Here is a 114565-nt window from a genome sequence, read left to right on the forward strand (position 1 = left end):
GGGTGACCACGCCATTCGTCTGCGGGTGCGGGGACTGCCAATGGTGCGCCTCCGGGCAGGCCCAAGTGTGCCCGGCGCAGACGCAGCCCGGTTTCACCCACTGGGGTTCGTTCGCCGAGTTCGTGGCTCTGCACGCCGCCGACGCGAACCTGGTGGCCGTGCCCGAGCACATCGGCGACGCCGCCGCCGCCGGACTGGGATGCCGTTTCGCCACCGCCTACCGGGCCCTCACCGCACGCGCGCGGATCCTCCCCGGGGAGTGGGTGACGGTGATCGGTGTCGGTGGAGTCGGCCTCAGCGCCGTGCAGATCGCTGTGGCCGCCGGCGCCAGAGTGGTTGCGGTGGACCGCACCCCCGCGGCCCTGGACCTGGCCCGCACCCTCGGCGCCGAACACACCGTGCCGGCCGACGGCCGCGACGTCGCCGCAGCTGTCCACGAAGTGACCGGCGGTGGCAGCCATGTCGCGGTCGACGCGGTGGGCTCTGCGACGGCGTGCGCAGATGCCATCTGGAGCCTGCGTCGCCAGGGCAGGCACGTCCAGCTTGGTCTGTTGCCCAACGTCGGCGGACATCCCTCGATACCGATGGACCGGGTGATCGCATGGGAGTTGGACCTGTTGGGCAGCCACGGCATGGCTGCCCGGGACTACCCGAAGATGTTGGAGTTGGTAGGCCGCGGCAGTCTGCGCCCACAGGCCCTCGTCGAGCGGGTGGTCAGCCTGGCCGAGGGGGCCGCTCTGCTGCCGTCGGTCGGTGGGGCCGCACCGGTGGGCGTCACCTTGATCGACCCCAGACTCTGACGGTCACGGTTGACACTCGGTTCGATCACAGCCCTTTCGGTGCCCGCGCGCTGATGGTGGGATCACCGGGTGGGAGTCATGGAACTCGCCCTACTGCTGCTCGGCATCGCGGCAACCGCCTCGGTGTGCGGGTATGCCGGGTCCGCGCTCTCGCGGCGACGCAAGCGCCGGGTCCGCGGGATCTTCCTGATGGGCTTCTTGTGCGGATCGCTGGCGGTGTCGCTGCTGAACAGGGCTCACACCATCGGCGGGCTGATGGCGGCCGGGCCCAGGAGATCTGCACTGCTGTTGGACGAGGTACGACGCCACCTCCCGTACAGCGGCAACTCGCGTAGCGCCTCCCCCGGCAACCACCTGCGCCGGGCGCAGACCCGGATCACCGTCCGCAGGTAACGGTTGGTCTCGGAGTACCACCGCCATTCGTAGACCCGGCCGGTGTGGAACACGCCGGCCAACGCCTCGGATTCGACGCCCTGCAGATAGGGCCGTACCCACGTCACCATCACCCACGCACCTGCGCTGTCGGGCAGCGGGAACGTCCACTCGATCGGTGCGTCGCCGGCGGCCATGGTGTGCCGCAGCGCAGGCCGATCGCTTTCCGGCGCTCCGACCAGTTGCATGGCGACGTTGTGGAACACGCCGGGGCCGCCGACCTCGAATCGCACCCGGCACTTCCCGGCGTCGAGGCGGTCGATGGTGAACGCCGCCAGCCCGCCGACCGCGACGTAGCGCGAGAACACCAGCGCGCTACCCGCCATCACGAATCGGCGCACCGCCAGCAGCACCGTGAATGTCGCAACGGTGACGGCGACGACGCTCCACATGAGGTCCACCCGCACAGGGTGTCAGAACTGCAACGAAACAGACACCGCAAACCGCCCCCTTGCATAATCGATGAACAGCGTCTGGACATCTGCAGGAGCGTCGATGCAGTCACTCATCGCACAGGAACAATTCGTGGCCTACGGGCCATCACACGTGGCCGTCCTGGCGGTGTTCGTCGTCGGCGCCGTGCTGCTGGTCTACTTCGGCCGCCGCGCGACGGCCACCCAGGCCCGCATGCTCGGCCGGCTCCTCGCGGTGCTGATCCTGGTTGTGTTCGGCGCCGCCCTGTTCTACAAACTCATCCGACCGGACATCCAGACCTCGGTGCCGTTGCAACTGTGCGACATCGCGGAACTGGTGGCGGCCTATGCGCTGTGGACACAACGGCATTGGGCCTTCGCCCTCACCTACTTCTGGGGGCTGCTGTTGAGCTCGCAGGCGCTACTCACACCGGATATCGGCACAGCGGCCGAGGGCGCACCCGACTTCCCCCACCACCTGTTCGTCACGTTTTTCGCGCTCCATGTCCTGGTGGTGTGGGCGGCCATCTTCCTGACCTGGGGCCGAGGGATGCATCCTCGCTGGAACGACTGGCGTTTCGCGGTGGTCCTGACCCTGGGCTGGGTGGCGTTCACCCTCGCGTTCAATGCGCTGGCCGGGACCAATTACGGCTACCTCAACGCCAAGCCCCCCACCGCGTCGATACTCGACCCACTCGGGCCGTGGCCGCTGTACCTGGTGATCGAGATCGTGGCGGTCACCGCGGCGTGGGCGGCGATGACCTGGCCGTGGGAGCGGGTGAGGCGTCGCCAGATGTCGCAAGCCTGATCAGTACCGGGGTGGCAATCCCACGGCTGCGGCAATCCAGTCGTAGGCGGCCAGCACCGGACCCACGACGTAGAACACCAGAACCGCCGAGCCGACGAAGTAGGCGGCGATCACCGCACCGACGATCACCTGCCCGACCGGGGTGTACAGGAACGCCGAGATGTCGAAGCCCCACGGGAAAGCGACTGGGCGGATGGAACTTCCGCCGGTTTCCGTGTTGACGGTTGCCGCCAGTCCCGTGGTGGTGGTGATCCGCGCGGTGGCGTCGTCGGTCCCCGACAACGTGACCGACGACGGCTGGCCGGCTAGCGTCAGCGTCCTACCGACCGGCAGACCCGTGCTGGTGTCGACCACCGCCACCTTGGTCCAATTCTTGTGCGTAGCAGCCTCATACACAGAAGTGGTGACCACCAGGCGGCTGCGGTCGCCGGTGAGCATGGAGGCGGTGTACCAGGAACCGGGAACGATGACGGTTTGTCCCACCTGTTCACCGGTGGCGAGGTCTTTCAACGTCACCCAGGAGGCGACGGCGCTGGTGCGCGAGTCGTAGACCGACGTGGTGATCACGACCATGGCACCGTCGTCACTGACCAGCGCGATCCCGGAGCCGGTGGTGTCACCGGGGACGGAAACCGTTGCACCCACCTGCGATCCGGAACTCGTGTTGATCCTCGCCACCGACGTGGTGGAGCCGATGGCGGATGAGTATGCGACGGCGGCGAGGATGACATGCGTGCCGTCCGCACTCACCTGCGCGGTACCCGACTCCGCACCCGTCAGAATGGTGGGCGTGCCGATCACCGCGCCGGTGGTGGTGTCCACCACCTCGGCCCTGGTGGTGAATCCGGTGTCCGAGTCCCCCTCGACTGTCGTGAGCAGGGCGCGGGTGCCGTCGGCGTTCAACGGCACCGAGGATGTCGACGATGCCGCGGGGACCCCCGGATCCGCTGCGACGACCACCTCAGCCTCGTCGACTTCACGCCGCGCGGTGGCCGCGTACACCCACCCGAGCGCAGAAGTTGCTCCGCCACCACCGTGAGCCGGAGCGGCCAATGGCTTCGGCACCGAGAGCACCGCCGTCACGGAATCCGGCTCATCTCGGTGCACAGCCGGTTCCGCAGGCGGGAGATCATCCGGCGGTGATGCCTCCACCTCGGACGCATCCTCTGTGTCGGCGTCCGCTGGCGGATCATCTGACGGTTCCTCGTCGCGCGAAGACTCCGCGACCGAGCCTCGCTCGGACAATCGCGGTCGGGTGTCGTCATCCTCGTCGGCGGGGTCCTTCGCAGTGCTGGAGCGCTCCTCCTTCGCGTCGGTCTTCGTCGCCTCGGCCCGAGCAGACTGCTTGTCGTCACTCTTCGTCGACGAGTCCTGCTGCTGGGAACTGTCTTGCGATGACGCACTGCCGGGCGAATCGTCGTCGGCCAGCGCAGTGGGCGCGCACAGCGTCAGCAGAACCCCCACACCCAGCGCGGCGGCCAAGCCACCGACGCGGCCGACACAGCACTTGTTCGTCACATCTGCCCCCTGAATCACCCGCAGGTCAATGCCATGAACAGTCTCGCGGGACATTCGCTGACCTAGTTCAGTAGCGGGCTACTGCATCCGGCCGGAGCACGGAGCAATAAAAAAGCCGCAGGTCGTTTGACCTGCGGCTTTCTCGGTGGAGCTGCCGGGAATCGAACCCGGGTCCTACGGCATTCCCTCAAGACTTCTCCGTGCGCAGTTCACTGTGTCTCTACTCGGATCTCTCAGTCACGTGAACAAGCTGAGATGACGATCCCAGTCGCTGTTTGATGTCCCCACAGGTCCCGCGACCGAACCCGTGGGTGGGTCCCTCTAGATGACGCCAGGGTCCGGGCCGAGGGCCCTCCCGGTCTGACGGATTAGCTTCGCTTAGGCAGCGAGAGCGTAATCGCGCTGATTGGAATCGGCGCTTAATTGGTTACAACGACGCTTACGGTGGTCAGTTGTCTGCACCGGCACGCTTCCCTTGATTCGATGCGCGAAGTCGAAACCGTTCAGCCCCTCGCACCCCGCTGACCTTCAGCGAGAGAATCAACTATACCGGGGACTTCAACGTGGACCAGCCCATTATTGTTCCGCGTCGAAAGTGCGCCGGTTGGCCAGCACCGGCAACTGCTGGCGCACCTCGGCGACAGCGGACACGTCCAGGTCCACGGTCAGCGTGCCCGACTCCGAACCGAGGCCGGCGAGCACCTCACCGGTCGGTGAGCAGACGATGCTGTGGCCGACCCCCAGCGGGGCACTTCCGAGGGTCTCCCCCGGATCCGCCTGGCCGCAGGCCACGATGTAGGCCGTCGAGTCCAGTGCCCGCGCCTGCGCAAGCAGTTCCCACTGCTCGGCTTTCCGAGGCCCGGCGCCCCAGGAGGCCGACACCACGATCACCTGGGCACCGCGGTCACCCAGCTTCTGGAACAGCGCGGGGAAGCGGATGTCGTAACAAGTGGCGAAGCCCACGACGGTTTCGCCGATCGTGACGGTGACCGGATCGGATCCCGGTGCGACGGTGTCGGATTCAGCAAAACCGAAGGCGTCGTAGAGGTGGATCTTGTGATAGTGGGCGTCCACGCCGGGACCGGTGATCAGAGTCGTGTTGTGCACCCGGCCGTCCTGCGACGGTGTGAACATCCCGGCCACGACCACCACGCCGTGTTTGGCGGCGACCGCACGTACCGCTGTGGCCCAGGGGCCGTCGAGCGGTTCGGCCACCTCACCCAACGGCGCTCCGAACCGGCGCATCATCGCCTCGGGGAACACCACCATCGCCGATCCAGCCGCGGCCGCGTCGGCCACCTGAGCCTCGATCAACGTGAGGTTGCGGTCGGGCTCGAGGCCGGAGTTCAACTGCGCCAGACTGATACGGAGCTTTGATGAGGTATACATTTGGTATGCAATCCCTTTCGGGTCGAGATCGAGCGTATGCGTATCTGCGTGATCAGGTGCTGAGCTCACCTGCGGCGACGGGCACGTTCCTCAACGAGCAGCAGCTGGCCACCCAGATCGGGGTGTCGCGCACCCCGGTCCGCGAGGCACTGCTGACGTTGCAAGCCGAGGGCCTGGTCGAGATGGTGCCCAAGCGCGGGGTGTATGTGCCTGCGATGTCGGGCCGGCAGATCGCCGAGTTGATGGACCTGCGCGGAGCGCTGGAGCGCCATGCCGCCTCGACCTTCCTGAAGGCGGGCACCACCCCTGTCGCCGCCATGCAGGCCACCCTCACCGACCAGGGTGCGATCTGCGCCTCCGACGACGACGGCGCCGCACAGCGATTCATCGAACTCGACACCCGGTTCCACCAGATCCTCATCGACGCCGCCGGAAGCGAACTGCTCTCGCGCACCTATGCGGGGCTGCGCGCCCGGCAGCTCCGCGTCGGATTGACCGCGTTGCTGCACGGGCACGAACGCCGCCGCGAGGTCTGTACCGAGCACCAGACGATCGTCGATGCGTTGGCCAACGGAGACGAGCAGCTGGCTCACCGGGCCATCGACGAACATCTTCAGATCACCCTGCAGATCCTGTTGCGGGCGTAGCGGTTTCGGCAATGCCGCGGTAGTGCTCCTCCTCGCTGCTGTCAGGGTTGCGCCCCAGCAGCAGACCGAGGACCGTCAGCACACCCACCACCCCGATGTAGCCGAGGATCGCCGGCCAGCCGCCGGTGGCGTCCAGCAGATAGGTGAACATCAGCGGGGCGATGGCGCCACCGAACACACCGGCAATGGTGTAGGCCAGCGACGAGCCGGTTGAGCGCAGCGGCACGCTGAACTGTTCGGTGACAAACGCTGCCTGCGGGCCGTACATGAACGAGTGGAACGCCAGACCGATCACCACACCGAGGATCAGCAGCGGGAACGATCCGGTGTCGATCAACAGGAAAAAGATCAGCGTCCAGATCACCCCGCCCACGGCGGCCACGCCGTAGACCAGGCGCCGGTTGAAGCGGTCGGAGACCGCGCCCGCCAGCGGGATGAGACCAAGCTGGAAGGCTGATCCGATCAGGATGGCAATCAGCACCTCGCTGCGCTCCATTCCCAGGTGCAGGGTGCCGTAGGTGATCGAGAAAACGGTGAACAGCGCGTACATCACGTCGGGGGCGATACGGGACAGGATCGCGGCGACGAGTGGACGGGTCTGCGTGGTGAACACGTCGCGAATGGGAGCCTCCGGACGGTCGCCGCTTTCCTGCAGCGCCTTGAACACCGGAGTGTCCTCCAGCTTGAGCCGGATCCACAGGCCGAAACCGATCAGCACCGCCGACAGCAAGAACGCCAGCCGCCAGCCCCAGTCCTCGAACTGCTCCTCGGAGAATGCGAGCGTCAGGCCGGCGAGCGCGCCGTTGGCCAGCAGATTGCCCGCGGGCGGGCCCACCTGGGCGGCCGAGGCCCAGAAGCCACGTTTTCTGGGATCGCCGTACTCGCTGGAGAGCAACACCGCACCGCCCCATTCGCCACCGACGGCGACGCCCTGGGCGAACCGCATGGCCACCAGCAGGATGGGTGCCGCCACGCCGATCGAGGCGTAGCTCGGGATGAGGCCGATCAGGAAGGTCGTGACGCCGATCAGCAGCAGGGTGATCACCAAGAGCTGTTTGCGGCCGATGATGTCGCCGAGGCGACCGAACACGAACCCACCGATGGGCCGGGCCACATAGCCCACCGCGTAGGTGGAAAACGCCAGCAGCGTGCCGGTCAGCGGATCACTGTCGGGGAAGAACACCACCGGGAACACCAGTGCCGCGGCGGCCGAGTAGACCGCGAAGTCGTACCACTCGAGCGCCGTGCCGGTGAGGCTGGCGGCGAAAGCCTTGGTCAGGCTCTTTTTATCGGCTACTTGCGCCGTCATCGAACCAATCCTCTTCGTGTGCGGGCCGCGCATCGTGCGACCTTGTGACGTACCATACTTCTCGTATACAACATGTATGCGAAGGAACGGTCAAGGCGGAAACGCAGAATTTACGAGAAGGAGCCAGCCCGATGCTGACGTTCGAACTGCCCGACGGATCCGTTGTGACGGTGCACCCCACCACGGTCTTGAACGCCGGATACGCAGGTCGCAACCAGGACGAGGTGGCCGCACACATCGCCGAACTCGCCGAGCTGGGAGTGCCCGCACCGTCGGTCATACCTGCGCTGTACCCCGTATCGCCCTACCTGGCACAACAGACCGACACCGTGCACACCCAGCACAGCCGCACCTCCGGTGAGGCCGAGTGGGCAATCGTGATCACCGACGACGAAGACGTTCTGCTCACGGTGGCCTGCGACCACACCGATCGCACCCTGGAGACCCACAGTGTGGCCTGGAGCAAGAACGCAGCCCCCGACGTGGTGGGCAAGCGCGCCTGGCGACTGACCGATATCGCCGACCGGATCGACGAGATCACCCTGAAAGCCTGGGTGGGCACCGAGGAGACTCTCATCCAATCCGGGTCGCTGGCAGACCTGCTGGGACCCGACTACTGGTTGGGCGTCCTGCGCGAGCGCGGCCTGTTCCGGCCGGGCACCGTACTGCTGTCCGGCACCATCACGATGCTGGCCGACGTGGATCAGTTCGCCGACGCCTGGAAGGTCGAACTGGCCGATCCTGCAACCGGATTCACCTCCACCTGCCAGTACCGGACAGTGCCGATGCCCGAACCCATCGGCTAGATCACGTAGGCGAGGTTCTCCACGATCTGCCGCCCGACTGCCTGATCACCCACGATCTCGACGTCGCCGGGCGAAACCCGGCCTCCGCACAGCCGGGTGAAGTGCAGTCCGTCGACGCGGATCACGGAGGTAGGCTCGGCCCCGCCGAAATCGTCGACCACCGACGCGCGGCCGTCGACCGCCACCCGGATGGAGCGGGTCAAACCACCGGTGAGCTCCAGCTCCACCCGCGCCCCGTCGGGTGCTTTACCGCGCTTGCCGATGACAAATCCCATGCTGGCAGCGATCTCGTCGAGGGCCTGGCGGGCATCCGCGCCACCCAGATCAGCCGCGGTGGCCGGGAGGTTCAACGCTTCCCGGATGTCCTGCGCGTGCATCCAGCAGTCGAAGGTGCGAATGCGCATGAACCGGCCGTAACTGTCCGGGCCGGCAGGAGTGAGGGTGGCGGCGTTCCACGCCTCGTCGGTCATGGTGGTCAACATCGTGGTGCGCTGGGCGGTGACGTCCCCGAAGCGCGCCATCATGTCCTCGGGGGTCTCGGCCGCCAGATAACGCACCCAGCACTCGTTGAGCACACCGATGTCGTTGTTGACGTGCCCCAGGGCGGCGACATCGCAATCGGCCTCCGGAGTTGGGATGCCCAGCAGCATCGACTCGGTGCCGATGACATGACTCACCACATCGTGCACCCGCCAGCCGGGCAGCGAAGTGCCGGCCTGCCAGCCCTGCGCATGCTGTCCGGCAAGTTGGCGTTCGATGGCTTCCCAGGACGCGAAAAGCCCTGCCAGAACGCCGTTTTTGTCGAGCATGGTCACCGCGCGTGTGGGGCTGGACATACCGCGATGTTAACGGCAACGCCACTGCGCCTCGCGCGGATTGCTCAGGTTCGCGTCAACCACCCGATGAGGATCGTCAGGATGGTGGCAAGCAACAGCACAACGGCTGCGGGCAGCGACACCGCCGCCAGAAGGCCGGACGCGCTGAGCACGCCCACCACCACCGCGTACACCGCCAGGCCCCCGCGCACCGCCAGCATCGGCCTGGCTCGCATCACCGACCGCAACGCGGCCCTGGGCACCGGTCGCACCACCCTCACCAGCAGCGCCACCGTGACGATGGCGGCAATCACCGTGATCACCCGCGGCGCGGCGGCCCCGGGTTGATGGCTGACGATCGCGAAATATGCGGTCACCAACACCATCAAGGTGACCCAACGCATCGGCCGAATCAGCGCCACTCCGACGTTACGACGAACATGTTCTCCCAGTTCGGGATCCATGCGCCCGGCTCCCAGAAATCCGGTCAGCGCCCGGCTCCAGTGTCCTCGGTTCAACCGGTTCACTGCGATGTTGTGCTCGGCGGAGGCGTGCTCGGGGTCCAGCCGCAGCGCCTCCTGGTAGGCCACGGTGGACTCTTCCAGCCGACCCAGCTTGTTCAGAATTCGTCCACACAGGAAATGCACCTCGGGATCTGCACTGCCACCACGCAGCGCCTCGACCGCTGCGGTGTAGGCCTGCAGAAAATGGCCGGCATTCAACAGCAGCATTCCGTAGGTGTAGTGCGTCAGGTAGTTGTGCGAATCGGCCAGCACCGCGCGGTAGGCCAGCGTGAGTGCGTCGTGCCGTTGCCCCAGTTGGTCGAGTGCCAGAGCGTAGACCCGCATCGCGTACACATGCCCGGGGTCGACAGACAACGCGGCAAAGGCGCTGGACGCGGCGGCCTCCGGGTTGTCCAGACCCAGTTGCGCCCTCGCCATCTCCACCAGCAGCGCCGCGCTGTCCGGGTTCTGCTGCAACGCCGTTCCGAGAATGTCGGCAGCTTGACGGTATTGACGACCGTCGGAGTACATCCGGGCGATGCCGACCGTCTGCTCGACTGACGTCAACGAAACTTCCTGCGGCGCAGGTACTTCGCCAGATCGTCGTAGGCGCCGTCCCGGTTGCCGAACTCGACTACGTTGCGGGCCACGTCGAACCAGGGGCCCGTGCTCGGTCTGATCTGGGCGAGCGCGGCGTCGATGTCTTTCATGGTGACCGGCCGGATGTTGCCGCTGCGCAGCGAGTCGGCCATAGCCAACTGGGTGGCCGACTCGCAGATGTGAGCCAGGTCGGCACCCGAGAATCCGTCGGTGCGAGCAGCGATCTTGGCCAGATCGATTCCGGCGATGGGACGGTCGCGCAGGTTGGTCCGCACGATGGCCTCTCTGGCGGCGGCATCGGGCAGACCCACGAAGATCATCCGGTCGAAACGGCCGGGCCGCCGCAGCGCCGAGTCGACGTCCCAGGGCATGTTGGTGGCGCCAAGGACATACACCCCGTCGTTGTCAGAGGTCGCCGAATCCATCTCGGCCAGAAGGGTGTTCACCAGCACTCGCAGTGTCGCGTTGTTGTTGACGGCGTTGCGGCGCTGGCCCAGCGCGTCGACCTCGTCGAAGAACAGCACGCACGGCGTATTGCGCCTGGCGGTCTCGAAGATCTCGTGCAGCGCACGTTCACTGTCACCGAACCAGTGCTGCATCACATCGGTGATGCCCACGGCAAGGAAGTTCGCGCCCAGCTCACCCGACACAGCCTTGGCCACGTAGGTCTTGCCGCATCCGGGTGGCCCGTAGAGGAGCAGCCCGCCGCGGGCGGACACCTTGTACGCCTTCATCATCTCGGGGTTGCGGATGGGGCCCAGCAGGGCGAGTTCGAGTTGGGCTTTGACCTCAGGCATGCCCGCCACGTCCTCGAGCCGCAGAGAGCTGCGCTGCACCGCGTCGTAGTCGTCCTCGTCCAGCGGCGACGAGAACTCGGTGGAGTCGACGAACGCGGGACCGATGATGTCGGCCACCTCTTCCTCGGCCGCCGTCCAGTTGAACTCGGGCTCAGCTGCGGGGCCGGTCAGCGCAGCGCTACAGCGCTGTAAAAGGGCAAGCGCGGCGGCGTTGCCCGCGCTCTGCGTCAGCGCCGTGCTGCAGTGGCCCAGCGCTTCGGTTGCACGGCCGGCCTCCAACAGCAGTTCGGCGAGATGCAGCCGCAGCTCCAGAACCTGGGGACTGCGCTCGACGGCCGCCGTGAGTTCTGAGATCAACGCGTCCTGCGCCACGCGCCAACCCTACCCGGCGGCGATCATGGCCACCGCCGCCAATGCCAGCACCATGCCGACCACCTGGCGCCAGGTCACCCGCTCACGCAGCACCACGATGGCCAACAACACCGTCGCCGCGGGGTACAGCGAAATCAGCACACCCGCCAGCGACAGCAGCGACGAATGCAGTGCCAACAGCATCGCCACATTGGCCACGGTGTCCAGCATCGCGGCCAGCAGCGCCAGTTTCAGCGGAACACCTCTGGGCAGCAGCAGGTTTCGGGTCAGCACCGCGAACACCACCACCAGGACGGTCGCGGAGATCCTGGCGAACACCAGCGGCCACAGTCCCGCCTGGACCGGGGCCTGATCGATCAGCACGAAGTTCAGCCCGAACGCCAGTCCCGATCCCACGGTCAACCACGCGACGGTTCTGGTGAACGGTCGGGCCGCCCCTGGGTCGCCGGCATCGCGGCTGACCAGGAACACGGCCGCCACCGCCACGACAATGCCGATGCCTGCCACGACAGCCGGCCGCTCCCCCAGGCTCAGGCCCACCGCGACCGGCACACCGGCCACCAGGATGGCCGTCAGCGGCGACACCACCGAAATAGGACCTGCGCCCAGCGCGGCGTAGAACCACCACACCCCGAGCGCCTGACTCACACCGCACAGCGCGCCCCAGAACACCGCGTCCGAGGTCACCTGCCCGCCGACCACAGTGGCTGTGATTGCCAACAGCACCATGGCCACCGGGTAGGAGACCAGAACGATGCGCAGCGCGGCCACCCGCCGGGAGGCCACTCCGCCGACAAAATCACTGATTCCGTAGGCCAGTGCAGACACCAGCGCGTAGAGCAGACCGGTCAGCGCATGCCCTTGGCGCGACGCCCTAGCTCACGGGTGATCTCACGGTCGGCGTCCCGCTTGGCCATGTCCTGGCGTTTGTCGTGGGCCTGCTTACCGCGGGCCAGCGCCAATTCGACCTTGACCTTGCCGTCCAGGAAATAGATCGACAGCGGAACCAGGGTGAGGTTGCCGTCGCGGATCTTGCCCGTCAAGTTGTCGATCTCGCCGCGGTGCAGCAGCAGCTTGCGGTTGCGCCGCGTGGCGTGGTTGGTCCAGGTGCCCAGGTGATACTCCGGGATGTGGAGGTTGCGCAGCCAGACCTCTCCGTCGTCGACCGTGGCGAACGCATCGGCCAGGGAGGCCTGGCCTTCCCGCAGACTCTTCACCTCGGTGCCCTGCAGCACCACACCGCACTCGAAGGTGTCCAGGATCGTGTAATTGTGTCGAGCTTTGCGGTTGGTCGCCACGACCTGGTTGTTGCGTTTGTCGACGATCTTCTTCGCCGCGCCTGTTTTGGCCATTGATTACCTACGTACGTAGAGGCGCAACGTTGCATACGCCGTTGCTCCTGACATCAGCACACCCAGACCGAACAGTATCGGGGAGATGTAGAGGATGTCGGCGTAGTCGATGCGCGCGATGAGATTGGCTTGGTAGAACTGGTCGAGTGCGTTCTCCAGGAACAACGCCCGCACCGTGATCAATCCCAGGACGGCGATGATCACACCTAGAGTGGCGGCGATCACCGCCTCCAGCAGGAACGGCAGCTGCGTGTACCACCGGCTGGCACCAACCAGACGCATGATCCCGATCTCGGTTCTTCGGGTGTAGGCGGCGACCTGCACCATGTTGGCGATCAGCAGTACGGCGCCGACGGCCTGCACGAGCGCAACGGCGAACGCCGCGCTGGAAATCCCGTCGAGCACCGCGAACAGCCGATCGATCAGCTCCTTCTGGTTGAGCACACTGCGCACACCCGGCTGGCCCACCATGGCCGCGTCGAAGTCGGCATGTTGTTCGGGGTCGTCGAGCTTGACGATGAACGACGCCGGGAACGCGTCCTTACTGGCGACGTCGCGGTACTGCGGTACCCGGCGCACCGCGTCCTCGTAGGCGTCCTCACGGTTGAGGAACCGCACCGAGCTCACGTCATCGCGGGACTCGATCGCCTGGCGCAGCCCCTGGCACTGCGGTGTGTCGCAGGTCAGGTCATTGGCGGAGATGTCATCGGTGAGGAACACCTGGGTCTCGACGCGGTCGAGGTAGATGTCACGGGACTGGTCGGCCAGTCGCAGCACCAGCAGGCCGCCGCCGAACAGGCCGATCGAGATGGCCGTGGTGAGGATCATCGCGATCGTCATGGTGACGTTGCGACGAAGCCCGGTGACGACCTCGTTGATCAGGAAGCCAAAGCGCACTTAACGATCCATTCCGTAAACGCCGCGCTGCTCGTCGCGGACCAGGCGGCCCAGCGACAGCTCGACCACACGCTGGCGCATCGAGTCGACGATGTGGTGGTCATGGGTGGCCATCAGCACCGTGGTCCCGGTGCGGTTGATCCGCTCGAGCAGATCCATGATGTCTTTGCTGGTATCCGGGTCCAGGTTTCCGGTGGGCTCGTCGGCCAACAGCACCAGCGGCCGGTTGACGAAGGCACGGGCGATCGCGACACGCTGTTGCTCACCGCCGGACAGCTCGGCCGGCAGCCGATTGGCCTTGCCGGACAGCCCCACCATCTCCAGCACGTCGGGGACGACGCGGTTGATGGTGTCGGGTTTCTTGCCGATGACTTCCAATGCGAAAGCCACGTTCTCGAACACCGTCTTCTGCTGCAGCAACCGGAAGTCCTGGAACACGCAGCCGAGCACCTGCCGCAGACTCGGGACGTGCCGGCCCGCCAGCTTGTTGACGTGGAATTTCGACACTCGGATGTCGCCGGAGCTGGGGTGTTCCTCGGCCAGCAGCAGCCGCATGAAGGTGGATTTGCCTGAGCCTGACGGGCCGATCAGGAAGACGAACTCACCCTTGTCGATCTTGACGCTGACGTTGTCCAACGCAGGGCGCGCCGACTGCTTGTACTGCTTCGTCACGTTGTCGAGGGTGATCATCACGGCACGCCAGTGTAGCGGTGCAACCTCAGCAAACCCGGGACGCCTTACGGGTTCACCGGCGGCACCGTGGGAACAAATCCCGGTGGCGACGACGGAGGCTCGGGGGTGGGCGACGGCTGGAACGGATTGAAGGGGTTGAAAGGTTCCGGCGGCGGTGTTGTCGTAGTCGGACTCGTCGGGGTGGTGGTGACCGGCTCCGACGTCGTGGTGGGTGGTTCGGTCGTCGTCGGGGTCGTCGTCGTTGTCGTGGTGCGCGGCGCCGTCGTGGTCGGGTACTGGCGCACCGAGGTCCTCGGCACCCACGTGTACTCGGGATCGGGCACAAATCCCGGCGGCACGATCTGCTGCGCGGGAGCAGGCTCGGGAGGCGGCGGCTGGTAGGTCTCGTAGAGCCAGGTCGTCACGAAGAACGCGATGACCAGACCCACTGTCGAGGTCCGCATCCTGCCGCCGAGGATGTAACCGGGCCAGCCACGGCTGTCGTCTTTTTTGCGCAGGGTCAGTTTCATCGCTGGCCCGCCGGTCCCTGCGTTTCCTCTTCGGCGCCGCCTGAGGTCGCCGGATGCACTATGGCACCGACCATCGGCATGGACTCCGACGGTGTGGCGATGCCGGCCCGGTTGAACGCCGCCACCACCAGCAGACGCAGACGCCGGCCCACCTCGAACTGTTTACCGGGCAGAGTCCGGGCGACGATGCGCATGTTCACGGTGTCCAGTTCGATGCTCTCGACACCCATCAACTGGGGGGCGTCCAGTAGCAACTCGCGCATCTCGGGATCGTCCATGGCGTTCTCGCAGACGGCGTGCAGCAGTTCGTTGACCTTGTTCAGGTCGGCGCTGGCCGGCACCGGCACGTCGACCACGGCGCGGGCCCAGTCCTTGGACAGGTTCAGTGACTTCATGATCTGCCCGTTGGGGATGGTGAAGACCTCGCCGTCACTGGTACGCAATTTGGTCACGCGCAGGGTGACGTCCTCGACGGTGCCCGTCGCGTCGTTGGACGAACCAAGGGTGAGCGTCACCAGGTCACCGAAGCCGTACTGCTTCTCGGTGATGATGAAGAACCCCGACAACAGGTCCTGCACTATGCGCTGGGCGCCGAAACCCAGCGCGGCACCGATCACCGCGGCCGGGGCCACCAGGGAGCCGATCGGGATGGCCAGGATGGACGTGATCTGGACCAGCACCACCACGAAGACCAGCGCGATGGTGACCCACGAGATGACCGACGCGACCGCCTGCCGGTGTTTGGCCGTCTCGCTGCGGACCAACGCGTCGCTCTCCTGGAAGTCGGCGTCGATGCGTCGGGTGACCTTCTGGGCAGACCAGTTGACGAACCGGGCGATCAGTATCGCCAACAGGACAAGCATCAGGATGCGCAGACCGCGGTCGCGAATCCAGACGCCGATCTCGCCGGTCCAGAAGCTGTGCCACCCCCCTGCCCAGTTCAGGGCCAGGAAGGCGCTACTGCTCGTCATCTTTTCGGTTACGCCAGCGGATTCCCGCCTCGAGGAAGCCGTCGATGTCACCGTCGAGCACCGCGGTGGGGTTGCCCACCTCGTACTCGTTACGCAGGTCCTTGACCATCTGGTACGGATGCAGCACGTAGGACCGCATCTGATTGCCCCATGAGCTGCCGCCGTCGCCCTTGAGGGCATCCATCTCGGCGCGCTCCTCCAGGCGTTTGCGTTCCAGCAGCTTGGCCTGCAGCACGCGCATGGCCGACACCTTGTTCTGCAGCTGGGACTTCTCGTTCTGGCAGGTGACCACGATGCCGGTCGGGATGTGGGTCAGGCGCACCGCGGAGTCGGTGGTGTTCACCGACTGCCCGCCCGGGCCGCTGGAGCGGTAGACGTCGACGCGCAGATCACCTTCGGGATGTCGATGTGATCGGTGGTCTCGACCACCGGCAGCACCTCGACATCGGCGAACGACGTCTGGCGCCGGCTCTGGTTGTCGAACGGGCTGATGCGGACCAGCCGGTGGGTGCCCTGCTCCACCGAGAGCGTGCCGTAGGCGTAAGGCGCGTGTACCGCGAAGGTCGCACTCTTGATGCCGGCTTCTTCGGCGTAGGAGGTGTCGAACACCTCGACCCCGTAATTGTGTTTCTCGGCCCAGCGGATGTACATCCGCATCAGCATCTCGGCCCAGTCGGCGGCGTCGACTCCGCCGGCGCCGGACCGGATGGTGACCACGGCTTCACGCTGGTCGTACTCACCGGACAGCAGTGTGCGGACCTCCATGGCCTCGATGTCCTCGCGCAGCTTGGCCAGTTCGGCGTCGGCTTCGGCGAGCTCGTCGGCGCCACCCTCCTCGGCGGCCAGTTCGTACAGCACCGGAAGATCGTCGACGCGCTGACGCAGTTCCTCCACACGACGCAATTCCGACTGGGCGTGGGACAGCTCGCTGGTCACCTTTTGGGCCCGCGACTGGTCGTCCCAGAGATTGGGGTCGGAGGCCTCGTGCTCGAGTTTTTCGATCCGGCCGCGCAATGCCTCGACGTCGAGCACCCGTTCCACCGTGGTCAAGGTGGTGTCCAGTGCAGTGATTTGGTCTTGCCGGTCGAGGTCCACGACTGTCCAGGTTACCGGCGCGCGCGATCGCCGTGACTACCGGCGGCTCACGGTCGTGACGATTACCATCGGTTTCGTAACCAACTCCGCCTACCGCGCGACCGACACAGCCCACCGGTCCAGCCCGATGACCGGTCTGTTGGTGTGCGCGGTAGGCCTTGCCGGACGCGTGACAGCCCCTCCACGCGACGTCGGCTACGGACAGAAGAAGGCGTCGCATCGTGTCTGAAGACCGAGAACAACCGAAGCCCCGCCCGTACCACGTGGCTATCGTCGGTGCCGGGCCGTCCGGATACTTCGCGGCTGCCGCGCTGCTCAAGGCCGAAGTCGATGTCCGTGTCGACATGCTGGAGATGCTGCCCACCCCGTGGGGTCTGGTGCGTTCCGGTGTCGCGCCGGATCATCCGAAGATCAAGTCGATCAGTGCTCAGTTCGACAAGATCGCCGCCGACGACCGCTTCCGTTTCTTCGGCAATGTGACCGTGGGTGATCAGGTGCAGACCGCCGAACTCGCCGAGCGGTATGACGCGGTGGTGTACGCCGTGGGCGCACAGTCCGACCGTCCGTTGAACATCCCGGGTGAGGATCTGCCCGGCAGCGTGGCCGCCGTCGATTTTGTGGGCTGGTACAACGCTCATCCCCACTTCGAGGCCATGGCGCCGGACCTGTCCGGTGGCCGCGCCATCGTGGTGGGCAACGGCAACGTCGCGCTGGACGTGGCCCGGGTCCTGGTCAGCGACCCCTCGGCCCTGGCGGTCACCGATATCGCCAACCACGCCTTGACCTCGTTGCACGGACGTGGCGTCGAGGAGGTCGTTGTGGTCGGCCGTCGTGGGCCACTGCAAGCCACGTTCACCACCGTCGAACTTCGAGAGCTCGGCGACCTGGAGGGGCTCGCCGACGTCGACGTGGTTCTGGACCCGCAAGACTTCGCCGAGATCACCGACGCCGATCTGGAAGCGGCCAGCAAGACCGTGCGACAGAACATCAAGGTGCTGCGCGGCCTTCTTGACAGGCCCACCACTGCGGGCCATCGGCGCATCGTGTTCCGATTCCGAACCTCTCCCATCGAGATCCGCGGCACCGATCGGGTGGAATCGGTGGTGCTGGGCCGCAACGAACTGGTTTCCGACGGCGGGCGAATCACCGCCAAGGACACCGGAGACCGCGAGGAACTGCCCGCACAATTGGTGGTGCGGGCTGTCGGTTACCGAGGCGTCGCCACACCGGGGCTGCCATTCGACGACAGCAGCGCCACCATTCCCCATGAGGATGGGCGGGTGTCAGGCCGTGCCAACGAGTACGTGGTCGGCTGGATCAAGCGAGGACCTTCCGGGGTGATCGGCAGCAACAAGAAGGACTCCCAGGACACCGTCGACACCCTGCTCGATGATCTGGCCGGGCGCGAATTGATCTCACGGCCAACCGATTACAGCGACCAACTGGTGACGTGGCTGTTGTCGCGCCAGCCGAAGCTGGTCACCGACGACCATTGGCAGCTGATCGACACCCATGAGCGCACGGCCGGCCAGCCGCACGGCCGGCCGCGGGTCAAGCTGACGAGCGTGGAAGAGCTGCTGAAAATTGGGCACGGCTGAGCAGCGAAGCAATCCGGCCCGAACTGAGTCAGTGCCCGTACTCCCCCAGCACCGGTAGCCGCACCACCAACATGCTGTGGGAGATCTTTCGGCCGTTGTTGACAAAGCGGTGGGGATGATCAGCGTCGAGGCTGATCGAATCACCGGTGGCCAGTTCGAACACCTCCTCGCCGATCTGGACGGTCAGGGTGCCCACCTGGACGACGACGACCTCGTATCCCTCGTGGCGCACCAATTCGTCGCCGGTGTGAGCCCCGGGGTCCAGGCGCAGGGCCACCACTTCGAGTCCGTGTTCGCGGCTGCGGTGCACGATCCGGCGGGTGACACCGGGCCCTAGCGTCAGTTCACGCTGATCGACGAGCCTGTTGAGCGACGAGTCCGACCCGGACATGGGGCCGAAGAGGTCGCCGACGGCGATGCCGAGAGCTGACGCCACTGCCACCAGTGAGCCGATCGAGACACCGCTCTTGCCGCGTTCCAGCATCGAGAGCATCGACACGCTCAGACCCGTGCTGGCGGAGACATCCACCAGGGTCAGCCCACTCTCCATCCGCGCGCGACGGATCTTGGCCCCCAACGACTTGGTGGCATTGGCCGAGACAGATTCCACTTCAGCCACGAGCACCCCCCTTCAGTCCTACTGTGATCGACATTGTGCACGGCCCGGCGCCGCCCACGTCGGACGGCCTGCGGCATGTCCGCGTCGAGAGCATCTGCTTGTTCGTTCCAGCCTCACTCAAATCTCTAGGCTGCTGAAGCGTTCCTCAACTCATCCGGCGATTATTGCAGTCATGCTGCAATCAAAGAGTGCCTCGTCCCTGGGACAAGATCGAGCCTGGACGAGGTTGCCGGCGGCATCCATGGCGCGGCGTGCATTCGTCACACCTGCACGGTGGGCCGGCGATTGCCGTGTGCGGCAGCACCTTCCGTGCTCTGCAGACAACCTGAAATGGATTCACGGGTAGCACACCCGGACCGCTGTACTCGCCTCACCACACCTATCTGGCGCTGCGCGACACCCGAGGAACGCCGAGTCACTCCTGGGCGAGGATTCGGCCCTGATTCAGCCCGGCAGTGAACGGGAGTCACTCCTGGGCGAGATCAGGACGGTGGCGCGTATGGCGGCTGCGGCGGTGCCGGCGGAGCAGGAGGCGGCCCTTCCGGCGGGGCGAAGTTCCAGTTGTCCGGGTTCTTCGGTGAGTAGATCACCGTGAACAGCTGGCCCATGGTCGGCCATCGATTCACATCAACGGCCATCCGCTGATAGACCACGTGTTCGTTGACTGTGGGTCCGTTGATCACGCCGGTGATGGTGACGAACTGGTCGCCGTCGACGCCGTCGGGCCTGGGACTCACCCCAGTCACCAACAGCGTTCCTTCCGCGAGCGGTTGCCCGGGTCGCGGCCCCCGTCCCCTCAACCTGGGCACGATCAGCAGGGCCAGCGCCCCGACCAGCAGCAGTATCATCGCCAATTCCCACACACCGCCATGGTAGGACTGCTGCCGTGGATGCCTCGAAGAACGACCTGGCTTTGGCCCTCGAACTCGCCGATCGTGCCGACGTGGTGACGATGGACCGCTACGGCGCACTGGACCTGCACATCGACACCAAACCGGACCTCACCCCGGTCACCGACGCTGACCGCTCGGCCGAAACCACCCTGCGCGAACTGCTGGCCCAATCCCGCCCCGATGACCTGGTGTTCGGCGAGGAGTTCGGGGGCTCGCCGACGCTCACCGGACGGCAATGGGTGCTGGACCCAATCGACGGCACCAAGAACTTTGTACGCCGAGTTCCGGTGTGGTGCACCCTGATTGCGCTTCTCGAGGACGGAGTACCGACCGTCGGAGTGGTGAGCGCGCCCGCACTGGGCCGACGCTGGTGGGCGGCGACGGGACAGGGTGCGCACACGTCGTTCCAGGGTGAGACGCAGCGTATCTCGGTGTCAGGAGTCGCAGACCTCGGCTCGGCAAGCCTGTCGTACTCCGATCTCGTCGGCTGGGGCGAGCGGCGGGCCGATTTCCTCGCGCTGCTCGACGACGTGTGGCGCGTCCGCGCTTACGGCGACTTCTGGTCCTACTGCCTGCTCGCCGAAGGCGCCGTCGACGTCACCGCCGAGCCCGAGGTCAACCTGTGGGATCTGGCGCCGCTGGACATTCTCATCCGCGAGGCGGGCGGCAGCTTCACCAACCTCGCCGGCCGGCCGGGCCCGCACGGCGGTAGTGCAGTCGCCACCAACGGACTACTCCACGACGCCGTCTTGGCACGCCTCAAGAGTGTGAACTAGCTAACAGGGTCGCCGTACCTTACTCTGGAGTAAGATACGGTTCATCGGTCCCCAACTACTTGAGGCTGTTGATATGACCAACACACTTCCGGCCCGGTCCGAATCTGGTGTAGGGCTGCAAAAGCACAAACGCACTGCCACCGATATCGGCCTGGCGCTCATCACACCGCTGGTCGGCCAAGAATTCCTCGACCGCTACCATCTCCGCGATCCGCTCAACCGCGGCCTGCGGCTGGGCGTCAAGACGGCGTTCTCCGCCGCGGGTGCGTCCACCAGGCAGTTCAACCGCATCCAGGGTCTCGGCAAACCGCCCACCCGGCTCAAGTCCAGCGGAGCCAACTACTTCGACCTCACCCCCGATGACGATCAGAAGATGATCGTCGAGACGGTCAACGAGTTCGCCGAAGAGATCTTGCGCCCCGCCGCTCACGATGCCGATGCCGCCGTCACCTACCCCAAGGATCTGGTGGCCAAAGCGGCTGAGCTGGGTGTCACCGCGATCAACATCCCCGAGGATTTCGACGGGATCGCCGCGCACCGGGCCACAGTCACCAACGCCCTGGTGGCCGAGGCGCTGGCCTACGGCGACATGGGACTGGCGCTGCCCATCCTGGCGCCCAGCGGTGTTGCCGCCGCGCTCACCCATTGGGGCAGCGCCGATCAGCAGGCCACCTATCTCAAGGAGTTCGCGGGCGAGAGCGTGCCGCAGGCCTGCCTCGCCATCGCCGAGCCGCGGCCGCTGTTCGATCCCACCGCGTTGAAGACCACCGCGGTGCGCACCCCCAGCGGCTACCGCATCGACGGAGTGAAGTCTTTGGTGCCGGCCGCCCTCGACGCCGAATTATTCATTGTGGCAGCACAATTGAACGGCAAGCCGGCCATGTTCATCGTGGAGGCCGCCACCTCGGGTGTCACAGTCACCCCGGATCCCAGCATGGGTATCCGTGCAGCCGCACTCGGCAAAGTGGAGTTCGATCACGTGAGCGTGCCGCTCAGTGCCCGCCTCGGCGAGGACGAGGCCACCGACGCGGACTATTCCGAGGCCATCGCCCTGTCCCGACTGGGCTGGGCCGCGCTAGCCGTCGGCACGTCGCACGCGGTGCTCGACTATGTGGTGCCCTACGTCAAGGAACGACAGGCCTTCGGCGAACCCATCGCGCGCCGCCAGTCGGTGGCCTTCATGTGCGCCAACATCGCCATCGAACTCGACGGCCTGCGACTGATCACCTGGCGCGGCGCCGCGCGCGCCGAGCAGGGCCTACCGTTCGCCCGCGAGGCCGCACTGGCCAAGAAACTGGGCGCCGACAAGGGCATGCAGATCGGCCTCGACGGCGTGCAGTTGCTCGGCGGCCACGGCTACACCAAGGAACACCCGGTCGAGCGCTGGTACCGCGATCTGCGGGCACTGGGCGTCGCCGAGGGTGTCGTGGTTCTGTAAAGGAGACTTGAACATGGCGATCAATCTGGAAATGCCCAAGAAGTTGCAGGCGGTCATCGAGAAGGGCCACCAGGGCGCAGCCGAGATGCTGCGGCCGATCTCGCGCAAATACGACTTGAAAGAACACGCTTACCCGGTCGAACTGGACACTCTGGCAGACCTTTTCGAAGGGATCTCAGAGGCCAAGACCATCTCGTTCGCCGGAGCGGATGCCTTCCGCGGCACGGACGGTCCCAAAGAGAACGTCAACGGCGCCAACATGTCCGCACTGTTGAACGCTCTTGAGATTGCCTGGGGTGACGTCGCCTTGCTGCTGTCGGTGCCGCGCCAGGGCCTGGGCAACGCCGCCATCTCGTCGGTGGCCACCCCGGAGCAGCTCGAACGGCTCGGGACCGACGTGTGGGCAGCGATGGCAATCACCGAGCCGGGCTTCGGCTCCGACTCCGCCGCAGTGTCCACCACCGCCAAACTCGATGGTGACGAGTACGTCATCAACGGTGAGAAGATCTTCGTCACGGCCGGCTCGCGCGCCACGCACATTGTGGTGTGGGCGACGCTGGACAAGTCACTGGGCCGGGCGGCCATCAAGAGCTTCATCGTGCCGCGGGAGCACCCCGGTGTCATTGTCGAGCGCCTCGAACACAAGCTGGGCATCAAGGCCTCCGACACTGCGGTGATCCGGTTCGACAACGCGCGCATTCCCAAGGACAACCTGCTCGGCAGCCCGGACATCCAGGTGGAGAAGGGTTTTGCCGGGGTCATGGAGACCTTCGACAACACCCGCCCCATTGTCGCAGCCATGGCCGTGGGCGTGGCCCGCGCCGCGTTGGAGGATCTGCGCACCATCCTCACCGAGGCCGGTATCGAGATCTCCTACGACAAACCGGCACACGCCCAGAGCGCTGCCGCCGCGGAGTTCCTGCGCATGGAGGCCGACTGGGAATCCGGTTATCTGCTGACCGTGCGCTCGGCATGGCAGGCGGACAACAAGATCCCCAACTCCAAAGAAGCGTCCATGGGCAAGGCCAAGGCCGCCAGGGTGGCCAGCGACATCACCCTCAAGGCCGTCGAAATGGCCGGCACCGTCGGCTATTCCGAGGAAGCGCTCTTGGAGAAGTGGGCTCGCGACTCGAAGATCCTGGACATCTTCGAGGGCACCCAGCAGATCCAGCAGTTGGTGGTGGCACGCCGTCTGCTCGGGATGACCTCCGCAGAGCTCAAGTAGCGGAAGTCCATCGGGCGTCGACGCCGCTGATGGCCACTGCGAGCACGACGTGACGATGCCTCGCTACGAACCGGTCGGCCGACCCGCCTCGTCCAGCTCTGCTCTGGTCGCGTCATCGACGACGATCCCGGCAACCGCGAGATTCTGCTCGAGGTGCCCGGGTGACGACGTACCAGGAATCAGCAGCACGTTCGGGGCGACACCCAACGTCCAGGACAGCGCGACCTGCGCGGGTGTGCAGTCCAGTTCCGCGGCGGCACGACGGATCACAGCATTGCCCAGCACCGGATTGTCCTGCGCGAAGGCCGATCCCAACGGGAAGAACGGGACAAAGGCGATACCGCGGGCCACACATTCGTCGAGCACCGGTTGGGAACTGCGGTCCACCAGGTTGTACGGATTCTGCACGCAGGCGATCTCGGTGTGTGCTGCCGCATGCACCAGATGCGAGGCCTCGATGTTCGACAGCCCGATGCCGCCGATCAGCCCGTCATCACGGGCAGCGATCATCACCGCCAGCTGGTCGTCGAACAACGCGTCGGGACCGGGGCTCTCAGTCAACCGCAGGTTCACCGCGGCCAGTTGCTCCACTCCGAGACTACGGAGGTTGTCCTCGATGCCGGTGCGCAGCTCCGCCGGATCGTTCACCGGCAGCCACGCGCCTTGGTCGTCACGGCGACCACCGACCTTGCTCACCAGCGCCAGATTCGACGGATACGGGTGCAGCGCTTCGCGAATCAGCGCGTTGGCGACGTCCGGCCCGTAGTACTGAGCGGTGTCGATGTGGTCAACGCCGAGCTCGACGGCCTTGCGCAGCACGGCGATCGCCCCGTCGTGATCGCGCGGGGGGCCGAACACACCAGGCCCCGGCAGTTGCATGGCACCAAAACCGACCCGGTGAACGTCGAATTGCCCCAGGGGAAAGCGATCGCTCATCTCAGAATCCGTTCTCGACGACAACGCGGGTGCGACCGGTGACACCACCACCGACGATGGATCCGAGTACGTCGGGCACGTCCAGCACCGCGACATCCCGGGTGACCCGGTCCAGGTGCAACGGGAACAGCTCGGTTTCGAGCTGTTGCCAGATGGCCCGCCGCGCTTCGATGTCCAGTTGCACGGAGTCGATACCGGCCAGAGTCACCCCGCGAAGGATGAACGGGAGCACGGAGGCAGGCAGATCGGCGGATCCGGCCAGTCCTGAGATTGCCGCGACACCACCGTATTTCAGTGTGCTCAGTGCATATGCCAGTGTCGTCCCGCCAACACAGTCCACCACCGCAGCCCACCGCGCCTTGCCCAGCGGACGCAGCTTCTCCTCAGGCGCGGGCACCCGGTCGATCACCTCCGCTGCGCCCAGGTCACGCAGCAGGTCGTACCCGTCGGGTTTGCCGGTGGAGGCCACCACCTCGTATCCCAACCCCGACAGCAGGTCGACGCTGACGCAGCCCACTCCCCCGGTGGCTCCGGTGACGAGTACCGGGCCGTCGCCCGGGGCAACCCAGTGCGCCCTCAGTGCGTTGACACTCATTGCGGCGGTGAAGCCCGCGGTGCCGATCGCCGCCGCCTGTGCCGCGGTGAGACTGTGCAGCTTCACCACGTAGTCGGCCGGATATCGAGCCAACGCGGAGTACCCGCCGTGGCGGCCCGTGCCGATGTCATAACCGTGTGCCACCACGGTGTCGCCGACAGCGAAGTCCGGTGAACTGCTCGCCGCCACCGTGCCCGCGACATCGATGCCGGGGATCAGTGGATACGACCGGGCAACACCACCTTTCGGCATCACCGCCAGCGCATCCTTGTAGTTCACCCCCGAATACTCCACTGCTATCAGCACCTCACCCTCGGGGAGCGCCGAAACGGGCAGCACCTCGTGCCGCAACACGATGCCGCCTTCGGCGTCCTGGTGGGCGACCAATGCGTCGAACTCATCCAACTGGGTCATGCCCTCGATCATGCACCTCGCGGTGCGCAGGCCCTGAACCGGCACGGTATGACGCCGGCGCCGAGCAGCGCCCCCTGGGTGTGCCTCGACAAGAGTCCTTCCTGCGGCACGCGACGGGGCCTGATTTTCTTGACAGCTGTTGACCGTGGCGCAGAAGTGAAGTTAACGTCACTTTTAGCCGACGTCCGACAGGAGTAACCCGATGGAGTCGTTTACTCACCTTCGCAAAGGCATCACCCCCCGGCGCCTCCACGCCGACCTCGACGGCCTCAAAGACGACGAACTCGGACGCGGCGGCTTCGCCGGCCGCACCGCCCTCATGTACCGCCGCCACGACCCCACCGCCTTTCGGTCAGTCGGCCCATTGCGCCCCATCGATGTGCTGTCCGACGAATTGAAACCCAGCGACGCCACCGACGCCGACGGTGGGCCGATGTTGTTGTTCTCCAATGCCGATTGCCGCATCTACCTGTCACGGCGCAGTGCGCAGATGCCGTACTTCGCCCGTCACGTCGACGGCGACCTGCTGTGCTTCGTACACAACGGAACGGGACGACTGGACACGGAGTTCGGACCGCTGACCTACCGCGCCGGCGACTGGGTGTACCTACCGAAAGCCTGTACGTGGCAGCAGCGTCCGGACTCCGAGACCACACTGCTGATGATCGAGGCCACCGACGAGTTCCGGGTGCCCCCGCCGGGACCACTGGGACGACACTTCCCATTCGATCCATCCCAGGTTGTCATCCCGGAGCCCGCACCCGTCGAAACGGGCGACGGCCCGCAGAAAGACGGAGAGTACCGGGTGCGCCTCATCCACGAGGGTGGCCCGACGACGCTGTTCTACCGGCACAACCCGCTCGACGTCGTGGGCTGGCGTGGCGACAATTTCGCGTTCACGTTCAACATCGAGGACTACAACGTCATCACCTCCGACAGTGTGCACCTCCCCCCGACGGTCCATCTCTTCATGCAGGCCAGCGGCGTCCACGTGATGAACTTCCTGCCCAAACCCGCCGAGGGTGTGCCGGGCACCGAACGCACACCCTGGTACCACCGCAATGTGGACTTCGACGAGATCGCGTTCTTCCACGGCGGCTCGCTGTACGGAACCCCCATGCCACCTGGGCTTCTGAGCCATGCCCCACAAGGTGTGCACCACGGCGCGCCGGAGAAGGCCCGCGAACGTGCCCGCCGCAAGTTCGACGACTTCACGAAGGTGGACTGGAAGGTGATCGCCATCGACACCCGGCGCCGCCTGGTGCCCTCGGCCGAGGTGCTCAGCCACGATCTGGGACAGCACTGAGGTGTCACACAGCTACAACCGGATTCCGTATCTGATTGCCTATCAGAACACTTCGGCAGTGCGCGATGTCTACGGCGGTGTGGCCGAGCTGGTGGTGCTGGAGAGTTATCTGCTCAAGCCCGAGAAGCCGTCGGATACCGTCTTGGTGTTCATGCACCCCATCGGTGGCGGCGCCTACCTGCCGATGATCAACGCCCTGGCCCGCGCCGGACACCATGTCATCTACTGCAACAGCCGGTTTCGGGGCACCGACTCCGCGCTGCTGATGGAGAAGGTGGTCGAAGACCTCGGCGAATGCATCAAGGACGCCAAGAATCGGCTGGGGTACCCCAAGGTGGTGCTGGCCGGCTGGAGCGGCGGCGGCTCACTGTCGGTGTTCTATCAGCAGCAGGCCCGCACGCCGACGGTGACCGCGAGCCCCTCGGGCGACGGCCCGGATCTGACCCAGCTGGGGCTGATCCCCGCCGACGGCATCATGCTGCTGGCGGCGCACATCAGCAGACACGGCACGCTGACCGAATGGCTGGACGCCTCGATCCTCGATGAGTCCGACCCTGGCAACCGCGACCCGGAACTGGATCTCTACAACCCGGACAATCCGAACCAGCCGCCGTACACCGGGGAGTTTCTCGACCGCTACCGCAACGCGCAGATCGCGCGTAATCGTCGCATCACCGCCTGGGTGAAAGCCAAACTGGCAGAACTGAAGGCCCACGGCCGTGACGACGACGAATTCGCGTTCGTCGTGCACGGCACCATGGCAGACCCGCGTTGGCTGGATCCCGCCGTCGACCCCAATGAACGCGAACCGGGCACCTGCTACCTGGGTGACCCCAGCGTGGTGAACATGAGCCCGGTGGGCCTGGCGCGGTTCTGCACCCTGCGCAGCTGGCTGTCGCAGTGGAGTTATGACGACGCCAACGGCGACGCGGTGAAGGCCGGGCCCGATATCGACGTGCCCACCCTGGTGATCGGCAACCTCGCCGACGACGCCTGCACCCCGAGTCACACCCGCCGGCTTTTCGAGGCCATCGGGCATCCGGACAAAGAGATGCACGAGATCCCCGGTGCCAATCACTACTACGCCGGGCCCACCCAGCGTGAGACGCTACGACAGGCAGTCGGCGTGTGTTCTGACTGGCTACACCGACACGGTTTCTCGCAGGAGGTCCAGATGACACGTGCCCACCAGCGAGAAGCGCCAGGCACCAGCGAGGGAGCGGATCGGGCATGAACGCAGGCGCACTGGACGGTATACGCGTTCTGGAGGTCGGCACGCTCATCTCGGGGCCGTTCGCCGGTCGGCTGCTCGGCGACATGGGCGCCGAGGTCATCAAGATCGAGCCGCCCAACGCGCCGGATCCGTTGCGCACCTGGGGGCAGGCCGAGCTCGACGGACACCGATTCTTCTGGGCTGTGCACGCCCGCAACAAGAAGGCCGTCACCCTTGACCTGCGCACCGACGCCGGCCGCGAATTGTTCCTCGAACTCGTCGACTGCAGTGACATCATCGTGGAGAACTTCAGACCCGGCACGCTGGAACGCTGGAATCTCGGCTACGACGTACTGCACGCCCGAAACCGCGGCATCATCCTGGTGCGAGTATCCGGTTATGGACAGACCGGGCCCGACGCCCATCGCGCCGGTTATGCCTCTGTTGCCGAGGCTGCCAGCGGACTACGCCATCTCAACGGCTTTCCCGGCGGCCCGCCACCCCGGCTGGCGCTCTCGTTGGGCGACAGCCTGGCCGGAATGTTCGCCGCCCAGGGTGCACTTGCCGCCCTGTACCGGCGCACCGTCACCGGCGAAGGTCAGGTGGTGGACACCGCTCTCACCGAATCCTGCTTGGCTGTACAGGAATCCACCATTCCCGACTATGACATCGGTGGTGTGGTGCGTGGCCCGTCCGGCACCCGACTAGAGGGCATCGCGCCATCCAACATCTACCGCAGCGCCGACGGCAGCTGGGTGGTGATCGCCGCCAACCAGGACACCGTGTTCCGCCGGTTGTGCGCGGCGATGGGACAACCGGAGCTCGCAGGAGATGACCGCTTCGTCGACCACGGCGCCCGCGGACGCAACCAGGACGAGCTGGACAAGCTGATCGGCGACTGGGCCGCGCAGCGCCAACCGGACGACATCATTTCGATCCTCTCGGAGGCCGGCGTGATCGCCGGTCCCATCAACACCGTGGCCGAGGTGGTAAACGACCCCCAACTGCGGGCCAGAGGAATGCTGGTGGAGCACTGGGATGACCGGGTGCAGCGGACCGTGCTGGGCCCCGGCGTGGTGCCGGTGCTCTCCGAATCTCCCGGCACCGTGCGCTATTCGGGATCCTCGCATCCCGGCCAGCACAATACCGAGATCTATGCAGACCTGTTGGGCCGCTCAGCCGGGGAACTGGATCAGTTGAAGGCCGAGGGCGTGCTGTGACCGCCGATCACGTCACCATCAGGGAGGTCGCATTGCGCGATGGCCTGCAGATCGAGGCGCCCATCCCCTTGACCGCCAAGATCGAACTGCTGGAGGCCATAGTGGCCACCGGTGTCCGCGAAATAGAGGCCACCGCGTTTGTCTCCCCAGCAAGGTGCCTGCGCTGGCCGACGCCCCGGAGCTGGCGGCCGTACTCGCGGATTTTGGTGACGCCGTGGAATTCTCAGCCCTGGTGGCCAGCCCCAACGGCGCCAAACGCGCCATCGCGGCCGGGCTCGGCACCATCGAGTACGTGGTGTCCGCGGCCGATGCACACAGCCGCGCCAACGTCGGCCGCAGCACGGCCGAGGCCAGCGCACACATCCCGGAGATCGTCGCCATCGCCCACGACAACGGAGTCCGCGTCGAGGTCATCGTCGCCACCGCCTGGGACTGTCCGTTCGACGGACCCACCACGCCCGAACGCGTGCTGGGAGTGGTCACCGCGGCGACGGCCGCGGGCGTGGACAGGCTGGCCATAGCCGACACCATCGGCACCGCCACACCACGCCGGGTCGCTGCTCTGATCGACTACCTGCACCCGGTCGTGGGTGCCCTGCCATTGGGCGCCCATTTCCATAACACCCGCGGAGCCGGCCTCGCTTGCGCCTACGCCGCCATCGGTGCCGGAGTCACCCGCCTGGACGCTTCCGTTGGTGGGCTGGGTGGCTGCCCGTTTGCGCCCGGCGCCAGCGGCAACATCGCCACCGAGGATCTGGCATATTTGCTGCGCGACAGCGGGATTCCCACCGATGTCGATCTGCCCGCAGCTATCGCCGCTGCCGCGGTGGCCCAGCGGCTGGTGGGTCATGAGCTGCCCAGCGCCCTGCTGCGCGCCGGCGACCGGATTCTGGCCTGACAGTGCCGGCCGCGCTGACCCCCAAGGGCATACAGACCAAGGCCGCGATTGCCCAGGCTGCTCGGAAACTGTTCGCCGAACGTGGTTTCCATGCCACCACGCTGGCTGACATCACCGCAGCCGCAGGGAAGTCAGCCGCAGCGTTCTACCGGTACTTCGACGACAAGGAAGACCTGCTCGCGACGCTTGCCGAGTCGTTCCTGCAATACGTGGTCCAACCCTCCGATATCGGGCTGCCCCACTCCCCCGACGACAGCGAGTTCTTCACCTCTGCCGTCACCGGCTACTGGAAAATGTTCAAGCAGAACATCGGCATCATGGTGGCCGTCGACCAGCTGGCCGCCGGGCAACCGCGGTTTGCGGACGTGCAGAACGAGTTCCGGCGCTTCGGCATGGACATCGTCCGGGCCACGGTGCTGCAGGCCCAGCAGCAGGGTTACGGCACCGACCTCGACCCCGACCACATCGCCCTGGCCGTCGCGCTGCTGTTCGAACAGTTCACCACGGTGTATCTGCGAGCAGACGCCGCCGCGCTGGGCGTGCGGACCGATGACCGGGACGCCGTCCGCACCCTGGCCACCATCTGGAAGAAGACCCTGTACGGCCATTGAGTTCCAGAGAGGAAATCAACGTGGATTTCACCCTGCCGGATCACCTTCCGGGAGTTCTCGCCGAGATGGACGCGTTCATCGAGGCAGAGATCAAGCCGCTGGAGCGCGAGAACATGCAGTACTTCGACCGGCGGCGCGAGTTCGCCAGGACCGACCTCGACAACGGAGGCGTACCGGCCAGGGAATGGGAAGATCTGCTCGACGAGATGCGCCGTCGCGCCGACAAGGCCGGCTGGTTGCGGTATGGCCTGCCCTCGCGGTTCGGCGGTGGCGGCGCCAGCAACCTGGACATGGCGGTGATCCGGGAGCATTTGGCGCACAAGGGTTTGGGGTTGCACAACGACCTGCAGGACGAGTCGTCGATCGTCGGAAACTTCCCTCAGGTCATCATGATGGACCGGTTCGGAACCGAAGCCCAGAAAGCGGACTGGATCGAGGCGATGTTGACCGGCAACCGGTCCATGGCGTTCGGGCTCACCGAACCCGATCACGGTTCGGACGCCACCTGGTTGGCGACCACGGCGGAACTTCGCGGGAACGAGTGGGTGATCAACGGTGCCAAGCGGTGGAACACCGGCGTGCATCGCGCCACTCACGATCTGGTGTTTGCCCGCACTGCCGGTGAAGCCGGCCAGGCTGTAGGCATCACCGCGTTCCTGGTGCCCACCGACACACCCGGGTTCGACGTGCCTTACTACTGGTGGACGTTCAACATGCCAAGCGATCACGGCGAGGTGACCCTGACCGACGTCCGGGTACCAGCCGACGCGGTCCTCGGCGAGGTGGACCACGGCCTCGAAGTAGGCCAGACCTTCCTGCATGAAAACAGGATTCGCCAAGCTGCCAGCAGCCTGGGCGCGGCCCAGTACTGCCTCGACCGGGCTGCCGCCTACGCGGGTGAACGGGTGGTGTTCGGTAAACCGCTGGCGGTGAACCAGGCCGTGCAGTGGCCGCTGGCCGAGTTGCAGACCGAAGCGCAGATGGTGCGACTGCTGGTGTATTACGCGGCATGGCATCTCGATCGCAATCACCACATGGAGGTGTCGGACATAGTGTCGATGGCGAACTATCGCGCCAATCGGTTGGTATGCGAGGCCGCTGACCGTGCCATGCAGATCCACGGCGGTGTCGGCTACAGCAGGCACGAACCGTTCGAACACATCTATCGTCACCACCGCCGATACCGAATCACCGAGGGAACCGAGGAGATTCAGATTCGCCGGGTGGCGCAGCGCATGCTCAAGTTCGGGTCCCGTCGGTGAACACGGGGGCGCTCGCCGACGTGCTGCGCCCGGTCGTCGGCGAGGTGACGGTCCAGGATCTGACGACGCTCACCGGCGGCGCCAGCCGCACTACGTGGGCGTTCACCGCCGTATCTGAGGACACGAGAAGGGCGCTGATACTCCGTTGCGGGCCACCGGATGACGTGCGCGCCGGAATGGAGCTCGAAGCTCGAGTGCAGTCGTTGGCCGCCGCCGCCGGAGCGCCGGTTCCGGAGATCCTGGCCGCCGATGACTCCGCCGCGGCGTTGGGCAGTCCGTATCTGATCTGCGGCGCCATCGCCGGTGAGACCGTCGTGCGGCGCATCCAACGCAGCCTCGATGATGCCGGGCGTGCCCAGTTGCTGCGCCAGTGCGCAGCCGCGCTGGCCGCCATCCACCGGGTGGACCCGGCCGACGCACACCTGCAGCCGCGGGATCCGCTGACGCAGTGGCGCCACCAGCTCGACGAGATCGGCGACACCACAGCAACATTCGAGTGGGCCCTGCGCTGGTTGGAGCGCAACAGACCCCCGGCTACCGGCACCACCCTGGTGCACGGCGACTTCCGGATGGGCAACCTCATCGTCGACATCGATGGAGGCACCGGCCTGGCCGCGGTGCTGGACTGGGAACTGGTGCATTGCGGCGAGATCTACGAGGATCTGGCGTGGTTCTGTGTACGGGCCTGGCGGTTCGGGGCTCCACCCGCATTGGCGGCCGGCGGACTGGGCAGTATCGAGGACCTCCTCCGGGCCTATGAACAGCAGGCCGGCATGGTGCTCGACCGGGACACGTTCCGGTGGTGGCTGGTGCAGGCCACCCTGCAATGGGGCATTATCTGCCGCTACCAGGCACAGCGGCACCTGTCCGGACAGAACCCTTCGGTGGAGCTGGCCACGATCGGACGGCGGGTCTGTGAGAACGAATGGGATCTGCTCGAACTCCTCGACACCGGGTTGGGCGCATGACAGGTCTGTACGGCCGTCCCACCGCCGCCGAACTCGTCGCCGCCGTGGCCGACTTCCTCGACGGTGATGTTCGCGAGGCCACCACCGGTCAGGTCAACTTCCACGCGCGCGTGGCAGCCAATGCCCTGCGAATGGTGTGGCGCGAACTGCTGTCTTGTGACGCCGCCAAGGTGCTCGAGGCGCTGCAGGAGCTCGGCTACCCCGATGAGGCCGAACTGGCCGCGGCCATCCGCCGCGGTGAACTCGACGACAGACCCCAGGAGGTGTCGGACACCCTGCGGATACTGGTGGCACACCGAGTCGACGCCGCCCACCCCGGGTACCGATGAGGAGAAAGCCATCGACGAGTACGTAGGGCCGGCTGAGATGGCACCCTTGAGGGCATGACCAGTCTGGAGCAGTTGCTCGCCAACCCCGACAATGCCGCTGTGTGGACGCTGGTCCCGAATCGTTCCGAGGTGAGGTTCACGTGCCGGTCGTTCTGGGGGTTGCTCCCGGTCAAGGGCCGCTTCACCGAATTCAGCGGTGAAGGCCAGCTGAGCGGCGGTACCGCATTCGGTCGGATCGACATCGTCGCGGCGTCCCTGGACACCGGCAACCGCAAACGCGACGAGCATCTGCGGTCGGAGGACTTCTTCGCCGTCGACCGCTTCCCCACCCTCAGCGTCGTCGTCACCGCGGTGCAGCAGACCGGCGGCCATGCGGACCTGCGCAGCAGCCTCACCGTCCGCGGCGTCACCCAGCCGCTCACGCTCCCGGCCCAGGTTTCTCAGCTCAACGACGGCGCGGTCCAGATCTCCGCCACCACCACCATCGATCGCACTCGGTGGGACGTCGACGGCAACCTGCTCGGGATGGTCAGGACAGACACCACGCTGGTCGCCTCCGCCGTGTTCACGAAATCCGGGTAGCCGGAACGGAAGTGGCCTAGCCTTGGGTCGTGCCCGACACTCGAGCCCAGGCTCCGGTCCGTGTCCTGGTCTACAGCGACAATGCCCGTACCCGTGAGCAGGTGATGCAGGCGTTGGGCACCCGAATTCACCCCGATTTGCCCGAATTGAGCTACCTCGAGGTGGCTACCGCCCCGGTCGTCATCCAGCACATGGACGCCGGTGAGGTGGATCTGGCAATCCTGGACGGTGAGGCCGCACCCACCGGCGGCATGGGGTTGGCCAAGCAGCTCAAAGACGAACTCGACGTGTGTCCACCGATTCTGGTGCTCACCGGACGGGCTGACGACGCCTGGCTGGCCACGTGGTCACGGGCCGAGGCGGCGGTGTCGCACCCCATCGATCCCATCCGGCTGGGTGAAGCCGTGGCCGGCCTGCTGCGCGGCATCTCGCGCTGATGACGGGCCGATAACCGGCCGATTAAGGCCTGCCCCACCGGGCAGCAGCAATTGCCTTGTGCCCCATGCCGGTTCGGCACGCCGAATCCGGCCGCCGGGCCTTGGATTGATCCTAGCGAAACCTGGCAAGGTGCCAGTCAAGATCGGTAGGCTGTGTCCCAGCTCACATGTATACATGAAACGAGACACAGCCCACAGTGACGGGAGCTGACGGCATGAACGTCTACACGCCCATCCTGGTTCTCGGTGCCATTGCCGCTGCGTTCGCCGTGGTGTCGGTGGGGATCGCGTTGGTGATCGGGCCGCGTCGGTTCAACCGGGCCAAGTTGGAGGCCTACGAGTGCGGGATCGAACCGGCTCGCCAGCCCATGGGTGCGGCGCGGTTTCCGGTGAAGTTCTATCTGACGGCGATGCTGTTCATCGTTTTCGACATCGAGATTGTCTTTTTGTATCCGTGGGCGGTGTCCTTCGATCAGCTGGGGATGTTCGCCCTGGTGGAGATGCTGCTTTTTATGGCGACGGTGTTTGTGGCCTATGCCTACGTATGGCGGCGAGGTGGTCTGGAATGGGATTAGAAGAACAGTTGCCTGGCGGGATCCTGCTCTCGACGGTGGAGAAGGTGGCCGGTTTTGTGCGTAAGGGGTCGTTGTGGCCGGCGACGTTCGGGTTGGCGTGCTGTGCCATCGAGATGATGGCGACTGCGGGGCCGCGTTTTGATATTGCGCGTTTTGGGATGGAGCGGTTTTCGGCGACGCCGCGGCAGGCGGATCTGATGATCGTGGCGGGGCGGGTGTCGCAGAAGATGGCTCCGGTGTTGCGGCAGGTGTATGACCAGATGGCCGAGCCCAAATGGGTTCTGGCCATGGGCGTTTGCGCATCGTCCGGCGGGATGTTCAACAACTACGCGATCGTCCAGGGCGTCGATCATGTGGTGCCCGTCGACATCTACCTCCCCGGGTGCCCACCACGGCCGGAGATGCTGTTGCACGCGATCCTCACGCTGCACGCCAAGATCGCCGAGATGCCGTTGGGGGTGCATCGCGATGAGGTGGTGGCCGCAGCCGAGAAAGCGGCCCTGAACGCCAGACCCACCATCGAACTGACCGGGTTGCTGCGATGACGGACAAAGAGATGTCGGACAGGGAGGTGATCGGCGTGCGCCGCGGCATGTTCGGCGGCTCCGGCACCGGTGACACCTCCGGCTACGGTCGGCTGATCCGCGAGGTCGCCCTACCGGGCGGCTCACCGCGCCCCTACGGCGGCTGGTTCGACGAGGTGGTGGACCGACTCGCAGAAGCACTGGGCGCCAACGTCTTCGCCGAAGCCGTGCACCGGGTGGTGGTCTACCGCGCCCAGCTCACCCTCGACGTCGACCGCTCCCGGCTACCGGTCGTCGCGCAGACGTTGCGCGACGACCCGCACCTGCGCTTCGAATTGTGCTCCGGGGTCTCCGGGGTGCACTACCCGCAGGATGCCGGGCGGGAGTTGCGTGCGTTCTATCCGTTGATGTCGATTACTCACAATCGGCGTCTGCAGCTGGAAGTTGCGTGTCCGGATGCTGATCCGCATGTGCCGTCGCTGTTTTCGGTGTATCCCACGGTGGACTGGCATGAACGTGAGACCTACGACTTCTTCGGCATCATCTTCGACGGCCATCCCGCGTTGACCCGCATCGAGATGCCTGATGACTGGGTGGGACACCCCCAGCGCAAGGACTACCCCCTTGGTGGGGTGCCGGTGCAGTACCACGGCGCCACCATCGCACCACCGGATCAGCGGAGGTCCTACACATGACCGACACCGCCGGTTCCGTCGACGCCGGGTCTCGTGCTCGCGGAACAACGCCGCTCACCGAACCCGCCGAACGCGTCATCACCCTGGGCGGCCAGGACTGGGAGGAGATCGTCACCGCCGCCCGCGCCGGCGGCGACGCCGGGGAACGCATCGTGGTCAACATGGGTCCCCAGCACCCGTCCACCCACGGAGTGCTGCGCCTGATCCTGGAGATCGAAGGCGAAACCGTCACCCAGGCCCGCTGCGGCATCGGGTACCTGCACACCGGTATCGAGAAGAACCTGGAGTACCGCACCTGGACCCAGGGCGTCACCTTCGTCACCCGCATGGACTACCTGTCACCGTTCTTCAACGAAACCGCCTACTGCCTGGGCGTCGAACACCTGCTCGGTGTCACCGACGACATCCCCGAACGCGCCTCGGTGATCCGGGTGATGCTGATGGAACTCAACCGCATCTCCTCGCATCTGGTGGCCCTGGCCACCGGCGGCATGGAACTGGGCGCCATGTCAGCGATGTTCTACGGCTTCCGCGAACGCGAAGAAATCCTCACCGTCTTCGAAGCCATCACCGGCCTACGGATGAACCACGCCTACATCCGCCCCGGCGGCGTGGCCGCCGATCTCCCCGCCGACGGCCTCGACCGCGTCAAACACCTGCTGGACATCCTGCCCGGCCGGTTGGCGCAGCTGTCGGCCCTGCTGCGGGACAACCCCATCTGGAAAGCCCGCACCGTCGACATCGGCTACCTCGACCTGACCGGATGCATAGCCCTGGGGATCACCGGCCCGGTACTGCGCTCCACCGGCCTACCCCATGACCTGCGCAAGACAGCGCCCTACTGCGGATACCAGGACTACGAGTTCGACGTCATCACCGACGACGCCTGCGACTGCTACGGCCGCTATGTGATCCGGGTGGACGAGATGGCCGAATCGCTGCGCATCGTGTCCCAGTGTGTCGCGCGGCTCGAAGGCCTGGCCGGGGCCCCGGTGATGATCACCGACAAGAAACTCGCCTGGCCCGCCGACCTGCAACTGGGGCCCGACGGCCTGGGCAACAGCCCGGATCACATCGCCACCATCATGGGTCGATCCATGGAAGGCCTGATCCACCACTTCAAGATCGTCACCGAGGGTTTCCGGGTCCCACCGGGACAGGTGTACGTCGCCGTCGAGTCACCGCGCGGCGAGTTGGGCGTGCACATGGTCTCCGACGGCGGCACCCGGCCCTACCGGGTGCACTACCGCGACCCGTCGTTCACCAACCTGCAGGCCGTAGCCGCCATGTGCGAAGGCGGCATGGTCGCCGACGTCATCTCCGCGGTGGCCTCCATCGATCCCGTCATGGGAGGCGTCGACAGATGACACTCGTCGATCTCGCGCTGGGTCCGCGCCCCGACGAACCCGGACCGCCCCTGCACGGACCCGCCGCCTACCCCCACGACGTCGAGACCCGCCTGGCCGCCGACGCCGCGGCCATCCTGGCTCGCTACCCACAGCCCCGCTCCGCGTTGCTGCCGCTGCTGCATCTGGTGCAGGCCGAAGACGGGTACGTCACCACCGCAGGCATCCGCTTCTGCGCCGCCCAGCTGAACCTCACCGACGCCGAGGTGTCGGCGGTGGCGACCTTCTACTCGATGTACCGGCGGACTCCCACCGGAACCTATTTGCTCGGGGTGTGCACCAACACCCTGTGCGCCGTGATGGGCGGCGACGCCATCCTGGCCACCCTCGAGGAGCATCTCGGCATCGGCCCGGGCGAGACCACAGGTGACGGTGCCATCACCCTGGAACACCTCGAGTGCAACGCCGCCTGCGACTACGCACCCGTCATCATGGTCAACTGGCAGTTCTACGACAATCAGACACCCTCCAGCGCAACGGCACTCGCCGATTCACTGCGCAGCGGCACCCCGGCACCGCCCACCCGCGGTACCCCGCTGCCCACCTTCACCACCACCTGCCGGGTGCTGGCCGGGCTGCCGACGGACCTCGGTGAGGGCACCGGGCCCGGCCCGGCCACGCTGGCCGGTCTGCGGATCGCCGACCGCCACGACATGACGGCACCGCCGGACACCGGTCCCGCCACCGAGCCGTCGTCGAGCGCCGACGCCCCCGAGCCGGAGGCCGTCGAATCCGTGCGCGACGAACCGGCCCCCGCACCGTCAGCGACGGTGCCTGCCGAGCCGGGCACCGAGGAAACCGACCCGTCCACCACGGGAGACTGAATGAGTGCAACGCCGCTGACGCCGGTGCTGAGCCGCTTCTGGAACGCCGCGCAACCCTGGACGCTGGACACCTATCACGACCACGACGGATACCAGGCGCTGCGCACCGCGCTGGACCTGGCGCCCGACGACGTCATCGCGCTGGTCAAGGATGCCGGGCTGCGGGGACGCGGCGGAGCGGGCTTCCCGACGGGCACCAAATGGTCCTTCATCCCCCAGGACGGCGCGGCGGGCGCCAAGCCGCACTACCTGGTGATCAACGCCGACGAATCGGAACCCGGTACGTGCAAGGACATCCCGCTGATGATGACCACACCGCACTTCCTGGTGGAGGGCGCCATCATCGCCGCGTACGCCATCCGCGCGCGGCACGCGTTCATCTACGTCCGCGGTGAGGTGGTGCCGGTGCTGCGCAGGCTGCAGCAGGCGGTGGCCGAGGCCTATGCGGCCGGGTACCTGGGCACCGACATCCTGGGCTCCGGGTTCGATCTGGACCTGATCGTGCACGCCGGGGCCGGGGCCTACATCTGCGGTGAGGAGACCGCGTTGCTGGACTCCCTGGAAGGCCGTCGCGGCCAACCCCGTTTGCGCCCACCGTTTCCCGCAGTCGCCGGCCTGTATGCCTGCCCCACCGTGGTCAACAACGTCGAGTCCATCTCCTCGGTGCCGCCGATCCTGCGCCGCGGCGTGGACTGGTTCAAATCCATGGGCTCGGAGAAGTCCCCGGGCTTCACGCTGTACTCGCTGTCGGGACACGTCACCACACCCGGGCAGTACGAGGCACCGCTGGGCATCACCCTGCGCGAGCTACTCGAGTACGCCGGCGGTGTACGCGCCGGCCACGAGTTGAAGTTCTGGACCCCGGGCGGGTCGTCGACCCCGTTGCTGACCGCCGACCATCTCGACGTGCCACTGGATTACGAGGGTGTGGCCAAAGCGGGGTCGATGCTGGGCACCAAAGCTCTGCAGATCTTCGACGAGACCACCTGTGTAGTGCGCGCCGTGCGCCGCTGGATCCAGTTCTACGCCCACGAATCGTGCGGCAAATGCACGCCGTGTCGTGAAGGCACCTACTGGCTGGCGCAGGTCTACGAACGGTTGGAGACCGGTCGCGGCGCGCGGGAGGACATCGACAAGCTGCTCGACATCGCCGACACCATCCTCGGCAAGTCGTTCTGTGCACTCGGTGACGGCGCCGCCTCACCGATCATCTCGTCCATCAAGCATTTCCGCGACGAGTACGAGGCCCACCTGGGCGGTGGGTGTCCCTTCGACCCCGCTGCCTCCACACTGTTCGCCGCCGAGGAGGTGCCCGCGTGACCGTCACCGAACCGGAGCGCCAGACCCCTACCGTCGAGATGGTGTCGCTGACCATCGACGACACGCCCATCTCGGTACCCAAGGGCACCTTGGTGATTCGCGCTGCCGAACTGCTCGGGGTGCAGATCCCACGGTTCTGCGACCACCCCCTGCTCGACCCGGTGGGCGCCTGCCGGCAGTGCCTGGTCGAGGTCGAAGGCCAACGCAAACCCATGGCGTCATGTACCACCACGGTGTCCCCCGACATGGTGGTGCGCACCCAGCTCACCAGCCCCGCCGCCGACAAGGCGCAGCACGGCGTGATGGAACTGCTGCTGATCAACCACCCACTGGACTGTCCGGTCTGCGACAAGGGCGGCGAATGCCCGCTACAGAACCAGGCGATGTCCCACGGCCGGGAGGAAACGCGCTTCACCGACGTCAAACGCACCTTCCCCAAGCCGATCAACCTGTCAACCCAGGTGCTGCTGGACCGCGAACGCTGCGTGCTCTGCGCCCGCTGCACCCGCTTCTCCACCCAGATCGCCGGCGACCCGTTCATCGACCTGCTCGAACGCGGCGCCCTCCAGCAGGTCGGCATCGCCACCGGTGAGGCCTTCGATTCGTACTTCTCCGGCAACACCGTCCAGATTTGCCCCGTGGGCGCGCTGACCGGGACCGCCTACCGCTTCCGGGCCCGGCCCTTCGACCTGGTGTCCACCCCCAGTGTGTGCGAACACTGCGCCTCGGGCTGCGCGCAGCGCACCGACCACCGCCGCGGCACCGTGCTGCGCCGACTGGCCGGCGACGATCCCGACGTCAACGAAGAATGGAACTGCGACAAGGGCCGCTGGGCCTTCACCTATCCCCGGGTGGGTGATCGCATCCTGACACCCCTGATCCGGGAGAACGGTGCGCTGCGACCGGCCTCGTGGTCGGAGGCCATCACCACCGCAGCCTTCGGCCTGGCGTCGGCCGCCGGACAGACCGGTGTCCTGGTGGGCGGTCGCGTCACGGTCGAGGACGCCTACGCGTACGCGAAGTTCGCCCGAATGGTGTTGGGCACCAACGACATCGACATGCGAGCACGCGCACACTCCGACGAGGAGGCGCAGTTCCTCGCCGCGCACGTGGCCGGCCACGCGATGGGTGTCACCTACGCCGACCTCGAGACCGCTCCTGCGGTGGTGCTGGCCGGCTTCGATCCCGAGGAGGAATCCCCGATCGTCTTCCTGCGCTTGCGCAAGGCGGTCCGCAAGAAAGGCCTGCGGGTGGTGGCGCTGGCGCCGTTCCTGAGCCGGGGCCTGGACAAACTGAGTGCCGAGCTGGTGATGACCGCACCCGGCAGCGAGGCCGAGGCACTGTCGGAACTCGAGGTGCCCGCCGGGACCATCGTAGTGGTCGGCGAGCGTCTGGCCACGGTGCCGGGCGGATTCTCCTCGGCCTGCCGGCTGGCTGCCCGCAGCGGCGCCCGGCTGGCCTGGATTCCGCGCCGCGCCGGGGAGCGCGGTGCCGTGGAGGCGGGCTGTCTGCCGAACCTGCTGCCCGGCGGCCGGTCGGTCTCCGACGCCGATGCGCGCGGATGGCTGGAGCGTGCATGGAACGTCGACCGGCTGCCCGCCGCTGCGGGCCGCGACACCGCCGCCATCGTGGCGGCCGCGCAGGCCGGCGAGCTGGCCGCGCTGGTGGTCGGCGGTGTCGAGCCGGCCGACCTGCCCGATCCCGAAGCCGCTCGCCTCGCCCTGGAGAACACCCCGTTCGTGGTGAGCCTCGAACTGCGCGAGAGCGCCGTCACCGCGTTGGCCGACGTGGTGTTCCCGGTGGCGCCGACCACCGAGAAGTCCGGTTCCTTTGCCAGCTGGGAAGGTCGGGTCCGTTCGTTCGGTCCGGCCCTGTCCACCAACGCCGCCTCCGATCTGCGGGTGTTGCAAACCCTGGCCGACGAGCTCGGCGTTGATCTCGGTTTCCACTCCGCTGCCGCGGCCCGCGACGACCTGGCGCGCCTCGGTGTGTGGGGCGGCCGGGCGCCGGCGTCGCCCGACGTCGCGTCCGCGGCACCGCCCACCCCGCAGCCCGGCGAGGCGGTGCTGGCCACCTGGCGGATGTTGTTGGACGCCGGGCGGTTACAGGACGGTGAACCGCACCTGGCGGGTACCGCCCGGCCGCCGGTGGTGCGCCTGTCTGCGGCCACCGCCGCCGAGATCGGCGCGGCCGCCGGAGATCTGGTGCGGGTGGGTACCGCCCGTGGATCGCTCAGTCTGCCGCTGGTGGTGACGGAGATGCCCGAGCGGGTGGTGTGGGTTCCGATGAACGCACCGGGCAGCCCGGTGTATCAGCTTCTGGGTGTCGGCGCCGGTGCTGTGGTGACGATCGCGCGAGGAGACATCTCATGAGTCATCCCGATCTGAGTGCGTTCGGTCAGGATCCCTGGTGGTTGATGCTGGGCAAGGCGCTGGCCATCTTCGTGTTCCTACTGCTGACGGTGCTGGTGGCCATTCTGGCGGAACGAAAGATCTTGGGCCGCATGCAGATGCGCTTCGGCCCGAACCGGGTGGGCCCGTTCGGTTTGCTGCAGAGCCTGGCCGACGGGGTGAAACTCGCCCTCAAGGAGGGTTTGGTGCCGGCGGGTGTGGACAAGCCGATCTATCTGATGGCGCCGGTGATCGCCGTGATCCCCGCGATCATGGCCTTTGCCGTGATCCCGCTGGGTCCGATGGTGTCGGTGTTCGGTCACCCCACGCCCCTGCAGCTGACCGACCTGCCGGTGGCCGTGCTCTACGTGCTGGCGGTGACGTCGGTGGGGGTGTACGGAATTGTGTTGGCCGGGTGGGCATCCGGGTCCACCTATCCTCTGCTGGGCGGGTTGCGGTCCTCGGCGCAGGTGGTGTCCTACGAGATCGCGATGGCGTTGTCGTTTGTGGCGGTGTTCCTCTACGCCGGCACCATGTCCACCTCGGGCATCGTCGCTGCCCAGGCCCAGACCTGGTTCGTGGTCCTGCTGCTGCCCTCGTTCCTGGTGTATGTCACCGCGATGGTCGGTGAGACCAACCGCGCCCCGTTCGATCTGCCCGAAGCCGAGGGCGAGTTGGTGGGCGGCTTCCACACCGAGTACTCCTCGCTGAAATTCGCCATGTTCATGCTCGCGGAGTACGTGAACATGACCACGGTCTCCGCGCTGGCGACCACCATGTTCCTGGGCGGGTGGCAGGCTCCGTGGCCGCTGAGCATGATCGACGGGGCGAATTCCGGGTGGTGGCCGGTGCTCTGGTTCGTGGCCAAGGTGTGGGGTTTCCTGTTCCTGTACATGTGGTTGCGGGCCACGCTGCCGCGGCTGCGCTACGACCAGTTCATGGCCCTGGGATGGAAACTGCTGATCCCGCTCTCCCTGGCCTGGATCGCCACCGTGGCCATCACCCACCAGGTCCGCAGCAACGGAGCGCCGCCCTGGGTGACCGCCGTGGTCTACCTCGGCTTCCTGATGGCGGCCCTGTCCGTCGTGGTGCTCTGGAGCTCCCGGCGGCGCCGGCGCATCCGAGCAGCCCTCCCACCCACACCCACCGACGAGAGCCCCTTCCCGGTGCCGCCGATACCCCGCAAGGAGACCACCCATGCCTAAATTCCTCGACGGCGTATCGGGTTTCGGGGTGACGTTCTCCTCGATGTTCACCAAGCCGATGACTCAGCAGTATCCCGATACCGACAAGGCCACCGAGCCCCGCTACCACGGCCGCCACCAACTCAATCGGTACGCCGACGGTCTGGAGAAGTGCATCGGCTGCGAACTGTGCGCCTGGGCCTGCCCGGCGGACGCCATCTACGTCGAAGGCGCCGACAACACCGCCGAGGAACGGTTCTCCCCCGGGGAACGCTACGGGCGGGTGTACCAGATCAATTACCTGCGCTGCATCGGCTGCGGGCTGTGCATCGAGGCCTGCCCCACCCGGGCTCTCACCATGACCAACGACTACGAGATGGCCGATGACAACCGCGCCGACCTCATCTACGGCAAAGACAAGCTGCTGGCCCCGCTGCAGGACGGGATGCAGCCACCGCCGCACGCGATGGCCGAGGGCGCCACGGACGACGACTACTACCTGGGTCGCGTGAAATGACGTCCACAGCCGAAGCCGTCGCCTTCTGGATCCTGGGCGCCATCGCGGTGGCCGGCGCGGTGGGTGTGGTGGCCGCCCCGAAGGCGGTGTACTCCGCGATCTTCCTGGCGTCCACCATGATCGCGCTGGCGATGCTCTACGTGGCCCAGGACGCCCTGTTCCTCGGGGTGGTGCAGGTGGTGGTCTACACGGGCGCGGTGATGATGCTGTTCCTGTTCGTCCTGATGCTGATCGGCGTGGACTCGTCGGAGTCGCTGGTGGAAACCCTACGTGGCCAACGCATCGCCGCACTGGTATCCGGTGTCGGCTTCGGCATGCTGCTGATCGCCGGCATCGGGTCGGTGTCGACCACCCTGGCCGGCGGCGGCGGATTCGCCGGTCTGGCGCAGGCCAACGCCGGCGGCAACGTCGAGGGCCTGGCGGCCCTGATCTTCACCAAGTACCTGTGGGCGTTCGAGATCACCAGCGCCCTGTTGATCACCGCAGCGCTGGGAGCAATGGTGCTGGCGCACCGTGAGCGGTTCGAGCGACGGAAAACACAGCGCGAGTTGGCGATCGAGCGGTTCAGGCCCGGTGGACACCCCACCACGCTGCCGAGTTCGGGGGTGTATGCCCGGCACAATGCGGTCGACGTGCCGGCGCGGCTACCCGACGGTTCGAGCTCGATGCTGTCGGTCAGCGCCATCCTGAACCCGCGTTCCCCCGACGAGGACGACCTCCGGTGAACCCCGAGAACTACCTCTACCTGTCGGCACTGCTGTTCACCATCGGCGCTGCCGGAGTCTTGTTGCGGCGCAACGCCATCGTGATGTTCATGTGTGTGGAGCTGATGCTCAACGCGTGCAATCTGGCGTTCGTCACCTTTTCCCGGATGCACGGACAACTCGACGGCCAGGTGGTCGCCTTCTTCACCATGGTGGTCGCCGCCTGCGAGGTGGTGGTCGGGCTGGCCATCATCATGACCATCTACCGCACCCGCCACTCCGCCAATGTCGACGACGCGAACCTCTTGAGGGGCTGAGGCACCGATGGACCTGCTGTGGTTGATCCTGGCGCCGTTGGCCGGCGCCGCGGTGCTGCTGCTCGGCGGGCGCGCCACCAACAGCTGGGGGCACCTGCTGGGATGTGCCACCATGGCGGCCGCCTTCGGCTGGGCGGTGGTGCAGTTCGTGACGCTGCTCGCGCGGGCGCCGCAGGACCGGGTGATCCACCAGGTGCTGTTCTCCTGGCTACCGGTCGCGGGGCTGCAGCTGGACTTCGGCCTGCAACTCGACGCGCTGAGTGTGTGTTTCGTGCTGCTCATCACCGGGGTCGGCCTGCTCATCCACGTCTACTCCGTCGGCTACATGGCCCACGACCCCGACCGCCGACGATTTTTTGCCTACCTGAACCTCTTCGTCGCCGCCATGCTGCTGCTGGTGCTGGCCGACAACTTCCTCGGCCTGTACCTGGGCTGGGAAGGGGTGGGCCTGGCCTCCTACCTGCTGATCGGGTTCTGGTCGCACAAACCGTCGGCAGCGACCGCGGCCAAAAAGGCCTTCGTGGTTAACCGCGTCGGCGACATCGGCCTGGCGGTGGCGCTGATGGTGATGTGGGCCGATGCCGGCACCCTGTCCTACGCCGGAGTGTTCAACGCAGTACCCGGACTCTCCGATGGCACCGTCACCGCGATCGGATTGCTGCTGTTGTTGGCGGCCTGCGGGAAGTCGGCGCAGTTCCCGTTGCAGTCGTGGCTCGGTGATGCGATGGAGGGCCCCACCCCGGTCTCGGCGCTCATCCACGCCGCCACCATGGTGACCGCGGGGGTCTACCTGATCGTGCGCTGCGGCCCGATCTACGACGCCGCCCCCATCGCCCAGGCCGCGGTGGTGACCATCGGCGCGATCACCCTGGTGTTCGGCGCCGTCATCGGCTGCGCCAAAGACGACATCAAGAAGGCCCTGGCGGCGTCCACCATGTCGCAGATCGGCTACATGGTGCTCGCCGCAGGCCTGGGACCGGCCGGCTATGCCATCGCGATCATGCACCTGCTGACGCACGGATTCTTCAAGGCCGGACTGTTCCTGGGGGCCGGCTCGGTGATGCACGCCATGGGCGACGAGACCGACATGCGCCGCTACGGCGGACTGCAGACGTACATGCCGGTCACCTTCGTGACCTTCGGCCTGGGTTACCTCGCGATCATCGGCGTGCCCCCGCTGGCCGGCTTCTTCTCCAAGGACGCCATCATCGAGATCGCCTTCGCCGCAGGTGGACTCAAGGGTGCGCTGTTGGGCGGGGCCACCCTGCTGGGGGCGGGTATCACCGCCTTCTACATGACGCGGGTCATGCTCTTGACGTTCTTCGGACAGAAGCGTTGGCACGCGCAAGCGCATCCGCACGAATCCCCCGCCGTGATGACCGCACCCATGGTGGTGCTGGCCCTGGGTTCGGTCGGGGCGGGCGCCGCACTGGCCGTCGGCGGCACGCTGTCGACGTTCCTGGAGCCGGTGGTGGGCTCGCATGAGGCACACCATGTCATCCCGGTCTGGGCCATGACCACCATCACCCTGGTGGTCGTCGCCGCCGGCATCGGCGTCGCCTACCGCAGCTACGCCACGCGCCCGGTGCCGGAGACCGCGCCGCAGGACGTCTCGGCGCTGACCGTCGCCGCCCGCCGGGATCTCTACGGCGACGCGTTCAACGAGGCGGCGTTCATGCGACCCGGCCAGCGCCTCACCCACGACCTGGTGTCCGTGGACGACAAGGGCGTCGACGGAGCGGCCGACGGACTTGCCGCGCTGATCGGGGCCGCGTCGCGGCGAATGCGCACCGCCCAGACCGGTTTCGCCCGGTCCTATGCGCTGTCCATGCTCGCCGGCGCCGCCCTGGTGCTCGGCGCCGTGCTGGTGGTGAGGGTGTGGTGATGAACATCCCCTGGTTGACCGTGCTGTGGGCCGTCCCCATGGTGGGGGCCGCGCTGATCATCCTGCTGCCCGCCGCGGCCCGGCAGCTGGCCAAGTACCTGGGTGTGGCGGTGGCGGTGGCGGTGCTCGCGGTGGCGCTGGTGCTCGCGATCGGGTTTGACCCGGCCGGCGCGCAATACCAGTTCGTCGAGGACCACCCGTGGATCCCGTCGTTCGGCACCGGCTACATCCTGGGTGTCGACGGGATCGCGTTGGCGTTGGTGGTGCTGACGGCGGTCCTGGTTCCGCTGCTGTTGCTGGCCGGGTGGAACGACACCCCGGACCAGACGGCACTGTCGGGCCGCTCGGCGCACAGTTACGTGGCACTCACCCTGGCCGTCGAAGGCATGGTGCTGATCTCGCTGGTGGCCCTGGACGTGCTGCTGTTCTACGTGTTCTTCGAGGCCATGCTGATCCCGATGTACTTCCTGATCGGCGGTTTCGGGGGCGCGGGTCGCGGCAAGGCGGCGGTGAAGTTCCTGCTGTACAACCTCTTCGGCGGCCTGGTGATGCTGGCCGCCGTGGTGGGGCTGTACGTGGTGACGGCCAACAGCCCTGCCTTCGACGGCGGCACCTTCGACTTCCGCGCCATCGCCGCCGCGGTGTCCTCAGGTGAACTGGCGGTGGATCCGGCCATCCTCAATGCGCTCTTCCTCGGGTTCATGTTCGCCTTCGCGATCAAGGCCCCGCTGTGGCCGTTCCACCGGTGGCTCCCGGACGCGACCGTGGAGTCCACCCCGGCCACCGCGGTGCTGATGATGGCCATCGTCGACAAGGTGGGCACCTTCGGCATGCTGCGCTACTGCCTGCAGCTGTTCCCCGAGCCGTCGACGGTGTTCCGTCCGTTTGTCATCACGCTGGCGGTCATCGGCATCATCTACGGCGCGATCGTCGCGATCGGTCAGACCGACGTCATGCGGCTCATCGCCTACACGTCCATCAGTCACTTCGGCTTCATCATCCTCGGCATCTTCGTGATGACCAGTCAGGGGCAGTCCGGGTCCACCCTGTACATGGTCAATCACGGCATCTCCACCGCTGCCCTGTTCCTGATCGCCGGGTTCCTGGTCTCGCGCCGCGGCAGCAGGCTCATCGCCTCCTACGGGGGCGTGCAGAAGGTGGCGCCGGTGCTGGCGGGCACCTTTCTGGTCGCCGGTCTGGCCACTCTGTCACTGCCCGGGCTGGCCCCGTTCATCAGCGAATTCCTGGTCCTCATCGGCACTTTCACCCGCTACCCGGTGCTCGCAGTGCTGGCCTCGGCTGCCTTGGTGCTTTCCGCGGTCTACATCCTGTGGCTCTACCAGCGCATGATGACCGGGCCCGTCACGGTGGACAGCAAGGGGGTGGGTGATCTGGTGCCACGCGAGATCGCCGTGGTCGCGCCGTTGATCGCCCTGCTGCTGGTGCTGGGCGTGTATCCCAAACCGGCGCTGGACATCATCAACCCCGCGGTGCAACACACCCTCACCACCATCGACCAACAGGATCCCGCGATCGCGGAAGGAACGGTGCCGTGAACGCGCCCAGCGTCGAATACTCCTTGATCCTGCCGATGCTCATCGTCTTCGGCGCCGCGGTGGCCGGTGTCCTGGTGGAGGCATTCCTGCCCCGGGCGGCGCGTTACCGCACACAGGTTGTGCTGGCATTGGGAGCGTTGGCCGCCGCATTTGTGGCCGTGGTGTTCTTGGCACGCAATGTGTATGGCACGGTGGGCCAACTGGCGGTGATGGGCGCGGTGGCCGTCGATCCGGTCACCCTTTTTCTGCAGGGCACGATCCTGTTGATCGCGGTTCTCGGTGTCCTACTGATCTCCGAACAGCGCATCCCGCACACAAATGACGCCCAGGCAACAGGTTTGGATGGCTTCACCCCACAGGCGTCGGCCATCGCGGGCAGTGTGGCGGAGAAGGTGGCCGTCAAAGCAGGGGTGATGCAGACCGAGGTGTTTCCCCTCACCATGTTCGCCGTGGGCGGCATGCTGTTGTTCCCGGCGGCCGAAGACCTTTTGACCATGTTCATCGCGTTGGAGGTGCTCTCCCTGCCGCTGTACCTGATGTGTGGGCTGGCGCGGCGGCAGCGGCTGCTCTCCCAGGAAGCAGCGCTGAAGTACTTCCTGCTGGGCGCGTTCTCGTCGGCGTTCTTCCTGTACGGCGTCGCGCTAATGTACGGCTACAGCGGTACCTTCTCTCTCTCCGGCATCGCTGAGGCCATCGCCACGTCGGATTCGCAAGGCTCGGCGATCGTGTTGATCGGCATCGGCTTGTTGGCCGTCGGAGTGTTGTTCAAAGTTGGTGCGGTGCCGTTCCATTCGTGGATTCCAGACGTCTACCAGGGTGCCCCCACGTCCGTCACCGCGTTCATGGCCGCCGCCACCAAAGTCGCCGCCTTCGGCGCGATGCTGCGCATCTTCTACGTGGCGTTGCCGGAGTTGCGCGACGACTGGCGGCCGATGATGTGGGCGATCGCGATCCTGACCATGGTGGTGGGCACCGTCACCGCCGTCACCCAAACCGATGTCAAGCGCATCTTGGCGTATTCGGCTGTGGCACATGCCGGTTTCATTCTGACCGGTGTCATCGCACTCAACGACAACGGCTTGTCCGGCACGCTGTTCTACCTGTTCGCCTACGGCTTCTCGACGCTGGGCGCCTTCGCGGTCGTGAGTCTGGTACGCACTTCGGCCGGCGAGGAGGCAACTGCTCTGCAGCAGTGGGCCGGTCTGGGTCGGCGGTACCCAGTTGTCGGCGTGGTGTTTTCCTTGTTCCTTCTTGCCTTCGCAGGTATTCCGTTGACCAGTGGCTTCGTCAGCAAGTTCGCGGTGTTCAAGGCCGCGGGCGAAGGTGGCGCGATTCCGCTGGTGATCGTCGGCGTGATCGCCAGCGCCATCGCGGCGTACTTCTATGTGCGGGTGATCGTGCTGATGTTCTTCACCGAGCCGCCGGCTGACGCCCCGGAGGTGGTGAACCCCAGCTCACTGACCATCGCGACCGTGACCGTCACTGCCGCCGTCACCTTCGCCCTCGGCGCACTCCCCCAGCCGCTGCTCGACTTCGCCGACAACTCGGCTCTTTTCTTGTGATGTGCATGCGTCGCAACAACCGGCAGATCACTCACCGTTCGGGAGCCTGGTACCGCAGGCCGTCGATCAGCAATCCGAGCATGCGTGCTGATTGCTCCGCATCGGAGGACATGCACAGGCACGCGACCGCGTGCAGGAGGTCATTGGGTTCCACGTCAGCCCGGAGGCCGCCAGCGTTCGATGCCGCATCCAGGAGTGTCCGCACTCGTGGCAGCATCTGTGTCTCGAAGTACGTGGGCAAGGCGTCGTAAGCGGCGTCGCCCGAGTGCAACACCGCCGCCAATCCCCGTTTGGTGCCGAGCAGTTCGGCGTACCGATAGAGCCACCGCACCAACGCTTCGTCTGGCGCCACGTCCTGGGCGAGGTCATCGGCGGCAGCCGCGCAGGCGTCGATCTCGTGCTTGAACACTGCCACGATCAGATCCGAGCGCTGCGGGAAATGGCGGTACAGCGTGCCCACCCCGACGCCGGCCCGGACAGCGATCTCCCGCACCGGGGCATCGACCCCCGATTCGGCGAACACGGCTTTCGCGGCGTCCAACACGGCACCGATGTTGCGTTGCGCGTCCGCGCGACGGCGCTGCTCCACAGCCCTCCTTGACTAACCGGAACATGGTTCCATATATTGATGTGGAGCACTGTTCCGCTTAGCAGATGGTAGCCGATCATGAGTTCTCACAACCAACATCCCCTGGGCTCCCGCTTCACGGCCGCTTCCACCGCCACCGACATCCTCGCCGGCGTCGACCTCACCGGCATCCGAGTGGTCGTCACCGGCGGCCACGCGGGGCTCGGTCGCGAGACCACCCGCGCCCTGGCAACCGCCGGCGCGACCGTCACCGCCGCGGCACGCAACCCCGAACGAGCAGCTGAAGCACTGTCCGACGACACCATCGAGGTCAGCAGACTGGACCTGATGGATCCGGCGTCCATCGACGACTTTGCCGCCCGCTGGTTGAAATCGGACCGGCCGCTGCACATCCTGATCAACAATGCCGGACTACCCGCACCCGCGGAGGTGATCCGGGATGCCCGTGGCTACGAGGCGCAGTTCGCCACCAACCACCTGGGCCACTTCCAGTTGACACTCCGTTTGTTGCCCGCACTGCGTGCCGCCCGGGGCGCGCGGGTGGTCACCGTCTCGTCCGGCGCACAACGCTTCGGCCAAATTCATTGGGATGATCCACATTTCAACACCGGTTACGACCCCAACGTCGCCTACGCACAGTCCAAGGTCGCCAACGTACTGTTCACGGTCGAACTGGACCGCCGATACCGCGCCGACGGCATCCGCGGCTACGCCGTGCATCCGGGTGTGGTGGTGGGCACCGCGTTGAACTCATCCGGCGGATCGGAGCAGCTGCGGGCGATGGGCCTCATCGACGAGGCGGGGAACGCCATCATCCGGCCCGAGACCGGACGCAAGACCGCGGCGCAGGGTGCTTCCACCATCGTCTTTGCCGCCGCCAGTCCCCTGCTCGCCGGAACTGGTGGTGTCTACCTGATGGACAACGACATCTCGCCCCTGGTGGACGAAGACGTGCCCATGACGTTCAGTCCGGATCAGCCCATTCCCGCTCAGGTCGCTCCGCATGCCATCGACCCGGAGTCCGCCCGTCGCCTGTGGCAGCTCAGCGAGGAGTTACTGAAAACCATTCAGTGATGTCGGCGCCGCCGACCGGCCGGTGCGACGACGAGCTGGCCCCCGAGATCGTCTCGGAGGGTCACCAGCGCGCCCCTTCGGGTGGCGGCAAACGTGGTTGCGCAAAGCCTGCCTTGTTCCACGTCCACGGCCCCGATCGGCAACGGATTGTCCACCGCTGTGGCGAATCTGAACCTCCTCGATGACAGGTTCGCCGACCGCAGCCGCTGAGCTGACATCGTGGGGTCAATCCCGATTCGCGAGGCTAGGTGAGCCACCAGGGAGTGCGTCACCGATCGAAGGACCTGCCACGCGGCCTTCGGAGACCCCGCAGGATCGGACCAAAGACTCCCGATTGACGATCACCCCCTGAAAGCGCGGAAGCTCCCGTCGAGCACCTCGCGGTGGCCGACGGTCCGCCCGGTCACCTGCGCCGGGTCCACCAGCGCCAGCCGGACGACAGCCTCAGCGAACTCCGCCTCGGAGCCGGTCTCGTCGAAATCAGTTCGGTAGTAGGATAATCCGGGCGTCATCATCGGTAGCGACGGTGACAGCGCATTGACCGAGATGTTGCTGCGCTGCAGCTCATAGGCCGCCGACGAGGTGAGGTGTTCCAGTGCCGCTTTCGAGGCGCCGTACCCGGGCAGGACGCCACCGGAGAAGTCACTGAACGGCCCGGAACCCGGGATCCGGGAGGCCACCGAGCTGATGTTGACGATCGCGCCACCGCCCGCGGTGATCATGTCCGGCACCACCAACTGCATCAGCTGGTAAGAGGCAAACACCGCGATCTCGAAGTGCCTGCGAAACGCCGGCAGCGGCGTCCCGACAAACGGTGGCCAGTCCGACTGAGCCGCTGCGGTCTTGGGCTTCGGCGACGTCACCGCGCCGGGGCGCCCCGGCGCGGTGAACGCGGCGTTGTTCACCAGCAGGGTGATCGGCCCGAACGCCGAGCGGGCCTGGTGCACCAACCTTGGGATGTCGTCGCCGTCCAGCAGGTCGGCACGGATGGCGACCGCACGACCGCCCGCCGCTTCGATCTGGGCAACGGTATCGCAGATGGTGCCGGGAAGCCGTTCATCCCAGACCTGTTCGGTGCGCGCCACCACAGCTACCGCAGCGCCCTCTGCGGCCAATGCCAAGGCCGTCGCACGACCCAGACCGCGGCTGGCCCCGGTCACGATGGCCACGCCGCCGTCGAGGCGCGCCCCCATCAACGCTCCTTCTTCACACCGTGCACCACCAAGGCCGCGGTCTGTGCCACCCAGGTGTCATCGAGGTCCCCGCCGGGGTCGAGTATCAGGCGGATCAACGTGGTGCCGCCGATCACCTCGACTAGGCGGTCGGGGTCGATGTCGGCGTGCACCTCACCGCGTTCGACGGCGTCGGCCAGGCGTTGGCGGATCACACCGAAGACATCACCGAACCGGGCCATCACCCTGGCACTGAGGTCGGCGTCGGTGGCCATGTCGGCGATCAACCCGGGCAACGCGGCCCGCACCACCGGGGAGGTGAAGACGTCGCGGGCCGCGGCAATCATCGCGTGGATATCGGCGGCGATGTCGCCGGCAGGCATCTGCAGCGCGGTGGGTGCTGCGGGAAACGCCGCCTCGTGCACGATCTCGGCTTTGCTCGACCACCGCCGGTAGAGCGCGGTTTTGGTGGTACCCGCGCGGTCGGCGATGGCGGCCATTGTGATGTTCGAGTAACCGATTTCGACAAGCAGGTCCGCCGTCGCCGCGAGTATGGCAGCGTCAATGCGCGGGTCGCGGGGACGTCCGGCACCCGGAGGCTTGTCTTCGGGGTACGGGTCTGCTTTCATAACGCTACCCACCGTATCGTATTAGTCTCGCGGAGGATTTAATGGCCACAGAACCGGCCGTCGAAGATGTCGGCCGACTGCAGCGTTCCAGCCGGGATGTCACCACCCTGCCGAAGGTGCTCGCGGACTGGCTGTCCACCGTGATGCCCGGCGGGATCACCCCGGACATCACGGTCGAAAGCGGCATCGACTCCAACGGGATGTCCTCGGAAACCATCGTGCTCACGGGGCGGTGGATCCAAGGCAACAACCCCGTCGAGCAGAAGTGGGTGGCCCGGGTGGCGCCCACCAGTGCCGACGTACCGGTCTTCTCCTCCTATCGCCTGGACCATCAGTTCGAAGTGATGCGACTGGCCGGCGAGCTCACCGACGTCCCGGTTCCCACCATGCGCTGGCTGGAGAACACCGGTTCGGTGCTGGGCACGCCGTTCTTCCTGATGGACCACGTGGACGGCATCGTCCCGCCCGACGTGATGCCCTACACCTTCGGCGGGAACTGGTTCTTCGACGCCGCACGCGAACAACAACGCGAACTGCAGGACGCCACCGTCGAGATCCTCGCACAGTTGCATTCAATTCCTCACGCCGCCAACACTTTCGACTTCCTCGTCCAGGCCGACCCACCGGGATCCACCGCCTTGCGCAGGCGTTTCGGCTGGCTCAGGGAATGGTACGACTTCTCGGTGCCGGACATCGGCAACTCACCGCTGGTAGAGCGGGCCCTGACGTGGCTCGAGGACAACTTCCCCGAGGACGTGGCAGCCGGCGAACCCGTGCTGGTGTGGGGCGACTCCCGCATAGGCAATGTGTTGTACCGCGACTTCCGCCCCGCCGCGGTACTCGACTGGGAGATGGCGGCCGTCGGGCCCCGCGAGCTCGACGTGGCATGGATGATATTCGCGCACATGGTCTTTCAGGAGCTCTGCGGCCTCGCCGGCCTTCCCGGTCTGCCTGGGGTGATGCGCGAGGACGACGTCCGCGCCACCTATCGTGAGCTCACCGGACTCGAACTCGGTGACCTGCAGTGGTTCTACACCTACTCGGCGGTGGTGTGGGCATGTGTGTTCATGCGCACCGGCGCACGCCGCGTGCACTTCGGTGAGATCGACAAGCCCCACGACGTCGAATCGCTGTTCTACCATACCTCCCTGCTCAAACGGCTGATCGGAGAAGACAACTGATGCTCGGCCCTATGGATGAGTTTCCGGTCCACCAACTTCCCCAACCCATCGCGTGGCCGGGGTCCAGCGATCGCAACTTCTACGACCGGTCCTACTTCAACGCCCATGACCGCACCGGCGACATCTTCGTCATCACCGGCATCGGGTACTACCCCAACCTGGGCGTCAAGGACGCCTTCTTCCTGGTCTCCCGCCGCGGAGGCGGCGCATTCGGCGGAAGTGGGGACACGCAAACCGCGGTGCACCTCTCCGATGCGATCGACGCTGACCGGCTCAACCAACACGTCGGCAACTACCGCGTCGAGGTCGACGAACCACTGCACAAGCTGCGCATCGTGCTCGATGAAACCGAAGGGGTGGCCGCAGACCTCACCTGGGACGGTCTGTTCGACGTGGTCCAGGAACAGCGCCACATTCTCCGGGCGGGCACTCGCGTGACCCTGGATGCCCAGCGTTTCGCGCAGGTGGGCGCCTGGAGCGGCACCATCAACATCGATGGTGAGGACATCACCGTCGACCCGGCCCGCTGGATCGGCACCAGAGACCGGTCCTGGGGCATCCGACCCATCGGTGAGGCCGAACCCGCGGGCAGGCCCGCCGATCCGCCGTTCGAAGGCATGTGGTGGCTGTACGTGCCCGTGGCCTTCGACGACTTCGGCATCGTGATCATCATCCAGGAGGAACCCAGCGGCTTCCGCTCGCTCAACGACTGCACCCGCATCTGGAAAGACGGCCGGGTGGAACAACTCGGCTGGCCGCGGGTCAGGATTCACTATCGTTCCGGCACTCGCATTCCCACCGGTGCCACCATCGACGCCACCGCGGGCGACGGCTCCGCGGTGCGCTTCGAAGTGGAATCCAAACTGGCCGTGCCCATTCATGTCGGCGGCGGTTACGGTGGCGACACCGACTGGATCCACGGGGTGTGGAGGGGTGCGGAGTTCACCGAGCGTCTCACCTACGACATGACCGATCCCGCCATCGTTTCCCGCGCCGGCTTCGGTGTCATCGACCATGTCGGTCGCGCGGTGTGCCACGAAGCCGGGACGGAGCGACAGGGCTGGGGTCTGTTCGAGCACGGTGCGCTGGGCCGCCACGACCCCTCCGGCTTCGCCGACTGGCTGACCGTCGCCCCCTAGCGGGATTTCGGCGTGATTACGACCGCTGAGCGGTTGGAATCACGCCGAAATCCCTACAACTGGTCGACGATTTCCGACAGCACGTCCACTGGAATGGGGCCGGGCTGATACAGGCACACCGTGTCTGCCACGCCCGCAACACGTTTGCGGATGTGCTCGGCGATCTCGGCGGGCGTGCCGCACGCGGCGATGGTGTGCAACACCTGATCGTCGATCAGCCCGCCCATCTCCTGCCAGCGGCCCTGCTTGGACAGTGTGTGCAACTCCGGCTGTAGATCTCCCCAGCCGTGGATGTCGAGGACGGGCTTGTACGCCGGGGTGGACCCATAGAACGCCAGCAACCGCCGCGCCGCTGTGTGGTCCTCACCCGCAGAGACGATGATCTCCGGCACCACCGCGAAGTCGCCCACGCTGCGCCCGGCCGCGGCCAGGCCGTCCCGCACCGCGGGCATGGTGGCCTCGTGTAGGAACTTCGCCGAGCCGAACGGCATCACCAGCAATCCGTCGGCGTGCTCGGCGGTGGCCCTGGTCAGACGTGGCCCCAGCGCCCCGACGTAGATGGGCGGCGGCCCAAAGGGATTGGGCCCGGGGCTGAAGTTCGGCGTCATCAACGTGTGGCGGTAGAACTCCCCTTCGAACCGTAGCCGCTCCCCGGTGTTCCATGCGTCGAAGATGGCCCGCAGCGCCTTGATCAGGTCGACCATCCGGGCCACCGGACGGTCGAAATCAGCACCGAATCGCTTCTCGATCTGGGTGCGGATCTGCGTGCCGAGCCCCAAGGTGAATCGGCCCTGGCTCAGCAGCTGATGATCATTGGCCTGATGCGCCAGGTGAATGGGATTGCGCGGAAACGCAATCGCCACATTGGTCATCAGATCCAGACCTCCCACCGTCGATGCCAGGGTGAGGGGGGCGAAGACGTCGTTGGGGCCTTCGAACGTGAAAACCCCGGTGGCGCCAGCTTCTTTGAGTGCGTGTGACCGGGCGATCGCATCCGTGGGACCGAACAATGCCGTCTGGATCTTCACGGTCGCAGCTTATGCTGCTTGACTGGTATCCGTGCGTGATCGCGTCGACGTCGTGGTGGTGGGTGCAGGGTTCGCGGGTTTGACCGCGGCACGAGAGCTGGTCCGGTCCGGGCACGAGGTACTGGTGCTCGAGGGCCGCGACCGCGTGGGGGGTCGAACCGCACCCGGATCGGTGGCCGGGGTACCGGTGGACCTTGGCGCGGCATTCGTCGGACCCACCCAGGATGCCGTACTGACCTTGGCCGCCGAACTGGACTGTCCGACAACGCCGACGTACAACAGTGGCGCCAACCTGATCCGCTGGCGCGGTCGTGTGCGCACGTACAACAGCACCATCCCGGCACTGTCGATCGTCAGCCTGATGGACGTCGCCCGGATCCAGTGGCAGTTCGCGCAGCTGGTGCGCGCGGTGCCGCTGGCCCAGCCCTGGACGGCGCCGCGGGCGCAGTCACTCGACGACCAGTCACTGGCCGACTGGCTGGCCGCGGTCCGAGCGATGGAGAGCACCCGCGACCTGCTCGCGATCATGTCTCGGGTCACGTGGGGTTGTGAGCCCGCGGACGTGTCGCTGCTGCACGCCGTGCGCTATGTGAAGGCCGCCGGCGGCTTGGCCCGGATGCTCGACGTCCGCAACGGCGCACAGCAGGACCACTTCGCGGCCGGCACTCACGCCATCGCCGAACGGATGGCCGCCGACTTGGGTGAGCGGGTGCAGCTGTCAGCCACCGTCGACGCGGTGGAGTACACCGACACCGGGGTGAGCGTGGTGTCCACGGCGGGGACCGTGAGCGCACGGGCGCTGGTGGTCGCGGTTCCGCCGCAGCACCGCGGCCACATCACGTTCTCCCCCGCACTGCCCGCGGGCAGTGCCCAGCTACCCAGGGTGTGGCCGCAGGGCGCGTTGAGCAAGGCATTCGCGGCTTACGACACTCCGTTCTGGCGGGCAGACGGCCGATCGGGCCAAGCACTGTCCGACACGGGACCGGTGTTCATCACGTTCGACGTCAGCGCGTCCACCGGTCCGGGTGTGCTGCTGGGTTTCGTCGACTCCAGGGAGTTCGACGAGTGGGACGACGCGCAACGTCGGGACCGTGCCTTGGACTGCTTTGCCGAGCTGTTCGGCGAAGCCGCCCGCAGTCCCGTGGACTATGTGGATTTCCGGTGGGGATCCGAGCCGTTCTCGCCCGGCGGCCCTACCGCTGCGGTGCCGCCGGGATCCTGGACGACGGTGGGACGCTGGCTGCGTGAACCCGTCGGCCCCATCTTCTGGGCGGGTACCGAGACCGCCGACGAGTGGACCGGATTTCTCGACGGTGCCGTCCGATCCGGGTTGCGCGTCGCGGTGGAAGTCACCGCGATGCTCGGCTGAGTCGCAGTACAGTACCTTCGGGCTCGACACGCAGGGGCGGTCCGGGGAGGTTGAGAATGGGCAAGGTCTTCAAACGTGCTGTGACGCCGACGGTCATCGGAGGTATGGCGATGGCGACGGTGGCCGCGGTGGCCCTCACCACGACGGTGCCGCAGGTGGCGTCGCGGGAGAAGGTGGCGCTGACGGCGACCATCACCCCGGGCAGTGCCACCAACTGGAACGCCCAGGGCATCGATCGGTTCTACGGCATCGATTGGAACGCAACCTACGGCGACACCGCGATCGCCCCCTTCCGGCTGATCCAGTTCTGGCAGGGCGCCCAGAACATCCTCAGCGCGCTCGACGCCGCCCAGGGCGACGACGAACCCGACGTGGTGGTGAGCTCGGGCCGCGGGGCGGGCAACGCCAGCGCGGTCATCACCTGGCTGGCCCACACCGATCCCGACGGCGCCCGGCTGAACGACACGTTGTGGATCCTGGACAACAACGTCGACCGACCCAACGGGGGGTATGCCACCCGATACCCGTTCTTCGCGCTGGTGGGCGTCAATCCGATACCGGTGCCCAACGATCTCGAGGGCGTCCAGATCCTCGACGTCGGCTATCAGTACGCCTGGAATTCCAGTGCACCGACGTACATCTCGAATCTGCCCGCACTGCTGAACGCGATCATCGCCTACGCCTACCGGTATCAGCAACAGGACAAGCTGCCGATCCCGGAGGAGATCCTGCGCGCCGACGGCACGTTGGACCCCAACGCCTCCGGCTACTACATCGTGCGCACCGACGGCACCGTCGAACGGCACGATTTCGACGATCCCGAATCGAAGGTCACCACCGTCTACGTCACCTACGAGGTCAAGGGATTGCCGATGTTGCAGCCCATCCGCGACTTCGGCGGCGACTTCGGCAATGCCTTCGCCGACGTGGTGGAACCGGTCCTGACGGTGCTGGTCAATGCGTCCTACAAGGACAACAACCCATTGTCGGATCCCAGCGTGTACACGCCGATGCAGCTGTTCGCGCCGCCGAAAGTGTGGGCCACCGCCGCCCAGCAGCTTCCCGGCGCCATCGACGAAGGGCTGCAGAGGCTGCGGGAACACATGGGGGCCAAGCCCGCCGCGAAGAAACTTGAGCCCACCGCGGCCGTCGCAGAGGAGGCTCCGGATGAGGATGCCCTCGTCGCCGAGAACACCGAGAGCACTGAGAACACCGACGACGCCGCGGTGACCCAGACCCGCACTGTGTTGTCGTCCGGCAACCGCGGCGACGACGAGGACGCCGAGCCGCAGCTCGATACGGACGAGGAGACCGACGAGGACCTCACGGCCGACATCGAACCTGCCGGCGATGACGAGATCGTCTCCGATGACGGGCAATCCGTGGATGAGGACAAGGCTGCCGAACCGGACGAGAACGCCGAGAAGTCGACCGACGGGGTGAAGGACACCGACAAGTCGACCGACCCCGAGAAGGACAGCTCGTCCGGCAAGGCAGTGGAGTAGCCGACCTCCGGCGCTAGAGTGCCCGCAGGAAGCGCTCCTTGGGCGGGCACTGACGCCACGCGCTGATCTCGTCCATCAGATTGTCCGAGTCCGGCCGAATCCGGTTCTGCGCCAACTGCTCGCCCTGTTCCTTGGGCATGAGTTCGATGCGATTGGGGGTCTTCCAGAGCTCGACGGTCTGCACCACCCAGAACGCCGCGAACTCACCGATGAGCAGCGCTTCGATGACCAGGACGGCATGCTGCCATCCCGTCCAGAAGCGGATGAGCACCAGCACCACCACCAGGGTCACGCACATGAGACCGCCGATCGCAAAGTACAAGGCGGCGAACAACTTCGGACGCGGCGAGAGCTCGCTTGCCGGCGTCACAAGCGCGAGCACGGCGTTGACGAAGACGTTGACGATGATCGCGGCGAACATCAGGATCGCCGCCGTCATGTGAGCGTAGGAGTCGAAAAGATCCCGCAGGAACAGAAAACCGAACACCCCGGCTGCCATGATGGCCCAGAACGCCACCTGCACCACGGCGCCAACCAGCGACCGCGGCCCCCGGCTACCACGCCGCCGATACAGGATCAGCACTACGACCAGCGCAAGCATCAGTGCGACGATGACCGCCCCGATGTTGTTGGTGACTGCTCGATCCGATGGCCCCCACGGGCCGTCGGACGGGCAGCCCTGCACTTCGGCGTCGCTGGTGGGCACAAAAGCGACGCCGAACGCCAACACACCCGCGGTGTTCAGCAGCGCGTCCTCGGTATCGGTGCCCTTGTAGACGATGAGTTGCGCTCCGATGGAACACAACGCGGCGATGAAGACACTGTGGGCCGCGGTGTAGAAGTACGCGCTGATCGATGCCTGCCAGCATCCCGTGGACACCCGCTCCCCCACCACCGCGGCAGCCAGCATCACGACCGTGACGACCATCCCGCCGCGCAGGTATCGATAGGTGTCCAGCGCCAGATCGTAAGTGTGTTGGCGCACCACGGGTGAAGGAGACACCACCGGCGCTTCATCCGAAGAACCCATCGATCCCCCTGGGCGTCGACAAGCCGTTCCTCGGCAAGGATAGGAGCGCTGCGGCCCCCACGGGGAGTTTCAGCTCGATTGTTGCTCCGGCCGTCGCCGAAGCAACAATCGAAGCGAATCGACTAGCCGCTCAACGACGGTTCCTGCGTGCAGTTCTTGATGAGCAGGCGCAGTTCCTGGTTGACTTCGGCGGGCCGTTCCAGGATGGCGCAGTGCCCCCCGGGCAGCTCCACCAGGCCAACCAGGTTCGGGGCGTCGCGGGCGATGCGGCGTGACGAGTCGATGGGCAGCAGCCGGTCACGTTCACTGCCGATCACCAGCGTGGGCACCGTCAGGCCGTGCAACCGGATGTGGCGCTTCTCCATCGAATCGATGAGGGCGCGGGCGCAACCGGCGCGGCCTGCCGGTGGCGTGGACGCGTACAGGTCATAGACCAGATCGGCGACATCGGGAGCGGCGTCGCGACCCACCGCCAGTGCTGCCACGAATCGCTTGCTCGGTCGTTCTGCCGCCCGCAGCACGGGCATCCCGCCGAAGGTGCGTATGATGCCCGACCCCACGGCCACTCGGCTGCGGGCCAGCCGCGGCGCCACCGCCAGCAGTTTCACCTGGCGGACGATTTCACCGGTGGTGGTGTTGATCAGTGCCACCGCATCGGCGCGCTGCGCGACTTTGTGGGGATAACGCTCGGCCCACGAGGCGATGGCGATGCCACCCATCGAATGCCCGGCGATGACGGCGCGTTCGCCCGGTGCCAGCGTGGCCTCCAGCACCGCGTCCAGGTCGGAAGCCAGATGGTTGAGGCTGTAGTGGCCGCGCGGAGGAACGCCGCTGCGGCCGTGACCACGGTGGTCGAACGCGATCACCCGGTAGTCGCGGGCCAGATCGTTGATCTGCTCATGCCACACGCTGATGGCGCAGGTGATGCCGTGTGCCAGGACGATGGGGTAGCCATCGCGGGGTCCGAAGACCTCGGTGTGCAGCCGGGTGCCGTCGGCCCCGCGAACGATGGCGGGCCGGCCGGGCGGCAGGTGAACTTGCCGTGCGGGGTTCGCTGTCATCAATCGACCTCTCGCGACGATGCCACGGACGTCTTTGCCCGCGACGTGTGCCGAGTTTACTAGACGGCTGTCAAATTGCGCCGATTCGTCGGAGGGGTCGACGCTGCAATACTGAGGTGTGTCTGCAATCGAATACTCCGCGTCCATCGACGTCAACCGCGATGCCGACGAGCTCTACGCCCTGATCGCCGACGTGACCCGGATGGGCCAGTGGAGTCCGATCTGCCGTGCGTGCTGGTGGGATGAGGGTGCAGGCCCGCAGGTCGGCGCGTGGTTCACCGGCCGCAACCAGACCCCGCAGCGCACCTGGGAGACACGCAGCCAGGTGGTGGTGGCAGATCCGGGACGAGAGTTCGCCTGGGAGGTCAACAACGGATGGGTGCGCTGGGGTTTTGTCATGACGCCGATCGACGGCGGTACCCGCCTGACCGAGGAGTGGACCTTCCTGCCCAAGGGCCTGGCCGGGTTCCAGGAGCGATACGGCGATCAGGCCGACGCACAGATCGCCGAGCGCACCGAGGCTGCCCATCGTGGGATTCCGGAGACGCTGGCGGCGATCAAGCGCACTGCCGAAACCCAGTGAGGCCTGCGGTCGTGGGGGTACGACCGCAGGCCTCGTGGGGGAAGTGTTACGCCTGGCCTAGCGTGACCTCGGTGGTCTGCGCGGCTCCGGAATCATCCAGATAGGTCAGCGACACCGTGTCACCGGGCGCCTTGGACCGCACCGCGGCGATCAGGGACTCCGGGCCGTCGATCACCCGGTTGTCGAGCTTGGTGATCACCGACCCGCTGGGCAGGCCGGCTGCAGCGGCCGGGCTGCCCGCTTCGACCTGGGCGACGGCCGCCCCGGTGGCGCTGGGGTTGTCGCCCAACTGCACGCCCAGCGAACCGTGGGTGGCGGTGCCTGTCGAGACCAGTTCATCGGCGATCCGCTTGGCCTGGTCCACCGGAATGGCGAAGCCCAGCCCGATGGAGCCGCTCTGCGCCTGGGCAGAACCCTCGCCGCCGCCCATGGTGGCGATGGCCGAGTTCACCCCGATCAGTTCACCGTTCATGTTGACCAGCGCGCCGCCGGAGTTGCCGGGGTTGATGGCGGCGTCGGTCTGGATCGCGTCGAGTACCGAGAGCTGTTCATCAGGACCTCCGCCCGCGGTGACCGGCCGGTCCAGGGCGCTGATGATGCCAGTGGTGACGGTGCCCTGAAGTCCGAGCGGCGATCCGATGGCCACGACGTCCTGCCCGACTTTCACATCGGCCGACGAACCCATGGCAATGGGTGTCAAGCCAGAAACCCCTTGCGCGCGAATCACAGCCAGGTCTCCGGCAGGGTCGGTGCCGACGACGCTGAACGGAGCCGTCCGACCATCGGAGAAGGTCACCGTCTGGGTGACGCCCCCGGTGGATGCTTGCTGCGCCCCACCCTCGCCAGGCAGACCGGCCACGACGTGGTTGTTGGTCAGGATGAGGCCGTCCGGCGAGAGCACAATGCCGGAGCCTTCACCGCCCTGGCGACCCATGCGGATCTCGATCTTGACCACGCTGGGCATCACCTTGGCAGCCACCTGCTCGACGGAGCCGGGTGGCAGATCTGCTGCCACCGGCTGGCTGGGAGCGGCGGCGATGGCGGCCTGCATGTCGGCCGAGTGATCGGTCTCGGTGGTGACGGCCGCTGCCGCACCCACCCCTGCGCTCACGACGGCCACCGCCAAGGCGCCCACCAGCAAGGTGCCGCGGCCCTTCTTCGAACGCCGGTGACGTCGAGTCGAGGGCGCCGAAAATGGCTGCGTTCCAGCGTGATACGGACCTTGCGCGGGTCCGGGGTACGACGCGGTGGGCTGCTGTGCATAGCGCCAGTCATAGGCCGAATCCGGGTAGTACTGTGCCGCAGAATGACTCGGGTCCTGACGGGGGTCAGGCCGGTTCGTGGGATACCGCGACGGGTTAGTCATCGTGTTCGTTCTCTTTCTCAAACGCCATAGAGCACAGTTGCTTAAGGACAAGATGCCCGTTGTCGCTGAGACAGTACTGAGAGTGGGCTCTGCGAAGTCCGAGACTTTTCCGCTGTCGGTGAAATGTTTTCCCAGGGTGCCGTGCGGGCTACGCCAGCCACCCCGTAGATCCGCTCCACAGGCGCGCGCCGGCGAACCGACCCGAGTCTTCGAGCGAAGCATGGAGCTAAATGTGGACAGTCCACAGCCGGTGTCATATATTCACACTCACGCCTCCACAACGAGGCGACAAGTCGGATAAACGGAGAAGTTTCTGTGAATTTTCCACAGATGGCTCGGGCGTGACGGTGGACCTGAAGCGTCGTCGGGATCAGATCGAACAGCGCGTGCGCGCGGACCGTGAGGTCGGATACGCCGAATTGGCGCTCGAGTTCGACGTCTCCGAGATGACGATCCGGCGCGATGTCGAGGCCCTCGAGTCACTCGGCGTCGTCCGCCGGGTGGTCGGTGGCGCAATTGCCATGCAGGGCAAAGATACTGAACCATCCTTTGCGACCCGGGTGGCTGACGCCGCTCAGGAGAAGAACCACATCGCCGATGTGGTGGCCGACCTGATCAGCCCCAGCGAGACCGTGATTCTCGACTCCGGCAGCACCGCACTCGCGGTCGCCCACTCACTCAAGGGGCGCGATCTCGGATTGACTGTCGTGACCCCCAGCGTCCTGGTGGCGCTGGCACTTGTCGACGAGCCCCAGACCACCGTCGTTCTCACCGGCGGCGAACTGCGCTCCGGTGAGCTGAGCCTCATCGGCCCCAGCACCGAGCAGACACTGGCGAACTACAACTGCGACACCTACATCATGGGAGTCGCAGGCATCGACGGCGAGCGCGGGATCTCGGACTACCACCAGGCCGAGAGCCAGGTGAAGCGGGCCGCCAGCCGTCGCGCCGACCGCGTCATCGTCGCCGCCGACCGCAGCAAGCTCGGCCGGGTGACCTTCGTCAGCATCGCCGCGCTGTCCCAAGTGCAGACCATCGTCACCGACGGCGCCCCCGACCATCCCACCCTGGTAGCCGCCCGCGACGCGGGCGTGGAAGTCATCTGCGTCGAAGGAGAGCTACTGTGACGCGCTACACCATCGGGATCGACATCGGTACCACGGGCACCAAGACGGTGCTGCTGGACACCACCTCCGGCATCGTCGCAACCGCAACACGCGAGACCGCATTGCACTCTCCCGCACCGGGTTTCGCCGAGGCGGATACCGCACAGTGGTACCGCAACGCGGTCGAGTCGATCAGGGAGGTGTTGACCGCCAGCGGAGTCTCCCCCGGTTCGGTCGGCGCGGTGGCCACCTCCGGCATGGTGCCCGCGGTGATCCCGGTGGACGCTGCCGGAAAACCGCTGCGATACGCCATCCTCCAAAACGATGCACGTGCCCACATCGAGGTCGGCGTCCTGGCTGACGCCCTCGCGGACGTCGACCTGGTGACCTTGACCGGATCGGCACTCACCCAGCAGTCGGTGGCGCCGACGCTGACCTGGCTACGGGAGCACGAGCCCGAGGTATACGCGAACGCGACCCACTGGGTCGGCTCCTATGACTGGGTGCTGACCGCACTCGGGGCCCCCGTCCACGTCGAGCAGAACTGGGCATTGGAATCCGGACTGTTCAGCGTCGACGGTGACATCGCCGACGTGCTGTTCAACGCCGCCGAACTCGACCCCGCGACGGTGGCACCGGTGCACCGGCCCGGTACCAAAGTCGGCGAACTCAGCCGCGCAGCCGCCGAGGAGACGGGACTGGTGCCCGGCACCGCTCTGGTGGTCGGCGGGGCCGACCACGTGCTGTCCGCCTATGCCGCCGGCGTCAACAATCCGGGCGATGCACTGGTGAAACTCGGTGGTGCAGGCGATATCCTGGTGGCAAGCAACACCAAGGTGGCCGACAAGCGGCTCTATCTCGACGCCCACCCCGTACCGGGACGCTGGCTTCCCAATGGCTGTATGGCGACCAGCGGCAGCCTCATCCGATGGTTCCAGAGCCTGATCGGTGGAGCCGCCCTGACCGATCTCGACGACGAGGCCGCCGATCGCGCCCCCGCCGAGATCCTCTGCCTTCCCTACTTTTTGGGTGAGAAGAGCCCCATCCACGATCCGGACCTGCGCGGTGTATTCGCCGGGATGCACCTGGGGCACACCAGAGCCGATCTCTACCGCTCGGTGCTCGAGGCCATCGCATTTGGATTCCGGCACCATGTGGACGTTTTCGGTGACATCGGCATTCCGTTCACTCGGGTGATGATCACCAACGGCGGCTCGAAATCCACCCTGTGGAAGCAAATTCACGCCGACGTGCTCGGTCACGAGATGCTGCCGGTGTGGGGACACCCCGGCGCCTCCCTGGGCGCGGCGGTGATCGCCGCCATCGGCGTCGGCGATCTCGACGACTGGTCGGACGCAGCCCGATTCATCGCCCTGGAAGCCCCGTTCGTCCCTGACCCCGCCCGGCGCGACGCCTACGACGCCGCCTATGCCACCTGGCAAGAACTCAGTACCGCCATGACCCCGATATCACACGCAGTCGCCCGCACCACCCGGTAAGAAGAAGTGAAAGGAACAGTGCTCTAATGAGATTCGCTCAAAATCCCACTCGGGGGCGTCGCACGCGCTCCGCACTTGTTGCGCTGGGAGCCGTCGCCGCCCTGACCCTGAGTGCCTGTGCCGGTTCCGGTGGACCCGAACAGGCCGAGGCCACCGGCACCGGTGAGGTGTCCGCGGACGTCTCGGGCACCGTCCGCATCCTGATGGAGAACGTGCCCGACACCGACATCGTGCAGTCGATGGTGGCCGACTTCAACGCCGACTACCCCGATGTCGACATCAACATCGAGACCCTGACCTACGACCAGATGCGCGACAAGCTGGTGTCGTCCTTCCAGTCATCGGCTCCCACCTACGACCTGATCGTGGTGGACAACCCCTGGATGGTCGACTTCGCCAACGCCAATTTCCTGCAGCCGCTGGACGCCCGCATCGACAGCACGCCGGATTACGACGCCGGGGACTTCTTCACGCCGCTGACGGACATCACGACCGTCGACGGAACCCGATTCGCCGTCCCGTTCTACAACTACGCGCTCGGATACCTCTACAACACCGATGACCTCGCGGCGGCCAACCAGCAGGTGCCGACCAACCTCGACGAGCTCGTCGCCACCAGCAAGGCCCTCAAGACCGCCGACCGCGCCGGTATCGCCATGCAGCCACAGCGCGGCTACAAGATCTTCGAGGAATGGGGCAACTGGCTGTTCGCGGCCGGCGGCTCGATCTACGACGCCGACGGCAAGGTCACGCTCAACACCCCCGAGGCCAAACGCGCACTCGAGGCCTACATCGACACCTACACCAATGCCGCTCCGGCCAACAGCTTGAACTGGAGCATGGACGAGGCCCAGCGGTCGGTGTCGGCCAATCAGTCCGCGTCGATGATCAACTACAACTGGCAGCTGCCAGCCCTCAACGAACCCGGCTCAGGCCCGGCCGCGGGCAAGATCAAGCTCGCCACCATCCCCGGCGGCAAGCAAGTTCTCGGCTCCTGGAGCTGGGCCATCCCCACCAATTCAGCAGCCTCGGACGCCGCGTGGGCATTCGCATCCTGGATCACCAGCAAGCCCCACGACGTGGCACGGGTCGAAAAGGGTGGAGCGGCCATCCGGCAGAGCACCCTGCAGGATCCGGCCGTGCTCGAAGGGCAGTTCGGCGCCGAGTACTACCAGACCGTCGAGAAGCTGCTGGCCAACTCCGCTCCGCTGAGCCAGGGGCCCAGTGGCGAGGAGATGATCCAGGCCGTCGGCACCGAGCTCAACGAAGCCGTCGCGGGCACCAAGAGCGTCGATGACGCCCTGGCCGCCGCACAGGCCGAAGCCGAGAGGATCCAGGGCTAAGTCCCTGGCTCTGCCCTCCCTCCCCGGGCTCGTTCCTCGCCCGGCTCGTCGACAGGACTCACCCACCAGTCCTGCCCTCCCTCCCCGGGCTCGTTCCTCGCCCGGCTCGTCGACAGGACTCACCCACCAGTCCTGCCCTCCCTCCCCGGGCTCGTTCCTCGCCCGGCTCGTCGACAGGACTAACCACATGAAACCGACCACCCCGCGAAAGGAGCCCGACCTACCGTGACATCCCCTCTGAAATTCCAGCACGGTATGGTCGCCCCCCTCATCGCTCTTTTTGTCGGGGTGGTCGGTTTCCCCCTCGGGTACGCCGCATACCTCAGCGTCACCGACTACAAGCTCACCGACCGGGGCGCCCCGGCCATCATCGGCGCCGACAACTTCGTCGCGACCTTCGGGGACAGTGGGTTCTGGAATGCCTTCGGTACCACCGCGGTCTACGTCGTGGTGGCCGTCGGCCTCGAACTCGTCATCGGTCTGGCTCTGGCCCTGTCACTCCAGAAGCAGAAGTGGGCAAAGGATCTCACCCGCTCCATGCTGCTGGCACCCATGTTCATCACTCCGATAGCGGTCGGGCTGACGTTCCGGTTCCTGCTCAACGACCAGTTGGGCGCCATCCCGGCGATGCTCGACACCATCGGCATCTCCTATGACTTCTTCGGTCCCGGTCGGGCACTGTTCACCCTGGCATTCATCGACGTGTGGCAGTGGACACCGTTCATGGTGCTGCTCCTGCTGGCCGGCCTCGAGTCCATTCCGAAGGAACCACTCGATGCCGCTCGCCTAGACGGCGCCAGCGGTTTCTACGTACTGCGGCGGGTGACCCTGCCCCTGTTGGCCCCGGTGCTGGTGGTGGCGATACTGCTGCGCAGCCTCGATGCGATGAAGACGTTCGAGTACGTCTTCGCCACCACCCGAGGTGGCCCAGGCACCGAAACCGAGACGCTGCAGTACTTCATCTACCAGACCGGCATCCAATTCTTCCGACTCGGATCCGCGTCGTCGATGGCATTCGTCGTGCTGATCCTGGTGCTGGCCGTCATCGTGTTCGCGTTCCGCCGCATGGAAAGGGCCAAAACGCGATGACTCGTTCGACTGTGGTCACCGTTCTGCGGGTGGGCCTGCTGTGGGCCGCGGGAATCTCGGTGCTGTTCCCCATCGTCTGGATCGCGCTGGCGAGCGTGAAAACGCCTCAGCAGCTCAATGATCCGTTCCTGTTCGCATTCACCCCGGATTTCAGCAGCTGGCAGAACGTGCTGACCTCGGGCATCTTGGGTGCCGCGGGTCGCAGCGCGTTGGTGGCGCTGGTCACCGTCGGTGTCAGCGTGGTGGTCGGCAGCATGGGCGCCTACGCCATCGCCCGGTACCGCGCCGGTGGCACCCTCACCCGGTTCGGCATGCTCGCCGCCCAGGTGCTGCCGCCCGCGGTGCTGGTGTTTCCGTTCCTCACCATGGCCTACGCATTACGGCTCACCGACACGCTGATCCCGGTGATCTTCGCGCACCTGAGTTTTGTTCTGCCCGTGGTCACCTGGTTCCTCATCGGCTTCTTCGAAGCGGTCCCCCGCTCGCTGGAGGAACAGGCCCAGGTCGACGGGTTCACCCGATTCGCCGCGTTCCGGCTGGTGGTCCTGCCTCAGGTTCTACCCGGCATCGGCGCTTCGGCGATCTTCGGTTTCACGCTGTCCTGGAACGACCTGTTCTACGGACTCATCTTGGCCCCCGGTAAATCGGCGATCCTCCCGGTGGCCATCGCAGGGTTCAACACATTCCGCGGAGTGCAGATCGGCTCGATGAGCGCGGCGATCCTCATCGCGGTAATTCCCGTTGTCATCGCGAGCTTCTTCATTCAGCGCAAGCTGGTGCAGGGCATCAGCGGCGGCGCGGTGAAATTCTAGTCGCAGATAGGATTTTCAGGCTCAATGGCTACCGTCCGTTTCTCCGGCGTCAACAAGGCGTACGGACCCACCTCTGTCGTCAGCGATCTCGATCTCGAGCTGCCCGACGGATCGTTCACCGTGCTCGTCGGCCCGTCCGGCTGTGGTAAGTCCACCTCGCTGCGGATGCTGGCCGGGCTGGAGACGGTCACCTCCGGCACCATCAGCATCGGCGACCGCGACGTCACACACCTGCAGCCTCGCGACCGCGATATCGCCATGGTGTTCCAGAACTACGCGTTGTACCCGCATCTGAGTGTGCAGGAGAACATCGCTTTCCCACTGCGGGCCATTAAGACTCCGCGCGCCCAGGCCTTGTCCCGCGCGACCGAGATCGGTGAATCACTGGGCTTGGGCAAGCTGATGAGCCGCAAACCCAAGGATCTCAGCGGTGGTCAGCAGCAGCGCGTCGCGATCGGCCGGGCCATCATCCGCGAACCCTCGGTGTTCCTGTTCGACGAGCCACTGTCGAACCTGGACGCCAAACTGCGTGTCGAGACCAGGACCGAGCTGCTGCAGATCCAGCGGCGACTCGGTATCACCTCGGTCTACGTCACGCACGACCAGGAAGAGGCGATGACGCTCTCCGATCGGATGGTCGTGATGCGTGACGGCCGGATCGCCCAGCAAGGCACTCCCCAGGAGGTGTACGCCCGGCCGGCCGACACCTTTGTCGCCTCCTTCGTCGGCAGTCCCAAGATGAACCTCATCAACAGCGACGTCGCACGCCGTCTGGGTCTGCTGCCTGCCGGGGCCGAAGCCGTCACCCTGGGAGTCCGGCCCGACGACCTGATCCCCACCGCCACCGACGGCGCCACCGCCCGGGTGATCCTGATCGAAGATCTCGGCCCTCGCGCCATTGTCACGATCGACGCCGGCGGCACCGAGCTGACCAGCGTCGTGGAGGCATCCCGTTTGTCGGGGATCTCCGAAGGCAGCCCGATCGACCTGGCCGCCAGGCCTGGCGCCACCCACCTTTTCGACACCCAGTCCGGCCAGCGGCTCGCAGGCTGAACACAACAAGATAGGAATCCAGCATCTGATGACCAACACAGTCGTAGTCACCGGCGCAGGCTCGGGCATCGGCCGTGCCATCGCGAACACTCTGGCGCAACGGAATTGGCGCGTCGTCGTCACCGACCTTGACGGTGACGCCGCCCGCGAGGTCGCCGCGGTCCTGCCCAATCCGGACGCCGGTCACGAGTCGGTACGGTTGGACGTCACCTCACCCGACAGCGCGGCCGCGGTGGCTGCCGATGTGGCCAACCGGTTGGGCCTCGACGCCTGGGTGAGCAATGCCGGTATCTCATTCATGCACCGCTTTCTCGACGCCCCCGTCGAGCGTTACCAGCAGACCATGGACGTCAACCTCAAAGGCGTGTTCGTCTGCGGTCAGGCCGCGGCGCGTGAGATGGTGCGCAATCGGGTTGCCGGAACCATCGTCAACACCGCCTCCATGGCAGGAAAACAGGGCCGGGTGCCGTTCCTGTCGGATTACGTCGCCTCCAAGTTCGGGGTTGTCGGCCTCACCCAGGCGATGGCCTACGAACTCGGCGAACACCGCATCACCGTCAACTGCGTCTGCCCGGGATACGTCGAAACACCCATGCAGTCAAGGGAATTGGAATGGGAAGCCGAACTTCGCGGGACCTCCACCGACGGCGTGCGCACCATGATGCTCGATGACACCCCACTGGGCCGGCTCGAGCAGCCCGAGGATGTGGCCCGCGCGGTGGCGTTCCTGCTATCCGACGACGCCCGATTCATCACGGGAGAAGCCCTGGCCGTCAACGGCGGCGCCTACATGGACTGACCCCTCAACGACCTCATTTCGCAGTTCAACAGTTAGAGAAAGGCACACAGTGACCACCACCTGGCTCGACGAGGTGTTCGGAGTTCGGAAACCCGTCATCGCCATGCTCCACCTGAACGCACTTCCGGGCGATCCCGGATATGACAGCAAGAGCGGCATCGCGGCCGTCGTCAACCGCGCCCGCACCGAACTCGACGCGCTGCAGAGTGGCGGTGTCGACGGCGTCATGATCAGCAACGAGTTCAGCCTGCCGTACCTGACCAAGACCGAGCCGATCACCGCCATCACGATGGCGCGCATCATCGGTGAACTGCTGCCCGAGATCTCGGTGCCCTACGGCGTCAACGTGCTGTGGGACGGTCGCGCCTCCATCGACCTGGCAGTGGCCACCGGTGCCCGGTTCGTCCGCGAGATCTTCACCGGGGTCTACGCCAGCGATTTCGGCTTCTGGAACACCAACGTCGGCGAGGTGGCCCGCCATCGTGCCCGCGTCGGCGGCTCCGACGTCAAGCTGCTGTTCAACATCGTGCCGGAGTCGGCCACGTACCTGGCCGAGCGCGACCTCGAATCCATCACCCGGACAACGGTTTTTGCGACCCTTCCCGACGCCATCTGCGTCTCCGGCGCCACCGCGGGCTCCCCGACCGACCTTGAGGCGCTGCAGGTGGTCAAGAACGCCGCGGGCGCCGTGCCGGTGTTCGTCAACACCGGTGTGCGTGCCGAGAACGTCGCACTGCAGCTCGGTATCGCCGACGGCGCGGTGGTAGGCACCTACTTCAAGGAGGGCGGCGTGTTCGAGAACCCAGCGGAGAAGTCGCGGGTGGAAGAACTGATGGGGGCCGCCAAGGCATTCCGCGCAACGCTGTAGCCCGCGCACATTTCCGGTTCAGCCGGCCGGGGTCGGAACCGTGACGTGAGCGGGCAGTCAATGCCGACGTGACGTCACGGTCCGGCCCCGACGCCGGGTTCAGCCCCAGCCGGCTGCCTCGCCGGCCACCACCGTCCGCATTCCGGTCAGGACTCGAACGCCGGAAGCAGAAACCGTGTCACCACAGCACGCTCCTTCTCGGTCCCGATGGGCGCGACCAGCAGCGAGAGGAACACCCGTACCGTCCACTGCGCAGCCTCGGTATCGTCGGAGCTCGATCCGGTGAGATCCCCGGCGTAGTCGGCCAGTAACGACGATCCGATCATCCAGGCAGATACGCCGGGGCGCGCGAGAGATTTGAGGAGCAGGTCCCCGACGAGATCGGCGCGCACTTCAGCCAGAGCGGTCAGTATCGCCTCTACCGCGCGCTCACCGCCGGTCAAACCGTCCACCCGGCGGCGAACTGAGGCCGCGATGCGCTCCGCCGCCGCCGCCAGCACTGCGTTGCGAATCTCTGTCTTGCCGCCGACGTGGCGGTAAATCGTTGCCCGCGAGCAATGGGCCTCGGCGGCCAGCGCATCAAGATCAAAATCATGCCAACCGCGCCGAGCGATCAAGACAGCTGCCGCGTCGAGAATGCGGGTGCGTGCCACGGAGTGTCGGTCTGTCCCGAACAGCCAGTCATCGCCTGACATTCGCGTCAATTCCTTTCCGGTCATGACTCATGTCTCACCGTGAGACGGCCGAGGCCCTCGCGATGTCGATTCGTGCACGTCGGGTCGCGCTTGTGAGACACCACCACCTCCACGCGGCTCGTCGAAGAGTTCGACTTCGACCATTTCGTTGACGATATCGCAACGCAGACAGCACATTAGAGCGATGGCGGTCATGGAAGGTCAACTCGGCATGGAACTGTTCGCCGAGGAGTCCATCCAGGACCCCTATCCGCTGTATGCCCGCATGCTGGATGCCGGACCCGTCCATGCGGTCGGCGACTCCGGGTTCTACGCCGTGTGCAGTCGAGACGCGATCATCGAAGCGGTCTCACGACCGGAGGATTTTTCGTCCAATCTCACCGCCACAATGACACTGGGTCCCGATGGCACGGTCAAGCCTTTCGAGCTGGAGGGTCTCGGCGGCGAAACCCACGCTCTGGCAACCGCTGATGGACCGCTGCACGCCGCCCATCGCAAGCTGCTACTGCCACAACTGGCCGCCCGACGCGTTCGACAGCTGGAAACCTTCATCAACGAAACCACACACCGGCTCTGGGACGAATACACCGGCGAAAGCCACCTCGAATGGATGAGCGCGGTCGCCAACCGACTCCCCATGATGATCGTGGGCCGCCTCATCGGGGTGCCCGACACAGACATCGACCGACTCATGGAGTGGGGTTATGCCAGCACCCAACTCCTGGAGGGCATCGTCACCCAGCCTCAACTCGAGGCCGCCGGCACCGCCGTCATGGAGTTGAGCAACTACCTCAACGACCACTTCATCGATGCTGCAATACATCCGCGGGACACCCTTCTCGGCGACCTGGCGACAGCCTGCGCCAACGGCGAGATCGGCGACATCCCGGCACGCATCATCATGATCACACTGTTCAGCGCAGGAGGTGAATCAACAGCGTCGCTCATCGGCTCCGCCGCCCACATTCTGGCAACACAACCCGACGTGCAACGCGAACTTCGCGCCCATCCCGACCTCGTCGGCGCCTTTCTCGAAGAGGTACTGCGCTACGAGCCACCCTTCCGCGGCCACTACCGACACGTACTGCACGACACCACCCTCGCCGGTGTCGCATTACCCGCACACTCCCGACTGCTCCTGCTGTGGGGAGCGGCCAATCGCGACCCCTCCCACTTCACCGAACCGAACCAGTTCCTCCTCGGCCGCAACGCCACAACACACCTCAGCTTCGGCAAAGGCGCACACTTCTGCGTAGGCGCAGCCCTTGCACGCGCAGAAGCCCGGGCCGTGCTGAACACCCTCCTGACCCGCAGTTCGTCTATCCAGGCAGCCCGGGTCGGACGATGGCTACCCAGCCTATTGGTACGCCGCCTCGATCGGCTCGACCTCGACGTCACCGCACACCATCCTGTTCGACAACCGCAGGCGACCGCGAATACGTCACCACGCCCTGGCTGATGCCCCGCAAAAACTCGGTCCCCTTCGGCGACCGCATTCGCCGTTGTGACGCTCTTCGCCCAGTCAGCAAATAGGAATCAATTTGTGAGGGTGCCCGAAAAGTTGCCATAGATACACCAAAACATATGGTGAGAGCCCTCTTTCATGGCTGCCGGTTTGCATTGGTGAGCACTTTGTGCAAACCTGGTGCAAGCGAAGGGGAGTAGTCCTCCAATTCGGGCCATCGACATACTGGCTACGCGGCAACCGCCGTGTGCCCGGTGCCCGGGCCGGTTCCTGACCGGTGGACGAGACCTTCGGCCGAACAGACCATTTGGGCTGTGGGCCGAAGGCATCTGATGACTCCGGCCGGCAGCCGCCGATAGAGGGGTTGTCCGTGGTTTCCGCTTTACTGCTGAGCTTCGCCGTGATCTTCGTGGCCGAGCTCGGCGACAAGACCCAACTGGTCGCCATGACCTTCGCGCTGCGCTACAAGTGGTATGTCGTCCTGGGCGCCATCACCGCAGCCACCACTTTGGTGCACGTGCTGTCGGTGGCCATCGGGCACTACCTGGGCGCTGCGCTGCCGACACATCTGCTGGGCATCCTCGCCGGCGCGATGTTCGTTTTCTTCGGCCTGTGGACGTTGCGCGGCGATTCCCTCAGCGACGAGGAGAAGAGTCGCGCCGAGCGCGCCACCGGTGCGGCGTTTTTTGTCGTGACCTCAGCGTTCTTCCTCGCCGAACTGGGCGACAAGACCATGCTCGCCACCATCACGCTGGCCGCCGACAACGACTGGTTGGGTGTGTGGATCGGCTCCACCCTGGGCATGGTGGTGGCCGACGGGCTGGCCATCATCGTGGGCGCGGTCGCCGGCAAGCACCTGCCCGAGCGGTTGATCCAGATCGTGGCCGCCGCGCTGTTCCTGTTGTTCGGGTTCTACATGCTGTTCGAGAACATCTTCTCCAGCGCACCTGTCTGGGTCGTCGCACTGGCCACCGCGGCTGTGGTCGCGCTGTGCGCCGCAGGCCTGCGTGCACTGCCGGAGCGGTTCCGTCCCGCAGTGCTCAAACCGCAGACCGACTCCCCCGCCGCAGAGGACACTGAGCAGACGCTCGACGCCGAGGTGCACCAACCGACCGCACCGGAGTCGCCCCAGCCCCGAAGCTAGGAGGACGTCCCATGCTGCTCGCCTCTCGCTGTCTGGCCCTGCTCACCATCGCCGTCGTGGCCGTGTTGTTCCTCACCGCCGGCGCTCTGGTTCAGGCCGGCGAGCTCATCGACGTCCATGGCGGCGCCGCCATCGCCCTGCATGTGGTCACCGGCCTGCTGACCGTGACGCTGGCGATTCTGGCCAGACAGCGAGGGCAGGGCTGGTGGGCTGCCGGGGTGGCGTGCGCGCTGTTCGCCTACTCGTTCGTCCAGGCCTACCTGGGCTCCGGGCCCACCCTGGGGATCCACGTCCCCGGCGCGATGCTCATCACCGTCGCCTCGATCTGGCTGGTGTTCTGGCTGTTCACACGTCAGCGCCCCGCCCCCAACGCCTCATCGAGTGCGCCGGTCAGGTCCTCGTAGCTGCGCGGCTGCAACCGGGAGCCGTTGACGAAGAACGTGGGAGTGCCCTGCACCCCCAGAGCCTCACCGTCGGACTTGTCCATCTGGACGCGCTGTGCGGTGGCGGGATCGCTGTAGGCGGCATCGAAGGCGGCCATGTCCAGCCCCAGTCCGGCAGCCAGCTCCCGCAATTCGGCGTCGGCAGGTGTCTCTTTGTGACCCCACTGGTCCTGGGTGTCGAACAACGTCTTGTACATCGGCTCGAGTTGGCCCTGTTGCGCGGCAGCCTCGGCAGCGCGGGCAGCCCGCTCGGAGTTGAAGTGCCCGCTCAACGGGAAGTACCGGATCACGAAGTTCACCCGGTCGCCGTACTCGCCTCGCAGTTGTTCCACTACGGGGTACAGCGCTTTGCAGCCCTCGCATTCGAAATCCAGGAACTCGACGAAGTCGACGTTGCTGTCGGGCACCGACGACAGACGGTGACTGTTGTCGCGGACCACCTGTCCCGCGTCGGTTTGTGCGACCCGTTCCGGTTCACTGTCGTCCCGCAGGAACAGGACCACCACCGTGGCCACCACCACGGCGACGACGAGCGACGCCGTCAGCGCGATCCGCGTCTTGTGCGTCATGTCTGCCGCCCTTCTCAAAGATCTACTAGGGACGATAGTAGATGCTTGATCTGGTGAGCCCGGCGGTCAGCGGTTGACTACTGTCAGCGGATGACCGAGTGGATCGTCACCCATGTACCGGCCGGACTGGTGCTGGTCATCTTCATCGTGGGCATCGCCGGCGGCAGCATGCTGTTGCAAAGTGTTGTGCGGAAACGCTTTCCGGCACTCACTCGGGACGAGCACAACGATGTCACCCGATTCACCTACGGTGTCATCGGCTTCGTCTACGCATTCTTCATGGGCTTCGTGGTCTCGACCATGTGGGGACAGATCAACACCGCGGACGGCAAGGCCCGCACCGAAGGGGCCGCCGCTGTGCAGATGGCCAACGATCTACGGGTGTTCGACCAGCCCGACGCCGACCGCATCCGGGCCGCCCTGCTGACCTACGAGCAGGCGGCACTCGCCGAATGGGAGGTGCAGCAGCGAGGTGCGAGCGCCCGCGCCGATACCGCCCTGGCCGACCTGTACGTGGCCTACGAGCAGGTTCAGCCCGGCACCGACGTGCAGACCAGATTCCTGAACACGTCCTTCACCAATCTCGACAAGGTGAGCCAAGCCCGCACCGAGCGACTGCTACAGGCGCGCACGGACACCGGTCCGCCCTGGCCGCTGTGGGCCGTCATCTTCATCACCAGCGCCATGGTGCTCGGTACCGCGATCATCTACGGGGTCGAGAAGGCGACCATGCACTATCCGATGACCGCGGTCATCGGCGCGCTGGTGGCCACCAACCTGTTCCTCGTGGTGCAGCTGTCACACCCGTTCCTGGGCGATCTGTCCACCTCGTCGGAGCCGCTGCGGGAAGTGATCGCCGTCCTGCAATGACTTTAGTTGGGCACAAACGCATTTCGGCGCACCCGACCGCGGGCCACCAGTTCAGCGGTCAGAGCCACGGCACAGCTCTGTGACAACAACAGCGCCACCAGAACCAACACCTGCACAGCAGCGGCCTGCGCGGCAGAGCCGGTACTCAGGAGCACGCCGATGAAGGCGCCGGGCAGGGTCACCAGACCCGCGGTACGGGCCTGGTCGACGTTGGGAATCAGGGCGTCGGCGGCATCGCGGCGGATGACCTCCATGCGAGCATCCCGTTCCATCAGACCGAGACTCAGGGCAGCCTCGACCTCACCGATACGATCCACCTGCGAGTCCAGCGCGCGCCGCGACGCCACGGCCACCGCCGTCATGGTGCCGCCGAGGACGATCCCCACCACCGGAACCACGGCCACACCGTCGAGGGGAACCACGCCGCCGAGAATCAGCAGTGGGATGACCGACAGCAGCCCGGCTGCCAATGGCACCGCCAACCAACAAGATCCGTGACTGGCTTGCGCTCGGCGGGCGGCGGTCACCGCGGCGATCACGAACATCCCCATGAGCACCAGCACCGACGACCACAGTTGCGTCACGGCCACGGTCAGGATGGAGGCCACCGCGGCCAGTTGCGCCGCCGAGCGCAGTGCCGCACCGGGCACCACCCACCAGCGGCCCAGCAGCGCGAGCCGGTAGACGGCAGCCGCGGCAGCGGCCATCACGATGCAGACGATGACCAGGTTCGGGCCGAGCACGGTGGACGTCACTCGAACCAGTGTCGGCCATCGACGGATCTCAGTCGCCTGCGTGCACCGATTCCACGGTGTACAGGTGTGGGTCGAAGCTGTCCGCCAGCGCGGCCGCCCGGCCCATGTGCTCACGGGCTACGGGGTCAGCGAGCATGTCCTGGTAGGCCTGCACACTGTCCCACTGCGCGTAGTTCAGAACGCGGGTGCCGTCAGTGCTGACGTGGATGTTGGCCGCACGAAATCCTTCGTAGTGCCGCATGACGCTCTCGGTGGCGGCGGCGAGCACCTCGGCGAGTTCGGCGGCCTTGCCGGGGTCGACGGTGAAGACGTTGATCAGCGTGGCGTAGGGGGCGTGGGGCTGGATGGTGGTCATGACTCCCTCTCATGTCAGGTTCCTTACATTGCCGACCGTAGCACTACCGATGTAAGGTTCCTGTCATGGAGGTTCCCGCCGTCGAGCATGCGCCGGGCTATCTGGTCAAACGCGTGCAGCAGGCATTCCGCAGGCGCAGCGATGCCGCCCTGCGCGCCACCGGGCTGTCGATGTCGCAGTACGCCCTACTGCGGGCACTGGCAGATCACCCCGACGCCTCGGCGGCCGAACTGGCCCGGCTGTGCTTCGTCACGCGACAGTCGCTGCAGGACGTGCTGACCGCGTTGCGTACCGACAATCTGGTGGATGACGCAGGGCTTCCCCCTCGAGGACGCTCCCGCGCCCTGACGCTCACACCCGAGGGTCGACGACGACTCGCCGGCGCCGACGACGCTGTCATGCAGATCGATGCGCTGATGGTGCAGGGGCTGTCCGGCGCCGAGCAACAGCGCCTAAGCCAACTGTTGCTGTGCTGCGCGCAGAATCTCGAAGATCAACCGCGGCCGAAATAGGGCATGGCCCTTGCCATCACCGTCAACGACGGGACAGACACATCCAGCGGCAGTTCGATCACGTGCGCGATGGAGCGGGCCACGTGGTCGGCGTCAATCGTGGGTTCGGCGGCCACAGTTCCATTGGCCTGCAACGCTTTCGAGAATCCGGCGGTGATGGCGGTGGCCGCATTGCCGATGTCGATCTGGGTGACGCAGATATCGAGATCGCGCAGATCCAACAACATCGATGCGGTCAGACCGCTGATCGCGTGTTTCGTCACGGCGTAGGCCAGCGTGGCGGGTCGCGGCCGGTGCGCAGCCAGCGACCCGTTGTTGATGATCCGTCCACCTCGGGGCAGTTGTGCCGCCATCACCCGGGCTGCCTCACGCGCGCAGAACACCGACCCGTCGACGTTGGTGCGCCACGTCTGATGCCACTGCGCGTCATCGATCTCGGCGATAGACGCCGACGGTCCGAACACCCCGGCATTGTTGAACAGCACGTCGACGCGGCCGAACACCGATACGGTTTCCTCGAACAGCGTCCGCACCGCCGCGGAATCCGTGACGTCGGTGACGCGGACTCGGGCATTGGGATGACCACCTGCCGCTTCGGTCAGCGCGTCGGGGCGCCGGCCCGCCAACACCACCCGGTGCCCCGCCTCCACAAGCACCCGGGCGGTGGCGCGCCCCAACCCGCTGCCCGCCCCGGTGATCACCACAACCTTGCTCACAGATCAACCCCGGTACCGCTGTACGGCCGCGGCGTAGTCGTCGAGCACACGCAGCGCCTCGTCCTTGGGCACCGATGGCAGCAGCAGCCCTACCTGGCCGAAGCCCAACTGCTCGACGGCCTGCCAATAGTCGGCGTCCACCGGGGTGCCGAACATGGCCAGCGGCACGTCGTGGCCCGCACCCTCACGCAATTGGCTGATGCGCTTGGACAGATCCTCCACCGCCAGCGGATTGGAGATCCATCCGGCGCCGTGGCGCAGCGCCCGCTTGACCGTGGCATCGGAGTTGCCGCCGATGAAGATCGGCGGGTGCGGCTTCTGAACCGGCTTGGGCCGACTGAACGTCGGCTCGAAATCGACGAACGTGCCGTGGTACTCGGCGGGGTCTTCGGTCCACAGCGCTTTGATGGCCTCGATGCGCTCATCGAGCAGGGCACCACGCGTCTTCGGGTCCGTGCCGTGGGCGCGCATCTCCTCGAGGTTCCAGCCCGCCCCGACACCGAAGACGAAGCGTCCGCCGGAGATCAGGTCCACGCTGGCGGCTTCCTTCGCGGTGTGGATGGGATCGCGCTGGATCAGCAACGCGACGCCGGTGACCAGTTGGATGGTCTCCGTCACCGCCGCAGCAGCGGCCAGCGTGACAAACGGGTCAAGAGTCTTGTAGTAGACCGAGGGCAGCTCGCCGCCGCCCGGATACGCCGATTCACGGCTGACCGGGATGTGTGAATGCTCGGCCACGATCAGCGAATGGAAACCGCGCTCCTCGATGGCGCGACCCAGGGACACGGGGTCGATTCCGTCGTCGGTGACGAACGTCGAAATACCGAATTTCATGTTGCGCTCCTCACAGTCTGGACTCCCCCACGACAATGCCTACGTGCTCGACCGTATTCCCCCGATCGATCTCCTCGGATCGGGCTCCCGGGCAATCGCTGCGACGCTAGGGTGCTGTCCGTGAGCAAACGGGTGTTGACCAGCGCCCGAGGGCGCTGGTTGGCCATCGCGGCCTCGATCGCCGTGTCGGCGGGAATGTTCTATGCCCAGAGTTCCGACCACCACCTGCAGACGCCGACCGTTGCGCCTGCCGGCCACAACCACGTCCTCGCCGACGCGCCGACGGCCGCCGCGCCTGCCGAGGCGGCACCCCTGCTGGCCAGCGTCCCCGCCGGGGCCGCCGACATCGCGTTCGCACTTCCCCGGGGAGTGACCCCCGAAGGCGGACTACAGGTCAGGACCATCTGGGTAGCCCGCGCCATCAGCGTCCTGTTCCCCGAGGTGACGACCATCGGCGGCTACCGCCAGGACCCCTTGAAGTGGCATCCCAACGGTCTGGCCATCGACGTGATGATCCCCGACCACAACACCGAAGAGGGCATCGAACTCGGCAATCAGATCGCGGGGCTGGCGCTGGCCAACGCGCAGCGCTGGGGGGTGCTGCACGTCATCTGGCGCCAGGGCTACTACCCGGGCGTCGGCGCTCCGAGTTGGACTGCGGACTACGGCAACGAGACCGCCAACCACTTCGATCACGTGCACATCGCCACCTCCGGCGGGGGCTACCCCACCGGCAAGGAGACGTACTTCATCGGCTCGATGAGTAAAAGCTGAGCCACCCTCGCAGTGAGTTATTGACGCGCAGAACGCAAATCGATCCGCCAGGTCGCACCGGCTTGTAACGTCTGCGTCAACTTCGAGCCCGCCGTGATGGGAGTGCCTTGTGTCGACGGTCAAACAGGTCTGTCTTGGTGTTGCTGCCGCGGGTGTGATCGCCGGCGCGGGCACCGTGTTGGCTACCGGCGTCGCCTACGCCGACACCACCACCGATAGCGGGTCGTCCGCGTCGGCAAGCGCCGATTCCCCCGGCGGTGAGAGCTCCTCGGAACGCAGCGCCACCCGCACGGAGAAGAAAGAGAACGAGGAAAAGAACGACGACGACGACACATCGGCCTCCGACGATGTGTCGAAGTCGAGCACCACGTCGCCGGAGCCCGACGACGACTCCGACGACACGCCGTCGAGGACCTTCGGTTCCACCAACACCTCCGATGACGACCAGGGCGCCGACGACGACTCCGATGCATCGACGTCGGAGGACCTGACGAACGAGGACACCGCCGCTATCGAGGACACCGCAGCTGAGCCTGTGCAGCCGGCGGTGCTCACGCGCGAGGAGATCAAGGCCGCCCAGGCTCCCCAGCGCAAGCAGCGCGATCTGCCATTGCCGTTGCTGCCCACCACACCCGCCGCCCCGGCTGTCACCACCACCGCGGCCGCTGAGCGCAACCGCGCCGCCACCACCGCTGACGTCACCGCGACCGCCGTGGATCCCACCAAGCAACGTGTCCTGGTGATCGGTGTGGACGGCACCAACCTGAGCCGGGTGTTGGACAATCCGGCCAACACGAACTTCTGGGAGTTGATGCAGACCGGCACCACCGGCGCGGCCTCCATCGTCGGACACACGACGATCTCCAACCCGTCCTGGACCGCCATCCTGACCGGCGTCTGGGACAACAAGAGTGGCGTGATCAACAACGTCTTCACCCCCTCGACCTACAACCGCTGGCCCACGGTGTTCAACCAGCTCGAGGAGTACAACCCGAACATCAAGACCAAGGCAATCGCGGATTGGAAAGTGGTCGCCGACATCGCCGGGGCAGGTTCCACCCCGGCCGACGAGGTGATCTACATCCCGCAAGGCCCCAACGACCCGGTGTACGCAGCGGCCGACGCCGCCGTCACCGCCGAGACGGTGAAGTCCATCCTGGGCACCGATCCTGGCTACGAGAACGTCCCGAACTTCATGTTCACCTACATGACCGGGGTCGACGAGGCCGGACATCTGTACGGCGGGGCCTCGACGCAGTACGCGCAGGCCATCGAAAGGGCCAACGTCAACGTCGGGCTGATCCTCGACGCGGTCGCCGCACGTGAAGCCGCGACCTGCGCCGCCGGTCCGAGCACGTGCGAGGACTGGACCATCATCATGGTGACCGACCATGGTCACCAGCCGCAGCAGGGTTTCGGCCACGGCTTCCAATCCCCCGACGAGACATCGACGTTCGTGATCGTCGACGGCCCGGACTTCGATGACGCGAAGATGAACCTGAAGTACTCGATTGTCGACGTCACCCCCACGGTGGTGAGCCTGTTCGGGCTCGGCCCCCGCGGCGACGCCGACGGTGTGCCGCTGACCGATCTGACGGGCAGCCAAGTCGACCCGGTGAATCTGCGTCAGGCCCTACAGGACGCCATCGACATGTACGGATGGCCGGATATCCAGACGAACGTGGCGTTGAGCCTGCGCACTGTCTTCGCCACCATCCCTTACTACGTGGACACCTTCACCGCCGACATCACGTCACAGTTGCAGGCCATCGCCGGACAGGGGATCTTCCTGGTCAGTGATGTCGCCGCCATCGCGGTGTTCCCCGTGGAGCTGATCGGCGACGCGCTGTACGCGGTGACCAACGCGATCGCCCAGGTGGTGGCACGACTGACCGGGATCGACGGGGCTGGGCCGTTGCTGCCGTCGAGCGCTGACCGCGACGGTCAGCCGTACCCGTGGATCGTCGTGTAGATCCTGCTACCACCCGTTATGGGTGGCGGTTGGCCCAGCCGTCGTCGTTGTAGGTCAGCAGCCGTATCTCGCGGTCCCAGGCGCGGACCCGCAGACGGTCGAGTCCCCTGCGCACGCCCATGGCACCGATACCGCCGAACAGGACGATGGTGGTCCAGCCGACCCAGGCGATGCCCAGCGCGCTGAGTTCGGCGTCCAGGGGTTGCAGTGGAGCGCTGACCACCTCGTTGTCGGTGTCCAACCAGATGGTCAGTGGCGCACCGGTTTCGACGGTGGCGGGGCTGATGATCTGCTCGGTGCGAACCTTGTTGCCGTCCGCCCACTGAACGGTGACAGACGCCGCGGAGTCGAAGTCGGTGGGGAACCCGGTGCTGCCGCGTACCACCGTCGCCTGCACCGAATGCCGCGTCTGTGCCTGCTCGGTAACAGCATGCATGCGCTCCGTGTAGGTCTGGTGGTGCAGCTGCATGGCAAGTGGTATCGCCATGAGCGCGATGGCTGCCACGGCGAGGACCGAAAACGCCTCGATCCGATCGGACAACCGCACCAACGGATTGCGCCCCAGCGCGCGCAGATACCACCGACACTGCTTGGGGAACGTTCGCATCAACACGCCTCAGGGTCTGATCTTCTTTACCGACGACCTCTTCGATGCTGACAGCGAATTGCTTAGATCTCCAATTGAAACGGTGTCCACGCGACGGATATCACAGCAGGTCCGGTGGTGTGGCGACCTCAGTCCAGCTGGTCGTCGTCGAGCACCGAGGCCCGGTAGTCGTCGGCGAACTCGTCAATGGCGGCCAGCGCCTCGGCGGTCAGTTCGTCACGGATGCCCGCCTCGGCGTGGGCGAACGGAACATAGGCACGCAGCAGCCGGGGCAGGTCGGCCTGGACCTCTGCGGGGATGAGTTCCGGCGTGACGAACCCTCCCGCCAAGAGGCGAGCAAGTCGTGCGCTACTCCACCGCAGTGGATCGCCGGTGCCTGCGTCGATACTGATGTCGAGCAGCGCGCGGTATCCGGGCCGGTTGAACGGCAGGCCCACCAGCGCGGCGAAGAACCGATCGACGAACTCGCCACGATTCTCCGAAACACGTTGGGGTGCAGCATTTTCCGAGTCCGGAAGCAGGCCCGCCACCCAGCTCAGCAGAGCGCGACTGTTCGGCCAGGTGTCCGACACCTGGCCGGGTATCGCAGGTTCGCGGTTCAGCGCGTCACGCAACCGTGCGGCCGCTTGGTCCAGGGGCAGCTCGACAAAGGAGGTATCCGGGTCGTCGTTGCTCGCCTTGGCCACCGTGAGCACCGTGTTGATGGACTCGGGCACGAAGAAGGCGTCCTTGACCGCAGAGGACTGCAGGTGGTCGATGTGGACCGCACTGCTCATTTCCCGGCCGTCGGCAAACTGGACTCCCAAGATCAGTTCGTCGGCATCGCCCAGCACGTGAGTCATCAACATGGCCTGACGCACGGTGGTCTGCTGCAGCTGGGCGAGCCAGGCCGGCACGGCGTCGTGGCGGGCGACGAGCGCGTGGCGGCAACGGGCCGCCAGCATCCCGTCGTCGAGCAGTTCACTCAGCGCTGCCAGCAGCGCGGTGGTCTCCAGTAACGGGGTCCCGATGAACGCGCCGATGAGCTCGCGCAGGTCAGTCGACTCCGCCTCGGAGTTGTTGGCGGGGTCGGTCGCGAGAATCATCATGCTGACCATCCCCAGCAACTCGATGGGCTCGCCGCTGTCCAGCGCGGCCCGCACCTCGTCGAGCAGTTCTACGGCGCCGTCGAGTTCCGACGGACTCTGCTGCCGGGTCCTGGCCCGCCTGGCTTTCTCCTCGCGGCGTTTCTTCCGGTCGGTCACGGCCGATCCGGCGCCCAGTAGGCCAGCATCTCAGCCAGCGTGTCGAATGCTGCGCGCGATACCCCGTAGGTGGCCTCGAAGTGCAGACTCAGGGGATAGCCGAGGTCGACAACCCCGTCGATCACCCGTTTGTACAGATCCAACAGCAAGCCACGACGCTTGTCGGGGTCAGAACCGGCCAGCGTCGCAACGAACTCCTGCTCCCGGGCGACCGCCTCATTGCCAGGGTCCTGGATCAGCCAGTTTATCAAGCCCACGGACGATTCCATCTTGGGCACGAACCCGAAAGACAGCAGGATCTCCGGACGCAGGTCGGTGGATGCGGCGTGGTGGCGCAGGAATTCGACGATGGCATCGGAGTAGAGCAGTTGGGTCATCCCGAAGTTGGCGCCCTTGTCGCACTTGAACGAGAACCGCCCCAGCTCACCGTCGCGGGTGGGAATCAGGATGGCGCCGCGGTTGCCCACGATGTCGTCGTACATCGACAGCGCGTCCGCCGGGGCGACGCCACCGCCCTCACCGTCGTTGAGGGTGCGGGGAACTCCGACGAAGATCATGCCCTCGAACCCGGCGGCGCCGAGCGTGGCGAGGCGCTGGCGCAGGGTGTCCTGGTCCATGAACGCCGTCACCTGGGTGCACAGCCCGCGCATGTCGGGAAGTTCCGGACGGATGATCGACCAGTAGTCCAGGACGTCGAGCTTCGGCTTCATCTCGATGGGCCGGCCGTCGTCCTCCTCGATCATGCCGGGGATCATCACGTGGCCGATGCGGCCGTCGATGCCGGATTCGGCGGCCAGCCGCAGCACCTTGTGCGCCTCATCACGGGCGTACTGCGCGCCGCGGTCGACGTTCGGCGGCACCAACTCCAGCGCGATGGTGTGCAGCGGCACGATGTCTCTCCCCAGTCATGGCGATCCCCCGAAGGAAACACCGTACCCACGAGGGCGGCGCCGAAGTGAAACCGGTCATTCGGCCCGGACCACTCCGTGGAGCCGGCTGCGAGCTTGGATGTGTATGCCCGGTGCCGTTCGGCGAGCCTACCCTCAGTGATTCTCAGCGATTTCACAGCGCCCGTTCTCCACAGTGTGATGGTGTTGCTTACAGGAGACGTACGGCAACTACACAGTTACTGCACAGCATCCAGGTCGGCCGACGAGCGCCCGAGCTTCACAGAGAACTCGGGCCGGCCTACTGCCTACACACACTGCCTACACACATTCGAGGGAGACGATGGCCAAGTCGAGACTCAGGTTCAGCGCCGCGCTGAGCGCCTGTGCGGCGATGTTCGCACTCACTTCATGCAGTTCCAGCTCGGAACCTGCCGAGGAGACGTCAGCACCTGCCACCGCGGAGGACGCCGCGCAGAAGGTTGTCATCTACTCCGGGCGCAGCGAGGATCTCGTCGCTCCCCTGCTCGAGCAGTTCACCACCGATACCGGCATCGAGGTCGAGGTGCGTTACGCGGGATCGGGCGAACTGGCCGCGCAGATCATCACCGAGGGCGAGAACTCCCCCGCCGACGTGTTCCTGTCGCAGGACGCGGGCGCACTGGGCGCGGTCTCCAAGGCCGGTCTCTTCGCCCCCATCGAGGCTGAGACGCTGGCCGCCGTGCCCGCCGAGTACTCGGCCGCCGACGGCACCTGGGTGGGCGTCTCCGGCCGAGCGCGCACAATCGTCTACAACGCCGATCTGGTTCCCACCCCGCCCGACACCGTCGACGGCCTGCTGGACCCGCAGTGGCGCGGCCAGATCGCCTACGCACCGAGCAACGCGTCCTGGCAGTCGTTCGTGACCGGCCTGCGCGTCTTGCGCGGCGACCAAGGAGCCCAAGAGTGGCTGCAGGCCTTCAAGGCTCAGGACCCACAGCCCTATGAGAGCAACGGACAGATCCGCGATGCGGTTGATGCCGGCCAGATCGGCATGGGGCTGATCAACCACTACTACATGTACGAGCTCATCGACTCCAAGGGCGCCGAGAACGTGGCAGCCCGCCTGCAGTTCATGGCCCCCGGCGATCCCGGCGGCCTGGTGAATGTCGCCGGGGTGGGTGTCCTGGCCACCGCGCCGGATCCCGAAGCGGCCCAGGAGTTCGCGGCCTATCTGGTGGGTGAGTCTGCGCAGCAGTACTTTGCCACCGAGACCGCCGAGTTCCCACTGCTCGACGGCGTGGCCGTGGTGGGCGATGTGCCCGCCCTGGCCGAGCTGGACCCGCCCGCAGTCGACCTGTCGCAGCTCGACGACATCGAGGCGACACAGCAGATGCTGGTGGACACCGGTCTGCTCACCAATTGATCACCCTCGGTGCGGTCCGGGTCGGCGCGCGTCGCCGGCCCGGCCGCCCGCCGGTGTTGTTGCTACTGGCGGCAGGCGCCACGGTGGCGGTCACGCTTCTGCCGCTGATCTACCTGGCACAGCGCGCTTTTGAACGCGGTCTCGGATTCGCCGCCGAGGAACTGACCCGGCCGTCCACTGCTGCGCTGGTGGGGCGGTCGCTGTTGCTGGTGGCGGTGGTGACGGCGGCTTGTGTGGTGCTCGGCGTCGGGTTCGCGGTGTTGCTGTCGCGTACAGACCTTCCCGGTGGTCGCTGGTGGGCCGTGGGGCTGACGTTGCCGCTGGCCATGCCGAGCTACCTGCTGGCCTTCCTGTGGGTCTCGATGTTTCCCGCGTTGCACGGATTCTGGGGCGCTGCACTGGTTCTCACGTTGGTGAGCTACCCGTTCGTGTTCTTGACCACCACGGCTGCACTGGCCCGGGTGGACCCGGCCCACGAGGAGGTGGCCCGTTCGCTGGGCCTGGGCAGCGTCGCGGTGCTGTTCCGGGTGACCCTGCGGCAGGTGCGGACCGCCATCGCCGCGGGGGCACTACTGGTGGCGCTGTACGTACTCAGCGATTTCGGTGCGGTGGCCGCCATGCGCTACGAAGTGTTCACCTGGGTGATCTACGGGGCGTACCGATCGGGGTTCAACCCCTCCCGCGCCGCCATCCTGTCACTGGTGCTGCTGGTGTTCGCAGTGACACTGGTGATCGCGGAACGCTGGGCCAGGGGTCTGGCGGCGTCGCGCCTGGGCTCGGGTTCGCCGCGACCACAGGTGCGTGCCCGGTTGGGCCGGTGGCGGTATGCGGCGGCTGCGCCGGGCATGGTCATGTTGGTGCTCGCAGTGGTGATTCCATCGATTGCGTTGGCGGACTGGATGATTGCCGGCGGTCTGCGATGGGATGCCGAGCGGTGGTCGAGCGCGCTGTCGGCCACCGTCTGGTTGTCGGTGATGGCTGCGGTGGTGTGTACCGCCGCGGCCCTGCCGCTGGGGCTGTTGTCCGCTCGCTACCCGACACCGGCCTCCCGCCTCCTGGAGAGCGCCAGTTATGTGGCGCACGGCCTGCCGTCGATCGTGGTGGCGATCTCCATGGTGTCGGTGGGGGTACTGCTGTTGCTGCCCATCTACCAGCGCGAGCCTCTCTTGATCCTGGCCTACGTGGTGCTGTTCGTCCCGTTGGCGGTGGGGTCGATACGCACGGCCATCGAAACGTCCCCGCCGCGTCTGGACGAGGTGGCACAGTCACTCGGGCGATCACCCATCCGGGTGTTCTTCACCGTCACCGGCCGTGCGGCCGCACCCGGAATCGCCTCCGCGGCAGCGCTTGTCCTACTCACCTGTATGAAGGAGTTACCGGTGACGCTGTTACTGCGTCCCACCGGGGTGGACACCCTGGCCACCCGCCTGTGGGGATACAGCTCGGTCAGCGACTACGCCGCCGCTGCCCCGTACGCAGCCGCATTGCTGGTCTTCGCCGCCGTACCGACGGCGGTGCTGGGAATGGCGGTCAGGACCGTCGATGTCTGATGTCCAGATCGACGGGGTGACGATGTCCTTCGGGGCGCGACGAGTCTTGACCGGGGTGAATCTGACGGTGCCCACCGGCAGTGTCACCGCGGTGCTGGGCCCGTCGGGTTGTGGCAAGTCGACCCTGCTGCGGATTCTGGCCGGTTTCCAAAACCCCTCCTCCGGTGTCGTGTCGGTGGACGGTGAGGTGCTGGCCGACGGGTTGTCCTCGGTTCCTGCACATCGGCGGAGGATCGGGCTGATGCCGCAGGAGGGGGCGCTGTTCCCGCACCTGTCGGTGGCGGACAACGTCGCTTTCGGACTCGGCCGGATGCCGCGGTCTGCACGAGCCTCGGTGGTACGCCGGTGGTTGCAGGCGGTGGGTCTCGACGGCCTTGGCGACAGCCTCCCGCACCAGGTGTCCGGAGGCCAGCAGCAGCGGGTGGCACTGGCCCGTGCGCTGGCCGCACAGCCCCGTGTGCTGCTGCTCGACGAACCGTTCGCCGCCCTGGATGCCGGGCTGCGCGTGCAGGTCCGCGAGGACATCACCTCGATCCTGCGCGAAGCCGGGACAACGGCGGTCTTGGTGACCCACGATCAGGCCGAAGCGCTGTCGCTGGCCGACCAGGTGGCGGTCCTGCTCGATGGGTCGATCGCCCAGAGCGGTGCGCCGCACGATCTCTACTGGCGACCCACCTCCCTGGCGGTGTCCCGATTCGTCGGCAGCACAATCGAACTCGCCGGACGCCGGCACGGTGATGTGGTCCGCACCGCTCTGGGCGAACATGCGGTGTCCGGGGGCAGCGGCAGCGGAGACGTCACTGTCGTACTGCGACCCGAACAGGTGAGGATCACCGACGGCGACACCGCGGTGGTGTCGGGGGGACGGTTCTACGGACCGGAGGCAGCGGTCCGCGTCACCCTGGCCGACGGGACATCACTGGATGTCCGCCAGCCCGGCAACGTCGCTCCCCCCGCCGACGGCGCGGCCGTCGGTGTCCACGTCGACGGCGGTGTCCTGGCGTTCGACTGAGGCTTCTCAGCGTGCCTTCAGCGTCCCTCTGGCACGGTGCCTGCATGACGGTCCCGCACCAGCCCGCGGAAGCCCGGCCATCTGGAGAAACGTCCATCGACGTCGGCGAGTTGGCCGAGGAGTTGCACTCACGCCTGTTCGGAATCGTCTCGTCGTTACGACGGCGGGAGCTTCGGCAGGTCGGCGGCCACCCCCTGACCCCGGCTCAGCGCTCATTGCTCTACGTGCTGCGTGATGGGGTGCGCGTTCCGGTCACCCAGTTGGCCGCGCACGAAGGACTGTCGCAGAAAAGCTTCGCCGGCCACATCCGCGCTCTGATGGATCTGGGTCTTGTCCACCGGGTCCGCGATCTGTCGGATCGCCGCAAGATGTGGGTACAGATCACCAGCAAAGGCATGAAAAGCCAACGCGCCGTTGCCGAAACGTCGATGTCCACAGCTGATCTGACCGAATCGGACGTGGCCGCCCTGCGCGCGGCGCTGGCACTGCTGGAAGACCTGGCGCAGCGAGCGGTGACAGCGCCTGGTTAGGCGGCCTCCGGTCGCGCGCCAGGCAGCGTGATGGTGACGTGGGTTCCGCCTGCGGTGCGGTCGGTGATGGCCACGCTGCCCCCATGCCCGGACACCACCTCGGCGACAATAGCCAACCCCAACCCCGCACCACCACCACGACGCGACCGATCCGCACCCACCCGCACAAACCGATCAAACACCCGCACCCGATCCGCCACCGGAACACCCGGACCGTCATCACCGACCCGCACCACAGCGGTAACACCATCAGGGCACACATCGACCCCGACCGACAACTCCACTACCGACACCGCATACCGCACCGCGTTGTCACACACATTGCGCACCGCACGCACCAACGCATCCCGATCACCACACACCGACACCGCCACCAACTGCGTACTCACCGCCACCGACGACACCACCGCCAACCGCCCCGCCTCCGCAGCCACCACCTCATCGAGACGCACCCACTCCCGACGCAACCCCAACCCACGCTCATCCGCACGCGCCAACACCAACAAATCCTCGATCAACACCCGCATCCGCTGCGCCTCAGGCAACACCACCTCCAACGCCAACTCCCGATCCAACAACTGCGGATGCGCCTGCACCACCTCCAACGCCGAAATGATCGTCGTCAACGGCGAACGCAACTCATGCGACGCATCACCGACAAACTGTCGCTGCGCCCGATCCGAGGCCTCCAACCGCGCCAACATCGCATTCATCGTCTGCGCCAACGCCGAAATCTCATCCCGCGACACCGGCACCGGCACCCGCTCATCCAACCGCGACCCCGAAATCTCCGACACCCGCACCCGAATCGCCTCCACCGACCGCAACGACCGACGCACCAACAAAAAACTCGCCCCCGCTGCCACCGGCACCACCAGCAGCGTCGACACGGCAAGGACCAGTGCCACCAGCCGGACCGACTCCCCGACGGCGGCGCTGTCGGTCGCAACCAGCACGGTGTAGGGGCCCGCAGCACCGCTGCTCACCCGGATCCCGGGTGCTGCGGTGATGGGAATGAGAGGAGCATCGGGCGACGTGCGCACCACCTGGCCGCCGGAATCGAGGATCTGGACCGCCGTCACCCGCGGATCGGTGGTCAACAGCCCGTCGTCGATCTCAGCGGGCCCCGCAGACTGCAAAGCGGTGGCCACGTCGGCTTGCCTGGCGCTGGCGGCGACGTCCAGTCCGGCGGTGAGCTGCGCGTTGAACAGCACCAGGAAACCTATGGAGGCCAACAGCCATGCGACCGCCACCACCCCCGCCGAAATGGCAGCCGAGCGTTGCGGGACGCCCCAGTCGCGGGGTGGCCGGAGCCGGCGTCGCTTAGCCACACCTCCATCTTGGCCGACGGCGGGGCGATCTCCACAGCTTCTCGTGGACCGGCACTCAACCCGGGCGGCTGGTTCGAGGTCGGTACGCAGCATTCCAAGGCCCCATCGGGTCGATCCGCTCCTGAGCCGACCGCGCTTCGGTGTCATGCACCAGCTTGAGTTCCGGTGTGCGTGCGCGATGACGCCGAATCTGCTGGGCGAAGCGGAGCACCTGTTCGTGATCGGCCATCGAGAGTTGGTTCAGGACCCGGGTCAATGCCGCGGTGGCACCCGCCGCGGGCAACTCCAGGCCCAGCAGGTAGTCCACCGGACACGCGTAAAGCGTTGCCAATCTTCGCAATACCTGTACCGAAACATCTCTGGAGCCGTCCTCCATCTGGGCCACCGCAGCGGCGTCTGTTACCAGAGCCTCCGCGACCATCGCCAGCGAGATGCCGCGATGCTCACGTACGTCCCGCAGCCGTTGCCCGAGCGCACGTCGGTCGTGATCGCCGTTACCGACCAGCTCCATGGCAGCGTCCCCTCTCGGTTCGGGCCGATGGTATTGACGCCCCGCTGAGAGACCGCTGAGAAGCCCATGGGGTAGCGCTTGGCCAGATCAGCCTCCACTGCCACCATGGATGGCGTGTCGGCCAGGGCGTTTCATCCCACCCAGTGGGGCATTCCGGCACGCTCGGCGGCAGTATCGGCGGCGGTGATGCTGCTGGCGTTGACGCTGGCCGGGCTCGGGGTGGCGTTCAGCGTGCTGTTCACTTCGTTCCTGTCTATCGACGGCAGCTCCAAGAGTCGGGTGAACCACATCGTCGCCGAGCTCCGCCAGGAGGGACTGGCCGGACTCGACCGCACGTTGTTGGCGACCAACGACCATGTCTCAGCAGTGCAGGTGATCGACGCCGGTGGGAACGTGGTGGCACGATCGACCGGTGCGCCCGACGAGCCGTTGGCGTCACCGTCGCTGTTCGGTCCTGATGCGCCGACAACGATCCGAGACGACTACACCCCCGACGACAACATGCGGCTCAGCGGACAGGTGATCGACACCGCCGCAGGGCGTTTCACCGTGATGGTGGGCGGTGACAGCAACGCCGTGGAGGCCACGGTGATCGGCGTTGCGGTGCTGATGACCGTCGCCGGGCTGTTGGTCACCATCGTGGCGACACTGGCGAGTTTTTTGTTGGTGCGTCGGTCGTTGCGGTCGGTGGAGGCGATTCGGGTGCGGGTGTCGGAGATTTCGGGGTCGCGGTTGGATGAGCGGGTGCCGGTGCCGGTGTCGCGGGATGAGATTTCGGCGTTGGCGCAGACGATGAATGCGATGTTGGCGCGGTTGGAGGCCTCGGATCGGGCGCAGCGACAGTTTGTCGGTGATGCGTCGCATGAGTTGCGTTCGCCGTTGACGACGATCATTTCGGCGTTGGAGGTGGTGCAGGCGCATCCGCAGTTGTTGGATCGGGAGTTGGCGTTGGAGGTGGTGTTGCCTGAGGCGCAGCGGATGCGGGTGTTGATCGAGGATTTGTTGGTGTTGGCGCGTGCGGATGAGCGTGGGTTGGGGTTGCGTCGGGAGTGGGTGCGTCTCGATGAGGTGGTGGCTGCGGAGGCGGGGCGGTTGGCGGTGGTGTCGTCGGTGGCGGTGAGTACGCAGTTGGTGGCGGTGTCGGTGTGTGGTGATCGGGATGCGTTGGTGCGTGCGGTGCGCAATGTGTGTGACAACGCGGTGCGGTATGCGGTGTCGGTAGTGGAGTTGTCGGTCGGGGTCGATGTGTGCCCTGATGGTGTTACCGCTGTGGTGCGGGTCGGTGATGACGGTCCGGGTGTTCCGGTGGCGGATCGGGTGCGGGTGTTTGATCGGTTTGTGCGGGTGGGTGCGGATCGGTCGCGTCGTGGTGGTGGTGCGGGGTTGGGGTTGGCTATTGTCGCCGAGGTGGTGTCCGGGCATGGGGGCAGCGTGGCCATCACCGACCGCACCGCAGGCGGAACCCACGTCACACTGCGGTTACCCGCTACGGCAGCAACCGGTAACCCACTCCCCTGATGGTCTCGATTGTGTTGGTGTCGAACGGAATATCGATCTTGCGTCGCAGGTATCCCACGTACACCTCCACGACGTTGGCCGGACCCTTGTAGTGTGCGTCCCACACGTTGACCAGGATGTCGTTCTTGGTCACCACGATGTCCTTGTTGCGCATCATGTACTCGAGGACACCGAACTCCCTAGGGGTCAACGTGATCGGTTGCTCACCGCGCGACACCATCCGTCGTCCCGGGTCCAGTGACAGCGTTCCCGCCGTCAGCACCACCGGCCTCTCCGGCGCTCCACGCCGCATCAACGCACGCAATCGGGCCACCAGGATCTTGAAGGAGAACGGCTTGGTCAGGTAATCGTCGGCACCGAGATCGAAGGCGTCGGTCTGGTCGTACTCGCCGTCTTTGGCGGTGAGCATGATCACCGGTGTCCACTGCTGCGCCGAACGCATCCGCCGCAGCACCTCGTAGCCACTGAGCTCGGGGATCATGATGTCGAGCACCACCACGTCGTAGCTGTTCTCCATGACCTCGTGCAGCCCCTCGAGGCCGGTGGCGGCCGTGACCACGACGAACCCCTCGGCACGCAGTCCCATCTCCAGCGCCCTGGCCAATCGCTCCTCGTCCTCGATGAGCAACACCCGCATGGCCTACAGGCTAGGACAACGGGTGATCCTTGGCGAAATTCCACACCAGAGCACTGGTGTCCGGGCCGGCGCGATCGACGAACAGACCCTGAGCGGCCGGCCCCGAATAGGCGTGACCCATCCCTTCGACGAGGAAAAGCTCGATGGCCGAAGCGCTTTCGCCCTCGTGGGTGTACACGGTGTGGGTGTATCGGTGTCCGCCCGGGACCTCGTTGGTGGACACCGTGTCGTTCCACACTCGGCTGTTGTTGAGCAGCCCGTCGTCAACCAGATCGTGGACCGCCGACCAATGCTCGACCAGCCGGGTGGCCACCAGCGGGGGAACCGCTTCGTCGAGGTCTCCTTGAACGACCAGCAGTGGCACCGCACGCGCGTGCTCCCCCATCTGCGCCCACGCCTGGCGGGCGGTGTAATCCGGTGGGGTGGCGTCCGGATTCTCGGGATCCACCTGGTTCAACCCGTACTCACCGCCGGCCACCGAGGTGGCCGTGGCGAAGATTTCTGGGTAGGTGGCGGCAAGGATGACGGCGGTGCCCGCCCCGGAGGACGCGCCCACCACGTGGACCTGCCGCGGGTCGGCGTGGTAGTCCTCGATGACCTGACGCGCCACGCCGGCCAGGAGCAAAGGCTCGCCGGATGAGCGTTGTTGGTGGCGTGGGTCGTTGGATCGCCAGCAATTGAGCTTGTCGCGGAACATCTGCTGGGTCGGATAGACGACGATGAATCCTTCACGATCGGCGAGGTCATTGAACTGCGTGGTGGATTTCATGGAGTTCCAACCGAATCCGGTCATTCCACAGCCGTGGATCGCCATGATCACCGGAAGTTCGGCTTCACCGTCGAAGTGCGGGGGCAGATGCACCTGATACCGCAGGCCGTCGAACTCGTGGTTGTGGTCGCGGTCACCATGCCACCACGGCAGACCGTACTGCGCGACGGCGGTGAGCGCCCCCACAATCATGACCAGCACCGCACCGATGCCCGAGAAAATCCATGGCCAGCGACGCCTTGACTGTCCGACGGCGTCTTCGTCCCGTGTACCCATGTGAACCGACCGTACCGCCTGTACCGATCGGTACAGAATTCAACGGCCGCCCCCGTGTCAGGGTGAGTTCTCGGCGGGCACAATCGGCAGTGGCGGCAGGCTCACACCCGATACCGGAGCAGGCACCTCAGCAGGAGGCGGGCCCACTGGAACGATCGGTCCGGTAGCGGCTTCACCGTCGGGCACCAAGGGCGGCCATCCGATCGAGATCGGCGGCCACATCGCGACGTCGCTACCCGACGTCGAACTCGAACTGCGCGACCAGCTGTCGTCATCGTCGTCGTCATCACCATCAGCGGCATGGGCTGTGCCGCACACCACTACCGTCAACATCGTGAGCACGCCGAGCGCCGGCACCAGCGCACGCAGGTACCGCCGGCAGATGTCCGAACTTTCCCCGCTCACAGCGCCGCCGCCGCCCCGTAGGCGTTCAGGCTGTCATCTGATGAGTCGGTGCTGATCTTGGCCGAGGCAAACACCCGAATCGTCACCGGGCCTGCGCATTCGGAGACCTCCACATGGGCATCGCGCACGGCGATCGTCGCGGTGCTCGACTTCATCGACTTCGCGCCCAACCCGACCACGGTGATGTTGCCCGCCTTCAGCTTGGTGCCGATCTCGGGAAAGATGTTCAAATCGATGATGTCGTTCGAGTTGAAGTCGAAGGTGTCGAGATCAGGATCGATACCGAGTTCCAGTCCTTCGCTCACATCGGTCTGGCAGCCCAACTGCACACCCATCACGAGGTAGCCGGAGTTCACCGACAAGTCACCGCCGCCTTCGACGGTGGCGGTGGCCTTCGCTGTGACGAAACCTTCCTTGCTGAATTGTGAAGTGGCAAGGTTGGGTACGGCATCCACGCTCAACTCGGTCAGGGTCACGGTGAAGTGCCAGCCGTCGACGGTGTCACTGAACTGTGTGACGTCCGGTAAAAGAACACGTTCGGCCTGTGCGACTCCCGTGCCGGTGGTCGCGATGAGGCCGGCCGTCATGGCAGTGGCCAACAAGCCTCGGGCATATGAGGTGGTGATTGTTCTTCTCCCTGGCACATGCGGGCTGCGATCGCCCGTGATCGATGCCGGAGCGACATCAGCGTCCACGATCGGATCAGCACTGCGCTGACGTCTCGATCTCCGGCACAGCATCATTGATGCTCTCCGCCGGACCTTGGTGGACACTGTGAAGAACTTTTGCTCAAGATGTGCCCGCGTGCACATTCGCTCCCCATGGTCGTGACATCGAGGGCACAGCGTCGATACCGCGCTGATACCTCAGTCACACGAGTTCCATAGCCACGCCTGTTTCCATCATGAACGGCAGATGAATCAAACAGAAAGGAACGGCGAACGCTCATGGGTCTCTTCACGCGGCTGGCAAAAGCGGCTCCGGGCCCTCAGGACCTGCATGACGACGTGCCCACCCGTCCCACCGGCTATCAGCAAACCGCGAGTCGTCTGCACGCATTCAACCGCTACGAGATCAAGTACCTCCTCGACGAGATGAAGATCCCCGCCCTGCGCGACGCTCTCGCAGCCAGGATGAGCACCGACCCGTTCTCACCTCGCGGTGGCTATCCCGTGACCTCGTTGTACTACGACACCGCCGGTCTGCGGTTCTACTGGGAGAAGATCGAAGGACTGCGCTTTCGGCGCAAACTGCGAATGCGCCTCTACGGCAATCCCGCTGAGTGCACCGATGAGACCCAGGTCCAGGTCGAGATCAAGCAGCGCGTCAACCGGGTGACGCAGAAGCGCCGTGTCGCAATGCCATACGGCACCGCTCGGCAGTGGCTCGACGGCCGCCGGGAGATCGCCTGTGAGCCACACCAGCGCGCGTTCGTCCACGAGGTGACGGCCCTGGTCGGCAACCTCGATCTGCGCCCGATCGTCACCACCGGATATCTGCGTGAGGCGTTTGTCGGGCATGACGCCGACCTGGGCCTGCGGGTGACGATCGATCACAAGGTGCACGGCCGCGACCGCGATTTCCACTTCGCCTCGGGCGCCGAGAACCGCTTCATCATCCCGCCGAAGCTCGCCATCGTGGAGATCAAAGCCAATGAGCGCGTGCCGTATTGGGTCACCGATCTCGCGGCCAGCAGCGAGATGTCGGTGGTGCGGATCTCCAAGTACTGCCAGTCGGTACAGGCAGTAGATCTGGCGCCGCGATCCACCATGGGTTCCCCGGAACTCGACGCGTACCTGGCCGCCGATTCACCACCCGCCGGTGGTCTGAGCACCGCCACAGCCTGATTCGCCCGACTGTCCACCGGTTCACAAGACAAGGGAAACAACGTGACAATAGACCTGCAGGACCTCAGCGGAACCTTCACCGTGTTCGACGTCTGCATGTCGCTGGCGCTGTCCTTCGTGCTGGCCTCGATCATCGGCTGGGTCTACCGCTACACCCACAAGAACGTCTCCTACAGTCAGTCCTACGTCCAGACACTGGTCATGGTTTGCATGGTCATCTCGGTGATCATGCTGGTGGTCGGGTCCAACATCGCGCGAGCGTTCGCCCTCGTCGGCGCGCTGTCGGTGATCCGATTCCGCAACGCCATCAAAGAGACTCGCGACGTCGGGTTCATCTTCCTGGCGATGGCCGTGGGAATGACCACCGGCACACGCTTCTACACGCTGGCCATTGCCGCCACCGTGGTGATCTGCCTGGTCATGTTGATCATGTACCGCTTCAACTGGTTCAAGCTCGACGTCCAGCGTCAAGTGGTCAAGGTTCAAGTTCCACCCGAACCCGAGTACACCAAGCGAGTCGAGGACGTCCTCATCGACTACTGCTCCGAATTCGAGTTGGTTTCCACCGAATCGGCCCGCGCCGGTGCTCTCAACGAGCTCTACTACACAGCCCAGCTCAAGAAGAAGCGTACGTCCGGAGACCTCATCGCCGCATTGGCAGAGGTCAACACCGGACAGCGCGTGACGGTGCTGACGGGCTACGACCAGACCGATATCTGATGCCGGACGAACACTGCCCGTCGCCCCGTCTTCGCTTCGCCCACCGGATTCCGGTGCGGCTGCGGCAGTACTGGAAACTGCTGGCCCTGTTCCTGATTGCCATCGTCGGTATGGTGGTCCTCTTCGGGCCCAGTCGTATCCATCCGTACATCACCGGCGATGCGACCATCATGGCGGCGGAGATCACCGACAACATCGCAGGCACCGTCGACCTGTTCGACACCGGTGTCACCCACTCGTTGACCATCGAACTCACCCCCTCCGAGTACAAGGACATGATCACGGCCTACGAGAAGGACGGGGAGAAGAAGTGGGTCACCGCTGACGTCACGATCGACAAGACCCCGATCAGCGACGTGGCAGTGCGGTTGAAAGGCAACTCCACCCTGATGGGCTTGCGACCTGATGATGCGCGCCCGGGAGGAGCACCCGCAGGCATCGGCGGGCCCACCGAGCCCGCCGCCGACAACGGAGCTGCGCCGCAGTCCGACGGAGGCGGGATGGGAGCGGTGGCCACGGCGTCCGCCGAGGATCCCACGACGCTGCCGCTGCTCATCAAGTTCAACGAGAATGCCGAGGGACGCGGATATCAAGGTATGACCGAGCTCTCGGTGCGGCCGGGAACGCCGATGCTCAACGAAGCGCTCGCACTGTCGCTGACGGCCGAGACGGGCCAGCCCACGCAGCGGTACACCTACGCCGCGTACACCATCAACGGCGAGACCACCACGCGACTGTTGCTGGAGCACCCCGACGACACCTATGCCAACACGCTCTTCGATTCCGACGGCTATCTCTACAAGGCAGATGCCAACTCCCGGTTGGAGTACCGCGGTACCGATCAGTCGGAGTACGCCGACCAGTTCAAACAGATCAACTCCGTGGACAATGGCAATCTCGCACCCATCATCAACTTCTTGAAATGGCTGGCGGGGGCCGATCAGACCGAGTTCGACGAGAAGCTTGCCGATTGGGTGGACGTCGATTCGCTGGCACGGTACCTGGCCACCCAGAATCTGTTGGTGAATGCCGACGACATGGGCGGCCCCGGCCAGAACTACTACCTCTGGTACGACCTGGACTCCGAGAGGATCACGGTGGTGTCGTGGGATCTCAACCTCGCCATGCAGAGCAACGCCACCATCGGTCCTGACGACGAGGTTCGGATGGGGCCTCTACCGGGACAGACCGGTGCGATGCCCGCGGACATGACGCCAGGCGGCGAGGGCGGCGGCCCCAGGATCGAAAACCCGCTCAAGACACGTTTTCTCGAATCGGACGCATTCGTCGAGACCTACCTCGCGGCCTACTGGGATCTCTACGACCAGATGTACGGAGACGGCCGGGCCGACTCTCTGCTCGAGGAGATCTCCGGCTCCATCCCGGTGACCGACGGGCTGACGCAGGACGATCTGGATGCCGCAACCGAGTCCATGCGGCAATGGCTCGACGAACGCGTGACTACGCTGGACAACCTCCGCACCGAGTGATGCACGTCTGATATGTCGGGCCCCTTGCAGAGAGCGAGGGTCAACCCGCGGCCTTGAGGATGTAGCCCGCGCCGCGGCGCGTGTGAATCATCGGTTCGCGACCCACGTCGATCTTCTTGCGCAGATACGAGATGTAGAGCTCGACGACATTGGAGCGCCCACCGAAGTCGTAACCCCAGATCTTGTCGAGCAACTCCGCCTTGCTCACCACCCGCCGGGCGTTGCGCATCAGCAGCCTCAGCAATTCGAATTCGGTGGCGGTCAACACGATCGGCGTTCCTGCGCGGCTGGCTTCAAGAGTGTCCTCGTCCAGTACCAGATCTCCGACCAGGATCTTCGAGGCGTCGTCGGCCACCACCCCACTTCGCCGCAGAAGGGCTCGGAGGCGCAGCACCAGTTCCTCGAGACTGAAGGGTTTGGTGACGTAATCGTCACTGCCGGCGCTGAGGCCTGCGATGCGGTCCTCCACCGAGTCGTTGGCTGTCAACAGGATCACCGGCAGGTCCGGTTTCGATGACCGCAGCCTCTCCAACACGGTCAGACCGGACATGTCCGGCAGCATCACGTCGAGCACCACGATGTCCGGGCGGTCGTTGCGGGCACTCTTGATGGCGGTGGCCCCATCACCGGCGGTGGTGACCTGCCAGCCCTCATAGCGCAGCGTCATCGCCACCATCTCCGCCAGAACGGGCTCATCGTCGACCACCAGGACACGGATGGCGTCACCGTCGGCCCGATTCATCGGTGGCCGGGTGGGCGGCGGCGCGGCATGCACGGATGAGACGAAGTACTGCGGCGCTGACATCAGGCGATGGTGTCGAATGCAGATTTGGATCGACTATGGCGACGCTATGACCAGGTTATGAGGTGCCGCCACGTGCCCTTCCCGCGCGACGATGCGTGTCAGGCAACCCTCTGCGGGGTTGTCGCCACGGCCGCGGCCGGCGTCACACGGGGCACCTCCGCGTGATCGCCGAAGTCCCCGCTTCAGAGGACCAACGACCCTGGTTCGGCCACCGCGGTTGCGACATCGTGTGAGAGCTTCGGCATCCGCCGACCAGGTGAAGGAGACGTGGTTTGAGTATCGACACCCCACCCGTTCCCGCACTCGAGGCCAGTCGCCCGTTCCCAGAGCGGGTCGGCCCCAAGGGCAACCTGATCTACAAGCTCATCACCACCACCGATCACAAGCTGATCGGCATCATGTACTGCGTCGTGTGCTTCGCGTTCTTCCTGATCGGCGGACTCATGGCGCTGTTCATGCGAGCCGAACTCGCGGTGCCGGGGCTGCAGTTCTTGAGCAATGAGCAGTTCAACCAGTTGTTCACCATGCACGGCACCGCAATGCTGCTGTTCTACGCAACCCCGATCGTGTTCGGCTTCGCCAACCTCGTGATGCCGCTGCAGATCGGCGCGCCAGACGTGGCGTTCCCCAGGCTCAACGCACTGTCGTTCTGGCTGTTCTTGTTCGGTGCCTGCATTGCGATGGGCGGCTTCCTGACGCCCAACGGCGCGGCCGACTTCGGTTGGACCGCCTACTCGCCGCTGACCGACGCCATCCACTCCCCGGGTGCCGGCGCAGACCTGTGGATCCTGGGCCTCGCGGTGGGCGGTCTGGGGACCATTCTCGGCGCGGTCAACATGATCACCACCGTCGTCTGCATGCGTGCTCCCGGCATGACGATGTTCCGGATGCCGATCTTCACCTGGAACATCCTGGTGACCTCGATCCTGGCGCTACTGGTGTTCCCGCTGCTGGCCGCCGCGTTGTTCGGCCTGGCCGCCGACCGCCACCTCGGTGCCCACGTCTACGACCCCGCCAACGGTGGCGTCATGTTGTGGCAGCACCTGTTCTGGTTCTTCGGCCACCCCGAGGTCTATATCCTGGCCTTGCCGTTCTTCGGTGTGGTGTCGGAAATCTTCCCGGTGTTCAGCCGTAAACCCCTGTTCGGTTACACCACACTGGTGTACGCCACGTTGTCCATCGCGGCGCTGTCCGTGGCGGTGTGGGCGCACCACATGTACGCCACCGGCGCGGTGCTGCTGCCGTTCTTCTCCTTCATGACCTTCCTGATCGCGGTGCCCACCGGGATCAAGTTCTTCAACTGGATAGGCACGATGTGGAAGGGACAGTTGACCTTTGAATCGCCGATGCTGTTCTCCGTCGGCTTCATCGTCACCTTCCTGCTCGGTGGCCTGTCCGGCGTGCTGCTGGCCAGCCCGCCGCTGGACTTCCACGTCACCGACAGCTACTTCGTCATCGCGCACTTCCACTACGTGCTCTTCGGCACCATCGTGTTCGCCACCTACGCCGGCATCTACTTCTGGTTCCCGAAGATGACGGGTCGCCTGCTCGACGAGCGCCTCGGCAAGCTGCACTTCTGGCTGACGTTCATCGGCTTCCACACCACGTTCCTGGTGCAGCACTGGCTCGGTGACGAGGGCATGCCGCGCCGCTACGCGGACTACCTGCCCACCGATGGGTTCACCACACTGAACATCGTCTCCACCGTGGGTGCATTCATCTTGGGTGTCTCGACGCTGCCGTTCCTGTGGAATGTGTTCAAGAGCTGGCGCTACGGCGAGATTGTCACCGTCGACGACCCGTGGGGTTACGGCAACTCCCTGGAGTGGGCCACCAGTTGCCCGCCGCCGCGGCACAACTTCACCGAGCTGCCCCGGATCCGTTCCGAGCGCCCGGCATTCGAGCTGCACTACCCGCACATGGTCGAACGGATGCGCACGGAGGCACACGTGGGGCGCGAGCACTAGCTCCCGATCAGAAACGCGCGCAACAGCAATCGCCGAATATGTCGACATCCGGGGTGCCCTGGTTGCCAAGGTCAACACTTCCGGTCTGGCCGGGTGGTAGGTCCTGCGCACTGGGCTCTGTCAGCAGGGAGGCCACTGCCTGAGGGCGCTGTCCGCCACCGCCTGCAGGACTTTACGACTGACGCCTCCCGCTGCCTGGACCGAAATGCCATTGCCCACGGCAAGTAGATACCGCGCGAGTAGACCAGGGTCGCAGTCCCTGGGCAAATCTCCTTCTTTCACGGCTCTGCGGAAGCGGTTCCGCAGCTGCACCCAGGTCTGTTCGCGACAGGTGGTCAGTGCGTCGCGCGCGGATCGCGCCGAATCGCCCGCGGCCAGTGCGCCCTGCACTGTCATACATCCGGCCGGGGCATTGCTGCGCGTGGTGGTCTGCACGGAGCCCGCCAGGAACGCCTCTGCCACTTCGCGCGCCGTCGGCTTGTCCAGCGCGGCGACAAGATAGCCACCCGGACCCTCCATATAGCGCTGCAACGCCTGGTTGAACAACTCTTCTTTGTTGCCGAAGGCGGCGTACATACTGGTGCGGGTGATGCCCATCGCCTCAGTCAGGTCGCTGAGAGTGGCACCGTCATATCCCCGCTCCCAGAACACCAGCATGGCGCGCTCCAGGGCCTGCTCGATGTCGAAGCCCCTGGGTCGCCCGAGTGACGCACCTTCGTGAACTGGCATAAGAACGCCATCTTACTCTTCTGCACCGCACGGTACCGAAGTTCACCCTCAGCGATTTTCGGTACCGATCGGTGCAGAACTGCTACGGTCATTATGTACCGGTCGATACCGAATAGTGGGAACAGGATCAATGAGATCATTCGAAGGAAAGACCGCCGTGGTCACCGGTGGCAGCACCGGCATCGGACTGGCGACCGCACAACGGTTTGTCGACGAGGGTGCACACGTCTTCATCACCGGGCGCCGCCAGGTCGAACTGGACGCCGCGGCGACATCGTTGGGTTCAGCGGTGACGGCCGTGGTCGGTGACATCGCACAGGCCACCGACCTGGACCGTCTCTACGCAGCCGTGGCGCAACGCGGCGCAGGACTCGATGTACTGTTCGCCAACGCCGGCGGAGCCACCTTTGCTCCCCTGGCTCAGGCCACCGAAGAGGACTACGAGAAGAACCTCGGTGTCAATGTCCGCGGAACCTGGCTCACCATTCAGAAAGCGTTGCCGCTGTTCAACAGTGGCGCCGCGGTTGTGGTCAACGCGTCGGTGCGTGCCTCTGACGGACTGGAGAACTTCGGGCTGTACTCGGCTTCCAAGGCGGCAGTCCGGTCCCTGGCACAGACCTGGGCCAATGAGCTCAAAGACCGCGGGATCCGGGTCAACACCATTTCGCCGGGGGCCATCGACACCCCGGGCCTCGACCGGATCATCGGCGCGGAGGCCGCCGCCACATTCAAGGCCGAATCGGCCAAACAGGTTCCGATCGGCAGACTGGGCAAGGCCGAAGAAATAGCATCCGCGGTGGCTTTCCTGGCCTCGCCCGAAGCCAGCTTCATCTACGGCACCAACCTCTACATCGACGGCGGCGAACTCCAGTTCTGATCGCCCACCTCTTCCTCGACAGGAGTTCCACCATGAGTACACGTCCACTCACCGGCCGCCGCGCCCTCGTCACCGGCGGATCCCGCGGCATCGGCGCCGCCATCGTCCGGCGTCTCGCCGACGACGGTGCCGACGTCGCCTTCACCTATCAATCGTCAGCACAACGGGCGGAGGAACTCGCCGCCGAAGCCGCGAAGTCCGGTTCGACAGTCATTGCCCTGCAGGCTGACAGCGCCGACGCCGACGCGGTTCGGCGCGTCGTCGACGAGGCTGCCGCACAACTCGGTGGGCTCGACATCCTGGTCAACAACGCCGGCGTCGCCGCACTCGCACCCGTCGAGTCGTTCCCGCTGGCGGAGTTCGACCGGTTGGTCGCCGTCAACGTCCGCGGAGTATTCGTGGCCAGCCAGGCCGCGATCCCCCACCTGACCGAAGGCGGCCGCATCATCACCATCGGCAGCGTCAACGGTGACCGGATCCCCGTGCCCGGCCTGTCTGTCTACGCCATGACCAAGGCCGCGGTGGCCGGCCTGACACGAGGACTGGCGCGCGACCTCGGACCCCGCGGAATCACCGCCAACAACATCGCCGTCGGGCCCACTGCCACGGAGATGAACCCCGACAACGACAGTGATCTCGCCGAGGGCAACCGGACGGCCACCGCCGTCGGCAGATACGGCCAGGCACACGAGATCGCCAGCGTCGTGGCCTATCTGGCACTGCCGGAAACCGGGTACGTCACCGGTGCCACCTGGACCGTCGACGGCGGGTTCAACGCCTGAGAGTTCGACAGCGTGTGATCAGCAGGTCTCCAAAACCCTTACTTCACTTGTTCATCTGGTGTCAATCGGCGGGATCTTCTGTGGGCCAACGGATCTGGCTTGTGCGTCATCGGCAGATCAGCGGTCGAAGACAGGGAGTCGATGCTGGCTGACCTGAGGCTGACAGGGCGGACGACACTTCCGACGTGCAGACAGCCCGCCGGCGAGTCGGCACGAAGCAGACGCTTGCGGAGTTCCCTGGCACGGGACACGTCGTGGCGAGCGGGGACATTGGTGAACCCGCCTCGGCCACCACGATTGTCGACGAGGCAGCGTCGACAGCAGCGGGAGAACGCCTGTGCTACAGAATGTCGACGTCCCCGTCACCGTCTGTATCGCCACACCGAAGCCTGATGTCCTGCAACGGTTTACGGATATTCTTCATCTCGGCGCCGACCTGCGGGTTGGCGGCGAAGTACTCGTCAACCCGAGGCTGGATGGTCTCCGGCGCCTGACCCTGCAGGCTGGTGAAGAAGTCATTGACGTCCGGGTGGGTGAAAAGATACGCCGACGTGGCCGCCGACACCCCGGACGCCACCCCGGCAAGATCAGCGGTGGAGCAGTTCTGCGGCGGCACGGCGATGGCCGGTGCGGCGAACAACAGCGGCGCGCCGATCAGGCCGGCGATTGCCAGGCGGGTGGTGAGCAACAAAGCCGGCTCCTTCGCATGTCGATCATTTCGGGTATCTCAACTTACCCAGCCTGCACCGGCGAGCCCCTGGGATTCCGCTGTGGGCAACCTGTCAGGCGTCGTAGCGGTGATACGTGCTCGTCATCGCTCCGTCCGGATCGAGCCGGGACAGAATGGCTTCGCCGATATCGGCGAGCTGACGTACCTGCTCGGACGTCAGCGCGTCGATCACGGTCTCACGGACGGTCGTGGAATGCCCCGGCGCCGCCTCGCGCACCTTGCGCCAGCCGGCCGCTGTGAGCCGAGCATTGGTGGCGCGGGCATCCTCGGGGCAGGGGAACCGTTCGACCAGGCCGCGGTCCTCAAGCCGTCTGACCACGTGCGACAGCCGCGGCGGAGTGGCATTGGTGTGAGCAGCAAGCGCACTCATCCGCAACGTGCGCTTGGGCGCCTCGGACAGCATGGCCAGCACGAAATACTCGAAATGCAGCAGCTCGGCATCACGGCGCAGCTGGGAGTCCAGGACGCCGGGTAGCAGCTCCAGCACCGAGGCCAGCCGGACCCACGCCGCCAGCTCCTGCCGTGTCAACCCTGCGCTCACCACGCCAGTCTCTCATGAAGTTGTAGCTACAACTATCGTCTGTTAGCTTTTGGTTGTAGCTACAACCAAACTTGGAGCCCCATGTCCGTTTCGCCTGTTCGCCTGAATCACGCGGTGCTGTTCGTCGCCGACGTCGACCGGGCGGTCACGTTCTACACGGCAGTGTTCGGCATGAACGTCGTGTCACACGAAGCTCGGTTGGGCGCTGCCTTCCTGCGCCTGCCGAGATCAGGCAACCACCACGACCTCGGACTGTTCGGGATCCCCGGAGCCGCGGCCCCGCCCCGCAGGTCGACCGGTCTGTACCACCTGGCATGGCAACTCGACACTGTCGACGAGTTGATCGAGTTCCGCCGGATCCTCCTCGAATCCGGCGCCTACACCGGCGAATCGAGCCACGGCGCCACCAAGAGCGTCTACGGCGCGGACCCCGACGGCAACCAGTTCGAGATCATGTGGATGCTCCCCCGCCACCAGTGGGGCATCTACGAGAACTCAGCCGTGGTCGAAAGACTAGATCTGGCAGCGGAATTTGCCGCCTGGTCGGGCACTCGCACCGCCGGTGACATCACCCACCCCCCGAAGGAGACCTGACCCATGACCACCTCCACGCTCGACAGTCGCCTCGGCACCTACGCCCCCACCGCGCTCGGGGTCTTCCGCATCGTCTTCGGAGTGCTGTTCCTGTGCCACGCCACCGCGCACCTGGTGGGCTGGCCGGGCGGCCAGGCCGCCGCGTTCGGCCAGTGGCCCTACTTCTACGCAGGTGTGATCGAACTGATCACCGGTGTGCTGATCACCGTCGGACTGTTCACCCGTATCGCGGCCTTCATCGCCTCGGGCAACATGGCCGTTGCCTTCTTCCTGCAGCACGCGCCGCAGGGCCTGGTCCCGATGACCAACGGCGGCGAGGCTGCGGTGTTGTACTGCTTTGCGTTCCTGTTCCTGGTGTTCAGCGGTGCAGGTGCGCTGTCCTTCGACAACCGCCGCAGCTAGAAGCCCTTCCCGGGGTTCAGAATCCCGTACGGATCCAGTGCGTGCTTGATCGCCCGATGCATGTCGAGCACCACTGGGTCCAACTCCTTGGCCAGACCATCACGTTTCAACAGCTCGACACCGTGTTCGCCGGTGACCGTGCCGCCGAGCTCCAAAGCCGCATCGATGATCTCGGCGAAGGCGGCCTGCGCCCGCCAGCGCGCATCGTCGTCGTCGTCGTGCGGGGTGATGAGCAGCGGGTGCAAGTTACCGTCACCGGCGTGCGCGATGTTGGCGATCGTGGTCCCATGCCGCAGGCCTATCTGTTCGATGCGCGACAGCATCTGCGCAACATGCCGTTTGGGGACACAGACATCCTCGGTGAGGACGGGCCCGAGCCGCTCCATCGCGGGGTAGGCCAGCCGCCGAGCAGCAAACAGCGTGTCGGACTCCTGCTGATCGGTGGACATCGCCGACCAGGACGCACCCGCGGCATCAAAACACTGCTGCATGGCCAGCGCCTCCCGCGCCCCCGTCGGGTCCTCGGTGTCGATCCGACCCAGCAGTACAGCATTGGCGTCCACGGCCAGGCCCATGTTCTTCCACGCGTCGACGGCCAACAGGCACTGCCGGTCGACGAGTTCCAGCGCCGACGGGGTGAGTCCCTGGGCAGCGACGTTCTGCACCGCACGGCCGGCGTCCACCACGGAGTCGAAATAACCTGCGACGGTGCGCTGCGGCCCTTGCAGTGGGCGCAGTTTCACCGTCACCTCGGTGATGATGCCGAGGGTGCCCTCCGAGCCGACCATCAGCGCCGCCAGGCTGTAGCCGGCCACACCTTTGGCCGTGGTCCGGCCGAGACGCACCAGGTCGCCGGTACCGGTGACCACCTGCATGCCCATCACGTAATCGCCTGTCACACCGTATTTCACGCAGCACAGTCCGCCGGCGTTGGTGGCAACATTCCCCCCGATGGTCGACCACGGTGAGCTGGCCGGATCCGGTGGGTACCAGAGTCCTTTCACCGCGGCCGCCGCACGCAGATCGTCGTTGACCACGCCGGGTTGCACGACGGCGTAACGCTCGAGCGTGTCGATGCCCACGATGGCATTCATGGCCTCGAGCGCGATGACGACGCAACCGTCCACGGCGTTGGCCCCACCCGAGAGCCCTGTTCCCGCGCCACGGGTGACCACCGGGGTCTTGTACTCAAAGCAGATCCGCACGATCTTCTGGACGTCTTCGGCAGAGACCGGACGTACCACCGCCAGGGGCGCCTCGTACGGGGCCCATTCGGCTTCGTCGTGCGCGTACGACGCCGTGACGTCCGGGTCGAGGACCAGACGGTCAGCGGGCAGATGTTCGCGCAAGGCCTCGATGACTGTGAACACAGCAAAGACGGTAGCGCTGTCGGGTTGGCGCAGGCAGTCCCGGCGGCCGCGCCGCGACGGAGGCAGTGTCCGAATACCGCTTCCGTCGCAGGCCGAAGAGCGGATACTCGACTCCGAACGCCGTCGGACGAAAGGGTGCGCCGTTGATCCCCGAGAAGCCCCAACCGATCCCCTCAGATGCCATCGAGGCTGCGACCGCGCTACGAAACCAGCTCAGCTCCGCCGGCACCCCATTCACCGTCGGGATCGGTTTCAAACAGACGGGCGGCGAATTCACCGACCGGATAGCACTTTTCGTCTATGTGCCACGCAAGATGCCACTGCCCGATGTCCCAGAGCACGAGGTTGTTCCTGCCGAGTTCGGCGGCTACGAGACCGACGTCGTGGAGATAAATCCAGCCCTGATCGACGATGAATCTCGATACGACCCACTGTGCGGTGGCATCCATATCTCCCGCCAATACCTGCTTCAGGACGGCATCTTCGTCCCGCGCGCCGGAACACTGGGAGCGGTGGTGCGCAACCGTGCAACAGGACAACACCAACTCCTGACCTGTGCCCACGTGGCGCGCTCTACCGGACTCAGCGTGTTCCAACCAGGTCAGGGACTACCGTTCTCGTCGATCATCGGGACAGTCGCCGACTTACGAGACACCCAAAACCCGCTGCTGCTCGACTGTGCAGTCATCACACCCAACGGGTCGCGCCCTCTGCAAGCCGCCATGGCAGGGATAGGCCCGGTGCAGGGAGCCGCCGTACAACTCCCCCTGCTCGGCGAGATGGTGAAGAAACGGGGCATGCGGACGGGACTGACCGAAGGCTTCGTGGTCCGGTACATCGCCTCGTCGGCCACCCCGGTGTTCGACCAGTTCCACATCAGCGGCGCGATCCCGCTGGTCTCGGTGTTCGCCGGCCACGGCGACTCGGGGTCGGTGGTGCTCAACACCGGCAACCAGGTCGTCGGACTCCTGTACGCCATTCCGAGCGAAGACCTGGGCGGCGGTATGTCCAGCAGCGGACTTGCCATGCCGATCCACAACGTCCTGGAGGCACTGGGCGTCGACATCGCAACGTGATGGCCCACCGCCACACCGATTGAACTGTACTGCTGCACTTCCGGCGACACACCAGGTGAATCGATGAGCTCACTGCTTGACGTGATCCGGCAGAACCCCGTCGCGGGCACAACCGTCCTGCCGCCGGCGGTGGCGGCGCTGCTCGAAAAGGTGCAACTTCCCGGGCCCGTACCCACGGGTCCACTCCCCTACACGGACTCCGCGTCCGCAACCGGCGGCGTCATACCCGGAGCCTTCGGCGCGGCACTCGACGGCCCCGTGACATGGACGCTCACCCAACAGCCCGGGGAGGGCTTCGTGTTGCAGGTCTCGGGAGCCACCGCCGCAACAGGTGCACCGATCGGTGCGGTGCGCGCCGCCAACCGCACGGACCTGGACACCACGCCCCAACGCGCCACCCTCACCCCCACCGGTTTTCCGCTGACTGTCGCCTTCGCCGGCGCACTGACCATCAGTGGCTCCTCAACACAACCAGCCACGGTCACCGCAGGCGCCGGCGCACGGGCCGTGCTGTCAACACGACACCTCCTCCTTCCTGGCGGATTCGGCGCCAGTCTGCCCAGCACCGAACTGCACCTGACGGCAGACGGACCGCATCTGGGCGATGTCGAATTCATCGTCCCTACCCGGCTGCCCATCGTCGGCGGCCTGGTGCTGCCCGCCGACGTCGCTACCGTCGCAGCCGGCATCGATGTCGTGGTACCCGTGCCGCGCACGCCCGCCGGAGCGGCGGGGCCGCACGTCTCGGGCACGATGACCTTCCGTCTCGACGCCGACGCCTCATTGGCCGACCTGGTACCGCTGGCAATGTCGGCGCTGTTCGAACTGCCTTCGGGTGCATCACCGTTCGGGACCGGAGGCCCGCCGGTGGCCGAGACGGTGCGCATCCGGGTGACCGCGTCCCGACCACCGGATGATCCCGCTGCCATACAGGTCGCGGTCACCGCCGAGTCCGATGGGGTGGCGGGTCTGGCGCGGGTCGACCAATCCAGCGACTCATCGGCGGTGGCCGCGGGTGTCACCACCGTCCTCGGGCCGGCGATGGCAGCCCGCGCGGGCACCGCCGGCGCAGCGGCACTCGGTGTTCTCTACAGTGCCGCCAGCGGTTTCGGGCCTGCTTTCGCTTCGATAGGAGGAATGGTCCTGCACAGCGTGACCCTGCAGGCCACCACCTCCACCAGCTCGGTGCCCGTGACACTCGACGTCGAAGGCTCGGTTCAGGCCAAGGAATGGCACGCCGGGCCCCTGCTGCGGATCGGCATGAACCGCCCGATGCGGGTGCGGTGGTGCAACATCCGGGCTGTCATCGACGTCACCGAAGACACCATCGAGGATGCGATCCGGCTCGACCTGCAGGGTGCGCGCGCCGACGTCGTCGACCCAGGTGGATGGGTGGTCGACGGACCTGGCAATCTGTTCGAGGTCATCGGCAGCCGCGGAGGAAGCGGTTCAACCTGGTTCGAGGTGGACCTGCGTTTCACCGTCGACCTGGGTCCGGTGCGTGTGTCCGGCGCGACCATCCGCGCCACCTTCGCCGACGACGCGTTGTCACCGGTGGTCGGCCTGCGCGGGCTGGATGCGTCGGTGGAGTTGCCCGGCGTGCTGCGCGGCGGCGGAAAGGTGAGCATCGCCCAACAACTCGACATCGCCCTGTGGGCCCAGATCGTACCGTTGCGAGTCAACGGATTCGTGTCTGTCACCCTCGACGGACCTCGAGTGGTGCTCTCGGCCGGCGTCGACCTGCCGGCACCGATTCTGCTGGGACCCACCGGCCTCGGCCTCTTCTCACTGGCCGCGACCATCGGAACCAACTCCGGGATGCCGGTGCCCGATCCCGCCGATCCGATGAAGTCGCTGCGTATGTGGCGGCCATGGAACGGACTGGAGGACAGCCCCGGAGATCTGACCTTGGGCGCGGCGGTGGTGATCGGAACGACCGCTGACGACGGATTCACCGCCAATGCGCTCGGGGTGGTCGGAGTAACGGTGCCGGACTTCGCATTACGTATCGGACTTGACGCGGCGTTCGTCCACGATCGGCGCGACGGCCACGAATTGAGCGACCGAAACGACATCGCCACCCACAGCGCCGATCCCGGCCTGTTCATCCTCGGTGGGCTCTCGGCGACTCCCAGCGCGCTGGACATCGGGCTCGAGGCACACCTGACCGTCCCCTACCTGTTCAAGATGGACATTCCCGCCGCGGGCCATTTCGACGCCGCGGGTTGGTGGATGCACCTCGGCTCCGACGATCGGGTGGGCGGAGTGCCGACGGGCAGGCCGCCGGGACCGATGAGGGCAACGGTGTTTCCCGGTCTCGGCCCCCTGCAGGTCGACGCCGGGTGGGCGTTCCTGATGATCCGGGGAAACGGGATCGAGAAGCTGGCCGGAACCAACCAGACACTCCAGGGGTTCTCGGTGGCCGCCGGTATCGGGTTCAGCCAGGTCTTCGGCCTCAAACCCGTGTTGTGGGCTGAAGTCTCGGCAAGCCTCATCGCAGCCATCGGCACCCGGCCAGTCACCGTCTGGGCGCAGGGCAGGCTCGACGGCCGGGTGGGGCTCGGACCGTTCCGGATCGGAGTCAGCGCACAAGCCGAGATCCTGTTGGCCGAAGGTCGAGTCGACCTGCACTTCGAGGTGTGTGCCGTCGTCGACCTCTTTTTCACCGAGCTCAAGGGTTGCATCGACATCGGCAGCGACACAGCTCCGTTGACTCAGGCGCCGGCACCCGACCCGTGGCCGCTGCCCACCATTACCCTGGCCGACGGCCTCGGCCGCCTGTTGACCGACCCCCTCGACCCGACGGCTGGGCATCTGGCCATGCACAGCGGTGACGGTCCCGCCGGTGGGTGGTCGGCCACCCCGAAGGTATGGCCCGATACCATTCCGTTGCTGACCTTTCCGATCGCGCCCGTGATCGACAGCGGGGCCGGGATCCGGCATGAGGTGCACGCGGGACTGTCCGGCTCGGGTCGCTTCCAACACGAATGGCATCTGTCCGCGGTGCGACTGGAGCGGATCACCGACGCGGGTCCCGTCCCCATTCCACTCGACACCGTGTCCGCCTGGCAGGTCCCCAGCGATGTGTCTGCCGATGCGCCCACCGCTGTCACATCGGACCAGCGTCAGTTGGCGCTGCTCACCGTGCAACAGGGGCTCTCCCTGGTCCACCAGGCCGCGCCCGCCGACGGCAGCATCCCACCCAGCGTCGCGCAGGCTGCCGACACCTGCCACTGGCGACCCCGCGCCGGAGCCGCATGGACCTTCGGTGGTGACGCACGTCGCCTGCCCGAGCCGCGGCAGTGGCGCGTGCTGCCACGGGACAGTCTGCTCGGGTTCCCCACGCGCTGGCCCACTTTCACCCGCGCCGTGGGTTTCGACGTCCACAGTCCGGACGTCGACCCGAAAGAACTTCTCGCCGGTGTCACCACCACCGGCTGGGTGGATGACGGTGGGGTGCTGGCGTTCGCCGCTCCTGTCGACGTCGACGGTGAATCCTTCGAGGGGGCGTTACGCCTGTGGGGACGCACCAGTGCCGGTACCGAGGAGCAGCCACCACCTGCCCGGCATCAGATTCTGCTGCGGGAACCGATCGCCGACGGGTACCTGCTGATCGACACCGGGCACGGGCCGCGTGACGATGCGTCGTGGCTGGCCGCCACCGTCATCACCTCCTCGGGCAGCAGGCCTGCTCAGATCGAACGCGCGGACGGACCGCCTGGACTATGGCGTGTCCTTCTCTCCGGAGGAAGCCCGTGCCAGGCAGTGGAATTGCAGTCGGACCAGCCACGCCCGTTGGCGGTTCTGGGTCTGTGGGCCACCGCCTCGGCCATGGTGCGTCACGCCGCGGCGTCGACATCGGACGCCGCGAAGCTCACCGAACTGCCTCCCACCTCACTCGTGGACGGCACCGGTCGGGTGGTGCTGGATGCCGACAGCCGCTACCGCATCAGTGTGACACTGGCCTACCGCGACCGGGTGGACGCACTGACATCAACCGTCGTTGCCGATTCACGCACCGTCCATTGGTTCTTCCGGACGGCGGGCAGAGATCCCAAAGCCAAGGCAGCCCAGACCGGTGGGGCCGCCGCCGCTGCAGCGACACCGTGGGCCGACACCGTCGTCGCGCCCTGGAAAAGCAGCACCACCGCGGTGACGACCAAAACGGCGTACTCCCAGATCAATCGGTTCGATCCGGCATTCCTGTCGCGGTACCTCACCGGATACACGCCCGATGATCACGACCAGTTCCATTTCACCGGGGACTCGGTCTCGGCCACATTTCTGGCGCCGCACATCGCTGCGCTTGCCGCCCGGATGGGTCGCGGAATCACCCTCACCGCACGACGGACCGACCGGTCCGACGGCCCACGCCTGTTCGTCACGACGGACCTCGTGCACGCGGTGCTGCCCGACGGCGTGCACGGCAAGGGACTGTCGGCCGCCGACCTCCTTGGTCGCGCCGCTCGCGAAATCGGTTGCCCCGCAATGCCGGACGGCGCAAAGCTCGGGGGCCTGCTGCCGCTGCAGCCGCAGACCCCATACGAACTCTCGGTGGGCCTACCCCTGACCGGGCAGACGTTCCGTACCGGTGACCCCGAACTGGACGGGATCACCTTCACCACCTCGGCCTACGACGGACCGCACAGTCTCATCGAGAGTTTCAACCTCGTGCCGGACAACGTCCCGTTGGCGTCAGCGCCGACCGCGCACGGCGATCTGGCCATCGGAGCCGGCGGCAGCGGAGACTCCGCTGCCCTGCTCACCCTGTCCGACGAAATCATCACCGGTGACGCCGAGCTCGAACACGTCCTGGCCTCAATCGGGCTTCCACCGTTGCGGCCCGTCGCCGGACCGCGGAGTACAGTCCTGTGGGCCAAGACAGATTCCTGGGGCGTCGCCGGCCTGCTGATGGAATCCCCTGAGCCGCTGGACCGGCAGGGCCGCATGGGAATCCACGCGGCGACGGTGAACGCGACGGCTTTGCCCGTTGTGCGTCAATCGCAGTCCGGCAGCAGGGTGCTGTGGCTGCGCCGCGGCGTGATACAG

At 66.0% G+C, this 114565-nt stretch carries 112 protein-coding genes, 1 other RNA gene and 1 pseudogene (2 of these 114 only partly in view); 68 read left to right on the forward strand and 46 right to left on the reverse strand.

Annotated features, from left to right (window positions below):
• Positions 1-800 carry the 3' portion of a zinc-binding dehydrogenase gene (locus BVC93_RS01100; protein ID WP_083735553.1) on the forward strand. Its footprint begins 241 nt before the window's first position, so 800 of the gene's 1041 nt are visible here — the last part of the coding sequence; its start codon lies beyond the left edge, outside the window; its stop codon occupies positions 798-800.
• 236 nt (positions 801-1036) lie between these two features.
• On the opposite strand, the gene BVC93_RS01105 is transcribed toward BVC93_RS01100, so the two are convergent.
• Positions 1037-1633, reverse strand: coding sequence for a hypothetical protein (locus BVC93_RS01105; RefSeq protein WP_157516718.1), 597 nt, complete (start codon positions 1631-1633; stop codon positions 1037-1039).
• A 94-nt stretch (positions 1634-1727) separates the two neighbouring features.
• On the opposite strand from BVC93_RS01105, the gene BVC93_RS01110 reads away from it, so the two are divergent.
• Positions 1728-2453: a YwaF family protein gene (locus tag BVC93_RS01110; protein WP_083735555.1), complete on the forward strand. Its 726-nt coding sequence runs from the start codon at positions 1728-1730 to the stop codon at positions 2451-2453.
• Here BVC93_RS01110 and BVC93_RS01115 read toward each other — a convergent pair whose 3' ends face one another.
• From BVC93_RS01115 to BVC93_RS01125, 3 genes are all read right to left on the reverse strand, one after another.
• On the reverse strand, positions 2454-3971 hold the full coding sequence (locus BVC93_RS01115; protein WP_157516719.1) for a hypothetical protein: 1518 nt from the start codon (positions 3969-3971) through the stop codon (positions 2454-2456). It lies immediately after the preceding gene.
• A 143-nt stretch (positions 3972-4114) separates the two neighbouring features.
• Positions 4115-4482, reverse strand: a transfer-messenger RNA (tmRNA) gene (gene ssrA, locus BVC93_RS01120).
• 65 nt (positions 4483-4547) lie between these two features.
• The gene (locus BVC93_RS01125; protein WP_083735557.1) at positions 4548-5360 is read right to left on the reverse strand and encodes a carbon-nitrogen hydrolase family protein; all 813 of its coding nucleotides are present in this window, start codon (positions 5358-5360) and stop codon (positions 4548-4550) included.
• Positions 5361-5365: 5 nt separating this feature from the next.
• Here BVC93_RS01125 and BVC93_RS01130 point away from each other — a divergent pair, with 5 nt between their 5' ends.
• Complete coding sequence (locus BVC93_RS01130) at positions 5366-6007, forward strand: GntR family transcriptional regulator (protein ID WP_083735558.1); 642 nt, start codon at positions 5366-5368, stop codon at positions 6005-6007.
• Here the strand turns inward: BVC93_RS01130 and BVC93_RS01135 are convergent.
• Positions 5979-7316: an MFS transporter gene (locus tag BVC93_RS01135; protein WP_083735559.1), complete on the reverse strand. Its 1338-nt coding sequence runs from the start codon at positions 7314-7316 to the stop codon at positions 5979-5981. The genes BVC93_RS01130 and BVC93_RS01135 overlap by 29 nt on opposite strands.
• Before the next feature lie 131 nt (positions 7317-7447).
• Between BVC93_RS01135 and BVC93_RS01140 the strand changes: the two genes are divergently transcribed.
• On the forward strand, positions 7448-8122 hold the full coding sequence (locus BVC93_RS01140; protein ID WP_083735560.1) for a DUF2848 domain-containing protein: 675 nt from the start codon (positions 7448-7450) through the stop codon (positions 8120-8122).
• Here BVC93_RS01140 and BVC93_RS01145 read toward each other — a convergent pair.
• From BVC93_RS01145 to prfB, 10 genes are all read right to left on the reverse strand, one after another.
• Positions 8119-8958, reverse strand: a complete 840-nt coding sequence (locus BVC93_RS01145) for a maleylpyruvate isomerase family mycothiol-dependent enzyme (protein WP_083735561.1) — start codon at positions 8956-8958, stop codon at positions 8119-8121. The genes BVC93_RS01140 and BVC93_RS01145 overlap by 4 nt on opposite strands.
• Before the next feature lie 44 nt (positions 8959-9002).
• Positions 9003-10007: a tetratricopeptide repeat protein gene (locus BVC93_RS01150; protein ID WP_157516720.1), complete on the reverse strand. Its 1005-nt coding sequence runs from the start codon at positions 10005-10007 to the stop codon at positions 9003-9005.
• Positions 10004-11209, reverse strand: a complete 1206-nt coding sequence (locus tag BVC93_RS01155; RefSeq protein ID WP_083735563.1) for an ATP-binding protein — start codon at positions 11207-11209, stop codon at positions 10004-10006. Before BVC93_RS01155 ends, BVC93_RS01150 begins: the two co-directional genes overlap by 4 nt.
• 9 nt (positions 11210-11218) lie before the next feature.
• Positions 11219-12037: an EamA family transporter gene (locus tag BVC93_RS01160; protein WP_236950200.1), complete on the reverse strand. Its 819-nt coding sequence runs from the start codon at positions 12035-12037 to the stop codon at positions 11219-11221.
• 20 nt (positions 12038-12057) lie between these two features.
• Positions 12058-12561 (reverse strand): SsrA-binding protein SmpB, encoded by a 504-nt coding sequence (gene smpB / locus BVC93_RS01165; protein WP_083735565.1) that lies wholly within the window; start codon positions 12559-12561, stop codon positions 12058-12060.
• 3 nt (positions 12562-12564) lie between these two features.
• Positions 12565-13458: a permease-like cell division protein FtsX gene (ftsX, locus tag BVC93_RS01170; RefSeq protein ID WP_083735566.1), complete on the reverse strand. Its 894-nt coding sequence runs from the start codon at positions 13456-13458 to the stop codon at positions 12565-12567.
• Positions 13459-14148 carry a cell division ATP-binding protein FtsE gene (gene ftsE / locus BVC93_RS01175; protein ID WP_083735567.1) on the reverse strand — a complete coding sequence of 230 codons (690 nt, stop codon included), beginning with the start codon at positions 14146-14148 and terminating at the stop codon, positions 13459-13461.
• A 47-nt stretch (positions 14149-14195) separates the two neighbouring features.
• Positions 14196-14660, reverse strand: coding sequence for a hypothetical protein (locus BVC93_RS01180; RefSeq protein WP_083735568.1), 465 nt, complete (start codon positions 14658-14660; stop codon positions 14196-14198).
• Positions 14657-15631 carry a mechanosensitive ion channel family protein gene (locus tag BVC93_RS01185; protein WP_083735569.1) on the reverse strand — a complete coding sequence of 325 codons (975 nt, stop codon included), beginning with the start codon at positions 15629-15631 and terminating at the stop codon, positions 14657-14659. Before BVC93_RS01185 ends, BVC93_RS01180 begins: the two co-directional genes overlap by 4 nt.
• A protein-coding gene (prfB, locus tag BVC93_RS01190) for a peptide chain release factor 2 (protein WP_157516721.1) occupies positions 15618-16726 on the reverse strand; the annotation gives its coding sequence in 2 pieces (ribosomal slippage) (positions 15618-16033 and positions 16033-16726; 1110 coding nt in all). Before prfB ends, BVC93_RS01185 begins: the two co-directional genes overlap by 14 nt.
• A gap of 221 nt (positions 16727-16947) precedes the next feature.
• Between prfB and BVC93_RS01195 the strand changes: the two genes are divergently transcribed.
• Positions 16948-18324 (forward strand): FAD-dependent oxidoreductase, encoded by a 1377-nt coding sequence (locus tag BVC93_RS01195; protein WP_083735570.1) that lies wholly within the window; start codon positions 16948-16950, stop codon positions 18322-18324.
• 28 nt (positions 18325-18352) lie between these two features.
• Here the strand turns inward: BVC93_RS01195 and BVC93_RS01200 are convergent, their stop codons facing one another.
• Both BVC93_RS01200 and BVC93_RS01205 read right to left on the reverse strand, forming a co-directional pair.
• Positions 18353-18943, reverse strand: coding sequence for a helix-turn-helix domain-containing protein (locus BVC93_RS01200; protein ID WP_157516722.1), 591 nt, complete (start codon positions 18941-18943; stop codon positions 18353-18355).
• Positions 18944-19425: 482 nt separating this feature from the next.
• Positions 19426-19806 (reverse strand): hypothetical protein, encoded by a 381-nt coding sequence (locus BVC93_RS01205; RefSeq protein WP_157516723.1) that lies wholly within the window; start codon positions 19804-19806, stop codon positions 19426-19428.
• A gap of 89 nt (positions 19807-19895) precedes the next feature.
• Here BVC93_RS01205 and BVC93_RS01210 point away from each other — a divergent pair, with 89 nt between their 5' ends.
• From BVC93_RS01210 to BVC93_RS01220, 3 genes are all read left to right on the forward strand, one after another.
• Entirely contained in the window at positions 19896-20612 is a 717-nt protein-coding gene (locus BVC93_RS01210) for an inositol monophosphatase family protein (RefSeq protein WP_442929058.1), read from the forward strand.
• Positions 20613-20685: 73 nt separating this feature from the next.
• On the forward strand, positions 20686-22050 hold the full coding sequence (locus BVC93_RS01215; RefSeq protein WP_083735573.1) for an acyl-CoA dehydrogenase family protein: 1365 nt from the start codon (positions 20686-20688) through the stop codon (positions 22048-22050).
• A gap of 13 nt (positions 22051-22063) precedes the next feature.
• Positions 22064-23275 carry an acyl-CoA dehydrogenase family protein gene (locus BVC93_RS01220; RefSeq protein ID WP_083735574.1) on the forward strand — a complete coding sequence of 404 codons (1212 nt, stop codon included), beginning with the start codon at positions 22064-22066 and terminating at the stop codon, positions 23273-23275.
• A gap of 63 nt (positions 23276-23338) precedes the next feature.
• Here the strand turns inward: BVC93_RS01220 and BVC93_RS01225 are convergent, their stop codons facing one another.
• Both BVC93_RS01225 and BVC93_RS01230 read right to left on the reverse strand, forming a co-directional pair.
• Positions 23339-24211: an oxidoreductase gene (locus BVC93_RS01225; RefSeq protein ID WP_083735575.1), complete on the reverse strand. Its 873-nt coding sequence runs from the start codon at positions 24209-24211 to the stop codon at positions 23339-23341.
• A gap of 1 nt (position 24212) precedes the next feature.
• Positions 24213-25220: an MDR family oxidoreductase gene (locus BVC93_RS01230; protein WP_083740711.1), complete on the reverse strand. Its 1008-nt coding sequence runs from the start codon at positions 25218-25220 to the stop codon at positions 24213-24215.
• Between the two features lie 202 nt (positions 25221-25422).
• On the opposite strand from BVC93_RS01230, the gene BVC93_RS01235 reads away from it, so the two are divergent.
• The 24 genes and pseudogenes from BVC93_RS01235 (at position 25423) to nuoN (ending at position 49505) form a co-directional block, all read left to right on the forward strand.
• The gene (locus tag BVC93_RS01235; RefSeq protein ID WP_083735576.1) at positions 25423-26526 is read left to right on the forward strand and encodes a homogentisate 1,2-dioxygenase; all 1104 of its coding nucleotides are present in this window, start codon (positions 25423-25425) and stop codon (positions 26524-26526) included.
• Position 26527: 1 nt separating this feature from the next.
• Positions 26528-27760 (forward strand): alpha/beta hydrolase, encoded by a 1233-nt coding sequence (locus tag BVC93_RS01240; protein WP_192860152.1) that lies wholly within the window; start codon positions 26528-26530, stop codon positions 27758-27760.
• A complete protein-coding gene (locus BVC93_RS01245; protein WP_083735578.1) occupies positions 27757-28959 on the forward strand; it encodes a CaiB/BaiF CoA transferase family protein in 1203 nt (400 codons plus the stop codon). Before BVC93_RS01240 ends, BVC93_RS01245 begins: the two co-directional genes overlap by 4 nt.
• Positions 28956-29857 (forward strand): annotated as a pseudogene (locus BVC93_RS01250) (hydroxymethylglutaryl-CoA lyase). Before BVC93_RS01245 ends, BVC93_RS01250 begins: the two are co-directional and overlap by 4 nt.
• Positions 29854-30468, forward strand: a complete 615-nt coding sequence (locus BVC93_RS01255; protein WP_442929059.1) for a TetR/AcrR family transcriptional regulator — start codon at positions 29854-29856, stop codon at positions 30466-30468. The pseudogene BVC93_RS01250 and the gene BVC93_RS01255 overlap by 4 nt, the downstream one beginning before the upstream one ends.
• A 20-nt stretch (positions 30469-30488) precedes the next feature.
• A complete protein-coding gene (locus BVC93_RS01260) occupies positions 30489-31730 on the forward strand; it encodes an acyl-CoA dehydrogenase family protein (RefSeq protein ID WP_083735580.1) in 1242 nt (413 codons plus the stop codon).
• Entirely contained in the window at positions 31727-32698 is a 972-nt protein-coding gene (locus BVC93_RS01265; protein ID WP_083735581.1) for a phosphotransferase family protein, read from the forward strand. Before BVC93_RS01260 ends, BVC93_RS01265 begins: the two co-directional genes overlap by 4 nt.
• Complete coding sequence (locus BVC93_RS01270) at positions 32695-33027, forward strand: DUF6285 domain-containing protein (RefSeq protein ID WP_083735582.1); 333 nt, start codon at positions 32695-32697, stop codon at positions 33025-33027. Before BVC93_RS01265 ends, BVC93_RS01270 begins: the two co-directional genes overlap by 4 nt.
• A gap of 54 nt (positions 33028-33081) precedes the next feature.
• The gene (locus tag BVC93_RS01275; protein ID WP_083735583.1) at positions 33082-33609 is read left to right on the forward strand and encodes a YceI family protein; all 528 of its coding nucleotides are present in this window, start codon (positions 33082-33084) and stop codon (positions 33607-33609) included.
• 29 nt (positions 33610-33638) lie between these two features.
• Positions 33639-34046: an Rv3143 family two-component system response regulator gene (locus BVC93_RS01280; RefSeq protein ID WP_083735584.1), complete on the forward strand. Its 408-nt coding sequence runs from the start codon at positions 33639-33641 to the stop codon at positions 34044-34046.
• Positions 34047-34261: 215 nt separating this feature from the next.
• Positions 34262-34621: an NADH-quinone oxidoreductase subunit A gene (locus tag BVC93_RS01285; RefSeq protein WP_083735585.1), complete on the forward strand. Its 360-nt coding sequence runs from the start codon at positions 34262-34264 to the stop codon at positions 34619-34621.
• Complete coding sequence (locus tag BVC93_RS01290) at positions 34612-35166, forward strand: NuoB/complex I 20 kDa subunit family protein (RefSeq protein WP_068916040.1); 555 nt, start codon at positions 34612-34614, stop codon at positions 35164-35166. Before BVC93_RS01285 ends, BVC93_RS01290 begins: the two co-directional genes overlap by 10 nt.
• Positions 35163-35840 carry an NADH-quinone oxidoreductase subunit C gene (locus tag BVC93_RS01295; RefSeq protein ID WP_083735586.1) on the forward strand — a complete coding sequence of 226 codons (678 nt, stop codon included), beginning with the start codon at positions 35163-35165 and terminating at the stop codon, positions 35838-35840. The genes BVC93_RS01290 and BVC93_RS01295 overlap by 4 nt, the downstream gene beginning before the upstream one ends.
• Complete coding sequence (gene nuoD / locus BVC93_RS01300; RefSeq protein ID WP_083735587.1) at positions 35837-37207, forward strand: NADH dehydrogenase (quinone) subunit D; 1371 nt, start codon at positions 35837-35839, stop codon at positions 37205-37207. Before BVC93_RS01295 ends, nuoD begins: the two co-directional genes overlap by 4 nt.
• On the forward strand, positions 37204-38070 hold the full coding sequence (nuoE, locus tag BVC93_RS01305) for an NADH-quinone oxidoreductase subunit NuoE (RefSeq protein WP_083735588.1): 867 nt from the start codon (positions 37204-37206) through the stop codon (positions 38068-38070). The genes nuoD and nuoE overlap by 4 nt, the downstream gene beginning before the upstream one ends.
• Complete coding sequence (gene nuoF / locus BVC93_RS01310; protein ID WP_083735589.1) at positions 38071-39390, forward strand: NADH-quinone oxidoreductase subunit NuoF; 1320 nt, start codon at positions 38071-38073, stop codon at positions 39388-39390.
• On the forward strand, positions 39387-41762 hold the full coding sequence (locus BVC93_RS01315; protein ID WP_083735590.1) for an NADH-quinone oxidoreductase subunit G: 2376 nt from the start codon (positions 39387-39389) through the stop codon (positions 41760-41762). The genes nuoF and BVC93_RS01315 overlap by 4 nt, the downstream gene beginning before the upstream one ends.
• An 11-nt stretch (positions 41763-41773) precedes the next feature.
• Positions 41774-42985 carry an NADH-quinone oxidoreductase subunit NuoH gene (nuoH, locus tag BVC93_RS01320; RefSeq protein ID WP_442929060.1) on the forward strand — a complete coding sequence of 404 codons (1212 nt, stop codon included), beginning with the start codon at positions 41774-41776 and terminating at the stop codon, positions 42983-42985.
• The gene (gene nuoI / locus BVC93_RS01325) at positions 42978-43481 is read left to right on the forward strand and encodes an NADH-quinone oxidoreductase subunit NuoI (RefSeq protein ID WP_083735592.1); all 504 of its coding nucleotides are present in this window, start codon (positions 42978-42980) and stop codon (positions 43479-43481) included. The genes nuoH and nuoI overlap by 8 nt, the downstream gene beginning before the upstream one ends.
• The gene (locus BVC93_RS01330) at positions 43478-44206 is read left to right on the forward strand and encodes an NADH-quinone oxidoreductase subunit J (protein ID WP_083735593.1); all 729 of its coding nucleotides are present in this window, start codon (positions 43478-43480) and stop codon (positions 44204-44206) included. The genes nuoI and BVC93_RS01330 overlap by 4 nt, the downstream gene beginning before the upstream one ends.
• The gene (gene nuoK, locus BVC93_RS01335; protein WP_083735594.1) at positions 44203-44502 is read left to right on the forward strand and encodes an NADH-quinone oxidoreductase subunit NuoK; all 300 of its coding nucleotides are present in this window, start codon (positions 44203-44205) and stop codon (positions 44500-44502) included. Before BVC93_RS01330 ends, nuoK begins: the two co-directional genes overlap by 4 nt.
• Before the next feature lie 7 nt (positions 44503-44509).
• Complete coding sequence (gene nuoL / locus BVC93_RS01340) at positions 44510-46387, forward strand: NADH-quinone oxidoreductase subunit L (protein WP_083735595.1); 1878 nt, start codon at positions 44510-44512, stop codon at positions 46385-46387.
• Entirely contained in the window at positions 46381-47943 is a 1563-nt protein-coding gene (locus BVC93_RS01345) for an NADH-quinone oxidoreductase subunit M (protein ID WP_083735596.1), read from the forward strand. The genes nuoL and BVC93_RS01345 overlap by 7 nt, the downstream gene beginning before the upstream one ends.
• A 35-nt stretch (positions 47944-47978) precedes the next feature.
• Positions 47979-49505, forward strand: a complete 1527-nt coding sequence (gene nuoN, locus BVC93_RS01350) for an NADH-quinone oxidoreductase subunit NuoN (RefSeq protein ID WP_236950377.1) — start codon at positions 47979-47981, stop codon at positions 49503-49505.
• 31 nt (positions 49506-49536) lie between these two features.
• Here the strand turns inward: nuoN and BVC93_RS01355 are convergent, their stop codons facing one another.
• Entirely contained in the window at positions 49537-50094 is a 558-nt protein-coding gene (locus BVC93_RS01355; protein WP_083735598.1) for a TetR/AcrR family transcriptional regulator, read from the reverse strand.
• Positions 50095-50172: 78 nt separating this feature from the next.
• Between BVC93_RS01355 and BVC93_RS01360 the strand changes: the two genes are divergently transcribed.
• Complete coding sequence (locus BVC93_RS01360; RefSeq protein ID WP_083735599.1) at positions 50173-51168, forward strand: SDR family NAD(P)-dependent oxidoreductase; 996 nt, start codon at positions 50173-50175, stop codon at positions 51166-51168.
• Positions 51169-51509: 341 nt separating this feature from the next.
• Here BVC93_RS01360 and BVC93_RS01370 read toward each other — a convergent pair whose 3' ends face one another.
• Both BVC93_RS01370 and BVC93_RS01375 read right to left on the reverse strand, forming a co-directional pair.
• A complete protein-coding gene (locus BVC93_RS01370) occupies positions 51510-52361 on the reverse strand; it encodes an SDR family NAD(P)-dependent oxidoreductase (protein ID WP_083735601.1) in 852 nt (283 codons plus the stop codon).
• Positions 52361-52969, reverse strand: a complete 609-nt coding sequence (locus tag BVC93_RS01375; RefSeq protein ID WP_083735602.1) for a TetR/AcrR family transcriptional regulator — start codon at positions 52967-52969, stop codon at positions 52361-52363. Before BVC93_RS01375 ends, BVC93_RS01370 begins: the two co-directional genes overlap by 1 nt.
• 41 nt (positions 52970-53010) lie before the next feature.
• On the opposite strand from BVC93_RS01375, the gene BVC93_RS01380 reads away from it, so the two are divergent.
• The gene (locus tag BVC93_RS01380) at positions 53011-54150 is read left to right on the forward strand and encodes a phosphotransferase family protein (RefSeq protein WP_083735603.1); all 1140 of its coding nucleotides are present in this window, start codon (positions 53011-53013) and stop codon (positions 54148-54150) included.
• Positions 54150-55289, forward strand: a complete 1140-nt coding sequence (locus BVC93_RS01385) for a hypothetical protein (protein WP_083735604.1) — start codon at positions 54150-54152, stop codon at positions 55287-55289. Before BVC93_RS01380 ends, BVC93_RS01385 begins: the two co-directional genes overlap by 1 nt.
• Positions 55290-55342: 53 nt before the next feature.
• On the opposite strand, the gene BVC93_RS01390 is transcribed toward BVC93_RS01385, so the two are convergent.
• The gene (locus tag BVC93_RS01390; protein ID WP_083735605.1) at positions 55343-56317 is read right to left on the reverse strand and encodes a TIGR03617 family F420-dependent LLM class oxidoreductase; all 975 of its coding nucleotides are present in this window, start codon (positions 56315-56317) and stop codon (positions 55343-55345) included.
• 31 nt (positions 56318-56348) lie between these two features.
• Between BVC93_RS01390 and BVC93_RS01395 the strand changes: the two genes are divergently transcribed.
• Both BVC93_RS01395 and BVC93_RS01400 read left to right on the forward strand, forming a co-directional pair.
• Complete coding sequence (locus BVC93_RS01395; protein ID WP_442929006.1) at positions 56349-57686, forward strand: flavin monoamine oxidase family protein; 1338 nt, start codon at positions 56349-56351, stop codon at positions 57684-57686.
• Between the two features lie 56 nt (positions 57687-57742).
• Complete coding sequence (locus BVC93_RS01400) at positions 57743-59191, forward strand: PE-PPE domain-containing protein (RefSeq protein ID WP_083735607.1); 1449 nt, start codon at positions 57743-57745, stop codon at positions 59189-59191.
• A 13-nt stretch (positions 59192-59204) separates the two neighbouring features.
• Here BVC93_RS01400 and BVC93_RS01405 read toward each other — a convergent pair whose 3' ends face one another.
• Together BVC93_RS01405 and BVC93_RS01410 are read right to left on the reverse strand one after the other, a co-directional pair.
• Positions 59205-60221 carry a hypothetical protein gene (locus BVC93_RS01405; protein WP_083735608.1) on the reverse strand — a complete coding sequence of 339 codons (1017 nt, stop codon included), beginning with the start codon at positions 60219-60221 and terminating at the stop codon, positions 59205-59207.
• Positions 60222-60343: 122 nt separating this feature from the next.
• Positions 60344-61282: an alpha/beta fold hydrolase gene (locus BVC93_RS01410; protein ID WP_157516724.1), complete on the reverse strand. Its 939-nt coding sequence runs from the start codon at positions 61280-61282 to the stop codon at positions 60344-60346.
• Between the two features lie 118 nt (positions 61283-61400).
• On the opposite strand from BVC93_RS01410, the gene BVC93_RS01415 reads away from it, so the two are divergent.
• A complete protein-coding gene (locus tag BVC93_RS01415) occupies positions 61401-61865 on the forward strand; it encodes an SRPBCC family protein (RefSeq protein WP_083740713.1) in 465 nt (154 codons plus the stop codon).
• A 46-nt stretch (positions 61866-61911) separates the two neighbouring features.
• On the opposite strand, the gene BVC93_RS01420 is transcribed toward BVC93_RS01415, so the two are convergent.
• Complete coding sequence (locus tag BVC93_RS01420; protein WP_083735609.1) at positions 61912-63231, reverse strand: S1C family serine protease; 1320 nt, start codon at positions 63229-63231, stop codon at positions 61912-61914.
• Positions 63232-63572: 341 nt separating this feature from the next.
• Between BVC93_RS01420 and BVC93_RS01425 the strand changes: the two genes are divergently transcribed.
• From BVC93_RS01425 to BVC93_RS01460, 8 genes are all read left to right on the forward strand, one after another.
• Complete coding sequence (locus BVC93_RS01425) at positions 63573-64358, forward strand: DeoR/GlpR family DNA-binding transcription regulator (RefSeq protein ID WP_236950201.1); 786 nt, start codon at positions 63573-63575, stop codon at positions 64356-64358.
• Positions 64355-65836 carry an FGGY-family carbohydrate kinase gene (locus tag BVC93_RS01430; RefSeq protein WP_083735611.1) on the forward strand — a complete coding sequence of 494 codons (1482 nt, stop codon included), beginning with the start codon at positions 64355-64357 and terminating at the stop codon, positions 65834-65836. Before BVC93_RS01425 ends, BVC93_RS01430 begins: the two co-directional genes overlap by 4 nt.
• Before the next feature lie 26 nt (positions 65837-65862).
• Complete coding sequence (locus BVC93_RS01435; protein WP_083735612.1) at positions 65863-67179, forward strand: ABC transporter substrate-binding protein; 1317 nt, start codon at positions 65863-65865, stop codon at positions 67177-67179.
• A 237-nt stretch (positions 67180-67416) separates the two neighbouring features.
• The gene (locus BVC93_RS01440) at positions 67417-68268 is read left to right on the forward strand and encodes a carbohydrate ABC transporter permease (protein WP_083740714.1); all 852 of its coding nucleotides are present in this window, start codon (positions 67417-67419) and stop codon (positions 68266-68268) included.
• Positions 68265-69080, forward strand: a complete 816-nt coding sequence (locus tag BVC93_RS01445) for a carbohydrate ABC transporter permease (RefSeq protein WP_083735613.1) — start codon at positions 68265-68267, stop codon at positions 69078-69080. Before BVC93_RS01440 ends, BVC93_RS01445 begins: the two co-directional genes overlap by 4 nt.
• Before the next feature lie 24 nt (positions 69081-69104).
• Positions 69105-70133 (forward strand): ABC transporter ATP-binding protein, encoded by a 1029-nt coding sequence (locus BVC93_RS01450; RefSeq protein ID WP_083735614.1) that lies wholly within the window; start codon positions 69105-69107, stop codon positions 70131-70133.
• Positions 70134-70161: 28 nt separating this feature from the next.
• A complete protein-coding gene (locus tag BVC93_RS01455; RefSeq protein WP_083735615.1) occupies positions 70162-70932 on the forward strand; it encodes an SDR family NAD(P)-dependent oxidoreductase in 771 nt (256 codons plus the stop codon).
• A gap of 49 nt (positions 70933-70981) precedes the next feature.
• Positions 70982-71800: a BtpA/SgcQ family protein gene (locus tag BVC93_RS01460; RefSeq protein ID WP_083735616.1), complete on the forward strand. Its 819-nt coding sequence runs from the start codon at positions 70982-70984 to the stop codon at positions 71798-71800.
• A 146-nt stretch (positions 71801-71946) separates the two neighbouring features.
• On the opposite strand, the gene BVC93_RS01465 is transcribed toward BVC93_RS01460, so the two are convergent.
• Positions 71947-72519, reverse strand: coding sequence for a TetR/AcrR family transcriptional regulator (locus BVC93_RS01465; RefSeq protein WP_236950202.1), 573 nt, complete (start codon positions 72517-72519; stop codon positions 71947-71949).
• Positions 72520-72679: 160 nt separating this feature from the next.
• Here BVC93_RS01465 and BVC93_RS01470 point away from each other — a divergent pair, with 160 nt between their 5' ends.
• The 3 genes from BVC93_RS01470 (at position 72680) to BVC93_RS01480 (ending at position 75508) form a co-directional block, all read left to right on the forward strand.
• The gene (locus BVC93_RS01470) at positions 72680-73954 is read left to right on the forward strand and encodes a cytochrome P450 (protein WP_083735618.1); all 1275 of its coding nucleotides are present in this window, start codon (positions 72680-72682) and stop codon (positions 73952-73954) included.
• A gap of 376 nt (positions 73955-74330) precedes the next feature.
• Positions 74331-75104, forward strand: coding sequence for a TMEM165/GDT1 family protein (locus BVC93_RS01475; protein ID WP_083740715.1), 774 nt, complete (start codon positions 74331-74333; stop codon positions 75102-75104).
• 11 nt (positions 75105-75115) lie between these two features.
• Positions 75116-75508 carry a hypothetical protein gene (locus tag BVC93_RS01480; protein WP_083735619.1) on the forward strand — a complete coding sequence of 131 codons (393 nt, stop codon included), beginning with the start codon at positions 75116-75118 and terminating at the stop codon, positions 75506-75508.
• Here BVC93_RS01480 and BVC93_RS01485 read toward each other — a convergent pair.
• Entirely contained in the window at positions 75457-76116 is a 660-nt protein-coding gene (locus BVC93_RS01485; protein WP_083735620.1) for a DsbA family protein, read from the reverse strand. The two genes, BVC93_RS01480 and BVC93_RS01485, sit on opposite strands and share 52 nt — an antisense overlap.
• Before the next feature lie 90 nt (positions 76117-76206).
• Here BVC93_RS01485 and BVC93_RS01490 point away from each other — a divergent pair, with 90 nt between their 5' ends.
• A complete protein-coding gene (locus BVC93_RS01490; RefSeq protein WP_083735621.1) occupies positions 76207-76986 on the forward strand; it encodes a bestrophin-like domain in 780 nt (259 codons plus the stop codon).
• A 2-nt stretch (positions 76987-76988) separates the two neighbouring features.
• Here the strand turns inward: BVC93_RS01490 and BVC93_RS01495 are convergent, their stop codons facing one another.
• Both BVC93_RS01495 and BVC93_RS01500 read right to left on the reverse strand, forming a co-directional pair.
• A complete protein-coding gene (locus BVC93_RS01495) occupies positions 76989-77693 on the reverse strand; it encodes an ABC transporter permease (protein WP_083740716.1) in 705 nt (234 codons plus the stop codon).
• A gap of 76 nt (positions 77694-77769) precedes the next feature.
• A complete protein-coding gene (locus tag BVC93_RS01500; protein WP_083735622.1) occupies positions 77770-78096 on the reverse strand; it encodes an antibiotic biosynthesis monooxygenase in 327 nt (108 codons plus the stop codon).
• 65 nt (positions 78097-78161) lie between these two features.
• Here BVC93_RS01500 and BVC93_RS01505 point away from each other — a divergent pair, with 65 nt between their 5' ends.
• Positions 78162-78608 carry a MarR family winged helix-turn-helix transcriptional regulator gene (locus tag BVC93_RS01505; RefSeq protein WP_083735623.1) on the forward strand — a complete coding sequence of 149 codons (447 nt, stop codon included), beginning with the start codon at positions 78162-78164 and terminating at the stop codon, positions 78606-78608.
• On the opposite strand, the gene BVC93_RS32895 is transcribed toward BVC93_RS01505, so the two are convergent.
• Both BVC93_RS32895 and BVC93_RS32900 read right to left on the reverse strand, forming a co-directional pair.
• The gene (locus BVC93_RS32895) at positions 78590-79324 is read right to left on the reverse strand and encodes an SDR family oxidoreductase (RefSeq protein ID WP_157516726.1); all 735 of its coding nucleotides are present in this window, start codon (positions 79322-79324) and stop codon (positions 78590-78592) included. The two genes, BVC93_RS01505 and BVC93_RS32895, sit on opposite strands and share 19 nt — an antisense overlap.
• Before the next feature lie 3 nt (positions 79325-79327).
• Positions 79328-80158: an LLM class F420-dependent oxidoreductase gene (locus BVC93_RS32900; RefSeq protein ID WP_157516727.1), complete on the reverse strand. Its 831-nt coding sequence runs from the start codon at positions 80156-80158 to the stop codon at positions 79328-79330.
• Positions 80159-80236: 78 nt separating this feature from the next.
• Here BVC93_RS32900 and BVC93_RS01515 point away from each other — a divergent pair, with 78 nt between their 5' ends.
• Together BVC93_RS01515 and BVC93_RS01520 are read left to right on the forward strand one after the other, a co-directional pair.
• Entirely contained in the window at positions 80237-80932 is a 696-nt protein-coding gene (locus BVC93_RS01515; protein ID WP_442929061.1) for a glycoside hydrolase, read from the forward strand.
• Between the two features lie 109 nt (positions 80933-81041).
• Entirely contained in the window at positions 81042-82904 is a 1863-nt protein-coding gene (locus BVC93_RS01520; protein ID WP_083735625.1) for an alkaline phosphatase family protein, read from the forward strand.
• Between the two features lie 16 nt (positions 82905-82920).
• Here the strand turns inward: BVC93_RS01520 and BVC93_RS01525 are convergent, their stop codons facing one another.
• The 3 genes from BVC93_RS01525 to BVC93_RS01535 form a co-directional block, all read right to left on the reverse strand.
• Positions 82921-83511: an Rv1733c family protein gene (locus BVC93_RS01525; RefSeq protein WP_157516728.1), complete on the reverse strand. Its 591-nt coding sequence runs from the start codon at positions 83509-83511 to the stop codon at positions 82921-82923.
• Positions 83512-83639: 128 nt separating this feature from the next.
• Positions 83640-84755, reverse strand: a complete 1116-nt coding sequence (locus BVC93_RS01530; RefSeq protein ID WP_083735627.1) for a hypothetical protein — start codon at positions 84753-84755, stop codon at positions 83640-83642.
• The gene (locus BVC93_RS01535; RefSeq protein WP_083735628.1) at positions 84752-85645 is read right to left on the reverse strand and encodes a mycobacterial-type methylenetetrahydrofolate reductase; all 894 of its coding nucleotides are present in this window, start codon (positions 85643-85645) and stop codon (positions 84752-84754) included. Before BVC93_RS01535 ends, BVC93_RS01530 begins: the two co-directional genes overlap by 4 nt.
• Before the next feature lie 340 nt (positions 85646-85985).
• Between BVC93_RS01535 and BVC93_RS01540 the strand changes: the two genes are divergently transcribed.
• From BVC93_RS01540 to BVC93_RS01555, 4 genes are read left to right on the forward strand one after another with little or no spacing between them, the layout of a single operon-like run.
• Positions 85986-87047 carry an iron ABC transporter substrate-binding protein gene (locus BVC93_RS01540; protein WP_083735629.1) on the forward strand — a complete coding sequence of 354 codons (1062 nt, stop codon included), beginning with the start codon at positions 85986-85988 and terminating at the stop codon, positions 87045-87047.
• A gap of 53 nt (positions 87048-87100) precedes the next feature.
• Positions 87101-88597, forward strand: a complete 1497-nt coding sequence (locus tag BVC93_RS01545) for an ABC transporter permease (protein WP_083740717.1) — start codon at positions 87101-87103, stop codon at positions 88595-88597.
• Positions 88590-89609: an ABC transporter ATP-binding protein gene (locus BVC93_RS01550; protein ID WP_083735630.1), complete on the forward strand. Its 1020-nt coding sequence runs from the start codon at positions 88590-88592 to the stop codon at positions 89607-89609. Before BVC93_RS01545 ends, BVC93_RS01550 begins: the two co-directional genes overlap by 8 nt.
• Positions 89610-89653: 44 nt before the next feature.
• Positions 89654-90139, forward strand: coding sequence for a MarR family winged helix-turn-helix transcriptional regulator (locus BVC93_RS01555; protein ID WP_083735631.1), 486 nt, complete (start codon positions 89654-89656; stop codon positions 90137-90139).
• On the opposite strand, the gene BVC93_RS01560 is transcribed toward BVC93_RS01555, so the two are convergent.
• Together BVC93_RS01560 and BVC93_RS01565 are read right to left on the reverse strand one after the other, a co-directional pair.
• Positions 90136-91470 carry a sensor histidine kinase gene (locus BVC93_RS01560; RefSeq protein ID WP_236950204.1) on the reverse strand — a complete coding sequence of 445 codons (1335 nt, stop codon included), beginning with the start codon at positions 91468-91470 and terminating at the stop codon, positions 90136-90138. The genes BVC93_RS01555 and BVC93_RS01560 overlap by 4 nt on opposite strands.
• 55 nt (positions 91471-91525) lie before the next feature.
• Positions 91526-91981: a helix-turn-helix domain-containing protein gene (locus BVC93_RS01565; protein WP_083735633.1), complete on the reverse strand. Its 456-nt coding sequence runs from the start codon at positions 91979-91981 to the stop codon at positions 91526-91528.
• A 105-nt stretch (positions 91982-92086) separates the two neighbouring features.
• On the opposite strand from BVC93_RS01565, the gene BVC93_RS01570 reads away from it, so the two are divergent.
• Positions 92087-93499, forward strand: coding sequence for a HAMP domain-containing sensor histidine kinase (locus BVC93_RS01570; protein WP_083735634.1), 1413 nt, complete (start codon positions 92087-92089; stop codon positions 93497-93499).
• Here BVC93_RS01570 and BVC93_RS01575 read toward each other — a convergent pair.
• Genes BVC93_RS01575 through BVC93_RS01590 form a run of 4 tightly spaced genes read right to left on the reverse strand, consistent with a single transcriptional unit; the run spans position 93468 to position 96173 of the window.
• A complete protein-coding gene (locus BVC93_RS01575; RefSeq protein ID WP_083735635.1) occupies positions 93468-94136 on the reverse strand; it encodes a response regulator transcription factor in 669 nt (222 codons plus the stop codon). The two genes, BVC93_RS01570 and BVC93_RS01575, sit on opposite strands and share 32 nt — an antisense overlap.
• A gap of 10 nt (positions 94137-94146) precedes the next feature.
• Positions 94147-95181 carry an extracellular catalytic domain type 1 short-chain-length polyhydroxyalkanoate depolymerase gene (locus BVC93_RS01580; protein ID WP_083735636.1) on the reverse strand — a complete coding sequence of 345 codons (1035 nt, stop codon included), beginning with the start codon at positions 95179-95181 and terminating at the stop codon, positions 94147-94149.
• A 57-nt stretch (positions 95182-95238) separates the two neighbouring features.
• Complete coding sequence (locus BVC93_RS01585) at positions 95239-95586, reverse strand: hypothetical protein (protein ID WP_083735637.1); 348 nt, start codon at positions 95584-95586, stop codon at positions 95239-95241.
• The gene (locus BVC93_RS01590; protein ID WP_192860153.1) at positions 95583-96173 is read right to left on the reverse strand and encodes an MspA family porin; all 591 of its coding nucleotides are present in this window, start codon (positions 96171-96173) and stop codon (positions 95583-95585) included. The genes BVC93_RS01585 and BVC93_RS01590 overlap by 4 nt, the downstream gene beginning before the upstream one ends.
• Before the next feature lie 360 nt (positions 96174-96533).
• Between BVC93_RS01590 and BVC93_RS01595 the strand changes: the two genes are divergently transcribed.
• The 3 genes from BVC93_RS01595 to BVC93_RS01605 all read left to right on the forward strand — a co-directional run bounded on the left by BVC93_RS01595 (position 96534) and on the right by BVC93_RS01605 (position 99643).
• Positions 96534-97433, forward strand: coding sequence for a polyphosphate polymerase domain-containing protein (locus BVC93_RS01595; protein WP_083735639.1), 900 nt, complete (start codon positions 96534-96536; stop codon positions 97431-97433).
• Between the two features lie 96 nt (positions 97434-97529).
• Positions 97530-98153: a DUF4956 domain-containing protein gene (locus BVC93_RS01600; RefSeq protein ID WP_442929062.1), complete on the forward strand. Its 624-nt coding sequence runs from the start codon at positions 97530-97532 to the stop codon at positions 98151-98153.
• Positions 98153-99643, forward strand: coding sequence for a CotH kinase family protein (locus BVC93_RS01605; protein WP_083735641.1), 1491 nt, complete (start codon positions 98153-98155; stop codon positions 99641-99643). The genes BVC93_RS01600 and BVC93_RS01605 overlap by 1 nt, the downstream gene beginning before the upstream one ends.
• Positions 99644-99683: 40 nt before the next feature.
• Here BVC93_RS01605 and BVC93_RS01610 read toward each other — a convergent pair whose 3' ends face one another.
• Positions 99684-100385: a response regulator transcription factor gene (locus BVC93_RS01610; protein ID WP_083740718.1), complete on the reverse strand. Its 702-nt coding sequence runs from the start codon at positions 100383-100385 to the stop codon at positions 99684-99686.
• A 335-nt stretch (positions 100386-100720) separates the two neighbouring features.
• Here BVC93_RS01610 and ctaD point away from each other — a divergent pair, with 335 nt between their 5' ends.
• Positions 100721-102415, forward strand: a complete 1695-nt coding sequence (ctaD, locus tag BVC93_RS01615; protein ID WP_083735642.1) for an aa3-type cytochrome oxidase subunit I — start codon at positions 100721-100723, stop codon at positions 102413-102415.
• Positions 102416-102535: 120 nt separating this feature from the next.
• Here the strand turns inward: ctaD and BVC93_RS01620 are convergent, their stop codons facing one another.
• Positions 102536-103144 carry a TetR/AcrR family transcriptional regulator gene (locus tag BVC93_RS01620; RefSeq protein WP_083735643.1) on the reverse strand — a complete coding sequence of 203 codons (609 nt, stop codon included), beginning with the start codon at positions 103142-103144 and terminating at the stop codon, positions 102536-102538.
• Between the two features lie 130 nt (positions 103145-103274).
• Between BVC93_RS01620 and BVC93_RS01625 the strand changes: the two genes are divergently transcribed.
• Positions 103275-104021: an SDR family oxidoreductase gene (locus BVC93_RS01625; protein WP_083735644.1), complete on the forward strand. Its 747-nt coding sequence runs from the start codon at positions 103275-103277 to the stop codon at positions 104019-104021.
• A 32-nt stretch (positions 104022-104053) separates the two neighbouring features.
• Positions 104054-104803: a 3-oxoacyl-ACP reductase family protein gene (locus tag BVC93_RS01630; RefSeq protein ID WP_083735645.1), complete on the forward strand. Its 750-nt coding sequence runs from the start codon at positions 104054-104056 to the stop codon at positions 104801-104803.
• Positions 104804-105143: 340 nt separating this feature from the next.
• Here BVC93_RS01630 and BVC93_RS01635 read toward each other — a convergent pair whose 3' ends face one another.
• Positions 105144-105491, reverse strand: coding sequence for a heme-binding protein (locus BVC93_RS01635; RefSeq protein ID WP_157517156.1), 348 nt, complete (start codon positions 105489-105491; stop codon positions 105144-105146).
• 94 nt (positions 105492-105585) lie between these two features.
• Positions 105586-106074 (reverse strand): MarR family winged helix-turn-helix transcriptional regulator, encoded by a 489-nt coding sequence (locus BVC93_RS01640; protein WP_236950205.1) that lies wholly within the window; start codon positions 106072-106074, stop codon positions 105586-105588.
• A gap of 81 nt (positions 106075-106155) precedes the next feature.
• Between BVC93_RS01640 and BVC93_RS01645 the strand changes: the two genes are divergently transcribed.
• Both BVC93_RS01645 and BVC93_RS01650 read left to right on the forward strand, forming a co-directional pair.
• On the forward strand, positions 106156-106668 hold the full coding sequence (locus BVC93_RS01645) for a VOC family protein (protein ID WP_083735648.1): 513 nt from the start codon (positions 106156-106158) through the stop codon (positions 106666-106668).
• A 3-nt stretch (positions 106669-106671) separates the two neighbouring features.
• Positions 106672-107070, forward strand: coding sequence for a DoxX family protein (locus BVC93_RS01650; RefSeq protein ID WP_083735649.1), 399 nt, complete (start codon positions 106672-106674; stop codon positions 107068-107070).
• Here BVC93_RS01650 and BVC93_RS01655 read toward each other — a convergent pair.
• A complete protein-coding gene (locus BVC93_RS01655; RefSeq protein WP_192860154.1) occupies positions 107067-108440 on the reverse strand; it encodes an FAD-binding oxidoreductase in 1374 nt (457 codons plus the stop codon). The two genes, BVC93_RS01650 and BVC93_RS01655, sit on opposite strands and share 4 nt — an antisense overlap.
• A gap of 65 nt (positions 108441-108505) precedes the next feature.
• Between BVC93_RS01655 and BVC93_RS01660 the strand changes: the two genes are divergently transcribed.
• The gene (locus BVC93_RS01660) at positions 108506-109516 is read left to right on the forward strand and encodes a hypothetical protein (protein WP_157516729.1); all 1011 of its coding nucleotides are present in this window, start codon (positions 108506-108508) and stop codon (positions 109514-109516) included.
• Between the two features lie 63 nt (positions 109517-109579).
• Positions 109580-114565, forward strand: the 5' portion of a protein-coding gene (locus BVC93_RS01670; protein WP_157516730.1) for a hypothetical protein. 123 nt of this gene lie beyond the right edge of the window; only the first 4986 of its 5109 coding nucleotides appear in the window; the start codon lies at positions 109580-109582; the stop codon falls past the right edge of the window.

It is taken from the genome of Mycobacterium sp. MS1601, from assembly GCF_001984215.1.
Lineage (GTDB): Bacteria > Actinomycetota > Actinomycetes > Mycobacteriales > Mycobacteriaceae > Mycobacterium.

Bases quoted from the DNA above. Each gene is read 5' to 3' on its own strand.
- BVC93_RS01135 (WP_083735559.1), bottom strand. From the start codon at position 7,316: ATGACGGCGCAAGTAGCCGATAAAAAGAGCCTGACCAAGGCTTTCGCC.
- BVC93_RS01540 (WP_083735629.1), top strand. From the start codon at position 85,986: ATGGCCAAGTCGAGACTCAGGTTCAGCGCCGCGCTGAGCGCCTGTGCG.
- BVC93_RS01470 (WP_083735618.1), top strand. From the start codon at position 72,680: ATGGCGGTCATGGAAGGTCAACTCGGCATGGAACTGTTCGCCGAGGAG.
- BVC93_RS01360 (WP_083735599.1), top strand. From the start codon at position 50,173: ATGAGTTCTCACAACCAACATCCCCTGGGCTCCCGCTTCACGGCCGCT.
- nuoE (WP_083735588.1), top strand. From the start codon at position 37,204: ATGACACTCGTCGATCTCGCGCTGGGTCCGCGCCCCGACGAACCCGGA.
- BVC93_RS01145 (WP_083735561.1), bottom strand. From the start codon at position 8,958: ATGTCCAGCCCCACACGCGCGGTGACCATGCTCGACAAAAACGGCGTT.
- BVC93_RS01645 (WP_083735648.1), top strand. From the start codon at position 106,156: ATGTCCGTTTCGCCTGTTCGCCTGAATCACGCGGTGCTGTTCGTCGCC.
- BVC93_RS01110 (WP_083735555.1), top strand. From the start codon at position 1,728: ATGCAGTCACTCATCGCACAGGAACAATTCGTGGCCTACGGGCCATCA.
- BVC93_RS01235 (WP_083735576.1), top strand. From the start codon at position 25,423: ATGGAGTCGTTTACTCACCTTCGCAAAGGCATCACCCCCCGGCGCCTC.
- BVC93_RS01605 (WP_083735641.1), top strand. From the start codon at position 98,153: ATGCCGGACGAACACTGCCCGTCGCCCCGTCTTCGCTTCGCCCACCGG.
- BVC93_RS01590 (WP_192860153.1), bottom strand. From the start codon at position 96,173: ATGACGGCCGGCCTCATCGCGACCACCGGCACGGGAGTCGCACAGGCC.
- BVC93_RS01330 (WP_083735593.1), top strand. From the start codon at position 43,478: ATGACGTCCACAGCCGAAGCCGTCGCCTTCTGGATCCTGGGCGCCATC.
- BVC93_RS01410 (WP_157516724.1), bottom strand. From the start codon at position 61,282: ATGACAGCGAACCCCGCACGGCAAGTTCACCTGCCGCCCGGCCGGCCC.
- BVC93_RS01580 (WP_083735636.1), bottom strand. From the start codon at position 95,181: ATGGGTACACGGGACGAAGACGCCGTCGGACAGTCAAGGCGTCGCTGG.
- nuoI (WP_083735592.1), top strand. From the start codon at position 42,978: ATGCCTAAATTCCTCGACGGCGTATCGGGTTTCGGGGTGACGTTCTCC.
- BVC93_RS01435 (WP_083735612.1), top strand. From the start codon at position 65,863: ATGAGATTCGCTCAAAATCCCACTCGGGGGCGTCGCACGCGCTCCGCA.
- BVC93_RS01555 (WP_083735631.1), top strand. From the start codon at position 89,654: ATGACGGTCCCGCACCAGCCCGCGGAAGCCCGGCCATCTGGAGAAACG.
- BVC93_RS01620 (WP_083735643.1), bottom strand. From the start codon at position 103,144: ATGCCAGTTCACGAAGGTGCGTCACTCGGGCGACCCAGGGGCTTCGAC.
- BVC93_RS01370 (WP_083735601.1), bottom strand. From the start codon at position 52,361: ATGGGGGCGCGCCTCGACGGCGGCGTGGCCATCGTGACCGGGGCCAGC.
- BVC93_RS01650 (WP_083735649.1), top strand. From the start codon at position 106,672: ATGACCACCTCCACGCTCGACAGTCGCCTCGGCACCTACGCCCCCACC.
- BVC93_RS01485 (WP_083735620.1), bottom strand. From the start codon at position 76,116: ATGACGCACAAGACGCGGATCGCGCTGACGGCGTCGCTCGTCGTCGCC.
- BVC93_RS01600 (WP_442929062.1), top strand. From the start codon at position 97,530: ATGTCGCTGGCGCTGTCCTTCGTGCTGGCCTCGATCATCGGCTGGGTC.
- BVC93_RS01225 (WP_083735575.1), bottom strand. From the start codon at position 24,211: ATGAGCGATCGCTTTCCCCTGGGGCAATTCGACGTTCACCGGGTCGGT.
- BVC93_RS01215 (WP_083735573.1), top strand. From the start codon at position 20,686: ATGACCAACACACTTCCGGCCCGGTCCGAATCTGGTGTAGGGCTGCAA.
- BVC93_RS01480 (WP_083735619.1), top strand. From the start codon at position 75,116: ATGCTGCTCGCCTCTCGCTGTCTGGCCCTGCTCACCATCGCCGTCGTG.
- BVC93_RS01550 (WP_083735630.1), top strand. From the start codon at position 88,590: ATGTCTGATGTCCAGATCGACGGGGTGACGATGTCCTTCGGGGCGCGA.
- BVC93_RS01525 (WP_157516728.1), bottom strand. From the start codon at position 83,511: ATGCGAACGTTCCCCAAGCAGTGTCGGTGGTATCTGCGCGCGCTGGGG.
- BVC93_RS01610 (WP_083740718.1), bottom strand. From the start codon at position 100,385: ATGAATCGGGCCGACGGTGACGCCATCCGTGTCCTGGTGGTCGACGAT.
- BVC93_RS01140 (WP_083735560.1), top strand. From the start codon at position 7,448: ATGCTGACGTTCGAACTGCCCGACGGATCCGTTGTGACGGTGCACCCC.
- nuoF (WP_083735589.1), top strand. From the start codon at position 38,071: ATGAGTGCAACGCCGCTGACGCCGGTGCTGAGCCGCTTCTGGAACGCC.
- BVC93_RS01180 (WP_083735568.1), bottom strand. From the start codon at position 14,660: ATGAAACTGACCCTGCGCAAAAAAGACGACAGCCGTGGCTGGCCCGGT.
- BVC93_RS01210 (WP_442929058.1), top strand. From the start codon at position 19,896: ATGGACCGCTACGGCGCACTGGACCTGCACATCGACACCAAACCGGAC.
- BVC93_RS01125 (WP_083735557.1), bottom strand. From the start codon at position 5,360: ATGTATACCTCATCAAAGCTCCGTATCAGTCTGGCGCAGTTGAACTCC.
- BVC93_RS01270 (WP_083735582.1), top strand. From the start codon at position 32,695: ATGACAGGTCTGTACGGCCGTCCCACCGCCGCCGAACTCGTCGCCGCC.
- BVC93_RS01400 (WP_083735607.1), top strand. From the start codon at position 57,743: ATGGGCAAGGTCTTCAAACGTGCTGTGACGCCGACGGTCATCGGAGGT.
- BVC93_RS01445 (WP_083735613.1), top strand. From the start codon at position 68,265: ATGACTCGTTCGACTGTGGTCACCGTTCTGCGGGTGGGCCTGCTGTGG.
- BVC93_RS01500 (WP_083735622.1), bottom strand. From the start codon at position 78,096: ATGACCACCATCCAGCCCCACGCCCCCTACGCCACGCTGATCAACGTC.
- BVC93_RS01385 (WP_083735604.1), top strand. From the start codon at position 54,150: ATGCTCGGCCCTATGGATGAGTTTCCGGTCCACCAACTTCCCCAACCC.
- nuoD (WP_083735587.1), top strand. From the start codon at position 35,837: ATGACCGACACCGCCGGTTCCGTCGACGCCGGGTCTCGTGCTCGCGGA.
- BVC93_RS01630 (WP_083735645.1), top strand. From the start codon at position 104,054: ATGAGTACACGTCCACTCACCGGCCGCCGCGCCCTCGTCACCGGCGGA.
- BVC93_RS01285 (WP_083735585.1), top strand. From the start codon at position 34,262: ATGAACGTCTACACGCCCATCCTGGTTCTCGGTGCCATTGCCGCTGCG.
- BVC93_RS01295 (WP_083735586.1), top strand. From the start codon at position 35,163: ATGACGGACAAAGAGATGTCGGACAGGGAGGTGATCGGCGTGCGCCGC.
- smpB (WP_083735565.1), bottom strand. From the start codon at position 12,561: ATGGCCAAAACAGGCGCGGCGAAGAAGATCGTCGACAAACGCAACAAC.
- BVC93_RS01220 (WP_083735574.1), top strand. From the start codon at position 22,064: ATGGCGATCAATCTGGAAATGCCCAAGAAGTTGCAGGCGGTCATCGAG.
- BVC93_RS01375 (WP_083735602.1), bottom strand. From the start codon at position 52,969: ATGAAAGCAGACCCGTACCCCGAAGACAAGCCTCCGGGTGCCGGACGT.
- BVC93_RS01570 (WP_083735634.1), top strand. From the start codon at position 92,087: ATGGATGGCGTGTCGGCCAGGGCGTTTCATCCCACCCAGTGGGGCATT.
- BVC93_RS01275 (WP_083735583.1), top strand. From the start codon at position 33,082: ATGACCAGTCTGGAGCAGTTGCTCGCCAACCCCGACAATGCCGCTGTG.
- nuoN (WP_236950377.1), top strand. From the start codon at position 47,979: ATGCTCATCGTCTTCGGCGCCGCGGTGGCCGGTGTCCTGGTGGAGGCA.
- BVC93_RS01490 (WP_083735621.1), top strand. From the start codon at position 76,207: ATGACCGAGTGGATCGTCACCCATGTACCGGCCGGACTGGTGCTGGTC.
- BVC93_RS01450 (WP_083735614.1), top strand. From the start codon at position 69,105: ATGGCTACCGTCCGTTTCTCCGGCGTCAACAAGGCGTACGGACCCACC.
- BVC93_RS01595 (WP_083735639.1), top strand. From the start codon at position 96,534: ATGGGTCTCTTCACGCGGCTGGCAAAAGCGGCTCCGGGCCCTCAGGAC.
- BVC93_RS01575 (WP_083735635.1), bottom strand. From the start codon at position 94,136: ATGCGGGTGTTGCTCATCGAGGACGAGGAGCGATTGGCCAGGGCGCTG.
- nuoL (WP_083735595.1), top strand. From the start codon at position 44,510: ATGGACCTGCTGTGGTTGATCCTGGCGCCGTTGGCCGGCGCCGCGGTG.
- BVC93_RS01290 (WP_068916040.1), top strand. From the start codon at position 34,612: ATGGGATTAGAAGAACAGTTGCCTGGCGGGATCCTGCTCTCGACGGTG.
- BVC93_RS01465 (WP_236950202.1), bottom strand. From the start codon at position 72,519: ATGACCGGAAAGGAATTGACGCGAATGTCAGGCGATGACTGGCTGTTC.
- BVC93_RS01130 (WP_083735558.1), top strand. From the start codon at position 5,366: ATGCAATCCCTTTCGGGTCGAGATCGAGCGTATGCGTATCTGCGTGAT.
- BVC93_RS01625 (WP_083735644.1), top strand. From the start codon at position 103,275: ATGAGATCATTCGAAGGAAAGACCGCCGTGGTCACCGGTGGCAGCACC.
- BVC93_RS01185 (WP_083735569.1), bottom strand. From the start codon at position 15,631: ATGACGAGCAGTAGCGCCTTCCTGGCCCTGAACTGGGCAGGGGGGTGG.
- BVC93_RS01495 (WP_083740716.1), bottom strand. From the start codon at position 77,693: ATGGCCGCTGCCGCGGCTGCCGTCTACCGGCTCGCGCTGCTGGGCCGC.
- BVC93_RS01245 (WP_083735578.1), top strand. From the start codon at position 27,757: ATGAACGCAGGCGCACTGGACGGTATACGCGTTCTGGAGGTCGGCACG.
- BVC93_RS01230 (WP_083740711.1), bottom strand. From the start codon at position 25,220: ATGACCCAGTTGGATGAGTTCGACGCATTGGTCGCCCACCAGGACGCC.
- BVC93_RS01405 (WP_083735608.1), bottom strand. From the start codon at position 60,221: ATGGGTTCTTCGGATGAAGCGCCGGTGGTGTCTCCTTCACCCGTGGTG.
- BVC93_RS01380 (WP_083735603.1), top strand. From the start codon at position 53,011: ATGGCCACAGAACCGGCCGTCGAAGATGTCGGCCGACTGCAGCGTTCC.
- BVC93_RS01565 (WP_083735633.1), bottom strand. From the start codon at position 91,981: ATGGAGCTGGTCGGTAACGGCGATCACGACCGACGTGCGCTCGGGCAA.
- BVC93_RS01420 (WP_083735609.1), bottom strand. From the start codon at position 63,231: ATGACTAACCCGTCGCGGTATCCCACGAACCGGCCTGACCCCCGTCAG.
- BVC93_RS32900 (WP_157516727.1), bottom strand. From the start codon at position 80,158: ATGAAATTCGGTATTTCGACGTTCGTCACCGACGACGGAATCGACCCC.
- BVC93_RS01505 (WP_083735623.1), top strand. From the start codon at position 78,162: ATGGAGGTTCCCGCCGTCGAGCATGCGCCGGGCTATCTGGTCAAACGC.
- ftsE (WP_083735567.1), bottom strand. From the start codon at position 14,148: ATGATCACCCTCGACAACGTGACGAAGCAGTACAAGCAGTCGGCGCGC.
- BVC93_RS01455 (WP_083735615.1), top strand. From the start codon at position 70,162: ATGACCAACACAGTCGTAGTCACCGGCGCAGGCTCGGGCATCGGCCGT.